Raw genomic sequence first — 113,558 nt, 5'->3', positions numbered from 1 at the left:
GACTACCGCAGCGGCCCGGCCTTGCGCAAGCAAGGCAAGGTGCTGATCGATGGCTCGCGCGAGCCGCGACTGGTGCTTGATTGCTCGGCTGTCGAGAAGTCGTCGAGTGTTGGCCTGTCGCTACTGCTGGCGTACATGCGGGATGCTCAGGCCACTGGCAAGGCGTGCGAGGTGCGTGGCATGCCTGATGATATGCGGGAAATTGCCGAGGTCTATGATCTCGATGAAGTGCTGGCAAGCTAGTGGCCAGGCACGGATGATGGCCCCTCGGTCAGCGAAGCCTTCGTTGGGCTTCGCAGGCGAGGGGCTTTTTTGTATGATGGCCGACCCGTGCGCATCGGGCGCCGATTGAGGTTGAGCATGCAGGCCGTAGAAGTTAAAAGCTTCCTTGAAGAGAAATTGCCGGGTTCCCGGGTCGAAGTTGAAGGCGAAGGCTGCAACTTCCAGTTGAACGTGATCAGCGACGAGTTGGCTGGCCTGAGTCCGGTCAAACGCCAGCAGGCGATCTATGCTCACCTGAATCCGTGGATCGCCAATGGCAGCATCCATGCGGTAACCATGAAATTTTTCAGCAGCGCAGCCTGGGCTGAGCGCACCTGAGCCAACTTGGCGGCGAGACTCCAATGGACAAACTGATTATTACTGGCGGCGCTCGCCTTGACGGCGAGATCCGCATTTCGGGCGCGAAAAACGCAGCCCTGCCGATTCTGGCAGCCACCCTGCTGGCCGATGGCCCGGTCACCGTGGGCAACCTGCCGCACCTGCACGACATCACCACCATGATCGAGCTGTTCGGGCGCATGGGCATCGAGCCTGTGATCGACGAAAAGCTGTCGGTGGAGATTGATCCACGCACCATCAAGACCCTGGTCGCGCCGTACGAGCTGGTCAAGACCATGCGCGCCTCGATCCTGGTGCTGGGCCCGATGGTTGCCCGTTTCGGCGAGGCCGAAGTGGCCCTGCCTGGCGGTTGCGCCATTGGTTCGCGTCCGGTCGATCTGCACATCCGTGGCCTTGAGGCCATGGGGGCGAAGATCGAAGTGGAAGGCGGCTACATCAAGGCCAAGGCGCCTGAAGGTGGCCTGCGCGGCGCGCACTTCTTCTTCGACACCGTCAGCGTGACCGGTACCGAGAACATCATGATGGCCGCTGCCTTGGCCAAGGGCCGCAGCGTGTTGCAGAACGCCGCGCGTGAGCCTGAAGTGGTCGACCTGGCCAACTTCATCAACGCCATGGGCGGGAACATTCAGGGCGCCGGTACCGACACCATCACCATCGATGGTGTCGAACGACTGGATTCGGCCAATTACCGCGTGATGCCGGACCGCATCGAGACCGGTACCTACCTGGTTGCCGCTGCCGTGACCGGTGGCCGCGTCAAGGTCAAGGACACCGACCCTACCATCCTTGAAGCCGTGCTTGAAAAGCTCAAGGAAGCGGGTGCCGACATCAACACCGGCGAAGACTGGATCGAACTGGACATGCATGGCAAGCGGCCGAAAGCCGTCAACCTGCGTACTGCCCCGTATCCGGCGTTCCCGACCGACATGCAGGCGCAGTTCATCTCGCTGAATGCCATTGCCGAAGGCACTGGCGCGGTGATCGAGACCATCTTCGAAAACCGCTTCATGCATGTTTACGAAATGCACCGCATGGGCGCGCAGATCCAGGTTGAAGGCAACACCGCCATCGTCACTGGCGTCAAGGCGCTGAAGGGTGCCCCGGTCATGGCCACCGACCTGCGTGCTTCCGCCAGCCTGGTGCTGTCGGCGCTGGTTGCCGAAGGCGATACCCTGATCGATCGCATCTACCACATCGACCGTGGTTACGAGTGCATCGAGGAAAAACTGCAGATGCTCGGCGCGAAAATCCGCCGCGTACCGGGCTAGTACCCCGCGGGTGCAAGGACGCACCTTTTGAATTGAATGCGGCCAGGTCGATGACCTGGCCGGCAGCAGCCGCTTAAGGACCGACGTTCCAATGTTGACCATCGCGCTTTCCAAAGGCCGTATTCTCGACGATACCTTGCCGTTGCTCGCCGAGGCCGGCATCGTGCCGACCGAAAACCCGGACAAGAGCCGCAAACTGATCATCCCCACCACGCAGGACGATGTACGCCTGCTGATCGTGCGTGCCACCGACGTGCCGACCTATGTCGAGCATGGCGCTGCCGACCTGGGTGTGGCCGGCAAGGACGTGCTGATGGAGTACGGCGGCCAGGGCCTGTATGAGCCCCTGGACCTGCAGATTGCCCAATGCAAGCTGATGACCGCGGGCGTAGTCGGCGCAGCCGAGCCCAAGGGGCGCCTGCGTGTGGCCACCAAGTTCGTCAACGTAGCCAAGCGTTACTATGCCGAACAAGGTCGCCAGGTCGACATCATCAAGCTGTATGGCTCGATGGAGCTGGCGCCGCTGATCAACCTTGCCGACAAGATCATCGACGTGGTCGACACCGGCAACACCCTGCGTGCCAACGGCCTGGAACCCCAGGAACTGATCGCCACGATCAGCTCTCGCCTGGTGGTCAACAAAGCCTCCATGAAAATGCAGCACGCCCGTATCCAGAGCCTGATCGACACGCTGCGTGCAGCGGTCGAATCGCGACACCGCGGTTGACTCCTGCGCGCGACCTTCGCTGTCGCGCCCGTCTATCCGCGTCATAGCCATTTTTCTCGGGTGCCCGCGCGGATGGACTGGTAGCTTGGGATAGTGCGAAAAGTCGCCGAGCGGCGATCATGCAAGAACGAAAACAGGCGAGGAACGGCCGGGGTCGCGCCCGACTTTGCTGGTTGCAAATGAGCATACCGAGCCTGTTTTTAACGTAGCATGATCGTCGCGCAGGCACTTTTCGCACAATCCCCTAGGGCGCCTGAGCATTCGCTAATATTACGAGGCCCTCGCCATGACCGTGTCCACTGCAATTGCCCGTCTCAACGCCGCTGATCCGGATTTCGCCCGACATCTGGATCATCTGCTGAGCTGGGAAAGTGTGTCCGATGACGCGGTCAATCAGCGCGTGCTCGACATCATCAAGGCCGTGCGTGAACGCGGTGATGCGGCGCTGGTGGAATTCACCCAGCGTTTCGATGGTGTTGACGCCAAGTCGATTGACGACCTGATCCTCGATCGCGCGCGCCTGGAACTGGCGCTGACCCGTATTACCCCGGTCCAGCGCGAGGCCCTGGAAAAGGCCGCCAACCGTGTGCGCATTTATCACGAGCGGCAGAAGCAGGATTCCTGGCAGTACACCGAGGCCGACGGCACCGTGCTCGGCCAGAAGGTCACCCCGCTGGACCGTGCTGGCCTGTATGTGCCGGGCGGCAAGGCGTCGTACCCGTCGTCGGTGCTGATGAACGCCATCCCGGCCAAGGTTGCCGGCGTGACTGAAGTGGTGATGGTGGTGCCGACCCCGCGGGGTGAGGTCAACGAGCTGGTACTGGCGGCTGCCTGCATCGCTGGTGTCGACCGGGTGTTCACCGTCGGTGGCGCCCAGGCCGTGGCTGCGCTGGCCTACGGGACTGAAAGCGTGCCGCAGGTGGACAAGATCGTCGGCCCGGGCAACATCTACGTTGCCACCGCCAAGCGCCACGTGTTCGGCCAGGTAGGCATTGACATGATCGCCGGCCCCTCGGAAATTCTCGTGGTGTGCGACGGCCAGACCGACCCGGACTGGATCGCCATGGACCTGTTCTCCCAGGCCGAGCACGACGAAGACGCCCAGGCCATCCTGGTCAGCCCGGATGCTGCTTTCCTCGATCGCGTGGCTGCCAGCATCGACAAGCTGATGCCGACCATGGAACGTGCCGATATCATCGAGAAGTCGATCAATGGCCGTGGTGCGCTGATCCAGGTGCGTGACATGCAGCAGGCCATGGACGTGGCCAACCGCATCGCACCGGAGCACCTGGAGCTGTCGGTGGCCGACCCTCAAGCCTGGCTGCCACACATTCGTCACGCTGGCGCGATCTTCATGGGCCGCCACACCAGCGAAGCGCTGGGCGATTACTGCGCTGGCCCTAACCACGTGCTGCCCACTTCAGGTACCGCGCGTTTTTCGTCGCCGCTGGGGGTGTATGACTTCCAGAAGCGTTCGTCGATCATCTTCTGCTCCGAACAGGGCGCGTCCGAACTGGGCCACACTGCCTCGGTCCTGGCCCGTGGCGAGTCGCTGACCGCCCACGCCCGCAGCGCTGAATACCGTATTTTGACCCAAGAGAAGGGGAACTGAGCATGAGTCGATTCTGGAGCCCCTTCGTCAAGGACCTGGTGCCTTACGTGCCGGGCGAGCAACCCAAGCTGGCCCGCCTGGTCAAGCTGAACACCAACGAAAACCCCTATGGCCCGTCGCCCAAGGCGCTGGAGGCCATGCGCGGCGAGCTGAACGATAACCTGCGCCTGTACCCGGACCCGAACGGTGACCGTCTCAAGCAAGCGGTGGCCGAGTACTACGGCGTGACCCCGGCGCAGGTGTTTGTCGGCAACGGCTCGGACGAGGTGCTGGCGCACATCTTCCACGGCCTGTTCCAGCACGATGCGCCGCTGCTGTTCCCGGACATCAGCTACAGCTTCTACCCGGTCTACTGTGGCCTGTACGGCATTGCCTTCGAACAGGTGGCGCTGGATGAGCAGTTCCAGATCCGCATTGAGGACTACAAAAAGCCCAACGCTGGCATCATCTTCCCCAACCCCAACGCGCCGACCGGTTGCCTGATGCCGTTGCAGGTGGTGGAGGAGTTGCTGCAGGCCAACCGTGATTCGGTGGTGGTGGTGGATGAGGCCTACATCGATTTCGGTGGTGAAACGGCGATCAGCCTGGTGGACCGCTACGATAACCTGCTGGTTACCCAGACGCTGTCGAAGTCGCGCTCGCTGGCGGGGCTACGAGTGGGCCTGGCGGTGGGGCATCCGGACCTGATCGAGGCGTTGGAGCGGATCAAGAACAGCTTCAACTCCTATCCACTGGACCGTGCAGCTATCGTCGGCGCGGCGGTGGCGTTCGAAGACCGTGAGTACTTCGAGGAAACCTGCCGCAAGGTAATAGACAGCCGCGAGGTGTTGGTCGGTCAGCTGCAGGCCAAGGGTTTTGAGGTGCTGCCGTCGGCTGCCAACTTCATCTTCGCCCGCCACCCGCAGCAGGATGCCGGCGAGCTGGCGGCACGCTTGCGCGAGCAGGGCGTGATCGTGCGTCACTTCAAGCAGCCGCGTATTGCCCAGTTCCTGCGGATTACCATCGGTACGCCGGAAATGAACCAGGCACTGCTGGATGCGTTGAGCTGACGTGTAGGAGCGGGTTTACCCGCGAATACGATAGCGGCGGCAGCGGCGAACGGTCGGTGGAAATTGGCCAGCAGGCCCGGCCCATTCGCGGGTGAACCCGCTCCTACCGGGGGGCTCAATAGCGGCGGTCTTCGATTACAAACGGCTTGGCTGCCGGCCTGTTGCGCACTGCCGCCGGTGTACCATCCAGTACCAGTGCATAATCGTTCTGCTTGTCCATCCCCTCCGGATCGGTCCATTGCTCGTCTCTGGCCGCAACCTGGGCAACCACATGGCCGTTCTTGATAATGGTCAGATAACCCTTGGCGTTACTGTTCCAGCGTAGCCGTCCTTAGTTTTCATCTGCCCGCGCCTTGCGCACGCCGGTATCACCCAGTAAAGGCGTGCCGTCCAATAGCCATTCCGGCTGCAGCTTGAGGCCCATGTGGCGCAGCACCGTGGGCGCTACCGAGGTCTGCGCGGGAAGCCCGTACAGACCGCCGGGCCCAGGCATTTCCACAGGAATGCTCAGCTCGGTCAGTTCCTGATTCAACGGTTTGTTGCTGGCGATGAAAATGCTCTTTTCCTGCTCCGAAGCGCCGCCATGGCCTTTGCCCCAATAGTCCCGGCCATGGTTGGTACTGACGAGTACCAGCCAGTCTTCCTGTGGGAACATGCGACGCCGCTGGTCTACCTTGTCCAATAGCCGTCCGATCTCGCTGTCGGCCTTGCGCAACGCCTGCGCATAGCGCTCACCATAACCCCTGTGATGGCCAATCTGGTCAGGTTCGTCCAGTTGAATGAACGTGAAATCAGCGGGTGTGTCGCCGAGGATCTGCAACGTTCGTTCGATCACCTGTTCATCTGGCAAGCCACTTTCGCGTACATCGGCGCCATGGGCGTCCTCCAGCAGAAATGCCGTGTTGATGGGCGACCAGTTGACGATGCTGGAGAGGTAGGCATTGGGGTAGGCCAGGCGTAGCCGCTTGAACAGGCTAGGAAACGCCGGGTTTATCCGTTGCGAGTCGTCGTCCGATTCAACGCCATGCTTGTCGCTCCACACGCCGGTCAGCAAAGTGATCCAGCCTGGGCCGCTCAAGGTGGGTTGCTCGCTGGCTTTACCATTGATCCCCCCGGCGTAAGCCTTGCCGTAGTGCAGCCGCTGCTTCAGGTTGGTCGCATCGCCCAGTTGCAGGTACTGCTGCAATTGCACGCCGTCAAGGCCGATGAGCAAGGTTTTAGGGCGGCTCGGGTGCCGGGCCGGGTCACAGCCCGGCTGCAGGGCCAGGAACAGCAATAACAGCAAACTTGCCAGTCGCATGGGGTCGCATCCTTGAAAGCACGCAACGAGCGTTGCAACAAAGTGGCATGCCCACAACTGGCAGAAATACCAGGTGGTTTACCTCTTTGCCTGCAATCCAGTAAGCTGCCTCAATTCGTCGGATGATTGGTTGAGTGGCATGAATACAGAGCTGACCAAGCGCTCCCTGGTGGAGTTGGCGGTAGAGCGCATGCGCGAATGCATCGTGTTGGGCGATTGGCAGGTCGGTCAGCGCCTGCCTACCGAGCCAGAGCTTGCCTTGCAGCTGGGCATCAGCCGCAACACCGTGCGTGAGGCCATGCGCGTGCTGGCGTTCAGTGGCCTGGTGGAAATTCGCCAGGGCGACGGCAGCTACCTGCGCACTGCCCAGGACCCGCTGCAGGCGGTGCACGCGATGTCCCGGTGTACGCCCGAGCAGGCCCGTGAAACCCGCCATATTCTCGAGGCGGAGGCCGTCGGGCTGGCGGCCTTGCGCCGTACCGATGCCGACCTGCAAGCGCTACGGGATGCCCTGGAAGGCAGTGCCGGGCATTTTCACGGCGATGTCGATGCCTATGTGGCCTGCGACCTGGTGTTCCACCAGCGGCTGGTCGATGCCGCCCACAACCCGGCATTAAGCGAGCTGTACCGTTACTTTTCCGGGGTCGTGGCTGCCGCTCTGCAACACAATATGGCCACCGTTCCGCGCTGCCAGGCCACGTTCGACTTGCATGGGCAGATCCTCGACGCCATCGAGCAACGTGACGCTGAACGGGCCAAGCGCCTGACCCGTATCCTCATTGAATCCTGAGACCGAGAAGGCCATGGCTGAATCCATCACCCGTAATTCCCCGTCGAACGAGCGGGATCTCGATGAGCTGCTGATCGACGCTGAAGCTGACGACGAACAGGTCCAGCAGCAGGCTGTGGTGTTGCGGCGGCCCTGGCTGTTGCTGCTGGGCCTGGTGCTGGTGGCCTTGAACCTGCGCCCGGCATTGTCGAGCATGGCGCCGGTGCTGGGCCAAGTATCTGAAGGCTTGGGGCTGAATGCTTCGCAGGCTGGCTTGCTGACCACCTTGCCGGTGCTCTGCCTGGGCCTGTTTGCTCCCTTGGCGCCGGTGCTGGCGCGGCGCTTTGGCAGCGAGCGGGTGATTCTTGGCATCCTCCTCACCCTGGCACTTGGCCTCGTGGTACGAAGTACCTTTGGGGCTATCGGGGTGTTCCTCGGCAGCCTGATGGCGGGGGCCAGCATCGGCATTATCGGCGTATTGTTGCCAGGTATCGTCAAACGCGACTTTCCACAGCACGCTGGCACGCTGACCGGTGTATACACCATGGCATTATGCCTGGGCGCGGCCATGGCCGCGGGTGCCACCGTACCTTTGGCCCAGCATTTCGACGGCAGCTGGGCACTAGGGTTGGGCTTCTGGGTGCTGCCGGCTTTGCTGGCCATGCTGGTGTGGCTGCCACAGGCCCGTCAGGGGCATGGCCTACACAAGGTGGCCTATCGCGTGCGAGGTTTGTGGCGTGACCCACTGGCCTGGCAGGTGACCCTGTATATGGGCCTGCAGTCATCACTGGCTTACATCGTGTTCGGTTGGTTGCCATCGATCCTGATCGGTCGCGGCCTCAGCCCTACCGAGGCAGGGCTGGTGCTGTCAGGGTCGGTAATCGTGCAGTTGATCAGCTCGCTCAGTGCCCCCTGGCTGGCCACCCGCGGCAAGGACCAGCGGCTGGCGATCGTGCTGGTCATGTCGGGTACGCTGGCGGGGCTGTTCGGTTGCCTGTATGCGCCACTTTCCGGGTTGTGGGGGTGGGCCATTGTGCTGGGCCTGGGGCAGGGCGGTACCTTTGCCCTGGCGCTGACCTTGATCGTGCTGCGCTCGAAGGACGCCCACGTGGCGGCGAACTTGTCGAGCATGGCCCAAGGGGTGGGTTATACCCTGGCCTCGATGGGGCCTTTTGCGGTGGGGCTGGTGCATGACCTGACCGGCGGCTGGACGGCACTGGGTTGGATTTTTGCGGTGCTGGGCGTTGGCGCCGTGGTGTTCGGGCTGGGTGCCGGGCGGGCGCTGCATGTGCAGGTGACCTGCGAAAAAGTCTGAGGCCTGTTTTAGCTGTCCCGTCCTCGTGCCTGCCAAGAGGGCGGGACTGGCATAAGCCACCGGGGCAGATTATCGTGCAGTTTTCGAACCTAGGACGGACCAGCCCCCAATGAGTGATGCCAACCGCGCCCTGATCACCCGTTTCTACCAGGCTTTCCAGCGCCTGGATGCCGACGCCATGCTGGCCTGCTACAGCGACGATATCGTTTTCAGCGACCCGGTGTTCGGCACCCTGCGCGGCAAGGACGCAGGCGATATGTGGCGGATGCTCACCACCCGCGCCAAGAACTTCACCCTGACATTCGACAGCATTCGCGCAGATGAGCACAGTGGCAGCGCGCACTGGGTGGCTACCTACCTGTTCAGCCAGACCGGCCGTGTTGTGGTCAACGATATCCAGGCACGCTTTGTCATTCGTGATGGGCTGATTTGCCAGCATGACGACACCTTTGACCTGTGGCGCTGGTCGCGGCAAGCGTTGGGTGTTCCTGGAATGCTGCTGGGGTGGTCGCCGCTGATGCAGAACAAGGTCCGCCTGCAGGCATTCAAGGGGCTGCGCGCATTCCAGCAGGCCCAGGGTGAGTGAAGTCGTCGAACCTGCCATGGGTAAGCCCTGGTTTGTCTATCTGGTAAGGGCTGCCAATGGCTCGTTGTATTGCGGCATCAGCGATGACCCGCAGCGTCGGTTCGCCGCGCATCAGAAAGGGCAGGGCGCCCGCTATTTCAAGACCAGCCCGGCCCAGGCGCTGGTGTATGTGGAGCAGTGGCCGGACAAGAGCGCGGCGCTGCGCCAGGAGCGGTTGGTGAAACGGCTGCGCAAGTCGGCGAAGGAGGCACTGGTGGCCTCCTTTGGCGGCTTGGGGGAAATCAGTCCTTGCGGCGCTTCAGCTGATCCACCAAGGTTGTCGGCAGCCCCTTGATGATCAAGGTCCCCGCTGCTTCGTCATACTCCACCTTGTCCCCCAGCAGATGCGCCTCGAAGCTGATCGACAGCCCCTCGGCACGCCCGGTGAAACGGCGGAACTGGTTGAGGGTGCGTTTGTCAGCAGGAATTTCCGGCGACAGGCCGTAGTCCTTGTTGCGGATGTGGTCGTAGAACGCTTTGGGGCGGTCCTCGTCGATCAGGCTGGACAGCTCTTCGAGCGTCACCGGCTCGCCCAGCTTGGTCTGGGTGGTGGCGTACTCGACCAGGGTCTGGGTCTTTTCGCGGGCGGATTCTTCCGGCAGGTCTTCGCTTTCGACGAAATCGCTGAAGGCCTTGAGCAGGGTGCGGGTTTCGCCCGGGCCGTCGACGCCTTCCTGGCAGCCTATGAAGTCGCGGAAGTAATCCGACACCTTCTTGCCGTTCTTGCCCTTGATGAACGAAATATACTGCCTGGAGTTCTGGTTGTTCTTCCACTCCGACAGGTTGATGCGTGCTGCCAGGTGCAACTGGCCAAGGTCGAGGTGACGGGAAGGGGTCACGTCGAGCTGGGCATTCACCGCCACGCCTTCGCTATGGTGCAGCAGGGCGATCGCCAGGTACTCGGTCATGCCTTGCTGATAGTGGGCAAACAGGATGTGGCCGCCGGTGGACAGGTTGGACTCTTCCATCAGCTTCTGCAGATGCTCGACAGCTACGCGGCTGAAGGCGGTGAAGTCTTTTTCTTCATCCAGGTACTGCTTCAGCCAGCCGCTCAGCGGGTAGGCGCCCGATTCGCCGTGGAAAAAGCCCCAGGCCTTGCCTTGCTTGGCGTTGTAGCTGTCATTGAGGTCGGCCAGGAGGTTTTCGATGGCATCGGAGGCAGCCAGTTCGGAGTCGCGAGCATGCAGCACGGCGGGGCTGCCATCGGGCTTTTTGTCGATCAGGTGAACGATGCAATGACGGATTGGCATGGAATTCTCGGCGAGCTGCAAAAGTTGCCAAGTTTAACCTAGACCTGAGGTGATGCAGTGGCCGTATGTTGGCAGATATGTCGGTTGTTCGTTTTTTGTTCAATTTTCTGTGTTTTCAGCTGAAACCCCCGAAAAACCTGCATTTAATCAAAGTGCGAAGCGGATATTTATCCATTCATGTGGTAGTTTTGCGCGGTCTTGCGCCCCTCGTGTGCGCATTGCTGGCAGCAAGCTTTCGTCGTGTCGAACCAAACGCTGATTTTCGTATCTACATACGCAATTGGCGCGGCCCTCCATTTCAAGGGGCTGGCCCGATAACGTCGTAGTCCGCTGCTTAACCATCGAATTTGATAGGGAAGGAACACCACCATGGCATTGACCAAAGACCAACTGATTGCCGACATCGCCGAATCGATCGCCGCGCCAAAAGCCACCGCCAAGAACGCTCTGGAGCAACTGGGCCAGATCGTTGCTGACCAACTGGAAAACGGCGCTGAAATCACTCTGCCAGGCATCGGCAAGCTGAAAGTCTCCGAGCGTCCTGCCCGTACCGGCCGCAACCCTTCGACTGGCGCTGCCATCGAAATCGCTGCCAAGAAAGTCGTCAAGTTCGTTCCAGCCAAAGTGCTGACCGACGCCATCAACAAGTAATTGTTGCTTTGACGAAACCGCGCCCGGCTTGCCCGGGCGCGGTTTTTTCATGCCTGTGATTTACGCTGGGCGTGCCAGGCTTGGCGTGCGGCGTCGTCAAGGAAGCTCCAGGCGACCATGCGGCTCTGTTTCTGCCCCTGGCCCATCTCAATGATGCGTACGGCCTTGGCGCCGGACTTCTTCAACGCGGCTTCGATGCCCGGCAGGTTGCTGGCCTTGGACACCAGGCTGGTGAACCAAAGTACCCGTTCGGCGTACTGCACGCTTTCGCCGATCAGCTGGGTGACAAAGCGGATTTCGCCACCCTCGCACCACAGTTCATTGTTCTGGCCACCGAAGTTCAGCACGGGCAGCTTGCGTTTGGGGTCCTGTTTGCCGAGGTTCTTCCATTTGCGCTGGCTGCCGCGGGTGGCTTCGTCGCGTGAGGCATGGAAGGGCGGGTTGCACAGGGTCAGGTCAAAGCGTTCGCCCTCCTGCAGCAGGCCGCTGAGGATGTGAGCTCGGCTGGCCTGCTGGCGCAGGGTAATGGCTTTGCCCAGGCCATTGGCCTGGACGATAGCCTTGGCCGAGGCCAGCGCCACCGGGTCGATGTCCGAGCCGAGGAAGCGCCAGCGGTAGTCACTGTAGCCCAGCAGTGGATAGATGCAGTTGGCCCCCACGCCGATGTCCAGCGCGCGCACTTGGGCACCCCTTGGGACGTCGCCGGCATTGTCATCGGCCAACAGATCGGCGGCTACGTGGATGTAGTCGGCACGGCCAGGAATGGGCGGGCACAGGTAATCGGCTGGGATGTCCCAGTGCTGGATGCCGTACTGGGCCTTGAGCAGTGCACGGTTGAACACGCGGACGGCTTCGGGGTTGGCAAAGTCGATGCTGGGCTTGCCGTGGGGGTTGGTGATGGTGAAACGGGCCAGATCAGGGTGGGCCTTGATCAGGCTGGGGAAGTCGTAGCGACCCTGGTGGCGGTTGCGCGGGTGCAGGGTGGGTTTGTTCGGGGTCATGGCAGTGTCCAGCCCTATACGAGCGGTGGCTTGAAGACCCTGGGGCTGCTGCGCAGCCCTTTTGCGACACAAGGCCGCTCCCACAGGAGGGTGGCGCCTTGAAGGTTGGCGCCGTCCTGTGGGAGCGGCCTTGTGTCGCGAAAGGGCCGTACAGCGGCCCCAACGGTCTCTCTAGTGATTACAGCGCTGCAATCCGCGCATGCTGCTCGGTGAAGTTGGCCAGGGCCTGTTCGGACTCGGCCAGCTTGGCGCGTTCCTTCTCGATCACCGCAGGCGGGGCCTTGTCGACGAAGGCTGCGTTGGACAGCTTGCCGCCAACACGTTGCACTTCACCTTGCAGACGCTGGATTTCCTTGTTCAGGCGCGCCAGCTCGGCATCCTTGTCGATCAGCCCGGCCATTGGCACCAGCACTTGCAGGTCACCTACCAGGGCGGTAGCGGACAGCGGCGCTTCGTCGGCATCACCCAGTACGGTGAATGACTCGACCTTGGCCAGCTTCTTCAGCAGCGCTTCGTTTTCCTGCAGACGGCGCTGGTCGTCGGCGTTGGCGTTCTTCAGGAACAGCGGCAGCGGCTTGCCGGGGCCGATGTTCATTTCGGCGCGGATATTGCGCAGGCCGACCATCAACTCTTTCAGCCACTCGATGTCGCCTTCGGCAGCGGCGTCAATACGTGCTTCGTTGGCCACTGGCCATGGCTGCAGCATGATGGTCTTGCCGTCGATGCCGGCCAGCGGCGCGATGCGCTGCCAGATTTCTTCGGTGATGAACGGCATGAACGGATGCGCAAGACGCAGTGCCACTTCCAGCACGCGCACCAAGGTGCGGCGGGTGCCACGGGCGCGCTCTACCGGGGCGTTTTCGTCCCACAGTACCGGTTTGGACAGCTCCAGGTACCAGTCGCAGTACTGGTTCCAGATAAACTCGTACAGCGCCTGGCTGGCCAGGTCAAAGCGGAACTGCTCCAGCTGGCGGGTTACTTCGGCTTCGGTACGCTGAAGCTGCGAGATGATCCAGCGGTCGGCCAGCGACAGCTCGTAGGCTTCGCCGTTCTGGCCGCAGTCTTCACCCTTGTCCAGCACGTAGCGGGCTGCGTTCCAGATCTTGTTGCAGAAGTTGCGGTAGCCTTCGACGCGGCCCATGTCGAACTTGATGTCGCGGCCGGTCGAGGCCAGCGAGCAGAAGGTGAAGCGCAGGGCGTCGGTGCCGTAGCTGGCAATACCTTCGGGGAACTCGGCCTTGGTCTGCTTGGCGATCTTCTCGGCAAGCTTGGGCTGCATCATGCCGCTGGTGCGTTTTTCCAGCAGGGCGTCGAGGGTAATGCCGTCGACGATGTCCAGCGGGTCCAGCACGTTGCCCTTGGACTTGGACATCTTCTGGCCCTGGCCGTCACGTACCAGGCCGTGCACGTACACGGTCTTGAACGGTACCTGCGGGGTGCCGTCTTCGTTCTTGATCAGGTGCATGGTCAGCATGATCATGCGCGCAACCCAGAAGAAGATGATGTCGAAGCCAGTCACCAGCACGTCGGTGGAGTGGAACTTCTTGAGGAATTCGGTCTGTTCCGGCCAGCCCAGGGTGGAGAATGTCCACAGGCCCGAGCTGAACCAGGTGTCGAGTACGTCGTCATCCTGACGCAGGACCACGTCGGCGCCCAGCTTGTGCTTGGCGCGCACTTCTTCCTCGTTGCGGCCAACGTAGACCTGGCCTGCCTCGTCGTACCACGCAGGAATGCGATGGCCCCACCACAGCTGGCGGCTGATGCACCAGTCCTGGATATCGCGCATCCAGGAGAAGTACATGTTCTCGTATTGCTTGGGCACGAACTGGATGCGGCCATCTTCCACGGCGGCGATGGCAGGCTCTGCCAGCGGCTTGGTGGAAACGTACCACTGGTCGGTCAGCCACGGCTCGATGACCGTGCCGGAGCGGTCGCCTTTCGGCACTTTCAGGGCGTGGTCGTCGATGCTGACCAGCAGGCCCTGGGCGTCCAGGTCGGCGACGATCTGCTTGCGCGCGACAAAGCGGTCAAGGTTGGCGTACTGGGCCGGCAGCTGGGTGTCGACCTGCTCGTTAACGCTGCCGTCGAGGTTGAAGGCCTGGGCGCTGGCCAGCACGAAGGCGTTCTTGTCGAAGATGTTCAGCAGCGGCAGGTTATGACGCTTGCCGACTTCGTAGTCGTTGAAGTCGTGGGCCGGTGTGATCTTCACGCAACCGGTACCGAACTCGGGGTCGCAGTAGTCATCGGCGATGATCGGGATGCGGCGGCCGACCAATGGCAGTTCGACGAATTTGCCGATCAGTGCCTGATAGCGTTCGTCGTTCGGGTTGACGGCCACGGCAGCGTCACCCAGCAGGGTTTCCGGACGCGTGGTGGCAACTACCAGGTAGTCCTGGCCTTCGGCGGTCTTGGCGCCGTCGGCCAGCGGGTAGCGCAGGTTCCACAGGTGGCCTTTCTCGTCGTGGTTTTCCACTTCGAGGTCGGAGATGGCTGTGTGCAGCTTGGTGTCCCAGTTGACCAGGCGCTTGCCGCGGTAGATAAGGCCGTCTTCATGCAGGCGCACGAACGCTTCTTTCACTGCTTCGGAGAGGCCGTCGTCCATGGTGAAGCGCTCGCGGCTCCAGTCTACCGACGAGCCCAGGCGGCGAATCTGGCGGCTGATGTTGCCACCGGACTGATCCTTCCATTCCCAGACTTTTTCCAGGAACTTTTCGCGGCCCAGGTCATGACGGTTCTGGCCTTTGGCTTCAAGTTGGCGCTCGACCAGCATCTGCGTGGCGATACCCGCGTGATCGGTGCCTGGCTGCCACAGGGTGTCGCGGCCTTGCATGCGGCGGAAACGGATCAGGGCGTCCATGATCGCGTTGTTGAACCCGTGGCCCATGTGCAGGCTGCCGGTTACGTTCGGCGGCGGGATCATGATGGTGTAGGACTCGCCTGCACCTTGTGGAGCGAAATAGTTCTCGGACTCCCAGGTGTTGTACCAGGAAGTTTCGATTGCGTGCGGCTGGTAGGTCTTATCCATGCGCGGCGGGACCCTGTGCATTTATTCGGGAAAGCCGGGAAGTATAACCAAGCTGGGGGCCGCAGGCGACACCGTTGCCGGTTCTACTCGGAACGCTTGATCAGCCGCTCGATCCGCGCATCCAGCCGGCGCTTGATTTCGTTCTCGATATGCGGGGTAAAGTCGTTGATCACGTCCTGCATGATCATCTGCGCTGCGGCGCGCAGCTCGCTTTCCAGGTGCAGCAGGGTGTCCTGGCGGCGGGTCTGCGGGTCGTCCTGGGGTTCGGCAGCTACCGGTTCGGCGGGCGCCGCGGGGTCGCTGGCGGCTTCGTCCAGCAGCAACGGAATCTGCTCTACCGTCTCGGTGAGCAGCGGCGGTTGCAGGTCGGCGTCGCCAAGCAGCTGACGGATCGACTCGAGGTCATCGAGCAGATGGGCGGAATCTGGCAAAGGGGAGGGCTTGTCCATCGTCGTCAAAGTCGCTGTAAGCGGTGGTCTTGCAGAGCATAGCCCTGTTCGCGGTAGAAACGGAATCGCTCACGGGCTGATTGGCGGATAGCCGGCTCTTCAACAACGATTTCGGCCACCCGCTCGAACTGCCCGACAAAACCCGGCACGCTGGCGCCGAGGTTGATCAGCAGACCGTGGTGCTCGCCGGCGTTGTCAGCCAGGCCCAGAACCACGTCAGCATCGGCATGCACCTCGGCGAGGTCGTGGGGCACGAAGGCCTCGCCCTTGAAGCGCCACAGGCGTTGGTCCAGTTTACTGCGCTGTTCGGCATCCTGGCAGTGCAGATAGACCCGGTGGCCGAGGCGCCAGGCCTTCTCGCACAGCTTGCAGGCGAAATCGAGCCGCGCCGACAGCGAGTCGGTGGGCAGAATGTAGAAGTCGACTTTGCTCATGGTGGGAATCGCCGGCCGGTGGCGCGCAAGGCACCACCGGCTTCACGGCTTCAGGCGCCAGCGCGGTCCAGCAGGTACTGGGTCAGCAGAGGTACCGGGCGGCCAGTGGCGCCTTTGTCCTTGCCGCCACTGACCCAGGCGGTACCGGCAATGTCCAAGTGCGCCCAGTTGTAGGCTTTTGCGAAGCGCGACAGGAAGCAACCCGCGGTGATCGTACCGGCCTTCGGCCCACCGATGTTGCCCATGTCGGCGAACGGGCTGTCCAGTTGCTCCTGGTATTCCTCGAACAGCGGCAACTGCCAGGCACGGTCGTCGGCGCGCTTGCCGGCATCGAGCAACTGCCCGACCAGGTCGTCGTTATTGCCCATCAGGCCGGAGGTGTGGCTGCCCAGGGCGACGATGCAGGCGCCGGTCAGGGTGGCGATGTCGATGACCGCCTGCGGCTTGAAGCGCTCGGCGTAGGTCAGGGTGTCGCACAGCACCAGGCGGCCTTCAGCGTCGGTGTTGAGGATTTCCACGGTCTGGCCGCTCATGGTGGTGACGATGTCACCTGGGCGGGTGGCGCCGCCGCTTGGCATGTTCTCGGCGCAGGCCAGCAGGCACACCAGGTTGATCGGCAGTTGCAGCTCGAGCACTGCACGCAGGGTGCCGAACACGCTGGCGGCGCCGCACATGTCGTACTTCATTTCATCCATGCCGGCGCCTGGCTTGAGGCTGATGCCGCCGGTGTCGAAGGTAATGCCTTTACCCACCAGCACGAATGGCTTGTCGGCCTTTTTACCGCCCTGGTAATTGAGCACGATCAGGCGTGGCGGCTGGTCGCTGCCCTGGCCCACGGCGTAGAACGCGCCCATGCCCAGGTCCTTGATCTTTTTCTCGTCCAGCACTTCAACCTTGAGGGCCTTGTGTGCCTTGCCCAGCTCCTTCGCCTGTTCGGCCAGGTAGCTTGGGTGGCAAAGGTTGGGCGGCAGGTTGCCGAGGTCGCGGGTGAAGGCCATGCCGCTGGCGATGGCGCTGGCATGCTTGACCGCACGCTCGACTTCGGCCTGGCCGGCTTTGTCGGCCAGCAGGGTGACCTTTTTCAGCGCGCGCGGCTCGGCTTTCTGGCTCTTGAAACGGTCGAACACATATTCGCCGTCCAGCAGGGTTTCGGCCAGCAGGCGGTACTTGCCGTAATGGGCGTCGCGGTTGCTGACCGCGATATCGTCCAGGGCCAGTACTGCATCAGCGCCGTTCAGGCCCTTGAGCACGCCAGCGACACTGGCCACCAGTTTGCGCCAGGCGCGGTCGCCCAGGGCTTCTTCCTTGCCGCTGCCCACCAGCAGCACGCGCTCGGCTTTCAGGCCCGAAAGGTTCTGTAGCAGCAGGGTCTGGCCCGGCTTGCCGGCCAGGTCGCCGCGCTTGAGCACGGCGCTGATGGCGCCTTCGCAGGCCTGGTCGACAGCCTGGGCAACAGTGCCGAGCTTGCGGTTTTCACCTACCGGAAGGACCAGTGTGGCGGTTTTTACGGATGCAGCAGCTACGCTTTTTACAACCAGTTCCATGTCAGGATCCCCGAATGATCGATACGAATGGCGCTGTGTGTTCCAGCGCTCTGGACGGGCCTGGCCGCGTCGTCGCGCACCAGCGGAAAAGCTGCCAGTTTGAGCCTGTGGCAAGCGTGCTGACAACCCCGATGTGCGCCTTCGTACGCGGCCAAGTGACAGGGGCGGTCAATCACAGGATAATGCGCGCACTTTACATGGAGGTTCGCCTTTGGCGAACCGGCATTGGTCTTGGATGTACTAAGTCATTGTTTGGCGCCATTGCATGGCAGTCCGCCCTGACAACCCAGGAGTGTCTGGTTTGATCGTCTTTCGTTATCTGTCCCGCGAGGTCCTGGTCACCTTGAGCGCCGTCAGCGCTGTGCTGTTGGTGATCATCATGAGCGGGCGCTTCATCAAGTACCTGGCCCAGGCTGCCCAGGGCGTGCTCGACCCGGGCGTGTTGTTCCTGATCATGGGCTTCCGCTTGCCAGGCTTCCTGCAACTGATTCTGCCTCTGGGGCTGTTCCTCGGCATCCTCCTGGCTTACGGGCGCCTGTACCTGGAAAGCGAGATGACCGTGCTGTCGGCCACTGGCATGAGCCAGCAGCGCCTGCTGGGCATGACCATGGCGCCGGCTGCCCTGGTTGCCCTGCTGGTGGCCTGGCTGAGCCTGAGCCTGGCCCCGCTGGGCGTGGCCCAGGTGCAGCAGATCATCAGCCAGCAGGATGCCCTGACCGAGTTCGACACCTTGGTGCCGGGCCGCTTCCAGACCTTGCGTGATGGCTCGCGGGTAACCTATACCGAGCAACTGTCGGATGACCGCATCAACCTGGGCGGGGTGTTCATCTCCGAGAAGCGCTTCAACCAGGACAAGACCAAGGACCGCGCCCCGTCGGTGCTGGTCGCCGAGAAAGGCCACCAGGAAATCCAGGCCGACGGCAACCGCTACCTGGTGCTGGAAAACGGTTACCGCTACGACGGCAACCCGGGCCAGGCCGACTACCGCGCCATCAAGTACGACACCTACGGCGTGCTGCTGCCCAAGCCGGAAGTCGCCGAGGAAGTGACCGAGCGCGAAGCGCTTCCCACCTCCGAACTGATCGGCAAGGAGGGCCTGCGTGAGCGCGCCGAGCTGCAATGGCGGTTGTCGCTGCCGATCCTGGTGTTCGTCGTCACCCTGCTGGCGGTGCCACTGTCGCGGGTCAACCCGCGCCAGGGCCGCTTCCTCAAGCTGCTGCCGGCAATTCTTCTGTACATGGCCTACCTGACAATGCTGATTTCCGTACGCGGCGCCCTCGAGAAGGGCAAACTGCCGATCGCCCTGGGCATGTGGTGGGTCCACGGCCTGTTCCTGCTGATCGGCCTTGGCCTGATGTACTGGGAGCCGCTGCGCCTCAAACGTGCCGCCCGCCGTGCGGAGGTGGCCCATGGCTAAGCTCGATCGCTACATCGGCCAGAGCGTGCTGCTGGCCATCCTGGCCGTGCTGGGGATCATCCTCGGCCTGGCTTCGCTTTTCGCCTTCATCGATGAAATGGGCGACCTGAGCGACACCTACACGGTGATGGAAGCGGGTAACTTTGTTCTGCTTACCGCACCTCGGCGGCTGTATGAAATGCTGCCAATGGCCGCCTTGATCGGTTGCCTGATCGGCCTGGGCAGTCTGGCCAGCAGCAGCGAGCTGACCATCATGCGTGCGGCCGGCGTGTCCATTGGCCGTATCGTCTGGGCGGTGATGAAGCCGATGCTGGTGCTGATGCTGGTGGGGCTGCTGATTGGCGAATATGTGGCACCGGTGACCGAGAACAAGGCCCAGGCCGACCGTTCCCTGGCCCAGGGTGGTGGTGAAGCACAAAGCTCCAAACGTGGCATGTGGCACCGCCAGGGCGAGGAGTACGTGCACATCAACGCCGTACAGCCCGATGGCCTGCTGCTGGGCGTGACCCGCTACCGCTTCGACAGCGAGCGCAAGATTGTCACCTCGAGCTTTGCCCGCCGTGCGCAGTACCAGAACGACCACTGGCTGCTCGCCGATGTGCGTACCACCTACTTCCGCGGCGACCACACCGAGGTGGTCAACGCGCCGGAGGAGCGCTGGGATGTTTCGCTCACGCCAGAACTGCTCAATACCGTGATCCTCGCGCCAGAGTCGCTTTCGATTACCGGGTTGTGGGATTACATCCACTACTTGTCTGATCAGGGCCTGAACAACTCCCGCTACTGGCTGGCGTTCTGGACCAAGGTGCTGCAGCCGATGGTAACGGCGGCCCTGGTGCTGATGGCGATCTCGTTCATCTTTGGCCCGCTGCGTTCGGTTACCCTTGGTCAGCGCGTGTTCACGGGTGTGCTGGTAGGCTTCGTGTTTCGCATTGGTCAGGACCTGCTTGGGCCGTCGAGCCAGGTATTCGGCTTCCCGCCGCTGCTGGCGGTGGTGATACCGGCGGGCATCTGTGCCTTGGCCGGTGTGTGGTTGTTGCGCCGGGCAGGTTAATAGCCTGAGCTGCACAAGAAAGCCGACCTCAGGGTCGGCTTTTTCATGGGTATTAATCTGGCCCGACCTCTTCGCTACAGGTACCGCGCAGGCATGAGGAAAGGGCCCGAAGGCAACTCCAATCCTCTGGCTTATTTCTTCTGTTTCGGCACCCGCACCAGCTGGCTTTCCGAATAGATGTCATGCCAACCGCGCTTGCGCTTGTCGATCAGCACCCAGAAAAAACCCAGCCCCAGGCACAGCCACGAGGCGATCGACACGACGAACCGCAACAGCGCCTGCCACAGGCTGATGGCCGAGCCATCGGCATTCTGCACCCGAACGCCCCATACCTGCATACCCAGCGTCTGCCCGCCGTGGGTCCAGAACTTGGCAAAGAAGCCGAACAGGGCAAACAGCAATACCGTAGACAGCAATGGGTCGCCATCCAGTGCGCCGGCCTCGGTCAGCTCGCGCATGCGTGCTTCGCCGATGATCGACATCTGAATCATCTTGTAGGCGCCGGCGGTCACGATCAGCAGTGCGGTGCACAGTAAAAAGTCATAGAACATCGCTGCCAGGCGCCGGCCCAGGCCGACCGGTGGAAAATCCCCTTGGGGAGTGAGTAGAGGCTTGGACATGCAGGACGCTCCAAAAGACGAGCCCACTATTCTACGGGCAAAAAAAAGCCCCTGCACTTGGCAGGGGCTTTTCAAAGTCTGGCGCTGGATCAGACAGGTTGAACCTTGTCAGCCTGCATGCCTTTCTGGCCTTGGACTGCTTCGAAGGTGACTTGCTGGCCTTCTTTCAGGCTCTTGAAGCCGTTGCCTTCGATAGCGCGGAAGTGAACGAAGAGATCCGGACCGCTTTCTGGGGTGATGAAGCCGTAACCTTTTTCGTCATTGAACCACTTGACGGTACCCTTCTGACGCTCAGCCATTGTCTTATTTCCTATGAAACTTAAATTTTGATGACAGTTACTTTCGCACTTTTTTGTAAGCGAAAGATTACTGGGCTGGGTTGCAGGAAGTAAGAGACGTCGAACGGGTTGTAGCAAATCTCGGCTACTGGCCCAGGTCACGAACTGTTGCGACCCATGCAAACACAGTGCAGTGACTCTACGCCAACTCTCGAGCGAAAAACAAGCCCTTGGTCGTATGGAAAACTGGCGGCTTGCCGATAACCGACCGATTTGTCGGAAACGGCATGGCGCCTGGCCTGGCGCCATGTTCAAAAGTTATTGGGCAGGTTCGAAAACGAATATGTCTATGCTGCCCAAAACCTTCACAAAGCCGTTTCAGCCACGGTAGTAACGTGGTGTCACGAAAGGCATTTTGCTGACTTTCAAGGCCACCTTCTTTCCACGCACCACGGCAAACAGTGCGGTGTCGAGTGCAGCATGTTCACTATCGATATAACCCATGGCGACAGGGGCAGCGAGTGTCGGGCCAAAGCCCCCGCTGCACACTTTACCCACCGGTTTATCGTTTGCGTCGACAATGTCCGCACCTTCACGAACAGGCGTACGCTCCTGCGGCAGCAGGCCGACACGTTTGCGCGCAACACCATCGCGCACGTGGGCGAAGATCGCCTCGGCACCCGGGAAGCCGGCAGCACGTGCACCGTCGGCACGGCGCACCTTGGAAATTGCCCACAGCAGGCTGGCTTCGATCGGCGTAGTCTCGCTGTTCATGTCGTGGCCATACAGGCACAGGCCAGCTTCCAGGCGCAGCGAGTCGCGTGCGCCCAAGCCGATCGGCTGTACTTCCGGCTCGGCCATCAGGCGGCGGGCCAAGGCGTCGGCAGCGTTGACCGGTACCGAGATCTCGTAGCCGTCTTCGCCGGTGTAGCCCGAGCGGCTGACGAAGCAGTCCACACCCAGCAGTTTTACCCGGCGGAACTGCATGAAGGTCATGCCGGCCACTTCTGGAGCCAGGCGTTCCAGCACCTTGACTGCAGCCGGGCCTTGCAGGGCGAGCAGGGCACGCTCCTCGAACAGCGGCTGCACCTCGCAACGGCTGCCGATGTGGGTTTGCAGGTGAGCCAGGTCCTGCTCCTTGCAGGCGGCGTTGACGACCAGGAACAGGGTGTCCTCGCCCAGGTTGGCAACCATCAGGTCGTCGAGAATGCCGCCTTGCTCATTGGTGAACATGGCATAGCGCTGCATACCCACTGGCAGGTCGATGATGTCCACCGGTACCAGGCTTTCCAGCGCCTTGGCGGCGTCAGCGCCACGCAGAATGATCTGGCCCATGTGCGAGACGTCGAACAGGCCGGCCTGCTCGCGGGTGTGCAGGTGTTCCTTGAGCACGCCCAGCGGGTACTGCACCGGCATGTCGTAGCCGGCGAACGGCACCATGCGTGCACCCAGTTCCAGATGCAGGGCATGCAGTGGGGTCTTGAGCAGTGTTTCGGACATCGATGACTCCTTACTGTCATTGTCGGGTCAACATTCGATGATGTTGACGGCCAGGCCGCCACGGGCGGTCTCTTTGTATTTGCTTTTCATGTCGGCGCCGGTCTGGCGCATGGTGCGGATGACCTTGTCCAGCGACACGTAGTGCTGCCCGTCGCCGCGCAGGGCCATGCGTACCGCGTTGATGGCCTTCACCGAGCCCATCGCATTGCGCTCGATACAGGGCACCTGTACGAGGCCGCCGATCGGGTCGCAGGTCAGGCCCAGGTTGTGTTCCATGCCTATTTCGGCGGCGTTCTCCACCTGCTGCACGCTGCCGCCCATCACTTCGCACAGCGCCCCGGCGGCCATCGAGCAGGCGACGCCGACCTCGCCCTGGCAGCCCACTTCGGCGCCGGAGATGGAGGCGTTTTCCTTGTACAGGATGCCGATGGCTGCGGCGGTGAGCAGAAAGCGCACCACCCCATCCTCGCTGGCCCCCGGGACGAATCGCATGTAGTAGTGAAGGACTGCCGGGACGATGCCCGCTGCGCCGTTGGTAGGGGCGGTGACCACACGACCGCCGTAGGCGTTTTCCTCGTTCACCGCCAAGGCGTAGAGGTTGACCCAGTCGAGCACGGACAGGGCGTCACGCAGGCTGGCTTCCGGGTGGCCGCTCAGTTGGCGGTACAGGGCCGGCGCGCGGCGCTTGACCTTGAGCCCTCCCGGTAATATGCCCTCATGCTGGCAACCTGCCGCGACGCAATCTTGCATCACCTGCCAGATGCGCAGCAGCCCGGCCCGGGTTTCTGCTTCTGGGCGCCAGGCGGACTCATTGGCCAGCATCACCTGGCTCACCGACAGGTCATGCGCGGTGCAGTGGCCGAGGAGCGCCTTGGCGGTCTTGAACGGATAGGCCAGCACCGTGGTGTCTTCGACGATGCGGTCATGGCCGGCAGCGTCCTCGTCGACCACGAAACCACCGCCTACCGAGTAGTACTCGCGGCTTCGGATTTGCAGGCCTGCGTCGTCGAAGGCGCGGAATATCATGCCGTTGGGGTGGTAGTCCAACGGCTTGCGGATCATCGCCAGGTGCTGCTTTTCGATGAACGCAATGCTGTGTTCGCCCAGCAGGTTGATGTGTCCGCTGTCGCGGATGACCTGCAGGCGGGCGGGAATGCTGTCGGTGTCGATAATGTCCGGGTGTTCGCCTTCAAGGCCCAGCAGCACGGCTTTGTCACTGCCGTGGCCTTTGCCTGTAGCGCCCAGTGAGCCATACAGCTCGGCTTTGACGCTGGCGGTGCGGGCCAGCAGGCCGTCACGGCGCAACCCTTCGGCAAACCGCGCAGCGGCGCGCATCGGGCCGACCGTGTGGGAGCTGGAGGGTCCGATGCCGATCTTGAACAGGTCGAAGACGCTCAGTGACATGTGGACCTCCTGCCAGGTTGTTGGGTGGACATTGAGCCCTGTAGGAGCCCGCCACCCAAGCCAGGTGGCGGGGAGGGGCTATCAGGCGTCCTGATAGCTCTCGATCGACGGGCAGGCGCACACCAGGTTGCGGTCGCCGAACACGTTGTCGACCCGGCCGACCGGCGGCCAGTACTTGCCTTCCACCAGGCTCGCCAGGGGGTATACCGCCTGCTCGCGGCTGTAGCCATGGGTCCATTCGCCAACCAGCTCAGCCGCAGTGTGCGGTGCGTTTTTCAGCGGGTTGTCGTCCTTGTCCAGGCTACCGTCCTCCACCGCGCGGATTTCTTCGCGGATCTGGATCATTGCGTTGCAGAAGCGGTCCAGTTCTTCTTTGGACTCGCTTTCGGTCGGTTCGATCATCAGCGTGCCAGCCACCGGGAAGGACATGGTCGGGGCGTGGAAGCCGAAGTCGATCAACCGCTTGGCCACGTCGTCGACACTGATGCCGCTGGTGTCCTTCAGTGGGCGCAGGTCGAGAATGCACTCGTGAGCCACCAGGCCGTTACCGCCGGTATACAGAACAGGATAGTGCTCTTCCAGGCGGCGGGCGATGTAGTTGGCGTTGAGGATTGCCATCTGCGAGGCACGTTTGAGGCCGGCACCGCCCATCATGCGGATATACATCCATGTGATGGGCAGGATGCTGGCGCTACCGAACGGCGCAGCGCATACCGCGCCCTGGGTGTTTTCCAGCTGTGCATGGCCTGGCAGGAACGGCGCCAGGTGCGACTTGACGCCAATCGGGCCAACACCCGGGCCACCACCACCGTGCGGGATGCAGAAGGTCTTGTGCAGGTTCAGGTGGGAAACGTCGCCGCCGAACTTGCCTGGCGCGCACAGTCCGACCATGGCGTTCATGTTGGCGCCATCGATGTACACCTGGCCGCCGTTGTCGTGGATGATCGCGCAGATTTCGCCGATCGCTTCCTCGAACACGCCGTGGGTCGACGGGTAGGTGATCATGATTGCAGCCAGGCGCTCGCGGTGCTCGATGGCTTTGGCGCGCAGGTCCTCGACATCGACGTTGCCACGGGCGTCACAGGCGGTAACCACGACACGCATGCCAGCCATGTGTGCGGTGGCCGGGTTGGTGCCATGGGCCGACGACGGGATCAGGCAGATATCGCGATGGCCTTCACCACGGCTGCGGTGGTAGGCGCGGATCGCCAACAGCCCGGCGTATTCGCCCTGCGAGCCGGCGTTGGGCTGCAGCGACACGGCATCATAGCCAGTGGCCGCGCACAGCATGGCCTCCAGTTCGGTGGTCATCTGCAGGTAGCCCTGGCTCTGCTCGGCCGGGGCGAACGGGTGCAGGTTGCCGAACTCGGCCCAGGTGACCGGGATCATTTCGCTGGCGGCGTTCAGCTTCATGGTGCACGAGCCCAGCGGGATCATGCTGCGGTCCAGCGCCAGGTCCTTGTCGGCCAGGCGGCGCAGGTAGCGCATCAGCTCGGTTTCGCTGTGGTAGCGGTTGAACACCGGGTGTTCGAGGATGGCCGACTGGCGCAGCAGGGCGGCAGGCAGCAGGGAACCGGTGCTGGCGGCCAATGCGGTGAAATCAGGCTGTGCCTGCTCGCCACCCAACAGCTGCCACAGCGACTCGACGTCAGCCTGAGTGCTGGTTTCGTCCAGAGACAGGCCCACATGGGCGGCATCGATCTGGCGCAGGTTGATGCCCTGGGCGCGTGCCTTGTCATGCAGGCTGGCGGTGGCAGTGCCGGTGGCCAGGGTCAGGGTATCGAAGGCGCTGGCGCCCACCACTTGTACGCCCAGCGCCTTCAGGCCGGCGGCGAGGATCGCGGTCAGGGCGTGGGTGCGCTCGGCAATGCGCTTGAGACCGGCAGGGCCGTGGTACACGGCGAACATGCTGGCGATGTTGGCCAGCAGCACCTGGGCGGTGCAGATGTTGCTGGTGGCCTTTTCGCGGCGGATGTGCTGCTCGCGGGTCTGCATGGCCAGACGCAGGGCGGTTTTGCCGAAGCGGTCGATCGACACGCCGACCAGGCGGCCAGGCATGTCGCGCTTGAACGCGTCGCGGGTGGCGAAGTAAGCCGCGTGCGGGCCACCGAAGCCCAGTGGCACGCCGAAGCGCTGGGCGCTGCCGATGGCCACGTCGGCGTCGAATTCGCCCGGTGGGGTCAGCAGGGTCAGGGCCAGCAGGTCTGCCGCTACGGCGACCAGGGCGTTGGCCGCGTGGAAGCGCTGCACGACCTCGCGGTAGTCGAACACTTCACCGTTGCTGGCCGGGTATTGCAGCAGGGCGCCGAAGAAGGCGCTGACATCGCCCAGCTCGCGCTCGTCGCCAACCACAACCTCGATACCCAGCGGCTCGGCACGGGTGCGCAGCACGTCGAGGGTTTGCGGGTGACAGTGCACGGAGGCGAAGAAGGCATGGCTGGACTTGTTCTTCGACAGGCGCTTGCAGAAGGTCATGGCCTCGGCCGCAGCAGTGGCTTCGTCGAGCAAGGAGGCGTTGGCGATCGGCAGGCCGGTGAGGTCGCTGATCAGGGTCTGGAAGTTCAGCAGTGCTTCCAGGCGGCCTTGGGAAATTTCTGGCTGATACGGGGTGTAGGCGGTGTACCAGGCCGGGTTTTCCAGCAGGTTGCGCAGGATCGGTGCCGGAGTGTGGGTGTTGTAGTAGCCCTGGCCGATGTAGCTTTTGAACAGCTGGTTCTTGCCAGCGATGGCCTTGAGCGCAGCGAGCGCGTCGGCCTCGCTCTGGCCGTCGTGCGAGCCAAGCACGCTGGTACCTTTGATGCTGTCGGGGATGACCGCAGCGGTCATGGCGTCCAGCGAGTCGAAGCCCAGTGCAGTGAGCATGGCCTGTTCGTCAGCGGCGCGCGGGCCTATGTGACGGGCGATGAATTCGTTGGCGGTGCCGAGGTTGATGGTCATGGCGGGATTCCTCAGGCGTCGTCGTTGGCTTTGAGCAGGCGGTCGTAGGCGTCCTGATCGAGCAGAGCGGTTACGGCTTCTGCATCGGCAGGGATGAAGCGGAAGAACCAGCCTTCGCCCATCGGGTCTTCGTTGACCAGTTCAGGGCTGTCTTCGAGCTGGCCGTTGACCTCGACCACTTCACCCGTCAGTGGCATGTACACGCCGCTGGCGGCCTTGACCGATTCGACGGTGGACGCTTCGTTGCCTTTTTCATACTGCTGCAACTCTGGCAGTTGCACGAAAACCACGTCGCCAAGGGCATTCTGGGCGTAGGCGGTGATGCCCACGGTGACGCTGCCATCGGCTTCGACGCGCAGCCATTCGTGATCTTCAGTGAAACGCAACTCGCTCATGGGGAATCCTCGGGAAGCAGGGCGTTGGGGGCGCGGTGGCGCCGCGCTCTTAGGGTAGGATTCCCTTAGCAATAATGCGGCCAACCTATAAAATTTCTTATTTATCAATAGATTACGTAAATTTACGGAGAAGCCGTATTTATTGTGTGGAATGATATCGTTACAGGTGCCTCTGAGAGGAAAAGGGTTTGAGCATCAAACCCTTGTGCACCGACGGCGAGGAGGCTGTGTATCGTTTTCGATACGACGTAGCGAAAACGATACATGTGGTGCCTGGACTGGCGAGGTGCCAATGGCCTTCGGTCATCTCACTTTCAGCAAATGATCCAGCGAAAACGCGCCGGCGCCACGGGCGACCAGAAGCAGCAAGAGCCCTGCCCAGGTCAGGTGGGTGGGCCACGCATCGGGGTAGACGAACACTTCGATCACCAACGTCATGCCCAGCAGTGCCAGCGCCGATAGCCGGGTCATCAGCCCGAGCACCAGCAATAGCGGGAACAAGTGCTCAGCGTAGGCGGCCAGGTGCGCTGCAAGCCAGGGCGAGAGTAGAGGCAGCGCGTACTCGGTGCGGAACAGCTCATAGGTGCCGGGTGTAAGGGTGAGGAAACCCTCCACTTTGGTGCGTCCGGAAAGAAAGAATATCGAGGCGATCCCGAACCGGGCGACCAGGCACAACAGGTCATCGCTCAAACGGCGCTCGAGGCTCTGTGCAACGTGGTTCCAGGCGCGCCGCAGGCTGCTGGCCGAGGGCGTGAAATCGGCACTAGCCATGGTGGTGTTCTCCTGTGAAGGCGAGTGAGCGAAACGCCTGGGCTGTCATCAGGCGCCCGAGCATCTCGGTGAAATCCAGGTCGGTTTCAGCGTGTCGCGCCAGGTCCGAGGCCTGCATCAGCGACTGTCCGGCAGCACAGGCCCTGAGAAACGCATGGCCACCTTTTCCCAGTGGCTGGTGGCATACGCCATCAGCGGTGCCGACAAACAGCACCCCTTCGCCCACCCATGGCTGGTCATCGGGCCAGGCAACCTGCTCGCGGGCGCAGCGCCACAGGGTGTACACAGGGTGCGCCTCGCACCAGTACCAGCGAGCACTGGCACGGGGGTGCAAGCAACCGTGATCAAGATCGCTGGGGGTCATGCCTGCCAGTTCGACAAGGTTCAGGCACGTTTCGTACGGCGCACTGAAGGCTTCTGTCCAACGCAGGTCCAGGCGGGCGACTTCCGCCAGATACGGCACAGCGTGCTGTGACTGAATGTCTTCGAGGAAATCCGGGAAGGTCGCGCCGTAGCAGATCAGCCGGGGATCGCTGGGGGGGAATTGCCGCGCATAGATTGCCGCGGTCTCGTCCATCCAGGCGCGCCCGACGAGTGTGCACACGCTCGGAAAGTTTGCGCGCAGCGCATCCACGCAGCCGGCCAACACCGTGTTGCGATAAACCGCGAACGCCGCTTGTTCGGTCACGCCCGCAAGCTGGGGAGCGGGACGGGAATAGAGTGCCTCGATGAACGCTTGCTGGAACTGACCAAGGGAAAGGTTCATGGCAATACACCTGGGCAAGTCATGATCGACTGTGCAATGGACCGTTCAGCAAGCAGTTCGGTGAACGGGGGAAGCTTGTCGTCACGTTCAATGAGGGTCGGGCGCGGGCCGACACGGGATACCAGTTTGCGGTACAGCGCCCATACAGGCTCGGCGACCTGCGCATCATGAGAGTCGATCAGCAGGCTGCCTTGGTCATCGTCGCTGTGCCCGGCCAGATGAACTTCTGTGATGGCTTGCGCTGGAAAGCGGTCCAGGTAGGCAGTTGCCGAGAACCCCAGATTGTGAGCGCTCACGTAGACGTTGTTGATGTCCAGCAACAGACCACAACCGGTGCGACGTGTCAGTTCGCCAAGAAAGTCGATCTCGTCCCATTCATGGCCCTGCAGCTGCAAGTAATGACTGGGGTTTTCGATGGATATCCGCCGGCCCAAAACCTCCTGGCATCGCTGGATGTTTTCAGCGATGCGCTGCAGGGCTTCGTTGCTGCGCGGAAATGGCAGCAGGTCTGGATGGTAGTGCCCCTGCCAGGTTGACCAGGCCAGGTGCTCTGATACCAGTACCGGTTCGATCTGATCGCACAGTGCGCGCAGACGCTGCAGATGGTCCTGATCGGGGGCCGCGTCAGCCGCAAGCGAAAGTGCCACACCATGCAATGAGACCGGGTGCCGCTCTGCGATTCGGTTCAGCCAGGCAAGGCGAGGGCCACCGACCATGTAGTTCTCCGGGTGAACTTCAAACCAGAGCCCTTCGAGATTGCACGCCAGCGCCTGGTCGTAGTGCTCGGCCTTCAGGCTGACTCCGGCGCCCATTCGTGCGTCTGCGTTCATGGTCGGTTTCCCCTGATCAAGACTTGATAGGTGTCAGCGAGCCCATGCCGGCGGGTGTCTTGATCGATGTGCAGGTGCCGGCGGGGACGTTTTTCCAGTGCATGCCGTCGTAGTCCTTCTTCGCACTGCCAGCGCAGCTGGTGCCGGCGCCGGCCTTGCAATCGTTCTTTCCTGCCATGGCGACGCCGTAGCATTTTTCCATGGCAGCGCCATTGCCTGCGGGTTGCGTGCTGTCGGCCGCCATGGCGGCGCCTGCAAGCGTGGCAAGCGCGAGTGCTGCGGTGGTGAGGGCGAGGGTTTTCATGGTCAATCTCCTGAGAGTGTGGCCGTGGTCTATACCGGCGGCTCATGGAGTAATTCGTGCCTTGCGTAAAACGGGTTACAGCCTTGGAAGAAATTTTTTCAGGGCGAGTCTTCACGACCTGATGTTGAAGCCAAGGGCATGGCATATTTGCAGCACCTGCGTGCCACACGGCGGGAGCGGATGAATCAAGTCAATTGTATTCAGGGTGTAACCCAGGCGACCCATGCAGCGAACTAACTCACAGGATGAGCTCGAGGCTCGCGAGGCCCGGTTGAAAGCACTGTTGCTTCAGGGGCTGACAGGCGACCAGCTGGCCTATCAGGATTTTCTTGGCACGCTTGCGCTGCATGTACGTGCGTTTCTGCGCAGCCGTCTGAGCAGGCGCCCGGCCGAGATAGAGGACATGGTGCAGGATGTGCTACTGGCGGTGCATAACGCGCGCCACACTTACCAGCCGCAGCAGCCTTTGACTGCCTGGGTGCAGGCGATCGCCCGTTACAAGCTGGCGGATCATCTGCGAAGTGTTTCACGTCGCGACGTCCGGCATGATGTGCTGGACGATGAGGCGCAACTGTTTGCCGTCTCGGAGGTTGAATCAGCCGAGGCCAGCCGAGACCTGACCAAGCTGCTCAAACAGCTGCCAGAGCGGCAACGACTGCCGATTGTTCATGTCAAGCTGGAGGGTTTGTCTGTCGAGGAGACGGCACAACTTACCGGGCTTTCCAGTTCAGCGGTAAAGGTTGGGATACATCGAGGTCTGAAAGCGCTATCCAGGCTGATTGGAGGAGCCAACAACCATGAAGACTGACGATTTGATTGCCTTGCTGGCCGCAGGCGAAGGGCCAGTGCCGCGCCACGCCGTTGGCAGGCGGATGGCAGTGGCTGTGCTGGGCGGGCTGACCGCAGCACTGCTGCTGACTATTACCCTTTACGGTGTACGCAGTGATATCACAGAGGTCGCACAAACCCCGCTGTTCTGGGGCAAAGTCGCCTTTCCGACCAGCTTGGCGTTGATCGGGCTGTGGTTGACGAGCCGCTTGGCCAGGCCAGGGGGGAAGGGTGCTGCAGGCTGGAAGATGCTCGGCTTGCCACTGCTGCTGGTCTGGTGCGGGGCGGCGGTGAGTATCGCCGGGGCGCCTGTGGATGCGCGCGCCGACCTGTTGTTCGGGCGCACATGGCGTACCTGCGCACTGAATATCGCGTTGCTGTCGGTGCCGGCCTTTGTCACCGTGTTCTGGGCGCTGAAAGGCTTGGCGCCGACCCGGTTACGGCTGGCAGGTGCTGCCGGTGGCCTGCTGGCGGGGTCGAGCGCAACGGTGGCCTACTGCCTGCATTGCCCGGAAATGGGCGTGCCGTTCTGGGGGGTGTGGTATGTCCTCGGCATGCTCGTGCCGACGGTGTTCGGTGCCTGGTGGGGCCCCCGCATGCTGCGTTGGTAGGCTGTACCGGCAGGCCCCACGCAACTCAGAACGACGTTCTGATTGCTTGCCCTGGCTTCACAGGTTCGTGACCTCGCTTAACCCGCAACAAACCAAGGCAATGCCAGGTACAGCTTGATCACGATGACATTGATGATGTCGATGAAGAACGCCCCCACCATCGGCACCACCAGGAAGGCGAGGTGCGAGGCCCCATAGCGTTGTGTCACCGCCTGCATGTTGGCGATGGCTGTCGGTGTAGCACCCAGGCCGAAGCCACAGTGGCCGGCAGCCAGGACTGCTGCATCGTAGTTGCGCCCCATTACCTTGAACGTCACGAAGATTGCGAACAGCGCCATGACCAGTGTCTGTGCGGCCAACAAGGTAAAGAAGGGTAATGCCAGGGCTGCCAGGTCCCACAACTTGAGCGACATCAAGGCAATGGCCAGGAACAGGGACAAACTCACATTGCCCAGTACCGACACTTCCCGTTCGAATACTTTGTAAACACCTAAAGCCCGAAGCCCATTGCGCAACACTACACCGACGAAGAGTACGCAAACGAATGTCGGCAGTTCGAATGCTGTGCCTTTCAACAAGCCATTAAGTAATGTGCCCGTCAGTAAGCTGACAGCAATAAGTGCCAAGGTTTCTATAAATGAAAACGAGGTGATCAGGCGCTCTTTGTCCGGTTGTTCAAAGCCTTTGGGTAATTGCGGTGCTTCTTCTTGCACCCCAGGCGTTTCGACCCGTTTGATCAGCAACCGGGCGACTGGGCCACCAATCAAACCGCCCAACACCAGGCCGAAAGTGGCAGAGGCCATTGCCAGTTCCGAAGCCGAAGCCAGGCCGAACCGCTCAGTGAAGGTCGCGCCCCAGGCAGCGCCTGTGCCGTGGCCACCCGACAAGCTGATCGATCCGGCTAGCAGGCCCATCAGCGGGTCGAGCCCCAATGCTGTTGCCAGGCCGATGCCCATGGCGTTCTGAACCATTAGCAAACCCGTCACCACCAGAAGGAATACGGCGACCACGCGTCCACCCTTCTTCAGGCTTGCGAAGTCTGCACTCAAGCCGATGGTAGCGAAGAATGCCAGCATCAACGGTGTTTGCAACGAGGTATCAAATTGGACGTGTACATCGAAACTGCGCAATGCCAGGAGTGACAAGGCAACGACCAGGCCGCCTGCAACAGGCTCCGGGATATTGTATGCGCGCAGGAAACCAATGCGTGCAACCAGGCCGCGTCCCAGTAGCAGTACCAAAGAGGCGGCTACAAGTGTCCCGTAAAAATCGAGTTCGAACATCAGGGTACTCTTCGTTCAGGGTGACAAGCAAAATTACAATGTCGCCATTCTACGGGGAGCACTCCAGTCAAATGTGGCTGAGCGGCTAGGAAAAGTCCGATTCAATTATGGGTTTTGACCACAGCCGTCATGGTTTCCCGGGTATTCCATATTTACGCAGCCTCTGCGCGATAGCCGTGTGCGAAGTTTGCAAGCGCCCGGCCAGTTGCCGTGTTGACGGGTAGCTGGCGTATAAGCGCTGTAACAGTTCGCGCTCGAAATCACCTACAGCCTGTTCCAGGCTGGCCACTTCGCCGTCTTGCCCGCGTGCCACCGAGGTGCCGGCGATATCCAGGTCGCCGATATCCACCAGGTTGCCCTCGCAGATAGCCGCGGCGCGGAAGATCACGTTCTGCAACTGGCGCACATTGCCCGGCCAAGGGTTGGCCAGCAGTGCCGAATGGGTGGAGGGGGTCAGCCGACAGGCTGGGCGCTGGATCTGCGTGCACGCCTGCTGCATGAAGAAGTGCGCCAGCATCAGGATGTCCTGGCCACGGTCGCGAAGCGGCGGTACCTCCAGGTTAAGCACGTTCAGACGGTAGAACAGGTCTTCGCGGAAGCTGCCTTCGGCGACCATGCGCTCCAGATCGCGGTGGGTGGCGCTGATGATGCGCACATCCACCTTCACTTCACGGTCGCCACCCACCCGGCGGAAGCTGCCATCGCTGAGAAAACGCAGCAGCTTGGCCTGCAGGTAGGGTGACATTTCACCAATTTCATCGAGGAACACGGTGCCCTGGTTGGCCAGTTCCATCAGCCCAGGCTTGCCACCTCGTTGCGCGCCGGTAAAGGCCCCGGGCGCGTAGCCGAACAGCTCGCTTTCGGCCAGGCTCTCGGGCAGCGCGGCGCAGTTCAGGGCCAGGAACGGGGCCGCATGGCGGCTGCTGACGGCATGGCAGGCGCGGGCTACCAGTTCTTTACCGGTGCCGGTCTCGCCATGCACCAGCAGCGGTGCATCGAGCGCAGCCACGCGTAAGGCGCGGGCCTTGAGGGTGCGGATGGCCGGCGACTCGCCCAGCAAGGCATCGAAGCCTTCGGCGTGGTCGTGGTGCAGGGCCGACAGGCGTTCGCCCATACGCGAAGGTGGGTACAGCGTCAGCAGGCCACCGGCGTTGGTAATCGGCATGGCGTCCAGCAGCAGGCTATGGCCGTTCAGCTGCATTTCGCGCATGGGCAGGTGGAAGTTGTTGTCCAGCAGCGCCTGCAGCAGCGCGGGGTCGCCAAACAGCTCACCCACCGAGCGGCCGGCAGATTCGCGGCCGCACAGTTCGATCAGCGCCGGGTTGGCCAACAGCACCAGGCCTGCACTATCTACCGCCAGCACCGGGTCGCTCATGGCGGCCAGCAGGGCATCGAGTTGCAGGTGGCGGCGCTGGCCGGGGAGGATGTCGACCACGTCCACCGATTGCACGCCGTGTACTTCGAACAGCGCGTCGTGCAGTTCTTCAAGTACGGCGGGGCTGAGGGTGGGGGCGTCGATGTAGACGTTCGGCGGGACCATCTCCACGGCGTCCAGGTTGAGGTTGCGGGCACCGAGCAGGGCGAGGACTTCCTGGGTGATGCCGACGCGGTCGATGAAGCTGACGTGGATGCGCATGGGGTTCGAACAGTTGGCAATGGAGGCCGCCAGTATGCCCTGAGACGGGGTTCAGGCCCAAGGTTGGCGGTGGCGCATTCGCGGGCGCGCCCGCTCCCACAGGGTTGCTGCTGTAGGGGCGGGCTTGCTCGCGAAAAGGGTCACTCCAGATGTTCAGGTTTGATCGGGTCGCCCGATTTCACATCGAGCTTTTCGCGAATGTCCGCGAACATATGGTCATAGAGCTTGTGCGGCGAACTCAGGGTCTCGAATTTCTTCGGCGGCGCCAGATATGACTGCGCCTTGCGGGTCAGTAGCATGAGGAAGCTGGGCAAGACCTGGTCCTTGGCCAGGAAGAACTTTTCTTCCACCGGCTTGCCTTCGATGCTGCCATGCATGTGGAACTGAATACCTCTGCCTTCCTTGGGGTCCGCCACGGCCTCGTACTCGATGTTCAGGTCATAGCTGTGGTCGGCGTTGTTCAGCGCAGTGCGCTCGATGTGTACATGACCGGAGTGATACTGGGCCATGGCTATCTCCTTTGGAAGGTCGAAAATGGCGGGCCGCGTAAGCCCGCTGACTGCATTCAACGGTAGCTGATCCCCGGCTTCTCGGTGGAAACCCGAGTGCCGGCTTTGCCTTTGACGATGCCTTCGATGTTCTCCAGCGAACTGATCACCGCCACCTTGCCGGTGTTGCGGGCAAAGTCGCAGGCGGCCTGCACCTTCGGCCCCATGGAGCCGGCGGCAAACCCCAGCGTTTCCAACGCGTCCGGGTGGGCCTGGGCGATGGCCTTCTGCGTCGGCTTGCCCCAGTCAATGTAGGCTGCATCGACGTCGGTGGCGATAATCAGAAGGTCGGCTTCCAATTGCTCGGCCAGCAGCGCCGAGCACAGGTCTTTGTCGATCACCGCCTCGATGCCTTTGAGCTTGCGGTTTTCATCGTACATGGTGGGGATGCCGCCACCGCCTGCGCAAATCACGATGCTGCTTTTTTCCAGCAGCCACTTGATCGGGCGAATTTCGAAGATGCGCTTGGGTTTCGGGCTGGCTACCACGCGGCGGTACTTGTCGCCGTCGGCCTTGACCACCCAGCCCTTTTCCTTGGCCAGGCGCTCGGCCTCTTCCTTGCTGTAGACCGGACCGATGAACTTGGTCGGGTCCTTGAAGGCAGGGTCGTTGGCGTCCACTTCCACCTGGGTCAGCAGGGTGGCGAACGGCACCTCGAAGGCCAGCAGGTTGCCCAGTTCCTGTTCGATCATGTAACCGATCATGCCCTCGGTCTCGGCACCCAGCACGTCCAGCGGGTAGGCCTCGTCTGGCTTGTACGACAGGGCCTGAAGCGACAGCAGACCCACTTGCGGGCCGTTGCCGTGGGCGATGACCAGCTCGTTGCCAGGGTGAATCTTGGCGATCTGTTCGGTGGCGGTGCGGATATTGGCGCGCTGGTTGTCAGCGGTCATGGGCTCGCCGCGACGAAGCAGGGCGTTGCCGCCCAATGCAACAACGATACGCATGTGGAATGTCCTTTAGCGAAAGAATGAATGGACTGTCGCTGCACGGAAGCTGCGGAGTTCGCTGTGGGAGCGGGCATGCCCGCGAAGAGGCCAGACCTGACATCATCGATGATGCGGCTGACGCCTTCGCGGGCACGCCCGCTCCCACAGGGACTGCGGGCTACTTATAGATCAGCCAGGGTCGATACCAGGATCGCCTTGATCGTGTGCATGCGGTTTTCCGCCTGCTCGAAGGCGATGCACGCTGGCGACTCGAACACGTCATCGGTCACTTCGATGCCGTTGGCCAGGTCCGGGTATTGTTCGGCGATCTGCTTGCCTACCTTGGTTTCGGAGTTGTGGAATGCCGGCAGGCAGTGCATGAACTTGGTCCGTGGGTTACCGGTGGACTTCATCAGTTCGGCATTCACCTGATAAGGCTTGAGCTGCTTGATGCGCTCGCCCCAGGCTTCGATCGGCTCGCCCATCGATACCCACACGTCGGTATGCACAAAGTCGACACCCTTGACCGCGGCTTTCGGGTCTTCGGTGAGGGTAATGCGTGCGCCGCTTTCTTCAGCGTACTGCTTGCAGCGCTCGACCAGGTCGTCATGTGGCCACAGTGCCTTGGGCGCGGCGATGCGCACATCCATGCCCAGCTTGGCGCCGATCAGCAGCAGCGAGTTGCCCATGTTGTTGCGGGCATCGCCCAGGTAGGCGTAGCTGATGTCGTGCAGCGGCTTGTCGCTGTGCTCACGCATGGTCAGCACGTCGGCGATCATCTGGGTCGGGTGGTATTCGTCGGTCAGGCCGTTGAACACCGGTACGCCGGCGAACTTGGCCAGCTCTTCGACGATTTCCTGCTTGAAGCCACGGTACTCGATGGCGTCATACATGCGCCCAAGCACACGGGCGGTGTCCTTCATGCTTTCCTTGTGGCCGATCTGCGAGGAGTTGGGGTCGATGTAGGTGACGTTGGCGCCTTGGTCATAGGCTGCGACTTCGAAGGCACAACGGGTACGGGTGGAGGTTTTTTCGAAGATCAGGGCGATGTTGTTGCCCTTCAGGTGCTGCTGCTCGGTGCCCGTGTACTTGGCGCGCTTGAGGTCGCGGGACAGGTCCAGCAGGTAGCGCAACTCACGGGTGGTGTGGTGTTCCAGGCTGAGCAAGTTGCGGTTGTGAATGTTGAACGCCATGACAGTTTCTCCTTGAGTTCGGTGATGTCCCGGCCGCCACTTCATGGGTGCGGCCGGGCGTAATGGTCGTTAGTAGTCGATCGGGTCGCGCACGATAGGGCAGGTCATGCAGTGGCCGCCGCCACGGCCCCGGCCCAGTTCGCCGGCGCTGATGGTGATGACCTCGATGCCGGCCTTGCGCAGCAGGGTGTTGGTGTAGGTGTTGCGGTCGTAGCCAATGACCACGCCTGGCTCGATGGCCACCACGTTGTTACCGTCATCCCACTGTTCGCGCTCGGCGGCGAAGCTGTTGCCGCCGGTCTCGACCACGCGCAGCTGGACGCCCAGTTGCTCGCCCACCACTTCGATGAACGACTTGTTGATGCGGCGTACATCCATTCCGTAAGGCTTGCTTTCGTCCGGGCGGATGATGAATGGCACAATCTCTTTCACCACTTCCGGGAAGACCGTGACCAGGTCGCGGTCGCAGAAGCTGAAGACAGTGTCCAGGTGCATGGCGGCGCGGGACTTTGGCAGGCCGGCGACGATCACTTCCTTGACGGCGCCCTTGGCAAACAGGTTTTGCGCGAGCTGGCCGATGGCCTGGCGCGAGGTGCGCTCGCCCATGCCGATGAGCACGATGCCATTGCCGATCGGCATCACATCACCGCCTTCGAGCGTGGCATTGCCATGGTCCTTGTCCGGGTCGCCATACCACACCTGGAAGTCGGCCTCGGTGAACTCCTTGTGGAACTTGTAGATGGCGGTGGTCAAAAGCGTTTCCTGGCGACGCGCCGGCCAGTACATCGGGTTCAACGTCACGCCGCCGTAGATCCAGCAGGTGGTGTCGCGCGTGAACTGGGTGTTGGGCAGTGGTGGCAGGATGAAGCTGGAGTGGCCCAGGTAGTCGTTGTACATCTTCACGACATCGGCGCCTTCGCTTTGCGGCAGGTCCTGGCCCGCCACGCCGCCGATCAGGAATTCGGCCAGGTGGCGTGGCTCCAGGCCTTCGAGCCAGCTACGCACTTCGTTGGTCAGGCCTACGCCGACGGTGTCAGGGGTGATCTTGCGGTCGAGGATCCACTTGAGCGCCTCTTTGTTCTGCACGATATCGGTCAGCAGGTTGTGCATCTCCAGCACATCCACGCCACGCTCGCGCATCTTGGTGACGAAGTCGAAATGGTCACGCTTGGCCTGGTCGACCCAGATCACGTCGTCGAACAGCAGTTCGTCACAGTTGCTCGGCGTCAGGCGCTTGTGCGCCAGGCCCGGGGCGCAAACCATCACTTTGCGCAGTTTGCCGGCTTCGGAGTGGACACCGTACTTCTGTTTTTCAGCGGACATGGTTTCATTCCTCCAATTGAGCGAAGACGTGGGTCAAAGGGTCAGGAAGCCGTCATACAGGCCATAGGCTGCCACCAGGGCGCCAATGACCACGGCTGCGAAGATCAGTTTTTCCACGTTGGTGAAGACCGGTTTGCCCACCTCACGCTTGGCCTTGGCGAACAGGATGGCGCCAGGTGCGTAGAGCAGGGCAGAGAGCAGCAGGTATTTCACGCCGCCGGCGTACAGCAGCCAGATGGCGTACAACAGGGCGATGCCACCGATGATCAGGTCCTTCTTGCGTTCGGCCAGGGCTTGTTCGTAGGTTTCGCTGCGCAGTGCCAGCAGGAACGCATAGGCTGCCGACCACAGGTAGGGCACCAGGATCATCGAGGTGGCGAGGTAGATCAGAGACAGGTAGGTGCTGCTTGAGAACAGCGTGATGACCAGAAAGATCTGCACCATGGCGTTGGTCAGCCACAGGGCGTTGGCCGGTACCTGTTTGGCGTTCTCGCGGCGCAGGAACTCCGGCATGGTGTGGTCCTTGGCTGCGGCGAACATGATCTCGGCGCACAGCAGCACCCACGACAGCAGCGCCCCGAGCAGCGAGATGACCAGGCCGACGCTGATCAGCACCGCCCCCCAGTGGCCGACCACATGCTCCAGCACGGCAGCCATCGACGGGTTCTGCAGCTTGGCCAGTTCCGGTTGAGTCATGATGCCCAGCGACAGCACGTTGACCAACACCAGGAACAGCAGCACGGTCACGAAGCCGATCACCGTTGCCTTGCCCACGTCGGTGCGTTTTTCCGCCCGCGCCGAGAAGATGCTCGCGCCCTCGATGCCGATGAACACCCACACGGTGACCAGCATCATGTTGCGCACCTGGTTCATGACACTGCCAAGCTCTGGCGTGCCCATGGCCCAGATATCGGCGGTGAAGATGTCGAGCCTGAAGGCGAACAGGCAGATCAGGGCGAACAGCACCAGCGGCACCACTTTGGCCACAGTGGTGACCAAGTTGATGAAGGCGGCTTCCTTGATGCCGCGCAGTACCAGGAAGTGCACCGCCCACAACAGGATCGACGCGCCAATGATGGCGGCTGGGGTGTTGCCTTCACCGAAGATCGGGAAGAAGTAGCCCAGGGTGCTGAACAGCAGCACGAAGTAGCCGACGTTGCCCAGCCAGGCACTGATCCAGTAGCCCCAGGCTGAGGAAAAGCCCATGTAGTCGCCGAAGCCAGCCTTGGCATACGCATACACCCCACCATCCAGGTCGGGCTTGCGGTTGGCCAGGGTCTGGAACACGAAGGCCAGGGTCAGCATGCCGACTGCGGTGATCGCCCAGCCGATCAGTACGGCCCCAACCCCTGCGCTGGCGGCCATGTTTTGTGGCAGCGAGAAGATACCGCCGCCAATCATCGAGCCGACGACAAGTGCAACTAACGCGCCGAGCTTTAGTTTTCCGGATGAATCAGACATTTAACAACTCCTGCCAGGAGAAAGTTGACGACAGAATAGATCCGACGCCTTTGCCTTGAGCTGACTTATGTCAGTTTAAGGCGCCGTGAAGGTAGGAAATTTCCTTCACGGGTGCTCCTGGAGAGTGCCGACAGCTTGAGCTGCAGGCCTTGCGTACTGGCACCTCCATGTCCTTCTAGAGCAAACGCTCTGTTCAGCCTGCGATGCTTGAAACTAGCTGCTTTTGCCGCTTTCGCAAATTTTCCACAAGAATTTCGAGTTTTATCCGTTTCTTTTCTAGTTGCCGGACTGCTGCTAGTTTTGAGAGAGCAGGCACATAGACAAAGCAGTTATGAGTGATATAGGTTGAACGCACAGCTTTAGTATAAGTAACGATATTCATATAGCCCGCAAGGCTGTTTCAAACGCATGACAGGGCTCGAAGAAAGGGAGGCTCATGAGCGAACCGGGACAGAAGCTGCGCCTGGGCGCGCTGATCGCGCTGGTGGTCGGGTCGATGATTGGCGGCGGGATCTTCTCGCTGCCGCAGAACATGGCCGCGCGTGCTGATGTGGGCGCAGTGCTGATCGGCTGGGGGATCACCGCGGTCGGCATGTTGGCCCTGGCCTTCGTGTTCCAGACCCTGGCCAACCGCAAGCCGGAACTGGACTCGGGGGTATATGCCTACGCTAAGGCCGGCTTTGGCGAGTACATGGGCTTTTCCTCGGCCTGGGGCTACTGGATCAGCGCCTGGCTGGGCAACGTCGGCTATTTCGTGCTGCTGTTCAGCACCCTGGGCTTCTACTTCCCGGTGTTCGGCGAAGGCAACACACCCATCGCCATCGGTTGTGCATCGCTGCTGCTGTGGTCGGTACATTTTCTGGTGCTGCGCGGTATCAAGGAGGCGGCCTTCATCAACCAGGTCACCACCGTGGCCAAAGTGGTGCCTTTGCTGATTTTCGTGGTGATCGCGGCATTTGCCTTCCGCGCCGATATCTTCACCCGGGATATCTGGGGCTTGAGCAACCCACAATTCGGCAGCGTGCTGGAGCAGGTGCGCAACATGATGCTGGTGACCGTGTTCGTGTTCATCGGCATCGAGGGCGCCAGTGTGTATTCCGGGCGCGCCCAGCGTCGGTCAGATGTGGGCAAGGCCACGGTCATCGGTTTTCTGGGTGTGCTGGCGCTGCTGGTGCTGGTCAACGTGTTGTCGCTGGGCATCATGACCCAACCGGAACTGGCCGGTCTGCAGAACCCCTCGCTGGCCTCGGTGCTGGAGCATATCGTCGGCCCCTGGGGCGCCTTGCTGATCAGCCTCGGCCTGGCGGTCTCGCTGCTTGGCGCCTTGCTTTCATGGGCGCTGCTGTGTGCCGAAATCCTTTACGCCACGGCGCGGGACAAGACCATGCCGCGCTTTCTGGCCAAGGAAAACGCCAACCATGTGCCGGCTAACGCCCTGTGGCTGACCAACTGCATGATTCAGGGTTTCCTGCTGATTACGCTGTTCTCCGCCGGTACGTACACCAGTCTGATCTACCTGGCCTCGTCAATGATCCTGGTGCCCTACCTGTGGTCTGCGGCCTATGCCGTGCTGCTGGCGATGCGCGCAGAAACCTATGGCGGGCAGCCGAGGTTGCGGCGCAAGGACTTGCTGGTGGCGCTGGTTGCCCTGCTGTATGCCGTGTGGCTGCTGTATGCCGGCGGGCTCAAGTACCTGCTGCTTTCGGCGCTGCTGTACGCCCCCGGCGTCATCTTGTTCGCGAGGGCCAAGCATGAGCAGGGGCAGACGTTGTTCACGGCCTGGGAAAAGCTGATTTTCGCCGCCGTGCTGGTGGGTGCCGCGCTGGCGGCCTACGCCTTGTATTCAGGGCTGCTGAGCTTGTGACGGGGCAGGGCAGGCATGTTCCGGGCGTGACCAGATCCACAGGTTGCCCAGGGTCATGCCGGCGATTGCCAGGAATACCGGCCAGTGATGTTCCAGAAAGGTCAGCATCAGGCCCGCGCACAGCAGCATGCTGATGGTTGCGCTGACCTTGGCCCGGCGCTGGATCACCTTGCCGTTGCGCCAGTTATGCAGAATTGGCCCGAACAGCCGGTGGTTCTCCAGCCATGCCGACAGGCGCGGTGAACTGCGTGTGGCGGCCCAGGCGGCCAGCAGGATGAACTCGGTGGTCGGCAAGCCGGGAATCACAATGGCAACCAGGCCCACCCCGAGGCTCACGTAGGCCAGGATTCCATACGACAGGCGGGCGAGTTTCGAGCGGGCTGGTAGGGTCATGTTCTCACTGCATAAAACGGTTCGGCCACCGGAGGGGTGGCCGGCTACGGCGTATCAGACCAGCGCGGCATCCGCAGCGTAGGCGTGCTTGAGCAACTGGGTGAAGCGCTCGAAGGCGGCCACTGCACCGCGTTCGGCAGCCGCTTCCTCTTCAGGCGAGAGCGCCAGGCCATCGAGGATGCGGGTGAACTGCTTCCAGCCTTCGGCACGGCCACCGGCGGGCTCCCCCAGGTGACGGGCGCCGAAGCTGTCGGACAGTTCCAGGGCCACGGCACGCTTGATCAGAAACGCAGCGCCCAGTTTGGAGCCTTCGGAGACGAAGATCCAGCCCATTGCCTCGCCCAGGCTCGGCTTGCCCACGGCACCCGGTACGGCGGCCGGTACTTCGGTGTCGAGGTCGGCAAGGTCAAGGCGGGCCTGCTCGGCACGGCAGCGCTCAGCCAGATCAGGGACGATTGCGATCAGCTGAGGGTCGTTGTACAGGGCCTGCAGCTCGGACTGGAACAGGTACTGTGCGACGACGAAGCGGGCGAAACTTTCGCGGCTGTCGAAAGGCGCGTGGGATTTCACCAGGGCATCCAGCTCGGCGTGCGGGGCGTGGGTGATCTGGTTCAGGCGCTGGGAGCGCAGGGCTGGGCGGTCGGTCATGGGGGAGTCCTTGGAAAGAGGGCGTCTAGATACAAGACGAAACAGCGGGAGCGGGACAGTAAAAAAAGGTTTTTTTCAGATTGGTTATTGCAGCGCCTGAGAGATCGAGCGCCGCCCGCGCGGCGCATCGCGAGCGAAGCTCGCTCCTACATCTGTTTCGGGCCAGTTATTCCTGCGCCTTATGCGCGCGGCCCCTTGCTGTCCGGCTCTGTATTGTGTCGAGCCAACAAGGCGGTCGCGCGCGGTCACAGGTGTTATAGGCCCGAAACAGATGTAGGAGCGAGCTTCGCTCGCGATGCGCCGCGCGGGCGGCGCTCGATCTCACAACCAATGCACATTTAAAGCGATCAGATATCCCAAACCACATTGATACCGAAGTTGCGCCCCGGCATGGTCAGGCGGTCGATGTTGGCTGGCTGGGTCACAGCCGCCTCACCCTGGCCGTCGTAGCTGCGCACCGAATCCCACTGCCAGTACTTCTTGTCGGTAAGGTTGTACAGCCCGGCGTTGATGGTGACGTCGTCGGTGACCTTGTAGTAACCGGTCAGGTCCAGCACACCGTAGCCCGGGGTGCGGAACTTCGAGGTAGAACCGTCAGGCGAATAGAAGGTGCTGTCGTCGACACGGGTCTTGCGCTTGACCAGCGTCCAGCTCAGCAAGCCACCGTAGTTCTGTTGCTCGTAGCCCAGGCCAAATACGCCTTTGAGCGGGTTGACACTGTTCAGCGGTTGACCGGTGTCATCGTTACGACCATAGGTGTAGGCAATCGAAGTTTGGGTATAGAGACCCTGCGGTGCGCCGAAGTGGTCGAGGTTCAGGCGGCCCTTGAATTCGGCACCCTTGATGGTGGCGTGCTTGATGTTGTTGGCCTGGAAGGTCTGTTCCAGATTGGCGCTTTGCACGGCATCTTCGTCGATGAAATCACGGTACTTGTTGTAGAACACTGCCACGTCGAAGTTGCCGGCGTCGAAGTTGCCACGCAGGCCGGTTTCGTAGCTTTTGCTCTTTTCAGGCTCAAGGTTAGGGTTGCCCTCCACGCGGTAGCCTTGGTCCAGGTTCTGGAAGCGGCCATACATGGCTTTGGCGGTCGGCGTGCGGAAGCCCTCTGCATACTGGCCGTACCAGGTGTAATTGTCGTTGAAGGCGTAGGTCAGGCCGAACTTGGGCGAGACGCGGTGCCACTTCTTGTCCGAATCGTCCTGGGCGGTAGGCGCCGTACCGCTGGACTCCAGACCGCGCAGGAATTCCTCCGTGAATTTGGGCTCCATGCGGGTGTAGTCGTAGCGCGCGCCGGGCATGAAGGTCCAGTTGTTCCAGCGGATTTCATCCTGCGCGAACAGGCTGTAGGTATTCACGGTCGGGTCCGGGAAGTCGCTGACCAAGGCCTGCCCGTCACGCGCGCTGTCCTGTCCGATGGCTGTACAGGTACCACCGATGTTCAGGCAAGTGCCGGTGCCGCTACGTGAACCCGTGACTTTCTCCTGTTTGAGTGTGGTGCCGTAGGTAAACAGGTGGTCGGTTTGGCCAATGCTGAAGGCCTTGTCCAATTGGGCGTCGAATACCCACTGGCGATCCTTGTAGGTAGTCTGCCGGTCCCGAAACACTTGGCGTCCCGAGGCGACATACAGCTCATCGGTACGTTGGTCGGTCTTCGCGATCTGGTAGTTGAAACTCCATTTGACGTGATCCGCGACCACGCTATCGAGGTCGAATTCATGATTGAGGCCGAAGCGTTCACGGGTGATCGTGTCGTTGCCTTGGCGCATGCGGTACGAGTTCATGCCACCGAAGCCCGGAATGAACGGCCCACCCACCGCGCTGAGGATGTTCTGGTCACGGTCATCCTTGTAGCGCTCGTAGGTGAACCCCAGGCGTGCGTCGTCGGCGTAGTTCCAGCCCAGCTTGGCCAGCACGTTGGTGGTGCGCGCATCCATCGGGTTGGCTTCGGTGCGCGACAGGCCGTCGCCACTGTGGCTGCCGTGGGTTTCGGTCTCGTGGCCGTTGCGCTGGCTCAGGTGCAGCAGGCCGTCGAAGTCACCCTGGCGGCCGGCGACGGTGGCGGAGGTCAGCCAGCTTTCGTCGGCCGAGCTGTAGCCGGTTTTCAGGCGTGCCCCCACATCTTTACCGGGCTTGATGATGTCGTCCGGGTCGAGGGTGAAGTAGCTCACCGCACCGCCGATGGCGTTGCTGCCATACAACACCGAGGCCGGGCCGCGGAGGATTTCCACACGCTTGACGATTTCCGGGTCGACGTAGTTGCGCTGGGTCTGGGCGTAAGGGCCGTAGAAGAAGCTGTCGGGGATCGACACGCCGTCGACTTGGGTGAGGATCCGCTCGCCGTCGATACCACGGATGTTGTAGCCGTTCAGCCCGCTGCGTTGGCCGGTTCCGGATACCGAAACCCCCGGCTCGTAGCGCACCAGATCCTGGATATTGTTCACGTTCTGCCGGTCCAGTTGCTCACGGGTCTGCACACTGACAGTGCTGGGTACCTGGCTGACGTCCTGAGCGCTGCGGGTAGCGCTGACGGTCACCTGCTGCAGGGCGATCACGTTGCTTGCGGTTTGGCGCTCCAGTACCACATTGCCGTTGCTGATCTTGCGAAAGCTCAGCCCGGTGCCCCGCAACAGGCGCTTGAGGGCAGCATCTGGCGGCAGCGAACCCTGTACGCCTGGCGAAGCCACGCCGTCGGCCAGCTCGGCGCTGAAGCCGACCTGCCAGCCGGTGACCTGGCTGAAGGCGTTGATCGCCGACACCAGCGGCTGCTGGCCGATGCTGAAGCGGTAGTCGCCCATGCGCGGGCTGCTGGCCTGGGCCGGCTCGGCGGCCAGCGCCGGCAGGCTGCAGGCACCGCTGGCGAGCAGGGCAAGGGTCAACAGGGACAGTTGTCCTGTACGGCGGGGAAGGTTGGACGAGCGGGTAGGACCAGTGGACATCGGAAGCGCTCCCAGACGCGCGGGCTGTTATAGGTGATGGCTGTTCTCGTTCTCAAACAAGAATCAGTTGCATTGGCTATAACGAGACGGGCGGGCGAGTGCGATCGCGTAAAAATAATTCAGGGGTCAGTTCAGGATGACCAGCGCCGGGTACTCATGCAGTTGTGCCGAGGTGATGTGGGCCAGTGCGCGCAGGGTTTCCAGTGGCTGGTCGAGGCGGTAGTTACCGGTGACGGCAACGTGCTCCAACTGCGCATTGCGGTTGATGATCCAGCCCGGGTAGTAGCGCTGCACTTCGGCCAGCACCTGGCTCAACGGGCAGTTCTCGAACACCAGGCGGCCGTCGATCCAGGCCAGGTCCTTGTGCATGTCGGGGCGCTGGCGCTGGCCAAAGCCCTGGGGGCCGACGCTGATGCTGTCGCCGGCACTCAGGCGGATGCGCTGGTCGCGCTCCCCCTGCAGGTCGACATCACCGCGTTGCACCCGTACCTGGGCCTCGCCGTCAAGGTAGCGCACGGCAAAGTCGGTGTCGCGCACCTGTGCGCGCAACGGCCCGGCTTCCACCTCCAGCGGCAGCTGCGCGCCCTCGGGGACCTGGAAGTAAGCCTCGCCCTGTAGCAGGCGGGCGACCTGGCGGCCGTCCTGGCGTTCGCTGGCGAATGCCGAATTGGTGTTGAGCAGCACTTTTGCGCCGTCTTCCAGTTGCAGGCGCTGGCGCTCGCCGACCACCGTAAGGTGGTCGGCCTGCAGGCGCATGGGCAGGTTACCGACGGTGAATAGCCCGACCAGCAGCAGCGCTGCGGTGGCCAGGGGTTTCCAGTGACTGCGCAGGCGCCCGCGCCATGACCTGCGTTGCTGCTGGTGCATGTGCGTGGCCACCTTGTGCAACGGCGTACCGTTCCACAGCGCCTCGGCTTCGACATAGGCCTCGGCGTTTTCGGGCGCGGCGCTCAGCCAGGCTTCAAAGGCCTGGGTGTCTGCGGCATCTGCGCATTGCAGGCGCACCAGCCAGTCCAGCGCCTCGTCCATGGCACGAGCACGGGCATCAGGCCTGGCAGGTGACGGGCGAGGGGCAGGGCTGTCGGTCACGGTGAATCCTTGAATGGTTTTTTTGCGAATGATCAAGGCTAAGGCGGGGTGTGGCAAGGGCTTTGCGTTGCCGTTCGCCTGGGGGCAGCTCACTTGAGTCGTTCGGCAACACCCATGCAGATTGCCATGATCAGTTTCAGTTCCTTTTGTACCGTGCTGGGCGAAACACTCAGTTGTTCGGCGATTTTCAGATAGGTGGCGCCATGCAGGCGGCTGAGGATGAAAATGCGTTGTTGGCGTTCGCTCAGTTGATTGAGGCTGACGCTGAGGTGCTTGAGCAACTGCTCGGCGTGGGCGGCATCCTCGCTGCTGGTGGCTGGCGCGGCGACACTGTGCAGCACTTCGTCGGGCACGTCGTCGACCAGCATGCGTGCCTGCACCCGGCGTGCACGCAGGTGGTCCAGCGCCAGGTTGCGCGCGGTCTGAAACACGAACGGCTCGATGTGCTCGATGGGCCGCTCGCCCAGCGCGCGGGACACCCGCAGGTAGGTTTCCTGCAGCAGGTCTTCGGCCGTGCTGGGGTTACCGACCATGCGCTGCAGGGTACGCAGCAGGGTGAGGCGCTGAACGAGGAAGACGGAATTGAACCGGGACTGACTCACGGGGGGACCTGGCCGACGAAAGGTTAATGATAATGCTTATCATCCGTGCGGCGGGTCAAGTGTGGAAGTATCAGGAAAAGGTAAAGATTGTGAGTCTGCGGGCGCTTGGCGGTGGATTTTCTGTGTATTTGAAATCGAGCGCCGCCCGCGCGGCGCATCGCGAGCAAGCTCGCTCCTACATTTGTTTCGGGCCAATTATGCCTGTGGGATTTGCGCGCGAACGCCCTGGCGCATGGCTCGATATCGCGTCGTACAAACAAGGCGGTCGCGCGCGAGTGGCACAGGATGGACTGGCCCGAAACAAATGTAGGAGCGAGCTTGCTCGCGATGCGCCGCGCGGGCGGCGCTCGATTTCATAGGCGCCGAAAATGCCTTGTCATGCTCAGCCAGCCCGGTGCAGCGCCAGGCAGTTGTCCAGCATCCGGTTGCTGAACCCCCACTCGTTGTCATACCAGGCCAGCACCTTGAGCATCCGCCCGTTGGCCCGGGTATGGTTGGCATCGAAGATCGACGACAGCGGGTTGTGGTTGAAATCGCAGGAAACCAATGGCAGGGCGTTGTAGCCCAATACCTTGGAATGCTTGCTGGCCTCGAGGAACAGCTGGTTCACTTGCTCGGCCGTGGCCTCGCGCTTGAGGTTGACGGTGAGGTCCACCAACGACACGTTGATGACGGGCACCCGCACCGCCATGCCGGTCAGCTTGCCGGCCAGCTCCGGCAGCACCAGGCCCACGGCCTCGGCGGCACCGGTCTTGCTCGGGATCATCGACTGGGTGGCTGAACGCGCGCGGTACGGGTCGCTGTGGTAAACGTCAGTCAGCACCTGGTCGTTGGTGTAGGCGTGGATGGTGGTCATCAGGCCTTGCTCGATGCCGAACTCACGGTGCAGCACCTGGGCGATCGGCGCCAGGCAGTTGGTGGTGCAGGAGGCATTGGAAATGATCTGGTGCGAGGCGCGCAGGATGTCGTGGTTGACCCCGTATACCACGGTGGCATCGGCACCCTTGGCCGGCGCCGAGACAATCACCTTGCCCGCCCCGGCGGCCAGGTGCGCAGCGGCTTTGGCGCGGTCGGTGAACAGCCCGGTGCACTCGAACACCACGTCGATCGCCTCGGCCTTCCAGGGCAGTTCGGCCGGATTGCGAATGGCACTGACCGCGATACGGTCACCGTTGACCGTCAGGCTTTCGTGGTCGGCCTCGACGGTCGCGTCGAAGGTGCCGTGGACACTGTCGTACTTGAGCAGGTGGGCATTCATGGTGCTGTCGCCCAGGTCGTTGATGGCGACGACCTGCAGGTCCTGGCGGTAGCCTTGGGTATACAGTGCGCGCAGGACATTGCGCCCGATTCGGCCGAATCCATTGATGGCGATGCGAAGGGTCATGGCAGTACCTCTGGCAGTTCGAGTGAAACCTGTGGCACAAAGGAGCTTCACTGAAACGGTTTTGTTGTTGGAATTACAAGATTATTCACTGGCTGATAGAAAACAAGCCTTTTTAGTGGCAGTATTTTGTTTAAATATACAACGAGTGGTTGGGCGTCGTGCCTCCACCGATGCAGCGGGCTCCTAACCATGAGCCTAGGCCGCAATCGTTTGGAGGGGAAATGCCCGGTAAACCGCCCTTACAATTAGCCTGGAGTCCAGTACATGCATCCGCGCATCCTTGAGGTCACCCAGCGGCTGGTCGAACGCAGCCGCGCCACCCGCGAACGCTACCTGCAACTGATTCGCGGTGCGGCCAGTGAAGGCCCCATGCGTGCCAGCCTGCAGTGCGCCAACTTCGCCCACGGCGTGGCCGGTTGCGGCAGCGAAGACAAGCAGACTCTGCGCCTGATGAACGCGGCCAACGTGGCCATCGTCTCGGCCTACAACGACATGTTGTCTGCCCACCAGCCTTACTTGCACTTCCCCGAGCAGATCAAGCAGGCCCTGCGCGAGGTCGGTTCGGTCGGCCAGTTCGCCGGTGGCGTGCCGGCCATGTGCGATGGGGTGACCCAGGGCGAGCCGGGCATGGAGCTGGCGATCGCCAGCCGTGAAGTGATCGCGATGTCCACGGCGGTAGCGCTGTCGCACAACATGTTCGACGCGGCACTCATGCTGGGCATCTGCGACAAGATCGTCCCCGGCCTGATGATGGGCGCGTTGCGCTTCGGCCACCTGCCGACCATCTTCGTCCCGGGTGGGCCAATGGTTTCCGGCATCTCCAACAAGCAGAAGGCCGATGTGCGCCAGCGCTATGCCGAAGGCAAGGCCAGCCGCGAAGAGCTGTTGGAGTCCGAGATGAATTCCTACCACAGCCCCGGCACCTGCACCTTCTACGGCACCGCCAACACCAACCAGTTGGTGATGGAAGTGATGGGGCTGCACCTGCCGGGCGCCTCGTTCGTCAACCCGTACACGCCGCTGCGTGACGCACTCACCGCCGAGGCTGCGCAGCAGGTGACGCGCATGACCAAGGCCAGCGGCAGCTTCATGCCGCTGGGCGAAATCGTCGACGAGAAGGCGCTGGTCAACTCCATCGTCGCGCTGCACGCTACCGGCGGCTCGACCAACCACACCCTGCACATCCCGGCGATCGCCCAGGCTGCGGGTATCCAGCTGACCTGGCAGGACATGGCCGACCTCTCCGAAGTGGTGCCGACCCTGTCGCACGTCTACCCCAACGGCAAGGCCGACATCAACCACTTCCAGGCTGCCGGCGGCATGGCCTTCCTGATTCGTGAACTGCTCGACGCCGGCCTGCTGCACGAAGATGTCAACACCGTGGCCGGCCATGGCCTGCGCCGCTACACCCAGGAACCCTTCCTCGACAATGGCAAGCTGGTGTGGCGCGAAGGGCCGCAACACAGCCTGGACGAAAGCATCCTGCGCCCGGTGTCGCGACCATTCTCGGCCGAAGGCGGTCTGCGGGTGATGGAAGGCAACCTGGGCCGTGGCGTGATGAAAGTATCTGCCGTCGCCCCCGAGCACCAGGTGGTCGAGGCCCCGGCGCGGGTGTTCCAGGACCAGCAGTCGCTGGCCGATGCGTTCAAGGCCGGTGAGCTGGAGCGTGACTTTGTCGCGGTGGTGCGCTTCCAGGGCCCGCGCTGCAATGGCATGCCGGAACTGCACAAGCTCACCCCGTTCCTCGGTGTATTGCAGGACCGTGGCTACAAGGTTGCGTTGGTCACCGACGGGCGCATGTCCGGTGCCTCGGGCAAGATCCCCGCGGCCATCCACGTTTGCCCGGAGGCTTACGACGGCGGCCCGCTGGCGCGGGTGCGCGATGGTGATATCGTGCGGGTCGACGGAGTCGAAGGCACGTTGCGGATCATGGTGTCGGCCGAAGAACTGGCCAGCCGTGAGCTGCCGCCGGCACCCCAGGGCAACGACCTGGGGTGTGGGCGCGAGCTGTTCGGCTTCATGCGCATGGCGTTCAGCCCGGCAGAGCAGGGCGCCAGTGCCTTTACCTCGGCCCTGGAGCACCTCAAATGAAGCACCTGCTGGTTGGTGATATTGGCGGCACCAATGCCCGTTTTGCGTTGTGGCGTGACAACCAGCTGCATGAAGTAAATGTTTTCGCCACCGTGGACTACACCAACCCGGAGCAGGCCATCGAGGCCTACCTGGAAAGCCAAGGTATCGCCCGCGGTGGCCTGGCGGCGGTGTGCCTGGCGGTGGCCGGCCCGGTCGATGGCGATGAATTCCGCTTCACCAACAACCACTGGCGCCTGAGTCGCACGGCATTTTGCAAGACCTTGCAGGTCGAGCGACTGTTGCTGATCAATGATTTCACCGCAATGGCACTGGGCATGACGCGTCTGCGCGAAGGCGAGTTCCGCGAGGTGTGCCCCGGCCAGGCCGACCCCTCGAGGCCGGCACTGGTGATCGGGCCAGGTACTGGCCTGGGTGTGGGCTCGCTGCTGCGCCTGGGCGAACAGCTCTGGAAGGCCCTGCCGGGTGAAGGCGGGCATGTTGACCTGCCGGTAGGCAATGCTCGCGAAGCGGCAATCCACCAGCAGATCCACAGTCAGATCGGTCATGTCAGCGCCGAGGCCGTGCTCAGTGGGGGTGGCCTGGTGCGGCTGTACCAGGCGATCTGTGCGCTGGACGGCGACACGCCCAGGCACAAGACCCCGGCGCATATCACCGATGCCGCGCTGGGCGGGGAGCCACGGGCGCTGGCGGTGGTCGAGCAGTTCTGTCGTTTCCTTGGGCGAGTGGCGGGTAATAATGTGCTGACGCTGGGCGCGCGAGGCGGGGTCTATATTGTGGGCGGTGTGATTCCGCGCTTTGCCGAGCTGTTCCTGCGTAGCGGGTTTGCCGCGAGTTTTGCCGACAAGGGGTGTATGAGTGGCTATTTCACCGGGGTGCCGGTGTGGCTGGTGACGGCGGAGTTTTCCGGGTTGGAGGGAGCAGGGGTAGCGTTGCAGCAGGCGTTGGATCACTGAGGGGGGCGCTTTGCGGCCCCGATGGCAATACCCGACAGCAGGCAAAAAGACCTGTAATCAACAAGAGGAAGGACCACCTTGAGCACTGCCGGCAAATCGATCCTGATGGTCGACGACGACCAGGAAATCCGTGAACTGCTGCAAACCTACCTGAGTCGATCCGGCTTCCAGGTGCATGCCGAGGCTGACGGCAAGGGCTTTCGCCACGCGCTGGAAACCACGCCCTGCGACCTAGTCATTCTTGACGTCATGTTGCCCGACGAAGACGGCTTCAGCTTGTGCCGCTGGGTACGCCAGCACCCTCGCCAGGCGCGCGTACCTATCATCATGCTCACCGCCAGTTCGGACGAGGCCGACCGGGTCATCGGCCTGGAGCTGGGCGCTGACGACTATCTGGGCAAGCCGTTCAGCCCCCGCGAACTGCAAGCGCGAATCAAGGCTTTGTTGCGTCGCACCGAGTTCGGCCAGACGGCGCCGGGCAACGCCGTGCTGGCCTTCGACGACTGGCGCCTGGACACGGTCAGCCACCGCCTGTTCCACCGTGATGGAGAGGAGGTGATTCTCTCCGGCGCCGACTTTGCCCTGCTCAAACTGTTCCTCGATCACCCGCAGCAAATCCTCGACCGCGACACCATCGGCAACGCCACCCGTGGTCGCGAACCGATGCCGTTGGACCGTATCGTCGACATGGCGGTCAGCCGTCTGCGCCAGCGCCTGCGCGATACCGACAAGCCTCCCCGGCTGATCCGCACGGTGCGCGGCAGTGGCTACTTGTTGGCGGCACATGTCTGCTGTGCGCCCTGAGCGGCGCTGGCGCCTGCTGCCGCGCTCCTTGCTGGGGCGCATGCTGCTGCTGACCTTGCTGGTTGTCCTGCTGGCCCAGGGGTTGTCCAGCATTATCTGGGTATCTCAGCTGCGCGCCAGCCAGCTTCAGGGGCTGCGTGCCAGCGCCAGCAGCCTGGCGCATTCCATGAGTGCCAGCGTCAGTTACTTCCGCTCGCTGCCGGTGGCCTACCGGCCGCTGGTGCTCGACCAATTGCGCAGCATGGGCGGCACGCGTTTCTTCGTGTCGCTCAACGCCACGCCGCTGGACATGCAGGCACTGCCCGTCACCCCTCGCAAGCAGGCGGTGATCGATGTGTTTCAGCAGGTGCTGCACGAGCGCTTGGGTTCGCAGATGGAAATTTCCGTGGAGTTTGTCGGGCCTGACGACCTGCGCATCTTCAACAGCGGCCTCAAACTCGACGAGCTGCCGCGCTCATGGGCCCATTATTCGCTGACCTTGGAGCCGCTGAAACCCCCGGTACTGGTCACGCAGATCCGCTTGGGCGAGGGCGAATGGTTGTACATCGCCTCGCTGTTGCCCGAACCGTACACGGGGCTGGAAGCCGAACGCCTGCCGCGCCAGCAGATCGGCTTCATCGTGCTGACCACGGCCTTGCTGTTGCTGTTCATCGGCTTGCTGGTGCACTGGCAAAGCTGGCCACTGAAGCGCCTGGCGCGGGCCGCCCGAGAGATGTCGCTGGGTGCCGATGTGGCGCCAGTGGCTGAAGCAGGCGGCAGTGAAGTGGTCGAGGTGAGCCGGGCATTCAACAGCATGCGCGAGCGTATCAGCCGTTACCTGACCGAACGCAGCCAGCTGTTCAGCGCCATTTCCCACGACCTGCGCACGCCGATCACCCGCCTGCGCCTGCGCGTCGAACTGCTGGAGGACGAGCGCCTGCAGGCCAAGTTCAGCCAGGACCTGGACGAGCTGGAGTTGCTGGTCAAAGGCGCCTTGCAGTGCGTAAAGGACACCGACATCCACGAAAACATCGAGCCGGTCGACCTTAACCAGGTGCTGGAGATTCTGGCCGAGCCTTACCTGGGCGATGGTCGCATCACCGTCGAGGGCCAGGCGCTGGCGCCATACCCGGGCAAGCCGCTGGCGTTGCGTCGCTGCATCGGCAACCTGATCGACAACGCCATCAAGTACGGCGAACGGGCGCGGCTGCGCATCATCGACGGGGCAGAGGGTTTTGTGCTGCAGGTGGATGACCAGGGGCCCGGGGTGCCGCAGCAGCAGCTGGAACAGGTGTTCGAGCCGCATTTCCGGCTGGCCGGGCAGCAGCAGGGGTATGGGCTGGGGTTGGGCATTGCGCGCAACATCGCCCATAGCCATGGGGGCGAGGTGAGCTTGCTGAACCTGCGGGAGGGCGGGCTGCGGGTGACCCTGTATCTGCCGCGGGGTATGGATTGAGTTTTTGGGGTGCCTGTGCGGGCTTCTTCGCGGGTGAACCCGCTCCTACAACGACCGAGTCAGGTTTGCGTCGTAGGAGCGGGTTCACCCGCGAAGAGGCCCGCACAGGCACCCAAAATGTCACTGCCCGGTGACAATCCCGTCGTCCTTCGTGACATCCGCCATGACCCCGCTGGCTAGAATTCGCAAACGACTGGCAAGGATCAAGCTGGCCCATGACCCCCCTCAACCTGTATGTGAACAGTTGGCTCAATGCCCCGGCCCACACCGCCTGGCGCCTGGCTGAAGCACAGCGCCTGCTGGCCTTTGCCAAGGCCGCGAAACTACCCGACGGTTTCGGCAACCTGGATGCCAATGGGCAACTCGCCCCCGGTGCCCGTGCTGAAACCATCAACACCGCCCGCATGACCCATTGCTTTGCCCTGGCCCACCTGCAGGGCATCCCCGGTAGCCTGGCCTATGCCGAGCACGGTGTGGCAGCACTGCGCGGTGCCATGCAGGATGCCACCCACGGCGGTTGGTTCGCCCATCCTGGCGGCCACGACGATAGCGGCAAGGCGGCGTACCTGCATGCCTTCGTCGCGCTGGCCGCCAGCTCGGCGGTGGTGGCCGGCGCTGTCGACGCCAATACGCTATTGGCAGACGCAATCCAGGTGATCGAAGCGCATTTCTGGAGTGAAGACGAAGGTGCTCTGCGGGAAACCTTCTCCCGCGCCTGGCAGCTTCCCGAGCAGTACCGGGGCGCCAACAGCAACATGCACGCGACCGAGGCCTTCCTGGCGTTGGCAGACGTCACCGGCAACGGCCTGTGGCTGCAACGTGCCTTGCGTATCGCCGAACGCATCATCCATACCCATGCCACCGCCAACGGCTATCGGGTGATCGAGCATTTCGATGTCCATTGGCAGCCGCTGCCGGATTACAACCTCGAACACCCCGCCGACCCCTTCCGGCCTTATGGCACTACACCCGGGCATGCCCTGGAGTGGGCGCGGTTGCTGTTGCACCTGGAAGCAAGCCTTGAACGGGCCGGCCTGTACGCCCCGCAATGGCTGCCGGACAGTGCCCGCGCATTGTTCGACACAGCCTGCCAACAGGCCTGGAACGTCGATGGCGAACCGGGTTTCGTCTATACGCTGGACTGGGCTGATCGCCCGGTGGTGCATGCACGATTGCACTGGGTGCACGCTGAGGCTTGCGCGGCTGCGGCAGCCCTGTTGCAACGCACCGGCGAGGCGCATTACGAACAGTGGTACCGCTGCTGCTGGGGCTTTATCGCCAACCATTTCATCGACCCCATTGGCGGCAGCTGGCACCACGAACTCGATGCGCACAACCAGCCGGCCGGGTCCCTCTGGCCGGGCAAGCCCGACCTCTATCACGCCTACCAGGCGCTGCTGCTGCCAGGTTTGCCCCTGGCACCCAGCCTGGCCAGCAACCTGGCCGGCAATGTAACCAAACGATGACATTCACGCATCGCTTCGTTACCTGACGAGGCGGGCACGCTGTTTAGACTTCATGCTACGCAAGCGATCGACTTGCACGGCATAACAACAAGAAAGGTGCTCCGATGAATTCCACGCTCCGTCTCGCTGCCGCAATTTCCTTTGCCTCGTTAATCCCCTTGGGTGCCCAGGCTGCTGACGCCAAAGGCAGTGTCGAAGTGGTGCACTGGTGGACCTCTGGTGGTGAAAAAGCGGCGGTCGATGTGCTCAAGGCCCAGGTCGAAAAAGACGGCTTCATCTGGAAGGACGGCGCCGTCGCCGGCGGCGGTGGTGCAACGGCCATGACCGTGCTCAAAAGCCGCGCAGTGGCCGGCAACCCGCCGGGCGTCGCGCAGATCAAAGGCCCGGACATCCAGGACTGGGCGGCCACCGGCCTGCTCGACGCCGATGTGCTCAAGGATGTGGCCAAGGAAGGAAAGTGGGACTCGCTGCTCGACAAGAAAGTGGCCGACACCGTGAAGTACGACGGTGACTACGTTGCCGTACCGGTGAATATCCACCGCATCAACTGGCTGTGGATCAACCCCGAGGTGTTCAAAAAAGCCGGCATCGACAAGGCGCCCACCACCCTCGACGAATTCTACGCCGCCGCCGACAAGCTCAAGGCTGCCGGTTTCATCCCGCTCGCCCATGGTGGGCAACCCTGGCAGGACAGCACCGTGTTCGAAAGCGTGGTGCTGTCGGTGATGGGCGTCGATGGCTACAAGAAGGCCTTGGTCGACCTCGACAGCGCAACGCTGACCGGGCCGCAGATGGTCAAGGCGCTGACCGAGCTGAAGAAGGTCGCCACCTACATGGACCCGGACGGCAAGGGCCAGGACTGGAACCTGGAAGCCGCCAAGGTCATTAACGGCAAGGCCGGTATGCAGATCATGGGCGACTGGGCCAAGAGCGAATGGACCCTGGCGAAGAAAACTGCTGGCAAGGATTACCAGTGCGTGCCGTTCCCCGGTACTGACAAGTCCTTCCTGTACAACATCGACTCGTTGGTGGTGTTCAAGCAGAACAACGCTGGCACCTCTGCTGGTCAGCAGGACATCGCCCGCAAGGTGCTGGGTGAGGACTTCCAGAAGGTCTTCAGCATCAATAAGGGTTCGATCCCGGTACGCAACGACATGCTTGCCGACATGGGCAAGTATGGTTTCGATGCCTGTGCTCAAACCTCCGCCAAGGACTTCCTGGCCGACGCCAAAACGGGCGGCCTGCAACCGAGCATGGCGCACAACATGGCCACCACGCTGGCCGTGCAGGGCGCGTTCTTCGATGTGGTGACCAACTACATCAACGACCCCAAGGCCGACCCGGCCGATGCGGCGAAGAAGCTGGCGGCGGCTATCAAGGCTGCCCAGTAACGGCTGTTCGCGGGCACGCCCGCTCCCAGATGGGCCCTGCTCACCACTGTTCCTGGTCATGACGCCGGACCTGTGGGAGCGGGCTTGCCCGCGAAGCGGTGCGTAGCATCGCCACTACCTCGGGATCCAATACATGACAACGACCACCGCCCAACTGCGGGCCTCACCCCTGGACGCGCTTCAGCGCTGGCTGCCCAAGCTGGTGCTGGCACCCAGCATGTTCATCGTCCTGGTGGGCTTCTACGGCTACATCCTCTGGACCTTCGTGCTGTCCTTCACCACCTCGACCTTTCTGCCCACCTACAAGTGGGCGGGCCTTGCGCAATACGCCCGTCTGTTCGACAACGACCGCTGGTGGGTGGCGAGCAAGAACCTGCTTCTGTTCGGCGGCCTGTTCATCGCCATCAGCCTGGCCATCGGTGTGTTGCTGGCGGTGCTGCTGGACCAGCGCATCCGTCGCGAGGGCTTCATTCGCACCATTTACCTGTACCCCATGGCACTGTCGATGATCGTCACCGGTACCGCCTGGAAGTGGCTGCTCAACCCGGGCATGGGCCTGGACAAGCTGCTGCGCGACTGGGGCTGGGAGGGCTTTCGCCTGGACTGGCTGATCGATCCCGACCGGGTGGTGTATTGCCTGGTGATCGCGGCCGTGTGGCAGGCTTCGGGCTTCATCATGGCCATGTTCCTTGCCGGCTTGCGTGGCGTCGACCCGTCGATCATCCGCGCGGCGCAGATGGATGGCGCCAGCCTGCCGCGCATCTACTGGACCGTGGTGCTGCCCAGCCTGCGCCCGGTGTTCTTCAGCGCGCTGATGATCCTTTCGCACATTGCCATCAAGAGCTTCGACCTGGTGGCGGCAATGACGGCCGGCGGCCCGGGTTACTCCTCCGACTTGCCGGCCATGTTCATGTACTCGTTCACCTTCAGCCGCGGCCAGATGGGCATGGGCTCGGCCAGCGCCATCCTGATGCTCGGGGCAATCCTGGCGATCCTCGTGCCTTACCTGTACTCGGAGCTGCGGAGCAAACGCCATGCATAGTCCTGTCGACAAGCCAGTGCTCAGCCTCAGCCGCATGGCCATCCATGCCGTGTTGCTGATCGCCGTGCTGCTGTATCTGGTGCCGCTGGTGGTGATGCTGCTGACCAGCTTCAAGACCCCCGAAGACATCACCACCGGCAACCTGCTGAGCTGGCCTGCAGTGATTACCGGCATAGGCTGGGTCAAGGCCTGGGGAGCGGTCAGCGGTTACTTCTGGAACTCGATCATGATCACCGTGCCCGCGGTGCTGATCTCCACCGCGATTGGTGCACTGAACGGCTATGTGCTGTCGATGTGGCGCTTCCGAGGTTCGCAACTGTTCTTCGGCCTGCTGCTGTTCGGCTGTTTCCTGCCGTTCCAGACCGTGCTGCTGCCGGCCTCGTTCACCCTCGGCAAGCTTGGCCTGGCCAGTACCACTGGTGGCCTGGTGCTGGTGCATGTGGTCTACGGCCTGGCCTTCACCACGCTGTTCTTCCGCAACTTCTACGTGAGCATCCCCGACGCGCTGGTCAAGGCCGCGCGGTTGGACGGTGCCGGGTTCTTCACCATCTTCCGCCGCATCATCCTGCCGATGTCCACGCCGATCATCATGGTCTGCCTGATCTGGCAGTTCACCCAGATCTGGAACGACTTCCTGTTCGGCGTGGTGTTCTCCAGCGGCGATTCGCAACCTATCACCGTAGCCCTGAACAATCTGGTCAATACCAGCACCGGGGCCAAGGAATACAACGTCGACATGGCGGCAGCGATGATCGCTGGCCTGCCAACCCTGCTGGTCTACGTGGTGGCAGGCAAATATTTTGTGCGCGGGCTGACGGCCGGCGCGGTCAAGGGGTAAGCCATGGCAACGCTCGAACTTCGCAATGTGAACAAGACCTACGGCAGCGGCCTGCCGGATACCCTCAAGGACATCCAGCTGTCGATCAAGGACGGCGAGTTCCTGATCCTGGTGGGCCCGTCGGGCTGCGGCAAGTCGACCCTGATGAACTGTATCGCCGGCCTGGAGCAGATCACCGGCGGCGCCATCCTCATCGACGAACAGGACGTCAGTGGCATGAGCCCGAAGGACCGCGATATCGCCATGGTGTTCCAGTCCTATGCGCTGTACCCCACCATGAGCGTGCGCGAGAACATCGAGTTCGGCCTGAAGATTCGCAAGCTGCCCCAGGCCGCCATCGACGAGGAAGTGGCGCGGGTGGCCAAGTTGCTGCAGATCGAACACTTGCTGGCGCGCAAGCCGGCGCAGCTGTCCGGTGGCCAACAGCAGCGCGTGGCCATGGGCCGGGCATTGGCGCGGCGACCCAAGATCTACCTGTTCGATGAACCCCTGTCCAACCTCGATGCCAAGCTGCGGGTCGAAATGCGCACCGAAATGAAGTTGATGCACCAGCGCCTGAAGACCACCACGGTGTACGTCACCCATGACCAGATCGAGGCCATGACCCTGGGCGACAAGGTGGCGGTGATGAAGGACGGCATCATCCAGCAGTTCGGCACCCCGCAGCAGATCTACAACGACCCGGCCAACCAGTTCGTGGCCAGCTTCATCGGTTCGCCACCAATGAACTTCATTCCGGTGCGTCTGGCCAGGCAGGATGGCCGCTTGCTGGCGCTGCTCGACAGCGGCCAGGCGCGCTGCGAACTGCCCTTGGGGGAGGCTGCTGACGCGCTTGAGGGGCGCGAGATCATCCTCGGCATCCGCCCTGAGCAGATCGCCCTGGGCGCTGCTGACGGCAATGGTTTGCCGGCTATCCGCGCCGAGGTGCAGGTGACAGAGCCCACCGGGCCGGACCTGCTGGTGTTCGTCACGCTCAACCAGACCAAGGTGTGCTGCCGCCTGGCGCCAGATGTGGCGTGCCGGGTGGGCGACACCCTCAACCTGCAATTCGACCCGGCCCGGGTGCTGCTGTTCGACGCCGCCAATGGCGAGCGCCTGCACCTGGCCAGTACTGGCGCAACCGCAAAGGACAACGTGGCTCACTTCAAAGGCCGTTGACTCGTCTACACCATCAATAAGAAAAAGAGGACGCAAAGGGATGGAACAGCGCAAACGCATCAAGACACTGGGATCGTTGGCCTTGCTTGCACTTGTAGGCAGCAGCGGTACACAGGCTGCCGAGGCTTTTTCCAGCGAATCCAAATGGATGACCGGCGACTGGGGCGGCACCCGGACCGAGCTGCTGGACAAGGGCTATGACTTCACCCTCGATTATGTGGGTGAGGTGGCTGGCAACCTGCATGGCGGCTACAACGACGACAAGACGGCACGCTACAGCGACCAGTTCGCCCTCGGCGCGCATCTGGACTTGCAGAAGATACTGGGCTGGCATGATGCCGAGTTCAAGCTGGCAATCACCGAGCGAAGCGGTCGCAACCTGTCCAACGACCGCATCAGCGACCCGCGCGCCGGGCAGTTCAGCTCGGTGCAGGAGGTGTGGGGCCGTGGCCAGACCTGGCGCCTGACCCAGATGTGGATCAAGCAGAAGTACTTCGACGGCGCGCTGGACGTGAAATTTGGCCGTTTTGGCGAGGGCGAGGACTTCAACAGCTTCCCTTGCGACTTCCAGAACCTGGCCTTCTGCGGCTCGCAGGTGGGCAACTGGGTGGGCGGCATCTGGTACAACTGGCCGGTCAGCCAGTGGGCGCTGCGGGTGAAGTACAACATCACGCCGGAGTTCTTCGTACAGGTCGGGGCCTTCGAGCAGAACCCTTCCAACCTGGAAACCGGCAACGGCTTCAAGCTGAGCGGTAGCGGTACCAAGGGGGCGATCTTGCCGGTGGAAGCGGTGTGGTCGCCCAAGGTCAATGGCCTGCCGGGCGAGTACCGCCTGGGTTACTACTACAGCACGGCCAAGGCTGACGATGTGTACGACGACGTCAACGGCAACCCGCAGGGGCTGACCGGTGAGGCCTTCAAGTCGCATTCCAGCAAGCACGGATGGTGGGTGGTGGCGCAGCAGCAGGTCACTGCCCATGGCGGCGACGTCAACCGGGGCCTCAGCCTGTTCGCCAACTTCACCGTGCACGACAAGGCCACCAACGTGGTCGACAACTACCAGCAGGTGGGGCTGGTCTACAAAGGCGCTTTCGACGCCCGGCCCAAGGATGACATCGGCTTCGGCGTGGCGCGTATTCATGTGAATGACGACGTGAAGAAGCGCGCCGAACTGCTCAACGCACAGAGCGGCATCAACGATTACGACAACCCTGGTTTCGTGCCGCTGCAGCGTACCGAATACAACGCAGAGCTCTACTACGGCTTCCACGTTACCAACTGGCTGACCGTGAGGCCCAACCTGCAGTACATCAAGAGCCCTGGCGGGGTGGACGAGGTGGATAACGCGCTGGTCGCTGGCTTGAAGATTCAGTCGTCATTCTGAGGCAACTTGTTGTAAATTTACGCCAATCCATTTTCGGTTCCCGGCACTCACTGGTCTGCAGTGGGTGTTGGGGATAGGCCGAGACAGCGCTATCTCAAACAACAAGAGCTCTGAACCATGCCCGAACATCCGCTCCATCGCTTCTTCTCCTCGCAGCGGCCCCGGCCGACATTCGAGTGGGAGCGTTATCAGCAGCGCGATGTCCTGATCATCGACCACCCCCGTTGCCAGGCGGTGTTCAGCCGCCAGGGCGCGCAGTTGCTGCACTTTCAACCAGCGGGTGAACGGCCGTGGCTGTGGTGCGCCGAACAGTGGCCGCAGGTGGGGGCGATCCGCGGTGGTGTGCCGGTGTGCTGGCCATGGTATGGCCGTCATCCCAGCGAAGACCTGTGGCCGGCCCACGGTTGGGCGCGGTTGCTGGACTGGAAGCTGGTGGACAGCCGTGAGGACGAGGAGGGCGTGACCCTGAAATGGCGGCTGGACCTGTGCGACTGGCAGGTCGACCTGCACGCCCGGCTGGGTAGCCGCATGGAACTGAGCCTGAGCACCGAGCATCAGGACAGCGAACCCTGCCAGTTGAGCCATGCACTGCTGGCGTACTGGCGCATCAGTGACGTGTCCGAGATAGCGCTGTCTGGCTTGGAAGATATTGAGGGCTATGACCGCCTCAACCGTCAGGCTTGCCGTGAAGATGGCGCGCTGAAGCTCAAGGGCGGCTGCCAGAAGGTCTACCCCGGTACGCCACGGGTGCAATTGCAGGACCCAGCCTGGCAGCGCGAGCTGTGCATCGACACCGGTGACAGCGACGACACCGTGGTCTGGCACCCTGGCAATCGCCCGCTGATGGGGGTGACCGGCCGCGAGTCGCAGCGTTTTGTCTGCGTCGAGGCGACCAGCGGCAGTGGCGAAGGCCTGAGCCTGGCACCTGGGCAGCGTGCGCACCTGCGTTTGCAGGCGCACCGGCTCAGTTGAGTTCGTCGTCCTCGATCGGGTAACGGCTGGCGTTGAGGCTTTCCTTGATCTTGCGCAGGTGGGGCTGGAAGTCCACGCCGCGGCGCAGGGTCATGCCGGTGGCCAGTACATCGAGCACGGTCAGCTGGATGATCCGCGAGGTCATTGGCATGTAGATGTCGGTATCTTCCGGCAGCGGAATGTGCAGGCTCAGGCTGCAGGCATTGGCCAGTGGCGAGCCTGCAGCGGTGAGGCCCAGCACCGAAGCGCCGTTTTCACGTGCCAGGCGCGCCACGTCGACCAGTTCGCGGGTGCGCCCGGTGTAGGAAATGATCACGAACAGATCGCCGGTGTGGGCGACCGAGGCCAGCATGCGCTGCATCAGCACATCGGCGTGGGCCGACACGGCCAGGTTGAAGCGGAAGAACTTGTGCTGCGCATCCAGGGCCACCGGGGCCGAGGCGCCGAGGCCGAAGAAGTGGATCTGCCGGGCCTGGATCATCATGTCCACGGCGCGGCTGACCTGCTGCGGGTCCAGTTGCTGGCAGGCGCTGTCAAGCGAGGCGATGGCGCTGGCGAAGATCTTCTGGGTGTAGGCGGCCGGGTCATCGTCGGCCTCTACCGCGCGGCTGACATAGGCGGCACCACTGGCCAGGCTCTGCGCCAGTTGCAGCTTGAGTTCGGGGTAGCCGCTGACGCCGAACGAGCGGCAGAAGCGGTTGACGGTCGGTTCGCTGACCTTGGCCGCCTGGGCCAGCGCAGCGATGCTGAAACGGGTGGCTTGTTGCGGGTTGAGCAGGATGACTTCGGCGACTTTGCGTTCGGCCTTGTTCAGCTCGTCGAGGCGGCCCTGGATCTGTTCCAGGAGGTTTCGCACGCGGTCCATGGGTGTGTCCTTGGGTCGGGAAGACAGCCGGCTGTGTGAGCAGCAGGCTTTTTGCACGGTCGTCTATCGTACTGTCGGTGCGGTTGACGTACCACTTGTCTGTAACACTTGTGTGTAATGTTGTGGTTTTTACTACATTATCCCTTGAAAACCGTGTGTGAAAGCGGTATTCCTAGACCAACTTTAGGAAAGAACCAACATCATGGCCGCAATCAGTGTCGAACCTTGCACCTTTGCCCTGTTTGGCGCCCTCGGCGACCTGGCATTGCGCAAGCTGTTTCCTGCGCTCTACCAGCTCGACCGGGCCAACCTGTTGCACCCGGACACCCGCCTGCTGGCCCTCGCCCGTGAGGTCGGCAGTGCGCAGGAGCACCTGGACAGCATCGAAGCCCACCTGCGCCGGCACGTGCCCGAGGCAGATATCGAGCCTGCTGCGCTGGGGCGCTTCCTTGCCCGCCTGAATTACCAGCACCTGGACTTCCTTCAGCCCGAGGGCTATCAGGCCCTGGCCGAGCAGCTGCCGGGCGAGCTGCCGCTGATCGCCTACTTCGCCACGGCGGCGGCGGTGTATGGGGCCATCTGCGAAAACCTCGACAAGGTCGGGCTGGCTGCGCGCACCCGGGTAGTGCTCGAGAAACCTATTGGCCACGACCTGGAGTCGTCGCGCCGGGTCAACGATGCCGTGGCGCGGTTCTTCCCTGAAAGCCGGGTTTACCGCATTGACCATTACCTGGGCAAAGAGACGGTGCAGAACCTGATTGCCCTGCGCTTCGCCAATAGCCTGTTCGAAACCCAGTGGAACCAGAATTCCATCTCCCATGTGGAGATTACCGTCGCGGAAAAGGTCGGTATCGAGGGCCGTTGGGGTTATTTCGACAAGGCCGGCCAACTGCGCGACATGATCCAGAATCACCTGCTGCAGTTGCTGTGCCTGATCGCCATGGACCCGCCCAGCGAACTGTCCGCCGATGCCATCCGCGACGAGAAGGTGAAAGTGCTCAAAGCCCTGGCACCGATCACTGGCGACGGCCTGAGCACCAGCGTGGTGCGCGGCCAGTACATTGCCGGCTACAGCGAAGGCAAGCCGGTGCCGGGTTACCTGGAAGAAGACAACGCCAACGCCCAGAGCGACACCGAAACCTTCGTCGCCCTGCGCGCCGACATCCGTAACTGGCGCTGGTCGGGCGTGCCGTTCTACCTGCGAACCGGCAAGCGCATGCCGCAAAAACTGTCGCAGATCGTCATTCACTTCAAGGAAACGCCGCACTACATCTTCGCCCCGGAACAGCGTTTGCAGATCGGTAACAAGCTGATCATCCGCCTGCAACCGGACGAAGGCATTTCTTTACGGGTGATGACCAAGGAGCAGGGCCTGGACAAGGGCATGCAACTGCGCAGTGGCCCATTGCAGCTGAATTTTTCCGATGCCTGGCGCAGTGCACGAATTCCGGATGCCTACGAGCGGCTGTTGCTCGAAGTGATGCGCGGCAACCAGAACCTGTTCGTGCGCAAGGACGAAATCGAGTATGCCTGGAAGTGGTGCGACCAGTTGATCGCCGGCTGGCGTAATGCGGGCGATGCGCCCAAGCCATACGCGGCGGGCTCCTGGGGGCCGATGAGCTCGATTGCACTGATCACACGCGATGGGAGGGCGTGGTATGGGGATATCTGAATTGAAACTGCCAGCGGCCGTGAAGGCTCATGAACTGGCGGATGCCAAGGCACTGTCCGTGTCCTTGGCTCATGATGTGGCTGAGCGCCTGCGCGCCGCGATTGCCGCCAAGGGGCAGGCCTGTGTGGTGTTGTCTGGCGGCCGCAGCCCGGTGCCGTTCCTGGAGAAACTGGCCAGCGAGCACCTGGACTGGGCCAAGGTCACTGTCAGCCTGGCTGATGAGCGCTGGGTGCCGGTGGAGCACGCCGACAGCAATGCCGGCCTGCTGGCCCGTCACCTGTTGAAGGGCGAAGCGGCCAAGGCCCGTTTCGTTGGCCTGTACCAGCAGGCGGAGAACCTTGATGCAGCTGCGCTCAAAGCTGACCAGGCCTTGGCCGAGCTACCGCCGATCGACGTGCTGGTGCTGGGCATGGGCGACGATGGCCATACCGCCTCGCTGTTCCCCGCCAGTCCCAACCTGGAAGCAGGCCTGGACCTGGCGGGCCCACGCCGCTGCCTGCCGATGCTGGCGCCGAGCGTGCCGCACCAGCGCCTGTCGATGACCCGTTCGCTGCTGGCCAGCGCGGCCTTCATCGCGCTGTCTGTGCAAGGCCAGGGCAAACTCGCTACCCTGCGCGCCGCGCTGGCGGGCAACGACCTTACTGAAATGCCGATTCGCGCTTTTCTTCACGACCCCCTGGACATCTACTGGTGCCCATGAGCCAAGGATCCACAGTCATGACCACCCTTGAACGCCCACAGCCCAAGCTCTCGATGGCTGATAAAGCCGCGCGGATCGACGCCATTTGCAAAAAGGCGCGCATCCTGCCGGTAATCACCATTGCTCGTGAGGAAGACATCCTGCCGCTGGCTGACGCCCTGGCCGCTGGCGGTATCCGTACCCTGGAAGTGACCCTGCGCTCACAGCATGGCCTCAAGGCCATTCAGGTGCTGCGTGAGCAGCGCCCGGAGCTGTGTGTCGGCGCCGGTACCGTGCTCGACCGCAGCATGTTCGCGGCGGTTGAAGCTGCGGGCGCGCAGTTCGTCGTTACCCCTGGTATTACCCAGGACATTCTCGAGGCTGGCGTGGACAGCGAAATCCCGCTGTTGCCGGGCATCAGCACGCCGTCCGAAATCATGATGGGCTATGCCCTGGGCTACCGCCGGTTCAAGTTGTTCCCGGCGGAAATCAGCGGCGGCGTAGCGGCGATCAAGGCCTTTGGTGGCCCGTTCGGCGATATTCGTTTTTGTCCTACCGGTGGTGTAAACCCGGCCAACGTGCGCAACTACATGGCACTGCCAAACGTGATGTGCGTGGGGGGAACCTGGATGCTCGACAGCAGCTGGATCAAGAACGGTGACTGGGCACGGATCGAAGCGTGCAGTGCCGAGGCGATGGCGCTGCTGGACGCTAACTGAAACAGTTGTGTGCTTTACGGCTTATGGGGCGCTTGGTCGGCGCCCCTTTTTTTTGCCTGGGGTATTTGCAGTGGTTGTGCTGGCCCTTTCGCGGGTAGACCCGCTCCTACGCACCGATTTGCGGTGGACACACACCGGGTTTTGGACACAGGCCGTCGTAGGAGCGGGTTTACCCGCGAATGGGCCAGTCCAGGCCCACAAAAAAAGCCCGCATCAAACGATGCGGGCTTTCTCATCCCTCATTCCAGGCTTCAGGCCGCCTTGGCTTCCTGCTGGCTCAGCGAGCGGTTCAGTGCACTGAACAGCGCCTTGAAGCTGGCCGTGGTGATGTTCTCATCGATACCCACGCCATGTACCGGGCGGCCACCGGCCACGCGCAGTTCGATGTAGGCAGCTGCCTTGGCATTGGTGCCAGCGCCAATCGCATGCTCGTTGTAGTCCATGATCTCCACGGCAATCGGCAGGCCGGCCACCAGTGCTTCCAGGGCGCCGTTGCCCTTGCCGCGCCAGTGCAGGGTGGTTTCGCCTTCACCGGCAACTTCCACTTCCACGGCGCTGTGGCCGTTTTCTTCCTGCAGGCGATGGCTGACCAGTGCATATGGCGCGTTGGCCTGGAGGTATTCCTTGTGCAGCAGGCTGTAGATCTGCTGGGCGGTCATTTCCAGGCCCAGGCGGTCAGTCTCACCCTGCACCACCTGGCTGAATTCGATCTGCATGCGACGCGGCAGGCTGATGCCATATTCCTGCTCGAGCAGGTAGGTGATACCGCCTTTGCCCGACTGGCTGTTGACGCGGATTACCGCTTCGTAGCTGCGGCCGATGTCGGCCGGGTCGATCGGCAGGTAAGGCACCTCCCACAGTTCCCCATCCTGCTGCTTGGCGAAGCCCTTGCGGATGGCGTCCTGGTGCGAGCCGGAGAACGCGGTATGGACCAGATCGCCCACATAGGGGTGACGAGGATGTACCGGCAACTGGTTGCATTCTTCGACCACCTTGCGCACGCCGTCGATGTCGGAGAAGTCCAGCAACGGGTCGATGCCCTGGGTGTAGAGGTTCAGTGCCAAGGTCACCAGGTCGACGTTACCGGTACGCTCGCCGTTGCCGAACAGGCAGCCTTCGGCACGGTCGGCGCCGGCCATGAGGCCCAGTTCGGTGGCAGCGATGCCGGTGCCGCGGTCGTTGTGGCAGTGCAGGCTGATGATCACGCTGTCGCGGCGGCTGACGTTGCGGCAGAACCACTCGATCTGGTCGGCGTAGATATTTGGCGTGGACACTTCCACGGTGGCCGGCAGGTTGAGGATGATCTTGTGTTCAGGGGTAGGGTTCCACACCTCGATGACCGCGTCGCAGACCTCCTTGGCGAACTCCATTTCAGTGGCGCTGAAGGTTTCTGGCGAGTACTGGAAGGTCCACTGGGTTTCCGGCTGCTGGGCGGCGTACTTGACGAACAGCTTGGCCGCGTTCACCGCGATGTCCTTCACGCCTTGCTTGTCCTGATTGAAGACGATGCGGCGGAACGACGGGCTGGTGGCGTTGTACAGGTGGACGATGGCCTTCTTCGCACCGCGCAGTGATTCGAAGGTACGGGCAATCAGGTCTTCACGTGCCTGGGTGAGCACCTGGATGGTGGTGTCATCCGGGATGTGGCCGTCCTCGATCAGGGTGCGCACGAAGTCGAAATCGGTTTGCGAGGCAGACGGGAACGAGGCTTCGATCTCCTTCACGCCAACCTGCACCAAGGTCTTCCAGAAGCGCAGTTTCTTCTCCGAGTCCATCGGCTCTATCAGCGACTGGTTGCCGTCACGCAGGTCGGAACTGCACCAGATAGGTGCCTGGGTGATGGTCTTCGACGGCCAGGTACGGTCAGGCAGGTCGATGGTCGGGAAAGCGCGGTATTTCTTCGAAGGGTCTTTGAGCATGGTCATGGAAGCAATCCTTTTGTGTGCGGCCGAGATCGGGCCTGCCGAGCGATAACGATATGAAGAGGCGAGGCGACGCGATTCAGCCTGGTAGTCGGGCGCTGACCAGGCAGAGGCTGCGATGTTGTCGGAGCAGGATGAGGGTGCTGAAGGTTTTCATGCCTTCAAACTTAACCAGTGGGGTGGGGGATGGCAAGCGTTCGGGAAAAATTGAGAGGAATGCTTAAAAAAAGCCATTAGGCGAGATTTTATGGCTTGGATCTGCTGGGCGCTTATTGATGTTTGCGCAGTATTTTTCGATGGCGCAACACAGTTGAACTGCTGTCGACTGTGCTGGCCTCTTCGCGGGCATGCCCGCTCCCACAAGTATTGTGCTGTGTCTGAAGGCTTCGCTGTACCTGTGGGAGCGGGCGTGCCCGCAAAGCAGGCGCCGCAGTTTCAGGGCTGGAACGCGCCAATGAAAATCGCCGGGTCCACCCGCGCATCGTTCAGGCTGACGTTCCAGTGCATGTGCGGCCCGGTTGCCCGCCCGGTCGAGCCCACGCGCCCGACCACCTCGCCACGACGCAGTTGCTGGCCGACCTGCACATCGATTTTCGACATGTGGCAGAACATGCTGATAAAGCCCTGCCCATGGTCGACGAACACCGTGCGGCCGTTGAAGAAATAATCCCCCACCAGAATCACTTTACCATTGGCGGGTGTCTTGATCGGCGTGCCTGCCGGCACCGCAAAATCCAGCCCCGCATGCGGGTTGCGTTCTTCGCCGTTGAAGAAGCGGCGCACGCCGAACTTGCTCGACAGCGGGCCGTTGACCGGCTTGTCGAGAACCAGGTTGCTCGGCAGGTTCGGGCTGAAGCTGCGGTAGGCCTTGATCTGCTCGGCCAGCTCGCGCTCGATGCGTTTGAGGTCGGCCGGGTTCGGGTTGACCTGGCGCGTGTTCTTCAGGGTGATGCGCTGCTCAGGGTACTTCTTGCTGCGTACGCTGAAAGGCAGGGTGCGCCCGCCCTGGTTCAGCACTGCGGTGCCGGGCTTCTGGGTCAGCGGGATGCCGACGATGGCCAGCCAGTTGTCCTGCTCCTTCACCACCAGCACCGGCTTGCCGTCGAAACGGGCGCTGGGTGCATTGGCGGCGGGGCCCAGGTCGACGACTGCCACACCGCCGGGTACCGGTTTGTTCAGTGTGCGGGTGATGTAGCTGGCCTGGGCGCCGCCGGCCAGCAGCAGCAGGGAAAGGGCAAGCAGGGGCGCGAGCATGCGGGGCATGTGTCAGTCCAGTAGTGAGAGGGTGACCGGGGTCAGGTGGTTGTCTTCGACCCGCACCAGCAACTCGCCTTCGTTCAGGCGGGCGGTCAGGCGTTGGCCATTGCGGGTCTGTTCGGCGCTGCGAATGGCCTGGCCTTGCTCATCCAGCAAAATGCTGTATCCACGGGCCAGAGTGGCCAGCGGACTGACCACCTGCAGTGTCTGCAACTGGGCCTGGAACCGCTGGCGACGGTCCTTGAGCACCTCGCGCATGGCCCGTGGCAGGCGCTCGGCCAGGCTGTCCAGGCGCTGGTTCAGCAGTTTCAGGTTACGCCCCGGATGCTGCGCGGCCAGGCGGGCGTCCAGGCGTGCCAGGCGTTCGCGGCGCTGGTTGAGGTTGAGCATGAACGCGCGACGCAGGCGCATGTCCAGGTCGTCCAGGCGTTGAGCCTGCTGGCGCAAACGCTCGCCTGGGTGGCGCAGGCGCCGGGTGAGTGACTCCAGGCGCAGGCGGTCGTGGGTCAGGCGGTTCTGCATGCGCAGCAGCAGGCGCCGTTGCAGGCCATCCAGGCGTTGCCGAAGGCCGCTGTTGTCAGGGGCCAGCAGCTCGGCGGCCGCAGACGGGGTGGGCGCGCGCACGTCAGCCACGAAGTCGCTGATCGACACGTCGGTTTCATGGCCCACGGCGCTGACAATTGGCGTGACGCAGGCGGCCACGGCACGCGCCACGGCTTCCTCGTTGAAACACCACAGGTCTTCCAGCGAACCCCCACCCCGCGCCAGGATCAGCGCATCGAAGCCGAGGCTGTCGGCCTGGCGGATGGCGCGTACGATCTGCGCGATGGCTTCGTGGCCCTGTACCGCCGTAGGGATCAGGTTCAGTTCCACCTGCGGGGCACGGCGGCCGAACACGCTGATGATGTCGCGGATCACCGCGCCAGTGGGCGAGGTGATGATGCCGATGCGCTGCGGGTGAGCCGGCAGTGGCTTCTTTCGTTCGGCGCTGAACAGCCCCTCGGCCCCGAGCTTTTCCTTCAGGGCCTCGAAAGCCAGGCGCAGCGCGCCATCACCGGCTGGCTCGACGGTGTCGAGAATCAGCTGGTAGTCGCCACGCCCCTCGAACAGCGAAACCTTGCCACGCACCCGCACCGCCAGGCCGTCGCGCAGCGCCTGGCGTACCCGCGTGGCGTTCTGCCGGAACAACGCACAACGCACCTGGGCGCCGCTGTCCTTGAGGGTGAAGTACATGTGGCCGGACGCCGGGCGGGCGAGGTTGGAGATTTCGCCTTCCACCCACACGCTGCGGAAAACGTCTTCCAGCAGCACGCGGGCGCGGCCGTTGAGTTGGCTGACGGTAAGGACCTCGCGGTCCAGCCCGAGTCGTTCGAAAGGGTCTTTGATCATGGCTGGCATCATAAATGACATCGGCCCCGGTTGTCTGTCTTGCCCCTATTGTCAGCCTTGACCCAATCCTTGTGGGAGACCGCAACCGGTGCCTTCAGCCCTGCATCGTCGCCACGAACTGCCGCACCAGTTGCCCCGCATCACGGCGACAGGCCAGTGCCACTGTGCTCTGGCAATCACCCTCCAGCGCTACGAAGCTGACTGAAGCCGGGGCAATCTCGCACATGCACCGCGGCAACAACGCCACCCCAAACCCCGCCTGTATCAGCTGCAACTGCGTAGTCTTGCGCGACAGTACCTGCGCCGCCTGCGGGAAGAACCCTGCCTCCATGCACAACGAGGCAGACAAGTAGCTCAAACCACCACGATCCCGGTGCGGGATGGAAATGAAGCGCTCTTCCTTCAATTGCTCCAGTTGCACGTGCTGAGTACCCGCCAAGGGGTGTCCAGCGGCGACCGCCAGCAACAAGGGTTCGTCGAACAACTCGTGCAGCACCACGCCTTCATGCTGGCGCAGCACCGGCAAGCGCAACAGGCCGATATCCAGCCGTCCGGCAGCAATGTCTTCCAGCTGTGCCTCCGATGACTGCTGCGCAATCTCCAGCGAAACCCCTGGGTTGTGCTTCAGGTAGTTCCCCAGGCGAGCCAGAAGCCCGCCGGTCAGTGGCACGGTGCTGGAATGGTTCAGGCGCAAGCTGCCTTGCAACCCTTGGCCAATGTCACGGGTAACCCGCTCGGCCTGTGCCAGGTCGGCCAGCAAGCGTCGCGCCCGTTCAAGAAAGGCCTGACCCGCCAGCGTCAGGCGAGGCAGGCGCGCCGTGCGTTCGAACAGCGGCGTGCCGAGTTGTTGCTCCAGCTCCTTGATCTGCCGGCTAAGGGCCGACTGGGCGACGTACAGGCGCTCGGCTGCACTGCTGAAACTGCCGCACTCGGCGATCTCCACGAAGTAACGCAACTGTCGGATTGACGTCATGTCATGCCTTTTCGAGATGGCTTTTGGGATAAAGGCATATTAGTCGGCATGGCTCATGGCTGGCTAACCTTTGCCTGTCTTCCCAGGAACTGCTGCCATGCTTGCCCAACTGTCGTTTTCCGGCCTTGACTGGCTGCCGATCCTGTTCGCCATTGCCGCGGCCTACATCGTCTTCGGCATCGCCGGTTTTGGTACTGCACTGGTGGCGGGGCCGGTGCTGATTCACTTCATGCCGTTGTCACGCATCATCCCGTTGCTGGTGCTGCTGGATTTCGTGGCCGCGTTCGGCAACCTGCTGCCGTCGCGCCGGGATGTGGTCCGCAGTGAATTGCTGCGGCTGCTGCCCTTCATGGCCTTGGGTTGTACGTTGGGCGTGGTGTTCCTGCTGCAACTGAAGTCCGACCTGTTGCTGCTGTTGATGGGGGTATTCGTGACTGCCTATGCACTTTACGGGCTGGCAGTGAAAGTGAGGCCAGCGAGCCTGTCCGGCTTCTGGGCGGTGCCGATGGGCACGGCAGGCGGTTTGTTCGGGGCTTTGTTCGGCAGCGGCGGGTTTCTTTATGCCCTTTACCTGAGCGCACGGCTGGAGGTGAAGGAACAGGTACGCGCCACCCAGAGCGCGCTGATCAGCTGCAGTACGATAGTGCGTCTGTCGCTGTTCCTGATTGCCGGTGTCTATGCCGACCAACGCCTGCTGCTGCTCGCCGCCTGCCTGCTGCCTGTCATGTTCATTGGTCTGTGGGTAGGGCGTCGGTTGACCAACCGGTTGTCCCGCGAAGCGTTCGTACGGCTGGTGACCTGGCTGGTGCTGGCCAGTGGGCTGGCGTTGATTGGTCGCTACCTGAGCGCCTGAGCGGTAGAATTGCGTCATTACCGGCGTTTCTCAGGCTTGTCCCGTTCATGAACACCCAGAGCATCATCGTTCCAAAGCTGTCTACCGTCCCGGTGCATGAAGCCCGTGCCCGCGCCATCCTGCGCTGGCTGGTGCGCGAAAAGGTCGTCGAGGAGCAGCTGACCACCTGTGGCCGCACCGGTAACCGCATGGGCCATGCCCTGGCGGCAGGGGCGCGCAAAGTGGCCCTGCACCCGGAAAAACTGCCCTTCGGCGAACCGGTCAACGGCCTGGAAGTGATGCTCAAACGCTGCATCTATACCCCCACCGAAGGCTTCCTTGAAGAAGCCGGTTGCCCGGAGTGCCGGCGCGAGGTAGGTGAGCCGTTGTTCGAAAGCCTGGAAGAGTGGATGCCGGCAGTGAGCGACAACTTTACCTGCCCACTGTGCGGCTTCGAAGATGACATCAATGGCTTCATTTACCTGCAGCCATGTGCCTTTTCCAACCTGGGGTTCATCTTCAACAACTGGGGCGAGGCCGGGTTCACCCAGGCCTTTCTCGACAGCTTCGCCGACTGGCTCGACCAGCCGGTGGCCGTGGTGCAGGTAAAACTGCCACAAGCCTGACCGAAGGCCCTTATTTTGCATTGAGCGGCGCGCCATGCATGAGTATAATGGCGCGCTTCCATTTTTCCCGCCCGGGAGCCCCCGCGATGCTGCGTATCAGCCAAGAAGCCCTGACCTTCGACGATATCCTCCTTGTACCTGGCTATTCCGAGGTACTGCCCAATGAAGTCAGTCTCAAGACCCGTTTGACCCGTGGCATCGAGCTGAACATTCCGCTGGTTTCCGCTGCCATGGATACCGTGACCGAAGCGCGTCTGGCCATTGCCATGGCTCAGGAAGGCGGTATCGGCATCATCCACAAGAACATGACCATCGAACAACAGGCCGGCGAAGTGCGCAAGGTCAAGAAGTTCGAGGCTGGCGTGGTCAAGGACCCGATCACCATCGACGCCGATGCCACTGTGCGCGACCTGTTCGAGCTGACCCGCCTGAACAACATCTCCGGCGTGCCGGTACTGGCGAACGGCGACCTGGTCGGCATCGTCACCTCCCGTGACGTGCGCTTCGAAAATCGCCTGGACGCCAAGGTACGCGACGTGATGACGCCGAAAGAGCGCCTGGTCACCGTCCGCGAAGGCGCCGACAAGAACGAAGTTCGCGAGCTGCTGCACAAGCATCGCCTGGAAAAAGTCCTGATCGTTGACGACAAGTTCAACCTCAAGGGGATGATGACCGTCAAGGACATCGAAAAGGCCAAGGCTTACCCGCTGGCCAGCAAGGACGACCAGGGTCGCCTGCGCGTCGGCGCCGCCGTCGGCACCGGCAAGGACACCGGCGAGCGCGTTGCTGCCCTGGTGGCGGCTGGCGTTGATGTCGTCGTCGTCGACACTGCCCACGGCCACTCCAAAGGTGTGATCGACCGCGTACGCTGGGTGAAGGAAACCTACCCGCAAGTGCAGGTGATCGGCGGCAACATCGCCACCGGCGCTGCCGCCAAGGCCCTGGCCGAAGCGGGTGCCGACGCGGTCAAGGTCGGTATCGGCCCTGGCTCTATCTGCACCACCCGTATCGTTGCCGGTGTCGGCGTGCCGCAAATCAGCGCCATCGCCAACGTCGCAGCAGCACTGGAAGGCACTGGTGTGCCACTGATCGCTGACGGCGGTATCCGCTTCTCCGGTGACCTGTCCAAGGCCATCGTTGCCGGTGCTTCCTGCGTGATGATGGGTTCGATGTTCGCCGGTACCGAAGAGGCCCCGGGTGAAGTCGAGCTGTTCCAGGGCCGTTCCTACAAGGCCTACCGCGGCATGGGCTCGCTGGGCGCCATGGCGCAGGCGCAGGGTTCGTCCGACCGTTACTTCCAGGACTCCTCGGCCGGCGCCGAGAAGCTGGTACCGGAAGGCATCGAAGGCCGCGTTCCTTACAAAGGCGCCCTGGCCGCGATCATCCACCAGCTGATGGGCGGCCTGCGTTCGTCCATGGGCTACACCGGCAGCGCAACCATCGAAGAAATGCGCACCAAGCCGGAGTTCGTGCGCATCACCGGTGCCGGCATGGCCGAGTCCCACGTGCACGACGTGCAAATCACCAAAGAAGCCCCTAACTACCGCGTAGGCTGAGGCTTCCAGCTACAACATAAAGCGGGGCTGTCATGACAGCCCCGCGTCGTTTCCGATTTCCACTGACGAGATTGAGTCATGGCCCTCGACATTCACGCTCACCGCATCCTGATCCTCGATTTCGGTTCCCAGTACACCCAGCTGATCGCCCGCCGCGTGCGCGAAATCGGCGTGTACTGCGAACTGCACCCGTTCGACATGGACGATGAAGCGATCCGCGAATTCAACCCGCGCGGCATCATCCTCGCCGGCGGCCCCGAGTCGGTCCACGAAGCCAACAGCCCGCGCGCTCCGCAGGCCGTGTTTGACCTGAATGTGCCTGTGCTGGGTATCTGCTACGGCATGCAGACCATGGCCGAGCAGATGGGCGGCAAGGTAGAAGGTTCCGACCTGCGTGAGTTCGGCTATGCCCGTGTGGACGTTGTCGGCAAGAGCCGCCTGCTCGACGGCATCGAAGACCACGTTGATGACGACGGCGTGCTGGGCCTGGACGTGTGGATGAGCCACGGTGACAAGGTCACCCAGATGCCTGGCAACTTCAACATTCTGGCCAGCACCCCAAGCTGCCCGATCGCCGGCATGTACGACGACGTCCGCGGCTACTACGGCGTGCAGTTCCACCCCGAAGTGACCCACACCAAGCAAGGTGGTCGTATCCTGTCCCGCTTCGTGCAGGACATCTGCGGCTGTGAAGCCCTGTGGACGGCGTCCAACATCGTCGAAGACGCCATCGCCCAGGTGCGTGCGCAAGTCGGTTCGGCCAACGTTCTGCTGGGCCTGTCCGGCGGCGTTGACAGCTCGGTGGTTGCCGCGCTGCTGCACCGCGCCATCGGCGACCAGCTGACCTGCGTATTCGTCGACAACGGCCTGCTGCGCCTGCACGAAGGCGACCAGGTGATGGCCATGTTCAAAGAGAACATGGGCGTCAAGGTGATCCGCGCCGACGCTGAAAAGCAGTTCCTCGACAACCTGGAAGGCGAAGCGGACCCTGAGAAGAAGCGCAAGATCATCGGCCGCACCTTCATCGACGTGTTCGATGCCGAAGCCAGCAAGCTGGAGAACATCCAGTTCCTCGCCCAGGGCACCATCTACCCGGACGTGATCGAGTCGGCTGGCGCCAAGAGCGGCAAGGCCCACGTGATCAAGTCGCACCACAACGTAGGTGGCCTGCCGGAGGAGATGAACCTCAAGCTGGTCGAGCCGCTGCGTGAACTGTTCAAGGACGAAGTGCGCAAGATCGGCCTGGAGCTGGGCCTGCCGTACGACATGGTCTACCGCCACCCGTTCCCGGGCCCGGGCCTGGGCGTGCGTATCCTCGGCGAAGTGAAGAAGGAATACGCCGACATCCTGCGTCGCGCCGACCACATCTTCATTGAAGAGCTGCGCAAGGCCGACTGGTACCACAAGACCAGCCAGGCGTTCGTGGTGTTCCAGCCGGTCAAGTCGGTCGGCGTCGTCGGCGACGGCCGTCGCTACGCCTGGGTCGTGGCCCTGCGTGCCGTCGAGACCGTGGACTTCATGACCGCGCGTTGGGCACACCTGCCGTACGAGCTGCTGGAAACTGTCAGCGGTCGTATCATCAACGAAATCGACGGTATCTCGCGCGTTACCTACGATGTGTCGAGCAAGCCGCCGGCGACCATCGAGTGGGAATAAGCCGGCACATGGCAGTAGCCAGTGTCAGATGACCTGTAACACACAAAGGCCCGCGTAATCGCGGGCCTTTGTCATTCTGAGGTCTATCGGCTCCTCACGTTCATCTGCCCCGCTGCGTGCAATATCACAGCGAGTAGAACGGGTCGCTTTCAGGCGCCTGGTCGTGCAGCGCTTGGGCGAGGTCCTGTATGTGTTCTGACCACGCCACTGTCTTTACCCATTGCACGGGCATACCGGATACCCCGTACAACGCCCCGGCTAGTTGCCCCGCCACGGCTGCCACACTGTCGGCATCGTCTGCCAGGTTTGCGGCCAGAAGCACTGCGTCCCTGAAGTTGTCGGTATTCCACACCGCCCACAGTGCAGCTTCCAAGGTGTCGATGACATACCCTGAAGAGCGGATCTGATCGCGGCTTTTTTCCTTGTATTCGCCAGCGTTGATGATGGTGGCGCGGGCTTGCAGCGGGCGGACCATAGGGCGGCACATTTCATCCTTGTCCGCGCCGTTCAGGGCGAGGTGCAGCTGCGCACCCAGCAGTTCGCAACAACTTAGTGCTTCGGGCGCCCGGTGGGTGGTCCGACTCTGACTTTGAGCTTCGCGCCAGGTGGACGGTAGCATGTGGCGCCTGAAAATGGCGGTCGGGGCGAGTCGGATGATCGAGCCATTACCGGCCGTGTTCGGGTCTGTGTTGCCTGACCAGTCCAAGCCTTGCCGTAGCCATCCTTCCAAGGCAAGGCGGGTTGCATTGCCAATGTCGAAGCAGACACCGTTAGCGCTGTTTTCCCCTTGCTTGTACCACCTGCACAGACGCTCAAGATAATCGGCATGGTCAAATCGCATGCACGCCAGGTACGAGTCCGCCAGGCAAAGCGCCATGCTCGTATCATCGGTCCACTCACCTGGCTTGAGCCTGAACGGCCCGCCGCCGACCATGTCATCGACATGCTTGGCATCACGGGGCAAGAACTCCAGCGTGGTGCCTACGGCATCGCCAATGGCCAACCCCAGCAATGCCCCCTTGGCTCTGTCGAGCGATTGATCGGGGGTGAGTGTGCAGGCGCGCGAATTTTGCCATTGCGGGTGTACGTAGCCACGGCTTGCGGATTCGCGTGGGGTGGGCGCTGGCAGCAAGTGGTTGTACCGGTAGGCATATTCGGTAACGGCGAGGGTGGAGCTGTGCAGGTCGATCATAGTACTTCTTCTAATAAGAGACGAGTCGTGGGGCCTTGTTCAATCCGATTCAGTACTCTGAAAGAGGTACCTGGCGGGTACAGTACCTCCGCTTCGGGAATTTGCGTGAGGAAACTGATGTCCTTGCCGGATACGCCGCGTACGACCATCTGGGTATTGCCCGAAAACGGTGTTGTAGCGGATGAGCTGAAGAATGCCATGTCGGTCTCTACTGCACCCATTTGCATCCGATTGAGCACATGCTGCGGAAGATCCGTTCCACGATAGGTTTCAGCGCCTAAGTAGCGAGGCAAGCGTGCCAGCCCTTCGGTTGCATGCTCGGCAAAGGCCTTGATACCAGGCGTAGCAGTGCCTTCGCGCAATGCTTGGTTATACGCCTTGTACACATCGTTGGTAGAGTAGCCGTAAAGTGCGCCTATTTGATCGTCGCTGAGCAGTCTCGAAAGCTCCGGGGCCCGTATGTCTGCCCGAGCGCGGCCTTCGGCAATCCATCGCTCTGCCATGTCCTTGCCCACTGCATCGCGCAGGCTCATGAGCTTCTTCGGCGCCGCTGCAACGGTTTTTTCCGTGGCTTGCGTCGCTGGGGGCAGCTCTGGCTCCGCTTTCTTAAGCGGCGTTGCGGTTTTCATCTGCAGCTCAGGTTCGATCAGCAGCCTGTTCTGGTTTTTTGCCAGCCAGTTGGCCAACTGCTTGTTGGAAATCTCGGCCTGAAGCTTGGCGCTGCGGCTGGCGATGCTTTCCATGCTGCTCATCACGCCGGCTTTCATCTGCCCGCGGGTCAGGTAGGTCACGATCGCCATCAGCAAAAGCATCACGAGTTGCTCTTGTCCGCGTGCCAGTTGCCTTGCAGCTTGTTCGGTACGTTCTTGAACCAGCGCGGCCGAGCCGCCCGAAGGATCGAGACCCGAGGGTTTCAGGCCGTCTTCGGCAGTCCACGCGGTTGCAAGCCCCTCTTGCATCGAGGCCAGGCAGGCGGGAAGCCCTTGATAGAAATACTCCGCGATGGCGGCCAGGCCCAATGCCATCAGGATCAGGTTACCGACCTGCAGGCCGATACCGCTGCCTGCGACCACCCCAGGTGCCGCGCCCACGCCAAAGGCAAGAGAACCTACCGCGCCGCCTATAGCGCCGCCTAGCGCGACGCTGCCGCCGAGAATCATCACCACTTCCTGCACGAGCTTGAGCAGCACGGGCAAAATCTGGTCGATGTTGATGGATGCCCATTTGCGGGACAGATTTGACTGCATCATGGGATAAGACAGCGCCATCGCCTGCCGGACGTTGTCGATCCGGTGCCCGCCTACAGCGCCATAGGCCTGGCTGGCGCCATCGCTTACACGGCGGGTGAAGCCGTCCCAGCTGTCATGGGCACTGCGCAACCCGCTGCTGACGCTCTGATTCAGGGCGCTGAACTTCTGGTCCAGGTTGCGTTCGATGTCGTCCCAGCTAGGGACGTAAGCTGATAAGTCCATTTACCATTGCATTCCTTTAGAGAAGGCCCGGTGAGTGTGCTGGCTGAAGGCGATTCATTCCCATGCACCGCCCTGGCAGTCAAGCCAACTGCCAAATAAGCTGATGGTTGCCTTGCGAGGCATTTTCTCATCTGAGGTGCCTCTGGCAATGGTGTCAATTTGATGTTGGCGCTGTCGATTGGTTCCGCTACGCCTGCCGTCCAGCCAATGCCGTGGCTAAAGCGGACGATGCTTGGATACTTCACTTAATATTTCCCATTTGCAGGTGTATCGTATTCGCCCCTCATCGTCAGCGCCTTGCTGGCAGACTGATTGCGCAGAACACGAGGTACCCGCACCGATGTCCTTCACCCGTCGACAAATGCTCAAGGGCCTGACCGGCCTGGTTGTGGTTGGCCTGGGCGCCGGTGGCGCGGCGCGTTACTGGCTGGGCAAGGTCGAAGACGACAGCGCAGGCCACGATTATGAGCTGATCGCAGCACCCCTGGACGTCGAGCTGGTGCCGGGCTTCAAGACCGAGGCCTGGGCCTTCGGCCCATCGGCCCCGGGCACCGAGCTGCGCGTGCGCCAGGGCACTTGGCTGCGGGTACGCTTTATCAACCATCTGCCGGTCGAAACCACTATCCATTGGCACGGCATTCGCCTGCCGCTGGAAATGGACGGCGTACCCTATGTGTCGCAGTTGCCGGTCAAGCCGGGTGAGTACTTCGATTACAAATTCCGCGTGCCGGACGCCGGCAGTTACTGGTACCACCCGCACGTCAGCAGCTCTGAGGAGCTAGGCCGCGGTCTGGTCGGGCCGCTGATCGTCGAGGAACGTGAACCCACCGGGTTCCAGCATGAGCGTACGCTGAGCCTGAAGAACTGGCATGTGGACGAGCAGGGCGCATGGCTGCCTTTCAGCATTCCGCGCGAGGCTGCGCGCAACGGCACTGCCGGGCGGTTGATCACCATCAACGGCCAGGCCGACTCGATCACCGAGCTGCCGGCCGGCCAGGTGGTGCGGGTGCGCGTGCTGAACCTGGACAATACCTGGACCTACCGCCTCAACCTCAAGGGCAACTGCGAGGCGAGAATCTATGCCCTCGACGGCAACCCGGTGACCCCGCGTGCGCTGGACGAATACTGGCTAGGCCCTGGCATGCGTATCTGCCTGGCCATCCGCATTCCTGAGGCGGGTGAGGAAATTTCCCTGCGCGACGGTTTCGTGCGCCTGGGCACCCTGCGTTCGGTGGCCAGCAACGACGCGCCGAGTGACTGGCCGCCCGCGCTGCCGCCCAATCCGATCGCCGAGCCGGACCTGGAGAATGCCGAAAAGCTGAACTTCAATTTCGAGTGGGCGGCCGGCGTCTCTGTCACCGCTGATCCGGCCAAACCGTCGAGCATGTGGCAGATCAACGGCCAGGCCTGGGATATTACCGACAAGACCTGCGCCGACCGCCCCATCGCCACGTTGCAGAAGGGCAAGAGCTACATCTTCGAGCTTAAGAACATGACCCAGTACCAGCACCCGATCCACTTGCATGGCATGAGCTTCAAGGTGATCGCCTCCAACCGTCACGACATCAAGGAACCGTGGTTCACCGACACCTACTTGCTGGGCAAGAACGAGCGCGCCCAGGTAGCACTGGTGGCGGATAACCCTGGAACCTGGATGTTTCACTGCCACGTCATCGACCACATGGAAACCGGCCTGATGGCCGCGATTGCGGTGGTCTGATGCGCCCGCAGATCATCGATCGCAGTCGCGATCAGGAATTCATGCGCCTGGCGCTGGCCTTGGCCGCCGAAGGCGCGGCGTTGGGCGAGGTGCCAGTGGGGGCGGTGCTGGTGCAGCATGGGCAGGTGATCGGCCAGGGTTTCAACCGGCCGATCATCGACAGCGACCCCAGCGCGCATGCCGAGATGGTGGCGATCAGGGCGGCAGCCAGGTCGGCCAGCAACTACCGGCTACCCGGCAGCACCCTGTATGTGACCCTGGAACCGTGCAGCATGTGTGCGGGGCTGATCGTGCATTCGCGGGTGATGCGCGTGGTGTTTGGCGCGTTGGAACCCAAGGCTGGGATCGTGCAGAGCCAGGGGCAGTTCTTTGGCCAAGGCTTTCTCAACCACCGGGTGATGGTGGAGGGCGGGGTGCTGGCGCAAGAGTGCGGGCAGATCCTCAGCGACTTCTTCAAGGCCCGCCGGGCTAAGGCTTGAGCTGCACCGGCCTCTTCGCGGGCAAGCCCGCTCCTACAGGTTCTGCGCAAATCTTGTAGGCGCGGGTTTGCCCGCGAAGAGGTCCTGACAGGCTTACATCGGCGACGACTTATCCGCTGGCTTGTCCTTGTTGACCCCGGGCACATGCAGGTTGCCCTCGGCCACCTGGCCTTCGAGCTGCGGCTGGGTCACCCAGGTGAGGATGTCGTAGTAACGGCGGATGTTGGCCACGAAATGCACCGGTTCGCCCCCACGGGCATAGCCGTACTTGGTCTGCCGGTACCACTGCTTCTGAGCCAGCCGCGGCAGCATCTTCTTCACGTCCAGCCACTTGTTCGGGTTCAGCTTCTCGCGCTTGGCCAGGGTGCGGGCATCTTCAAGGTGGCCGCCACCGACATTGTAGGCGGCAAGGGCGAACCAGGTGCGGTCCGGCTCCTTGATGCTGTCGTCAAGCTCTTCCTTGATCTTCATGAAGTACTTGGCGCCGCCCTGGATGCTCTGCCTCGGGTCCAGGCGGTTGGACACACCCATGGCCTGGGCGGTGCGCTGGGTCAGCATCATCAGGCCGCGCACGCCGGTCTTGGAGGTGACTTCCGGCTGCCACATCGATTCCTGGTAGCCAATGGCTGCCAGCAGGCGCCAGTCGACCTGCTCGACCTTGGCGTAGCTCTTGAAGTGCTTCTCGTACTTGGGCAGGCGCTGTTGCAGATGCTGGGCGAAGGTGTAGGCGCCGACATAGCCAAGTACGTCGACATGACCGTAGTAGCGGTCCTTCAATCGCTGAAGGGTGCCGTTTTTCTGTGCCTTGTCGAGATACTCGTTGATTTCGTTGAGCAGGCTGTTGTCTTCGCCTGCGGCCACTGCCCAGCGCTGGTCACGGGTTTCGCCCAGATCGAAGGCGACCCGCACGTTGGGGAAATACACCTGGTTCATCGCCAGTTCGTTGGAGTCCACCAGGGTCAAGTCGATCTGACCTTCGTCCACCATGCGCAGCAGGTCGACCACTTCGACGGCGTCGGATTCCTCGTATTGCAAGGCCGGGTACTGCTTTTTCAGCTCGGCCAGCTGGTCAGCATGGCTGCTGCCCTTGAGCACCATGATCTTCTTGCCGACCAAACCCTTGGCGCCGGTGGGGCGCGGGCGGCCGTTGCGGTAGATGACCTGCGGGGTCACCTCCAGATAGGGATGGGAGTATCTCACCTGGGTTTTGCGCCGCTCACTGCTGACCAGGCCGGCGGCAGCCAGTACCGGGCCGGAGGGCTTGCCGAGGGCGTCGTACAGCTCGTCCAGGTTGTCGGCGGTCTCGATCTGCAGCTTTACGCCGAGATCGTCGGCGAAATGCTGGACCAGTTCGTACTCAAAGCCGGTTTCGCCGTTACGGTCCTGGAAGTAGGTTGCCGGGCTGTTGCGTGTGATCACGCGCAGCACGCCATCCTCCTTCACGCGCTCGAGGGTGCTGGGTTTTTCAACGCAGGCACCTAGCAGCAGAAAGAGTCCGGTTGCGAGAAGCCATTTGGCGCAACGCTGGCGCAAAGCAGTGTGGGCGAACATAGGTTGCAGTATACGCAAAGGACTGGCCCAACCATATCTCGACAACGGTTAGCTTGTCTGGTAGCGGGTTGTGTGGTTGGGGGAGGGGGGATTGCATGAGGGCTATCAGGTGCCCGGTTTGAGACATTTAGCGCTCGATCTCGTCTCAAGACGGACACCTCTGAAAACTGACCCCGAAGTCCGGTTCCGCCGCCCGGCAGGCGTGGCTTAGAGCAGGTGCCGAAAGCCATCGAATTAGGCTAGAATGCACGGCCTCTAAGCACACCCCTTCCTGAGGCTGTCCCGACGATGTTGATCCTGCGCGGCGCTCCTGCCCTTTCTGCCTTTCGCCACGGTAAATTACTTGAGCAACTGAGCCAGAAAGTCCCCGCTGTTACTGGTTTGTATGCCGAATTTGCCCACTTCGCCGATGTCGACGGCGAGCTGACCGCCGACCAGCAGCAGGTGCTGGGCCGTCTGCTCAAGTACGGCCCGAGCGTGCCGGTACAGGAGCCGACGGGTCGTCTGTTCCTGGTGGTACCGCGCCTGGGCACCATTTCGCCATGGGCCAGCAAGGCCAGCGACATCGCCCACAACTGCGGCCTGCAGTCGATCCAGCGCCTGGAGCGCGGCATCGCCTACTACGTTGCCGGCACCCTGAGCGACGCTGATGCCGAACTGATCGCCGCCGAACTGCACGACCGCATGACCCAGCGTGTGCTCGGCCAGCTGGAGCAGGCCGCTGACCTGTTCAGCCACGCCCAGCCCAAGCCAATGACCTCGGTCGACATCCTGGCCGGCGGTCGCGACGCCCTGGCCAAGGCCAACATCGACCTGGGCCTGGCCCTGGCCGAAGACGAGATCGACTACCTGGTCAATGCCTTCCAGGGCCTCAAGCGCAACCCGAACGACATCGAACTGATGATGTTCGCCCAGGCCAACTCCGAGCACTGCCGCCACAAGATCTTCAACGCCAGTTGGGATATCGACGGCCAGGCCCAGGAAAAAAGCCTGTTCGGCATGATCAAGAACACCTACCAGATGCACAACGAAGGTGTGCTGTCGGCGTACAAGGACAACGCCTCGGTGATCGTCGGCAACGTTGCCGGCCGCTTCTTCCCGAACCCTGAAACCCGCCAGTACGGCGCGGTGCAGGAGCCGGTGCACATCCTGATGAAGGTGGAAACGCACAACCACCCGACCGCCATCGCCCCGTTCTCCGGCGCCTCCACCGGCTCCGGTGGCGAAATCCGCGACGAAGGTGCTACCGGCCGGGGCGCCAAGCCCAAGGCCGGCCTGACCGGCTTCACCGTGTCCAACCTGCGCATTCCGGGCTTCGAACAGCCTTGGGAGCAGGCCTATGGCAAGCCCGAGCGTATCGTCGACGCCCTCGACATCATGATCGAAGGCCCTCTTGGCGGCGCTGCGTTCAACAACGAATTCGGCCGCCCGGCCCTGACCGGTTACTTCCGTACCTTCGAGCAAGCCATCAACACCCCGCACGGTGAAGAAGTGCGCGGCTACCACAAGCCGATCATGCTCGCCGGCGGTATGGGCAACATCCGTGAAGACCACGTGCAGAAGGGCGAAATCACTGTCGGCGCCAAGCTGATCGTGCTCGGTGGCCCGGCCATGCTGATCGGCCTGGGCGGCGGCGCTGCTTCGTCGGTGGCTACCGGTGCCAGCTCGGCTGACCTGGACTTCGCTTCGGTACAGCGCGAAAACCCGGAAATGGAGCGCCGTTGCCAGGAGGTCATCGACCGTTGCTGGCAGCTGGGCGACGAAAACCCGATCGCCTTCATCCACGACGTGGGCGCTGGCGGTATTTCCAACGCCTTCCCTGAGCTGGTCAACGACGGTGGCCGCGGTGGTCGCTTCGAGCTGCGCAACGTGCCCAACGACGAGCCGGGCATGGCCCCGCACGAAATCTGGAGCAACGAATCGCAAGAGCGTTACGTGCTGGCCGTCAGCGCGGTCGACTTCGAGCGCTTCAAGGCCATCTGCGAGCGCGAACGTTGCCCGTTTGCCGTGGTGGGTGAAGCGACTGAAGAACAGCACCTGACCGTCAGCGACAGCCACTTCGGCAACACCCCGGTAGACATGCCGCTGGACGTGCTGCTGGGCAAGCCGCCGCGCATGCACCGTTCGGTTACCCGCGAAGCCGAGCTGGGCGATGACTTCGACCCGAGCGAGCTGGACCTGGACAGCGCCGTCCAGCGCGTGCTGAACCACCCGGCCGTGGCCAGCAAGAGCTTCCTGATCACCATTGGCGACCGCACCATCACCGGCCTGGTTGCCCGCGACCAGATGGTCGGCCCGTGGCAGGTTCCGGTGGCCGACTGCGCCGTTACCGCCACCAGCTTCGACGTCTACACCGGTGAAGCCATGGCCATGGGCGAGCGTACGCCGCTGGCGCTGCTGGATGCCCCGGCGTCCGGCCGCATGGCCATCGGCGAAACCCTGACCAACCTGGCGGCTTCGCGCATCGAAAAGCTGTCCGACATCAAACTGTCGGCCAACTGGATGTCCGCTGCTGGTCACCCAGGTGAAGACGCACGCCTGTACGACACCGTCAAGGCTGTCGGCATGGAGCTGTGCCCGGAGCTGGGCATCACCATTCCGGTCGGCAAAGACTCGATGTCGATGAAGACCAAGTGGAGCGACGAGGGCGTCGAGAAGAGCGTCACCTCGCCGATGTCGCTGATCATCACCGGCTTCGCCCCGGTCACCGACATCCGCAAGACCCTGACCCCGCAACTGCGCATGGACAAGGGCGAGACCGACCTGATCCTGATCGACCTGGGCCGCGGCAAAAACCGCATGGGCGCCTCGATCCTGGCCCAGACCTACGGCAAGATCGCGGCCCAGGCACCGGACGTCGACGACGCCGAAGACCTCAAGGCCTTCTTCGCCGTGATCCAGGGCCTGAACGCCGACGGCCACCTGCTGGCCTACCACGACCGTTCCGACGGCGGCCTGGTCACCACCGTGCTGGAAATGGCCTTCGCCGGCCACTGCGGCCTCGACCTGCAACTCGACCCGCTGACCGACAGCAAGGGCGAAGTGCCGGCCATCCTCTTCAACGAAGAGCTGGGTGCGGTGATCCAGGTTCGCCAGGATGCTACCCCGGACGTGCTGGCACAGTTCAGCGCTGCAGGCCTGGGTGAAGAGTGCGTCGCGGTGATCGGCAAGCCGGTCAACAACGCTGAAGTGACCATCAGCCTGAACGGCGAAGTGCTGTTCGACGATGACCGTCGCATGCTGCAGCGCCAGTGGGCTGAAACCAGCTACCAGATCCAGCGCCTGCGCGACAACGCCGACTGCGCTGATCAGGAGTTCGACCTGCTGCTCGAGGAAGACAACCCGGGCCTGTCGGTGAAGCTGGGCTTCGACGTCAACGACGACATCGCCGCGCCTTACATCAAGAAGGGCGTGCGCCCGCAAGTGGCCATCCTGCGCGAGCAGGGCGTCAACGGCCAGGTCGAGATGGCTGCTGCCTTCGACCGCGCCGGCTTCGCCGCCATCGACGTGCACATGAGCGATATTCTCGCTGGCCGTGTCGACTTCGAAGCCTTCAAGGGCCTGGTCGCCTGTGGCGGCTTCTCGTACGGTGACGTGCTGGGCGCTGGCGAAGGCTGGGCCAAGTCGGCGCTGTTCAACGCCCGTGCCCGTGACGCCTTCCAGGCCTTCTTCGAGCGTACCGACAGCTTCGCCCTGGGCGTGTGCAACGGTTGCCAGATGATGTCCAACCTGCACGAGCTGATCCCGGGCACCGAGTACTGGCCGCACTTCGTGCGCAACCGCTCGGAGCAGTTCGAGGCCCGCGTGGCCATGGTCGAAGTGCAGAAGTCCAACTCGATCTTCCTGCAGGGCATGGCCGGTTCGCGCATGCCGATCGCCATCGCCCACGGCGAAGGCCATGCCGAGTTCGCCAGCGAAGAAGCATTGCTGGAAGCCGATGTGTCCGGTTGCGTGGCCCTGCGCTACGTCGACAACCATGGCAAGGTCACCGAAGCCTACCCGGCCAACCCGAACGGCTCGCCGCGTGGTATCACCGGCCTGACCAGCCGCGACGGCCGCGTGACCATCATGATGCCGCACCCGGAGCGTGTGTTCCGCGCTGTGCAGAACTCCTGGCGCCCGGACGAGTGGCAGGAAGATGCCGCGCTGATGCGTATGTTCCGCAACGCACGGGTGTGGGTGAACTAAGGCGTGTACAAGCTCGCCTTCTTCGTCCCCGCCAGCCATGTCGAAGTGGTCAAGGCCGCTGTGTTCGCCGCGGGCGGCGGGCGCATCGGTGACTATGACCACTGCGCCTGGCAAACCCTTGGCCAGGGCCAGTTCCGCCCGTTGGACGGCAGCCAGCCGTTCCTCGGGCAAGCGGGCCAGGTCGAGGCGGTGGAAGAGTGGAAGGTGGAGCTGGTGGTGGCTGACGAGCTGATTGTGCAGGTCGTCGCTGCGCTCAAGCAGAGCCACCCGTACGAGACGCCAGCCTATGAAGTCTGGCGGCTCGCCGAGTTCTAGAACGCATCACGGCTATTCGCGGGCACGCCCGCGAAAGGGCCCTACAATCCAGCCACAATCTCCTTGCCTGGCTCCGGCCGCTTCAACATTCCACAAGCCAGCAACCCCACCTCGAACAGCACCCACATCGGCACTGCCAGCATCGTCTGCGAAAACACATCCGGCGGTGTCAGGATCATCCCCACCACAAAGCACCCGACGACCACGTAGGGCCTGCTGCGCCGCAATGTGGCCACATCGGCCAACCCTGCCCAGACCACGATGAACGTCGCCACCGGGATCTCGAACGCCAGCCCGAACGCCAGAAACAGCGCCAGGATAAAGTCCAGGTACTGGCTGATATCGGTCATCATCGCCACGCCGTCCGGTGTCACGCTGGCAAAGAAACCGAACATCATCGGGAAAACCAGAAAGAACGCGAACGCCATGCCGGCATAGAACAAAACGATGCTCGATACCAGCAGCGGCAGGGCAATGCGCCGTTCACGGCGGTACAGCCCCGGCGCCAGAAAACCCCAGGCCTGATGCAGCAGCAGCGGCATGGCCAGGAACAGGGCGCACATCGCGGTCAGCTTGAACGGTGCCAGAAAGGGCGAGGTGACGCTGGTGGCGATCATGCTCGCGCCTTCCGGCAAAAAGCGCCGTAGCGGCTCGGATATGAGCGTGTACAGCGTCTGGGCAAAGGGGAACAGGCCGGCGAACACCAATGCCACCAGCGCCAGGCAACGCACCAGGCGTTTGCGCAGGTCGCGCAGGTGTTCGGTCAGGGGCATGCTCGCGGCAGGGTCCATGGCGATACTCATGAAGCATTTTCCTTGGGCAGCACGGCCGTAGCCGTATCATTGGCCGGTTCCGCGTTCAGGCTGATGCCCTGGCGGATCTCCTGTTCCAGGCGTTGCAGAGGTGCCTGGTCGAGGTTGGGCATCTCGATTTCGCGCTCCACCTGCGTGCGCAAGGCGTGCATGGCCCGGCGCGCCTGGCCCAGGCCGCGGCCGAGGGTGCGGGCTGCCACCGGCAGGCGCTCGGGGCCCAGCACCAACAGCGCGACGACGCCGATCAGCAGCAACTCGCTGAAGCCGACCTCGAACATCAGGCCTGGCGGTCCGCTTGAGATTGCTGGGCAACTTGGCCGTTCAGCGGGCACTGTTGCTGCACGTGCGCCTGGTCAGCGGCGTTGGCGTCATTGTCACCACCCATGGACTTGCGAAAACCCTGGATCGCCTCGCCCACATCGCTACCCAGGCCCTTCAGGCGCTTGGTACCAAACAGCAAGAACACGATCAGCAGTACGATCACCAGTTGCCAGATTCCAATGCCACCCATAGCGACCACTCCTGTAAGGTCATGAAAAGGAAGGGCAATCCTGCCTTGTCTAGATGACGAGCACATGACGAACGGGCACTGCCATCTACCTGAAACACCCCGCGTGTTGACTGGCGTTTTTATTCCGCGAGCGAGGCACGCACCGATGGGTGGAAGGCAACAGCAGGGTGCGGCCCTGTTGATGGTGATGGTGGTGCTGGCAATGCTGGCGGCGGGCATGGCCTGGCTGGTGGAAGATGGCCGGCGTCAGGTCGACGAAGTGCGCCTGCTGCACCAGCGAGTGCAGGTGCGGGCCATGGAGCAGGCCGGCCTGGCCTATGCCGGGCAGGCCCTGCGGGACCCTGCCTGGCGGCTCAGTCCGCTGTTCTGGCAAGCCTTGCGCGGGCAGCCGCTTAACTACGATTTTGGCGCTGGCCAGGCGCAGTTGCGGGTACGCGACCAGCACACCTGCTTCAACGTCAATGCGTTGCTGGGTGCCGATGGCGAACGCGCCGAGCGCCAGTTGCGTTATTTGCTGGGCAATGACATGGCGGCCGAACGCCTGGTCGATGCCCTGGCCGACTGGCTCGATGCCGACAGTGATGCCCGCCTGCAGGGCGCCGAGAGCGCCCAGTACCTGCGTCAGCAACCGCCACGGCTGGCGGCTGACCAGCCGATGCTCGACACCAGCGAGCTGAACCTGTTGCTGGAGCCGGACGCCAGCCGCCAGGCGCGTTACCCGATGCTGTGCGCCTTGCCCCAGACCACGGGTTGGCGGCTCAACGCCAATGCGCTGGGGTTGGAGCATCTGCCCCTGCTGGAGGCGCTGTATGAAGGGCGTTACTCGCGTTCGTTGCTCAGTCGCATTGTCAGCGGCAGGCCGGCGTCGGGGTTTGTGGACGCGGCTGCACTGCGTCAGGCGCTTGGGGCGGTGGATGACGAAACGTTCGAACGGTTGAGCGAAGGGCTGCTGCTCAACAGCGGGCATTTTCTGTTGCAGCTGTCGTTCGAGGAAGAGGGGCGGGTGATGCGCAGCGAATTCCAGGTGGAGGCGCTGGGGGTGGTGCAATGGCATGCCCGTGTACCTGCGCAACAAGTGCGGGTGCGTAGCCGGGAGCCGATAGCCTGGTAACGTTCACCGACCTCTTAGCGGGCAAATCCGCCCCTACGCTGGTTCTGAAACCAGTGAACCCCCCGTAGGCGCGGGCTTGCCCGCGAAGAGGCCGGTACAGCCAGCAAAAGTTGGCTGACCGGCACGGGATCAAACGGTCCCGATCTCCCCACCATCAATACGCTGGATCACCACCGTCGAAGCCCGCGGCCGTACAGTAGCCCCAGCCGGCGTTGCATCGGTTGCCTTGTCGGTATACGGCCAGTTGTCCGGGTGTTGAATGTTGACGAACAGCGTCTTGTTGTCCGGGGTAAAGGTAATCCCGGTCACCTCGCAACCATTTGGCCCGACAAAGAAGCGCCGCAGGTCCACCTGGTTCTGTGCGTTCACCGGCACCTGCTTGCCGCTGGCATCCACCAGGTCAGTAGGGATCACCGCCAGCAGCTGGTCGTTGGTGTAGTCGGTCAACGTGGTTTCGCCGTTGTCGGTCTCGAACCACAGCACGCCGCGGCTATCGAAGCTCATGCCGTCGGGGCTGGCGAACTGGTTCAGTTCGGTCAGGCCGGAGCGGTTGATGTCGGCGGTGCCGGCAGCGTTGGCGCCGAACACGAAGATGTCCCAGGTAAAGCTCAGCTGGTCGTCGCTTTCGTGCCAGCGAATGATGTGGCCGTGGCGGTTCGGGCCGCGTGGGTTCGCTGCATCGACCTTGTCCGGGGTGCGTGCACTGTTGTTGGTCAGGGTCAGGTATACGTCGCCGTTCAGCGGGTTGACCGTGGTCCACTCCGGGCGGTCCATCGGCGTTGCGCCCACGGCATCGCCGGCACCACGGGTGTTGAGGATGATGCCCGGCAGGTCACCATACAGCGCACCCAGGGTGCTGCCGGCGGTGGTGGCGGTGGCCACGTCCAGCAGCAGCCATACACCGGTGCCGTCGGCATTGAAGCGGGCCACGTAGAGCTTGCCTTGGTCGAGGTACTTGGCGCCGGTGGCCAGGCGGTCGGCCGGGGTGGCGTCGGCGGGGTCCCACACGGCGGTGGACACCCACTTGTACAGGTACTCGTTGTTCGAGTCGTCACCCATGTACCACACCAGCGGCTTGCCGGCGACGGGCAGGCCGGGGGCGCAGCCTTCGTGACGGAAGCGGCCCAGCGCGGTGCGTTTGGTGGCCAGGGTGCTGCTGTTGTACGGGTCGATCTCGACGATGTAGCCGTAGGTGCTGGCTTCGTTGCGATAGTCGTCGGTGGCGCTGGCGCCTTTGACGGTAACGTCGAAGCGGGCGAATTCGTCGTCCACTTCGCTGGCGTCACCGGCAGCGCTTTCCCACTTGTACTGGCCGCTGGAAGTGCCCACGCCAATGCGGCGCTGGTCCTCGGGGCGGGTGCCTTTGTTGACGAAAATGCCCGGCCAGTTCTCTTCGCAGGTCAGGTAGGTGCCCCACGGGGTATAGCCGTTGCCGCAGTTGTTGTTGGTGCCACGGCAGTGGGTGCCAGCAGTGGAGTATTTGGTCTTGACGTGGTCGGTGCCACGCAGCGGGCCGGTGATCTCCATGCGTGAAGCAGTGGTGAAGCGACGGTTCAGCGGGTCGTTGTCGACCACCTGCCAACGGCCGTTGATTTTCTGCAGGCGTACGACGCCCGCACCGTGTGCGTTGATTTCCTTGCGCACTTCTTCAACTGGGCGCTTGCCGTTGACATCGGTAGTGGGGCCGGCCGGGTGCAGGGCGGCAGTGTCGATGTACTCGAAATTGATCGCCAGCAGGCCGTCTTCCGAGCTGCCGTTGATGGGGAAGAAGTGCATGCCGTCGTGGTGCATGCCCATGGCGTTGGCCTGGTCGGTCGAGGTGTTGCTGCCGTCGGACTTCCACGGGTTGCCGTTGCTGTTCAGTGGCGTACCCCAGGGCGCCAGCACGTAGGCGCTGTAGCCGGCGGCGACCACACAGGCGTCGGTGCGCGAGCCTGGGATGGACTGGAAGCCCAGTGCCAGTTTCGGCACTTCCGGCTCGGTGACTGGCGGTTCGGTCACCGGTGGCTCGGTGACCGGATCATCGTGATCGGAACCACCACCGTCGAAGCAGCCTGTCAGGCCGGTACCGGCAATCATGGCGATGGCGGCGCCCAGGCTGCCGCGCATCACGCTGCGGCGGCTCAGGTAGGCGTCCATGACGTTGGCCATCGGCAGGTTGCCGCTTTGGTTCCGGTCCAGGTTGTCGCCGGTATCTCGACTCATCAGGGTGTCCTTGTGTTGGCTGAGTTGGAGGAAACCGCGACTTTAAGGCGCAAGTGTGATGATTCCTTGGCAGAAATGTTAACGAGCTTTTAAAACTGCCAGTTCTTAAATTTTTGGTCTACAGATCAAATTGGAATTGCTGTCGGATTTCTGCCATCAAACTGTAATGCCAACGCCGCAACATCCGGGTCCCTGAATGGACGTGGTTAAGGATGGCGGATGCGATGGCGAGCAGTGTGCACAGGCGCGAAGTGATCGGCTGGATGGGTATCGGTGCCTTGGCACCGCTGCTCGGCGCCTGCACAGCCTTCCCAGGGCAGCAGGGCGGCAATGCCCAGCTCGACTTGCTGTACGTCGCCGATACCCTCGATGCCCGCCAGCCTGGCCAGGCGGTGGTACCGGCTACCCGGTTGGGGCCGGTCAGCCACTTGGGCCGTGCGCCCTGGATGACCGGCCGCAGCGCCAGTATCGCCTACCCGCAACTGGCGCCGCTGCTCGATGCCCGCCAGGCAACGACAGCCCAGCTGGGCGGTTATGCGGTACTCGCGGCGTTGCTGGAACAACTGCGTGGCGAGGCCGGTGCGGGCAACAGCCTGACCCTGGAAAACGGCCAGGGCTGGAATGGCAGTGGCCTGGCCTACCTGACCCAGGGCGAAAGTGGCGTGCAAGGCAGCCAGCTGCTGGGCATCGAAGCGCGGGTCAGCAGCGATGAGCGTGTGCTGTGGCCGCAACGCAGCACGGGCCTGTATCGCCAGGCCAGCGCCATTACCCTCGGCGCCGGGCTGGCTGACGCACAACGCCAGGCACTGGGCGTGCAAGCCCTGCACGTTTTCGAGCGCGGCGGTGCCCGTATTGCAGTGGTTGGCGTGACCGACCCGTACGCCCAGGACCAGAAAGCCTCACTCAAACAGTGGTACCAGTCTCTGCTGCCGGTATTCGAACAAGCCCGGCACGAGGCTGACCTTGTGGTGGCCATGGCCGATGCAGGCACGGGCCCCGGCCTGTGGCTGGCTGAACGGGTGCCGCAAATCGACGTGCTGTTGTGCGCCCGTGGTCAGGACCTGTGGCCCGCACCGGTCGAGGCCACCCAGGCCAGCGGTCGGCGCGTGCCGGTGCTGTTTGCCGGCTGCCGGGGCAGCGGTGCCTTCCGCCTGCGCTGCCAGCGTGTGGCCGGCCAGTGGCAGTTCGACGGGCGTTTTTTCCCGGCCTTTGAACAGCAACTGGCGCCTGCCGCGCAGCTGCGTGTCGCGCAATTGCAGGCGCAACTGCGCCAGCAACGGGCCGGCCACGCGGCCTGGCTCGACCAGCCGCTGGCCCGCGCGCCCCAGGCCTTGTGGCGCCGCGATACCCGTGGCGGTAGCTGGGACTGCCTGCTGCATCAAGCCTTGGCCGACGATAGCAGCATGCCCGTGTTGCTGCCGGGCTTGCGTTATGACTACCCGCTGGCAGCGGGGGCGGCCATTACCCGCGAACATCTGATCAGCCTTACCGGAGGCTACCCCGCGCCAGTGGTCGAGGCACCGGCCCGGCAGGTTGAGCAAGTGCTGGAAAACGCCGCTGAGCAATTGTTCGGTGACCCGCTGCTGCTGGACAACAGCCAGGACCTGCCGCGCTGGCAGGGCCAGGCCTGGAGCGTCAGCTACAGCCCGCAAGGCAAGCGCATCACGGGGTTGGAGCCGGTGCAGGGCCTGTGCCGCACCTTTGGCCTGCAGTTCGAAAGCCAGGCCGGCGAGCCACTGTGGCAGCGGGTCGAGGCCTGGCTCGCCCGCCAGCCTGAGGATTGGCAACTGGCGCCGCTGCAACTGCCCGAAGTGCGTTACGTGCAGGGGCACCCAGGCTGGCACCCACGGCAATTGGCCTCGTGATGCTCACCTCGCGTCTGCTCACCGGTGCTGGCCTGACCCTGGCCGGCTGGCTTTCTGCGCAGTGTGTGCTGCAGTTGAGCCGGCAGCCACACCCGGCCACGGCGCCTGCGGTGGCCGACAGCCCGCTGCCCGGGCTGATGGTTGGTCACTGGCAGGCGCCGCCCGACGACGGCGCCATCACCATCACTCGTCTGCCGCTGCAATACCTCGGCGGCCTCAAGGCCCAGCCATTGGCCGCCAGTGTGGTGGTGCTGCGCTACGGCGAGCAAGTGCGCACCCTGGCCCGCGGTCAGCGCCTGGCGCCAGGGATCGTGCTGCAGGACATCGACAGCGATGGCCTGATTTTCAACAACCAGGGGCGGCGTGAGCGCCTGCCCTGGCCGCCACGCCCCGCCGTGACCGGCTTCAAGCGGCAAGGATGAACGATGCCTGTTAGATACTGCATGGCGGCTGCGCTGAGCCTGGCCTTGTCCATGGCCTATGCCCAAGAGCCGGTGTTCGATGACAACGGTACGCCGATGTACGAAGTGAATTTCGTCGATACCGAACTCGGCGAGTTCATCGACAGCGTGTCGCGCATCACCGGCACCACCTTCATCGTCGACCCCCGGGTCAAGGGCAAGGTCACCGTGCGCACCGTCGACCTGCACGACGCCGACGCCATCTACGACATCTTCCTGGCCCAACTGCGCGCCCAGGGCTATGCCACCGTCGACCTGCCCAACGGCAGCGTGAAAATCGTGCCCGACCAGGCCGCGCGCCTGGAGCCGGTGCCAGTGGAGGCGGGCGGGCAGCAGGGCGAGGGCAGCGACAGCGTGGCCACCCGCGTATTCAGCGTGCGCAACGCCGCCAGCGAACAGGTACTGGGCATCCTCAAACCGCTGATCGACCCGCGGGTTGGGGTTATTACACCGTACCCGGCGGCGCACCAGTTGGTGGTGACTGACTGGCGCAGCAACCTCGAACGCATCGCCAGCCTGCTGCGCCAGCTCGACCGCCCTCAAGAGGCACCGGGCAGCGGCAGCACCCAGGTGATCTACTTGCGCCATGCCAATGCCGGCGAAGTGGTCAAGGTGCTGCGAGGGCTCAGCCAGGAAGGGGCGGTGCCGGTTGAAGGCGCGGGTGAGGCAGAGGGCAAGGACCGGCCGGTGGTGCCAGCCGCCGGTGGCTCGGGCATCCGCCTGGAATACGAAGAAGGTACCAATGCCGTGGTCATGGTCGGCCCCGACAGCGAGCTGGCGGCGTACCGGGCCATTGTCGAGCAACTGGATATTCGCCGTGCCCAGGTGGTGGTCGAAGCGATCATCGCCGAGGTGTCCGACAGCAGCGCCCAGGAGCTGGGCGTGCAGTGGCTGTTCGCCGACGAGAAGTTCGGCGCCGGTATCGTCAACTTCGGCAGTAACGGGGTGAATATCGCCAGCATCGCCGGCGCCGCCGCCAGTGGCGACAACGAGGCCCTGGGCGATCTGTTGTCCACCACCACCGGTGCCACGGCGGGCATCGGCCATTTCGGCGGTGGCTTCAACTTCGCCATGCTGGTCAACGCGCTGAAGGGCAAGAGCGGCTTCAACCTGCTGTCCACGCCCACCTTGCTGACCCTGGACAACGCCGAAGCGTCGATTTTGGTCGGCCAGGAGGTGCCCTTCGTCACCGGCTCCGTGACGCAGAACAACGCCAACCCGTACCAGACCATCGAGCGCAAGGAAGTCGGGGTGAAGCTGCGCATCAAGCCGCAGATCAATATCGACAACAGCGTGCGCCTGGACATCGTCCAGGAGGTGTCGTCGATTGCCGACACCAGCTCGGCCAGCGACGTGATCACCAACAAGCGCGAGATCAAGACCAAGGTCATGGTCGAGGACAACGGCCTGGTGATACTTGGCGGGCTGATCAGCGACGAGTTGAGTACCAGCGACCAGCGTGTGCCACTGCTCGGCGACATTCCTTATCTTGGCCGGTTGTTCCGCTCCGATGCCACCCGCAATACCAAGCAGAACCTGATGGTGTTCATCCGCCCGCGTATCCTGCGCGACGGGCCGAGCCTGGCGGGCCTCAGTGAAGACAAGTACCGCACCTTGCAGCAGACCACACCGCTGCAGTTGCCGGACCTTGCAGAGGGCACGCGGCTGTTGCAGGTATTCCCCGCCAGCCGCGCACGCCTGGAAGGCGGTGACTGGTGATGCTGCCCTATCGCCAGGCACGGCAGAGCGGAGTGGCCATGGCTCCGGCAGAGCAGGGCTGGCAGCTATGGCTGCGGCCCGACGCCGACAATGCCCAGTTGCAGGAGTTGCTGCGTGTGCATGGCCAGCCAAGCCTGCTCGAATACCTGGAACCTGCGCTGTTCGACGAGCGCCTTGGCCAGCTGTACCAGGCCGGCGATGCCGCCACCGAAGCGTTGATCGAAGGCATCGGCGACCAGGTCGACCTGGATAGCCTGATGAGCGAGATGCCGCGCATCGAAGACCTGCTTGAAAGCGACGACGAAGCCCCGGTGATCCGCCTGATCAACGGCCTGTTCGGCCAGGCGCTGCGGCTGCGCGCCTCGGATATCCATATCGAGACCTTCGAGCAGAGCCTGGTGGTGCGTCTGCGGGTCGATGGCCACCTGCGTGAGGTGCTGCGTCCTCCACGTGCGTTGTCGGCCATGCTGGTATCACGGATCAAGGTCATGGCCCGCCTGGACATTGCGGAAAAGCGTCAGCCCCAGGACGGCCGCATCACCTTGCGCGCGGCGGGGCGCGAAGTGGACGTACGAGTCTCGACCTTGCCCGGCATCCACGGCGAGCGGGTGGTGATGCGCGTGCTCGACAAGCAGGCCAGCCTGCTGGCGCTGGATAACCTGGGCATGCCGGCAGCGGTATTGCAGGGCCTGCGCAGTTGCCTGGCGCGGCCCAACGGCATTGTGCTGTCCACCGGGCCGACCGGTTCGGGCAAGACCACGACCTTGTACGCCAGCCTGAACAGCCTCAACGATGGCAGCCGCAACATCCTCACCGTCGAGGACCCGGTGGAGTACGCCATCGCCGGCATTGGCCAAACCGCCATCAACCCGCGTGCCGGGCTGACGTTTGCCAGTGGCCTGCGCGCCATCCTGCGTCAGGACCCTGACGTGATCATGCTCGGCGAAATCCGCGATCAGGAGACTGCGCAGATCGCCGTGCAGGCCAGCCTCACCGGCCACCTGGTGCTGTCGACCTTGCACACCAACAGTGCGGTAGGCGCAGTGACCCGCCTGCGCGACATGGGCATCGAGCCCTTCCTGATCGCCTCGTGCCTGCGCGGCGTCCTGGCCCAGCGCCTGGTGCGGCGTTTGTGCAGCTGTGCCGTGGCGCACCCGCTACAGGCTGCCGAGCGCGAGCTATGGCCTGAGCTTGCGGCGTTGGGCTGCTCTTATCACGCCGTGGGTTGCGAGCAGTGCCAGGGCAGCGGTTATATCGGGCGACTGGGGTTGTACGAATTCATCGAGCTGGACGCTGGGCTCATCGGCCTGTTGTACGACGGCGCCAGTGAGCTGGCCATGCAGGACTATCTGGCTGACCGGCGCCAAAGCCTGGTGGCGATGGCCAGCGATTGCCTGGCTCGCGGTGAGACCAGCCTGGCCGAAGTGCTGCGCGTGGTGCAGGGCTAAGGCATGCCGACCTATCTCTACCAGGCCGTTGACCTCGCCGGCAAATCGCACAAGGCCAGCCTGCAGGCTGACAGTGAACGCCACGCCCGCCAGCTGTTGCGCGAGCAGGGCCTGTTCGCCCGCCAGTTGCAGCGTCATGACGCCGGCAGCCGACAACCCCGACGCCAGCGCCTGAGCCGCGCCCAGCTGTGTGAGCTGACCCGTCAGCTGGCCACCTTGACCGGGGCCGGCATTCCCTTGGTCGATGCCCTTGCCACCCTTGAACGGCAACTGCGTCAGCCTGCCCTGCACAGTGTGCTGGTGGCCTTGCGCGGCTCACTCGCCGAAGGCCTGGGCCTGGCCCGCAGCCTGGCCCGGCAGGGCGCACCGTTCACTGGCTTGTACTGCGCGCTGGTCGAGGCCGGCGAACGTTCCGGGCACCTGGCCCAGGTGCTGACCCGCTTGGCCGACCACCTGGAGCAGGTGCAACGCCAGCAACACAAGGCCCGCACAGCGCTGATCTACCCCGCTGTGCTGATGGGTGTGTCGCTGGCCGTGGTGATTGGCCTGATGACGTTCGTCGTGCCCAAACTCACCGAGCAATTCGCCCATGCCGGGCAAAGCCTGCCGCTGATCACCTCGTTGCTGATCGGCCTGAGCCAGGGGCTGGTGCACGCCGGGCCCTGGTTGTTAGGGGTGGCGCTGTTGCTCGGGGGGCTGGCTGGCTGGTTGTTGCGCAAACCGCACTGGTGCCTGCGTCGCGACCAGCTGCTGCTGCGCCTGCCGCGTATTGGCAACCTGCTGCAGGTGCTGGAAAGCGCGCGTCTGGCGCGCAGCCTGGCGATTCTCTGTGGCAGTGGCGTGGCCCTGCTCGAAGCCTTGCAAGTGGCCACCGAAACCATCGGCAACCGGCGTATCCGCCTGGCCATGGAGCAGGTGCGCCAGCACGTGCAGGGCGGCACCAGCCTGCACCGTGCGCTGGATGCCAGCCAGCAATTCCCGCCGCTGCTGGTGAACATGGTTGGCAGCGGCGAGGCCAGCGGCACCCTGGCGGACATGCTCGAGCGCGTGGCCGACGACCAGGAGCGCGGCTTTGCCCGCCAGGTCGATACCGCCATGGCGCTGTTCGAACCCCTGATGATCCTGGTGATGGGCGCCGTGGTGCTGTTCATCGTGCTGGCGGTGCTGCTGCCGATCATGCAACTCAACCAGGGCCTGCAATTGTGACGACGAGGAGTATTGCCATGCAGCATCGACGTAACCGCCAACGCGGTTTCACCCTCATGGAAATCATGGTGGTGATCTTTATCATCGGCCTGCTGATTGCCGTGGTAGCGCCCAGCGTGCTGGGCAACCAGGACAAGGCCATGAAGCAGAAGGTGATGGCCGACCTGGCCACCCTGGAGCAGGCGCTGGACATGTATCGCCTGGACAACCTGCGCTTCCCCAGCAACGAACAGGGCCTGGCCGCGCTGGTGAAAAAGCCGGCTCAGGAGCCGCTGCCTCGGGCCTGGCGCAGTGATGGCTACGTGCGTCGCCTGCCGGAAGACCCGTGGGGCACCCCTTATCAGTACCGCATGCCCGGTGAACATGGCCGGGTCGATGTGTACTCGCTGGGCGCCGATGGCCTGCCGGGCGGCGAAGGCCAGGATGCCGACCTGGGTAACTGGGCGCTGTAACCGGTGCGCGGTCAGCGTGGCTTCAGCCTGATCGAGCTGCTGGTGGTGTTGGCTATCGCCGGGCTGATGACCGGGCTGGCGGTGGCCGGCCTTGGCAACGGCCAGGCCAGTGTCGAGCAGGCCCTGCAACGGCTGGCGGTCGAGGTCCGCGGCCAGGCCGCACTGGCCCGGCATGCGGGGCAACTGCGCGGGTTGCGCTGGAATGGCCAGCGACCGGAGTTCGTCCGCCGCGAGGGCAATGCCTGGGTGGTCGAAGCGGTCCCGCTCGGCGACTGGCCCAAGGGCCTGCACCCGGACTGGCCGGCCAGCCCGCAACCGCGCGTACTGTTCACGCCGCATGGCTGGGCGCAGGCGGGTAGCGTGCGCTGGCGCTGGGCCGATGGCAGTCAGCAATGGGCCTGGAGCCGCACCGATGGCATGTGGTTAGTGCCATGAAGCAAGCACAGCGTGGTTTCACTCTGCTGGAGGTGACCGTAGCCCTGGCAATCGCTGCTGTGCTGGCGGTGATCACCAGCCAGGTACTGCGCCAGCGGCTGGCAGTGCAGGACAACCTGCAACAGCACCGCCTTGGCCTGTTGTGCGCGCGTGAGCTGCAAGCCCGCTTTGCCGTCGAGCAGTACTGGCCCGCCGAAAACCAGGTAGCTGGCGAGCTCGGCCAAGGTGGCCAACTGTGTCACTGGCAATTGCAACTGCGCCGCACCGGCGTGCGAGACCTGCGCCGTGGCGAACTGCAATTGTTCGCCGACCGCGACCAGCGCCTGCCACTGGGCCAGTACACCGTGTTTCTGGAGCACCCATGAAACACCGCCAAACCGGCCTGACCCTGATCGAACTGATGGTCGCCGTGGCCCTGACTGCCGTTCTTGGCATCATGCTCGCCGCGCTGGTCAATGGCTGGCTGAAGGTGCGCGAACGCCTGCAGGACACCACTCGGCAAACCTCGGTGCTGGACTTTTGCCTGGCCCTGGAGCGGCGCTTCGACAGCCCGGTGCTGCGCCGTGTCTACGACCAGCGTCTGCCGCTGGCCAGCCGTTGGCTGGACTGGCAGCCCGCCAGCAACCAGTTGCTGTGGGTCGCCAGCACCGGCCTGCCGGCAGCCGAAGGTGGCTCGCGCCTGCAACGCCAGCGCCTGCGGTTCGAGGCCCGCGAGCAACGCCTGCTGCTGGAAAGCTCGGCGGACTTGTACGCCGCTGTCGCCCCGCGCTGGGTACAGCGCGAACGACTCGACCAGGTCAGCGCCATGAACGTTCTGTACTACCAGGGCGGCCGCTGGCTGGCCTGGCCTTCTGACCAACCGGTGCACCCAGGTCGTGGTGTGCGTCTGGAACTGCTGCGTGATGGAGCCACCTATGTCTGCACCTTCGCCCTTCCATGGGGGCGCTCATGAAACTTGAATGGCGGCGGCGTATGCCGGCCCAGGCGTGGCTGCTGCTGCGCCCGGGTGCTGTCTGGCACTGGGCACTGGTTCAGGACGGTATTTTGCAAAGCGAGGGGCAGGGCGAGCCACCGGCCAACCCGCAGGCCCATGTTGCGCTGATTCTGCCTGCCGAGGCGTGCAGCCATTTTCGCGTGCCGGCCCCGCCCGGGCTCAAGCGCGAAGAGTGGCCTTTGCTGCTTGAGGATCGCTTGCTGCAGGCCCCGCATGAGGTGGCCTGTGCTTGCCTGGCCCGTGAACCGGGGTACCTTCGTCTGCTGGTAGTGGCGCGTCAGCAGCTGGATGACTGGCGTGGCCAATGCGCCGAATGGGGCTTGCAGACGGTACGTTGCTGGGCGGAGCTGCAGCTGCTGCCACCACCCGAGCCAGGATGCGCCTGGCAATGGCAACGCACCCCCGGCATGTCGCTCTACAAAGGCTTGGCCGAAGATGGACAGGAGCACTGGCTGGCGTGGCCTGATGCCTTGGGTGGCGTGCCGCAGCCACCGTGGGCAGGGCTGCACAAGACGTTGCTGAGCGGCAATTGGCCAACCGTATTTGCGCCGCTCGACACACTGCCCGGCCTGTTCGACCGCGCCCGCAAGGTGCGCTCGTTGCCGGCGGCGTCCCGCCAGCAGCAGCGGCTGCTGGCAGCTTGCCTGGTGCTGGCCACCGTTTGGGGTGGCCTGTGGTTGAGCCAGCAATGGCGTCAGGCACAACTCTGGCGTAGCCAGGTCATTGCCGTGACCGGCGAGCAGGCCAGCCCTCGGCACGCGGCACAGGCCCTCAAGCGCCTGCGCGAGAGCGTACTGCAGCAGCAACTGCGTACACGTCAGCTCGACGACCTGCAGGCTCGCTTGCAGACCTGGCTGCGTGACAACCCCGGCTTGCGCCTGCAAGCGGTGCGCTTCGATGGTCAGCGTTGGCACCTGCGCCTGGAGGGCGAGGGCAGTGCGCCGCCATGGCCTGATATGGCGGCTGCCGCTGGCGCCACAGTGCAGGTTCAAGATGGCCAAGTGATCTTCGACCTGGGAGCAGCCTCATGAACCGTGACTGGCTGCAGCGTCATCGCATCACGTTCGCCTGGGGACTGATCGCCCTGCTGCTGGCCTTCCTGGCCCTGCGCGAAGGCATTGCGCAATGGCGCGTGCTTGGCCAGTGGCGTGTGCTGGCCGAACAGGCGGCCAGCCTCCAAGGCGGGCCCGGTTTGAACCTGGAGCGGCTACGTCAGTCGGCCCAGGCCCGTGGGGTCGAACTGATTGAAGTCGATACGCAAGGCAAGGCCTGGCAACTGCGTGGGCAGGTGGCCGATGAGCGCATGCTGCAAGGCTGGGTGCAGAGCCTGCGTGCAGAAGGCGCATTGCCGTTGCAATGGGGGCTGGAGCAGCAGGGCAAGGCTTTGCGATTCGACCTGGTGGTGCAGCCATGAGCCGCAGTGCAGCAATGGCCTGGGTGCCACTGGTATTCGTGCTCACGCTGTTTATCGAGCTTCCGGCCAATTGGGTGGTGCGTGCGTTCGGCCTGCCGGTACGCGATGTTGGTGGAAGCCTCTGGCAAGGGCAGGCACAACAATGGGGGCCGGTCGGGCCTTTGCGCTGGACGCTGCAGCCCTGGCGCTTGCAGGCTAATGCGCAAGTGGGGTTCCAGGGCCAGGCCTGGCAGTTGCGTGCAGAAGGCTGGCCTTGGCATTGGCGGCTGGAGGCATCAGCCAAGGGGGCTTTGGCGACGGTCTCGACGGATTACCGCCTGGCCGGCCAGTGGCAGGGTGTGTTGAGGATGCAGGGGGCAGGGCGCCAATGCCAGGCCAGTGAAGGCCGCGTGATCGTAACCGACCTAGCCCTCAGCGACCCTTGGTCCCTGGGCCTTGGGCACGGCTGGCTGGAAATGGATTGCCGCAGTGGCTGGCACCTGCGCGGGCAGTTGGCGCAGCAAGGGCAACATCAACTGACCGTGGATGCCGACCTGCCAGGACGCCAGGCGCAGGTGGTGTTCCAGCTGCAGCCTGAAGCGCAGCTGACGCCATTGTTGCGTGGGGCTCAATGGCTTGGACCGCAGGCCCTGGCGGGGCAGCGAGACCTTCGTTGGTAAGCAACAACGTGGCGCGGCCCCCTGTAGATAGGCTGTTGGCGGTCGAGCTTTTCTGAGGTGCTTGGGGCTGAACCGCTTGGTCTTATCAAATGGTTTAAACCGCGAAGCAGGCTGCGCTTTGCGTGGCACCGGCGAAGACGGCAGATCAGGCAATCACGATCACTCGTCGTCCGCAGTCCCGTTGGCCCGCCAGTAGGCTGCAGCTTTTAGCGCATCTTCCGGCACCCCTTTCTCCAGCAACAACGCCTTGGCCTGGCGAGTCAGGGCTTTTTCCAGCGCCACCCAGGCATACAGCCGGCCTTGCGGCAAGCTCAGGTTACGCACCAGTTCCAACAAGTCTTCCTCTTGGCGACGTACCCAGATCACTTCCACCTGCGCCTTGCTTGGCAGAGGCTGGCGCTCGTGCTCGTCTTCGATCTGGATCACTGCCAGCACCTGGCGGCCCGCTGGCAACTCCTCCAGCCGACGGCCAATGGCCGGGATGGCAGTTTCATCACCGATCAGCAGGTAGCTGTCGAAAATATCCGGCACCACCAGCGAGGCCCGTGGCCCTGCGATGTCCAGGGTTTGCCCAGGCGCGGCTTGCGCGGCCCAGGTAGAGGCAGGGCCGTCGCCGTGCAGCACGAAGTCGATGTCCAGCTCATGTGCCACCAGGTCGATGCGCCGTGGTGTGTACTCGCGCATGGTGGGCCGCGCGCCACCGTCCTTGCCCAGATTACGGGCCTCGATGGCCTGTTGTTGCTCCGGCGTTTCGGCGAACAGCAGCTTGATATGGTCGTCGCTGCCCATGCTGGTAAAGCCTTGCAGCTCGGCACCCCCCAGGGTGATGCGGCGCATGCGCGGGGTCAGCTCGATGACCCGCAGCACCTGCAGACGGCGCTGGCGGATCTCGTGGTTTACGCGGTGAATGGTGTCACTCATGGGGCGTCTCCCTGAAAGGTTCGGTGGGCCCGGAGGCGATGGCCTTGGCGGTATGGTTGAGCAGGTCACGGACCCGTTCGATTTCTTCCACTGTCCAGCGGCCGCTGTGCATGTGCAGTGCATGGCGCAGGTTGCCGACCGCTTCATGAATCTCTGGTGGGCGGTCGTGGCCGCGCAGGGCGCGTTTGCTGACCTCGATGCGCATGCGCACGCCATCCAGGGCTACTGCCTGATCCACCAAGGCGCTGCGGCCGGCATCGGTGATGGCGTAGAGGCGTTTGCTGCCTTGTACCTGGCCGCTGATCAGTTCGGCCTCTTCGAGGAAGTTCAGCGTGGGGTAGATCACCCCAGGGCTTGGGCTGTAGCTGCCGTCGAACAGATTTTCGATCTGGCGGATCAGGTCGTAACCGTGGCCGGGCTGCTCGGCCAGCAAGTCCAGCATCAGCAGCTTGAGGTCACCCGGGGCGAAGACACGCGGGCCGCGCTCGCCACGGGCGGGGCGCCGCTCGAAGGGATCATGAGGGGGATGTTCGCGCATAAGGATAGGGCTCCGTCGTTTGCGATATATCTTAAGATATTACTCAAGATATATCTAAAGACAAGCCCTTCAATGCTGATGATTATCATCTACTGCGTCGATGTGTTCCCTGTCGGTGGTGGTGAGTGCAGGGCAACCTGTGGCGGCTTGCACTCATTCGGATTGCCAGGCTGCAGGTATGGCATGAGGATCGGTGCCATGCCCTTGAGCACCTGCACTGGCAGCGCCGAAGTAAATTTGAACGCTTCTGCCGTGCGACCCGGCACGAAGGCGGTCAGCGTGCCGAAATGGTTGTCGCCGAGGAAGAACACGAAGGTGGCGGTGCGGTTTAGCGAGCGCGAGCCGATCAGCCGGCCGCCGGCGCCAAAGCTCTCGATTCGGTTGTCGCCGGTACCGGTCTTGCCGCCCATCACCAGTGGGGTGCCGTCCTGCAGCTTGAAGCTGCCGGAAATACGCCGCGCGGTACCTGCATCGACCACTTGCGACATGGCGCCTTTGAGTGCACGCGCCACTTCGACTGGCAGAATTCGCACGCCCCGGTCAGGGTCTGTGATCAGCTTGGTCTCGTAGGGTGTGTTGGCTGCGAAATGCAGGGTGTCGATGCGCAGGGTCGGCAGGCGAACACCGTCGTTCTGGATGATCCCGACCAGTTCGGAGAGGGCAGCGGGGCGGTCGCCGGAGCTGCCGATGGCGGTGGCCAATGAGGGCACCAGGTGGTCGAATGGATAGCCCACGCGTTTCCAGCGTTGGTGGATATCGAGGAAGGCTTCGATTTCGACCATGGTGCGGATGCGGCTGTCACGGGCGCCCTGGTGGCGGCTCTTGAACAGCCAGCCGTATACCTCCTGGCGTTCGAAACGACTGGCGTTGATCATCTCGGTCAGTGTCGAGCTTGGGTTCTTCAGCAGGTAGCCAAGCAGCCACAGGTCCAGCGGGTGGACCTTGGCGATGTAACCCTGGTCGGGCAGGTCGTACTTGCCGGGGCCGTAAGCTGCGTACATCTCTGACAGACGGCCATCGGTCAGTTTGCCCAACACGGCCTTGTCGCCCTTGAGGTGGGCACGCACGAACGCGTTGAAGGTTTCCTGGCCTGCCTCTGGGAACAGGTAGCGGTGTACCGCCGCCAACCGCTGTGGGGTCACGCGCATGCTGTCGAGGAAGGTGTCCAGGCGTTGTTGCGAGGTTTTACGCTGGTACTTCTTCCAGAAGCGCATCAGGTAGTTGGTGCCTTCCTTGTCGGCAAAGCGCGCAAGGTACTCCTGGCGGCGCGGGTCGGCATCGTCCTTGAGCAGCGGCACGCGGTTGTACGGCTGCTGGTAAGTCACGTAGCGCACCAGGTCGCGCATCAGCCGGATGAACGGCAGGTTGATCGACTCGCGCAGTGCATCCTTGAGTGTCGGGTTGCGGTTGTTGTCTTCCTTGCGGAAGTTGTTGAACACATGCATCCCGCCACCGGTGAAAAACGCTTCACCGGTGTTGGCCGAATACTTGCGCTCGAGCGCGGCGTCGAGCATGGCGTCAAGGCTCTGGTTCTTGCTGTTCTGCGCCAGCCATTCCAGCGACCATTGCGTGATGCGGTCGAGTTCGGCCACTTCGACCTTCTTCAGCTCGGCGGCAGGTTTGCCAGCGTACTTGTCGTGCAGCTCGGCGATAATTTCAAGGTAGGTGGTCAGTACCCGCAGCTTGGCAGTTGAGCCCAGCTCCAGCTTGCTGCCTTCGTTGATGTCGAAGGGCTGGTTGGTGCTGTCGGTCTGCACCCGTACCCGCGAGCCATCGGCGGTGCGTTCGAACAGGGTGAAGCTGTAGCTCACCTGGTCGGTGGTCTTGGCAGTGAGCAGCCGCTCGCCGATCAGGCCTATCTGTGCGGCAAACTCCGGGTCGGCAAGGTTTTTCAGGTACTGGCTAACCTGCAGCTGCAGGTCGGCCTGCAAGGTACTGGTGGCTGACAGGTCGAGGCGGTCGAGGTCGTACAGCGGGCGATTGAGCATGGCCGACAGGCGGTTGCGCGCCAGGCTGATGCCCTTGTTGGTGATGATCGGTACGATGGTCGGCTGCGCGACCCAGTCGCGGTACACCGCCTTGCTGGCCAGCGCGGCATCGGCCAGTGGCTGATCGATGACCTTGTTGGCGGCGAGCACGCGGATGTGCGCGTCGGTCAGTTCGGCCAGCTCGACCCGGCCCTTGGACAAGTAATGCGAGGGGCGGCGTTGGGCAATCATCAGCGACAGCACCTGGCGCAGGGCCAGGCCACGTGCGGCCATGCTCTGGGGGTCGGTGGCGGTGGCGTTCAGGGCCTGGTTGACCTGGTCGAAGTCGGCGCCGTACCACACCCGCAGGCCCTCGGCCATGCCATGCACCTCGCCATGCCCAGGCACAGCCGACAGCGGTACGCTGTTGAGGTAGTCGCGCACGATGCGCTGGCGTGCCTCGGTGGTGTCGGGGCCGCCCTGGTAGGCACGCACGCTGGCAGAAATCATCTGCCGGATCTTCTCCGCGCCCGACACCGTCAGGCCGTCGGGTGAGTGGCGATATTTCTCCAGCTGTGTGGCCAGGGTGCTGCCGCCGGCAGACTGGCCGGGCAGGGCCAGGTACTTGGCGACCTGGCTGTAGGCGGCCTTGGCAAAGCGTGGCCAGTCCACTGCCGGGTTGTTACGTGGGTCCTGGGTATCCAGCAGGTCGCGGTTTTCGATGAACAGCAAGCTGTTGACCATCACGGGAGGGATCGCTGCAAAGTCCGGGTACAGGTGCTGGGGGTAGTTGTACTGGTACAGCGTGTCGCCGCGGCAGTCGGTGATCGACAGGCCGGCCTGGATTTTCTCGATATAGGGGGCGAACAGCCCATGATCGACGTAGTTCATCAATGCGGGTGAGAACTTCACCTGTTCGCTGATGAGGTAGTCGCGCTTGAGCAGGCGTGGCAGGAATTCACCCAGGGCGCTATAGCCCAGGCGTTTGTCGAACGGCCCGTCACCGGGGTAGATGATGGCATCGCTGGGACCGGGTTGCAGCGAATAGGTCAGTGTACTGGCCAGTTTGCTGAACTCGCGCGATTGCAGTTCAGAGGTACGGAATTCGTCATACGCGGCAACACCGATGGCAACCAGCGCCACCAGCAGGATGAGGATGATCAGCCGCCACCATAGCCGACGCTGACGGGGGGACTTGGGTTGTGGCGTCTCGGCCGGAGGTATCTCGGGTGCTTCCGTTCTGCTTGGTTCCGATTGCCACAGTGCGCCCATAATCTTCTATCCGGCCAAGTATTTTCGTCTTGCTTGTCTGAAGCTTAGACGTTGAGTGGATAGGGTGAAAAATTTGTAAGAAGAAGGAAAAAGTCATGTGGGGCTATGCGGCTTTGGTGTGGGTTCCTTCAACGGACGATGTTGCTATGGTGCCCCGGCGATTTTTGGGGCGTGTGGCGGCCCCAGAGTTCTAGCCAAATTTCTGCATATATACAGTGAAAACTCCTACAACGGTCTTCCTATACTGCTCGCCCCCTTCGCCTTGCCGGGCGCTCTACTCCGGCACACGGGCCGGTCCACAAGGCCAGCCTGGCAAGCCAATGCCACGCCTATCGGCTTGGTCGCGGCGGCACGAAGGTCAAATCCAATAACAAAATGAGGTTGTATTGCTATGCCAGTCGGCAACCACTCTGCCCACGGCCAGGCCACTGAAGGCGGCCCGCTCAAGCGTGAACTGGGCGAACGGCACATCCGCCTGATGGCGCTGGGCGCCTGTATCGGTGTCGGTCTTTTCCTCGGTTCGGCCAAGGCGATCGAAATGGCTGGCCCGGCCATCATGTTGTCCTACATCATCGGCGGCCTGGCCATTCTGGTGATCATGCGCGCCCTTGGTGAAATGGCCGTGCACAACCCTGTCGCCGGCTCGTTCAGCCGTTATGCCCAGGATTACCTCGGCCCATTGGCGGGCTTCCTGACCGGCTGGAACTACTGGTTCCTGTGGCTGGTGACCTGTGTTGCCGAAATCACGGCAGTGGCCATCTACATGGGCATCTGGTTCCCCGACGTTCCGCGCTGGATCTGGGCCCTGGCGGCGCTGGGCAGCATGGGCGCGGTCAACCTGGTGGCGGTGAAGGCTTTTGGTGAGTTCGAGTTCTGGTTCGCGCTGATCAAGATCGTCACCATCATCGCCATGGTGCTTGGCGGCATCGGCATCATTGCCTTCGGCTTTGGCAATGACGGTGTGGCAGTGGGGATCTCCAACCTATGGAGCAACGGCGGTTTCATGCCCAATGGTGTGACCGGCGTGCTGATGTCGCTGCAGATGGTGATGTTCGCCTATCTGGGTGTGGAAATGATCGGCCTCACCGCAGGTGAAGCACGCAACCCGCAAAAGACCATTCCGCAGGCCATCGGCTCGGTGTTCTGGCGCATCCTGCTGTTCTACGTCGGCGCGTTGTTCGTGATCCTGTCGATTTACCCGTGGAACGAAATCGGTAGCCAGGGCAGCCCGTTCGTCATGACCTTCGAGCGCCTCGGCATCAAGACCGCCGCCGGCATCATCAACTTCGTGGTCATCACGGCGGCGCTGTCATCGTGCAACGGCGGCATCTTCAGCACCGGGCGCATGCTCTATAGCCTGGCACAGAACGGCCAGGCGCCGGCGGCCTTCGCCCGCACCTCGAAGAACGGCGTGCCACGCAATGCGCTGCTGCTGTCGATCGGCGCGTTGCTGCTGGGCGTGCTGGCCAACTACCTGGTGCCAGAAAAGGTCTTCGTCTGGGTGACCTCGATCGCCACCTTCGGTGCGATCTGGACCTGGGTGATGATCTTGCTGGCGCAGCTGAAGTTCCGTGCCGGCCTTACCACGGCCGAGCGCAAGGCACTGAAGTACCGCATGTGGCTGTGGCCGCTGAGCTCGTATCTGGCACTGGCTTTCCTGGTGCTGGTGGTGGGGCTGATGGCGTACTTCGAGGATACGCGTGTGGCCCTGTACATCGGCCCGGCGTTCCTGGTGCTGCTGACAGTGCTGTATTACACGTTCCGCCTGGCGCCGAAAGACGCACAAGGTGTGACGAGTACAGCCTCCTGACCTGACGTGGGGCCGCCTTGCGGCCCCAGCGTTCTCTCAGGCCGCCACTTCGCTGTGCGGCTCGAAACTGTCCGCCCGGGCCAGTTGCCACATCCGCGAATAGAACTGGCCGTTCACCTCGCCGGTCAGCAGCTCACCTGGCTTCAAGAACACATGCATCTGCGAGAACAGCTTGATTTCGGTGGCCGAAATGCGCCGCACCAGGTGCTTGGCCTCCAGTTGTGCCGGATGCTCCAGGCCTGCCGCCGCCAGCATTTCTGCCAAGGCACGCAACGTGTTGTGATGGAAGTTCAGCACCCGCTGGGCTTTGTCGGGCACCACCAGCGCGCGCTGGCGCAGCGGATCTTGCGTGGCCACGCCGGTCGGGCATTTGTTGGTGTGGCAGCTTTGCGACTGGATGCAGCCGATGGCGAACATGAAGCCGCGTGCCGAGTTGGCCCAGTCGGCGCCAATGGCCAGCACGCTGGCGATGTCGAAGGCGCTGACAATCTTGCCGCTGGCGCCCAGCTTGATCTTGTCGCGCAGGTTCAGGCCGACCAGGGTGTTGTGCACGAACAGCAGGCCTTCACGCAGTGGCACGCCGATATGGTCGGTGAACTCCACGGGCGCTGCGCCGGTGCCGCCTTCCTTGCCATCGACGACGATGAAGTCGGGCAGGATGCCGGTTTCCAGCATGGCCTTGGCGATGCCCATGAATTCCCACGGGTGGCCGAGGCAGAACTTGAACCCCACTGGCTTGCCGCCGGACAGTTCACGCAATTGGGCGATGAACTGCATCATTTCGATCGGTGTCGAGAAGGCGCTGTGGCGCGACGGTGAGATGCAATCCTCGCCCATCAGCACGCCACGGGTTTCGGCAATTTCCTGGGTGACCTTGTGTTTGGGCAATATGCCGCCATGGCCGGGTTTGGCGCCCTGGCTCATAAACTTATATCAACTACTCTGTTGACCATAGGTTTGGGAGGGCCTGAGGAATGGGACGCAAGCGAATCAAGCACGACGTAGAGGATGCGCTCCGTCAGGCCGAAAAAGTCCACCACATGGATCACAGGGACGAGGATGGCCTCTATCCGCATTCAGTCACATGGCAATGGACTGCCAAAAATGGCAAGGCTAAAGGTAAGACCCTCAGACTCACGGTGGATGTGGCTGACGCTACAACGCAAGAGTTGCACTGGTTAGCTACGTCACCCTGTCGTTTTTTTTATTCAGAATTCAATAAAGACTTTCCTTGGGCTGTTGATGCACTTGCTCGTGCTTTGAAAACTATGTGCATTAACAACCAGTGGAGCATAGGCATGGCGAGCCAGAGCCGGTGGGCCATTGGGGAGTTTTTCGCGTACTGCCGTCACAAACAAGTGCAGCTTGAATCGAGCAAAGATTTAAGTTTCATGCTCCTGTGTGAATGGCGAAACAGCCTCCGTCTGCTCGATAAGAAGAGTCGGTACAAGGCAGCGTTCTTTCGCGCTTTCACACGCGTTTTCGAGATCCTACTGGGCACAAGTGTGGTTCCTGAGGTCTATACCCTTCCCGTGTATCTTGCCGATAGTGATGATCCGATTCGGCCATATAGCGACGCTGTGATGTACCAAATCATAAGTGCCTGTGTCAGTGATATACATCAAGTCATGAGTGAGGCTGAGTTGTTCGCTAAGCTTATTGCGGATGGAACTTTGCCAAGCGAGATCAAATCAGTAAAAGATTGTTCGGAATGGGCTGATGTAGTGAATATCTATGTGAGCAAATTTTCGCATCGATTTAGCGCAGGCACTGGGGAACCAAACATTTCCAGTACTGCGCGCAGCACAGTCAGCCATGCTCTGGCACGACTCAGAGAAAAAATGCCCGTTGAAGCTGATGAGTTCCTAGAGCGCGTAAAGCTCGTCTGTAATGAGAGTCAGGGCCCCAATTCGCTTCCTTTTAAAAGGCTTGCCGAGAAGGAAGTTCCGACTCGCGGCTCATTGACGCCGTTTCTGATTTTTTTCCTGATTTTCTCAGGAAAAAATAAAGAAGTGGTGCTGACTTGGAAGCGATCTTATAAGGTGAATGGTGCTGAGTTGAGCCCATTGGACTGGAAGGATCCGATTGATCCTTCTAATTGCCGAGTTAGGGGTGTCAAGGCACGCGGAAAAAAAGGGGATCGTGAATTTGATGATACTTACATCAAAATCGAGGACGGTGGATTGTACTCTGTGCTGCGATTCCTCATTTGGTATACAGAGCCTTTAACCCAAATGGCTGATTCATCTGCCAATGACTCTCTTTGGCTATTCCAAGGGAAGGATGGTGTGATGAGTTTCTACACAACTGAACCATTCAGCAGGGCCATTCGTTGTTTCATGGATCGGCATGAGATTTGGGAAGTTGAAACCGGTGATAACGGAGATCTCGTAAGGCAACGCCTAACATCGCTCGATAGTCGTCGCTTTCGTAAGGTTTTCGCATCCAAAGAAATGCTTAAATTCATGCGGGAGGCGCAAAACTTTGAAGAGCTTTGTTCGTCTCTCATGCATTCTTTAAATCACAAAAATTTTGATACTACCCTGTCAAAATACATCGGGGGGTGGGCGCAGAAAGAAGTTTCCGATCTTGGTATCTTCGCCTTGCAAACTAAATATGTAGAGGCGGCTAGAAGTTTTCGTGGGAGCACGCATCCAAAAGGTGTCGTCGGTACTACACCAGGTTTGTACGTAGCCTGTGCGGACTCTAGTAACCCTGACTATGAGGGAGCTACCACTACAGATACCTGCCACGAATTTGATATGTGCCTAGGTTGTAGCCAAAGTCGTGTCTTTGAAGCCCACCTCCCACGAATTGCTATGCGTGTGCTGCAGTACGAGCAGCTCCGTAGTGAGATGCCAAGCTTGGCCTGGGAGGCTTCATACTCCAGAAAGCTAGCGCGCGCGATGGATCTGCTCACTCGTTGGGAGGATCAAGCGGCAGTGGAGGCCGCTTGGAACGCTGCCAAACAAGGCCATATTCGTCTCCCCCATCTTATTGCCCGTAGTTAAATTCAGGACTATTCATGACGAAGAAAGAGCACTTTGAGGGTGCGGTGTATGAAGATAACTACATCGTTGGAAGTCGTTGGAAAATGCTTGATTTAATCGCTGGCAAATTTGCTGAGACACAGGTGAGCCAGTTAACCAAGTTTGTAGATAATGACTGGGACTTCCGGAAGGAGGGAGCTAAGGCGTGCTTGTATCTAGAAAAGATGGTTAAAGGCAATGAGGAGACCCGCTTCCCGATCTTGATTTTGCTTAAGATTTTGATGCTGGCATTGTCAGGGCTGGCAAGTGTCACCGATAAGTCTGGCGGTACTATCTATAATATTATGTCTAGTGCTCGAGACTTAATTACATGGCTGGTTAGCAAGGGGTACCTTACGAGTATCCATAAGGGAGGGTATTTTAAAGCGCCATGTGACCTTCTGCCGGAAGATTTTGCTGAGTTCATTGCCTTGGTGGATTCGCAGGATATCACTAGGTCTTATAAGTTTGAGAAGATTAGACTCTTGAAAGAATGGTGGGGGCTTTCTAGGAATGAAGGCGTATTGCCTCAGTTTCTTAAGCTCTCCTCTAACCCTTTTGGCGAAAAAAACTTTGGTGACTTTTTTGTCTCGACGCCATTTGTTAGCAAAATCAAATTTGGCTTGCTCACGCATGGAGATGAAGAATCGGGATGGGCTCCTATACCCTTGGATTATGCATTTCCATTAGCCGACGCTGCGGCTTCTTATATAGAAAATTATGGTGAGGGCATAATACGTTTCCATCAAGTGGTGTACGAAGGAGTAGTGGCAAAAAAGAAAAGTAATTCTGTAACTCGCGCCGCGCTGCTTGAAGCCTGTGCAGCACAAGGAATCACCTTGGAAAAATTAGGTGAGGGGCTTCCATTTAAGTTGGATTTGGTGGACTACTCTCCGCCTTCTAATTCTAAGAAAAATACAGTTAAACTGAAACGCGAAGAAGCTGAAACCTGTATAAAGCATATGAAGCGTGCTGCTATGATAGTGATACTATTTGTTACTGGTGCGCGGAGCCGCGAGTTGGCGAATCTAAAGGTCGGATGCTGCCAGCCCGATTATTCGTTAGGGGTAGAAAATTTTTATCGTTTGACCGTTACCATTTTCAAGACGAGTCGCGAGTACTCTAAAGGCCAAGTGCTGACGATTCCCGTGCCCGAGATTGCCTACAAGGCCGTGAAGGTTCTAGAGGGCCTAAACTCATTGACTCGTCTCGATGACCTCCTGCTTGCCCCTATGTTCAAAAGCGAGCGCGGACGTGTGGCACATGATGAGGTCTGTACTACCACCATCTTAAATGCTGTTAAAAAGTTTGCCAGCGATATCGGTCTTGGCTACCTCCCTCACCCGCACCAGTTCCGAAAGACTATCGCTGGTTGGTTTGTTATGAATAGTCCAGTATTGGGGCCGTTGTTGGTGATGCGTTTGTTTTCGCATAAATCCTTATCCATGACGGAAATGTATCTCCGAAACAATCCGCTCATTCGTG

Annotated in this window: 99 protein-coding genes and 2 pseudogenes (2 of these 101 running past the window's edge); 55 read left to right on the top strand and 46 right to left on the bottom strand. The window is 62.3% G+C overall.

Annotated elements, in window-relative coordinates:
- The 6 genes from ACF8FB_RS01915 to hisC all read left to right on the top strand — a co-directional run.
- Positions 1-243 carry the 3' portion of a lipid asymmetry maintenance protein MlaB gene (locus ACF8FB_RS01915; protein ID WP_010952154.1) on the top strand. The gene continues 60 nt to the left of window position 1, outside the view, so 243 of the gene's 303 nt are visible here — the last part of the coding sequence; the start codon falls outside the window, past its left edge; it ends in the stop codon at positions 241-243.
- Positions 244-360: 117 nt separating this feature from the next.
- Positions 361-600 carry a BolA family protein gene (locus tag ACF8FB_RS01910; protein ID WP_003255121.1) on the top strand — a complete coding sequence of 80 codons (240 nt, stop codon included), beginning with the start codon at positions 361-363 and terminating at the stop codon, positions 598-600.
- Between the two features lie 23 nt (positions 601-623).
- On the top strand, positions 624-1,889 hold the full coding sequence (gene murA, locus ACF8FB_RS01905; RefSeq protein WP_003255119.1) for a UDP-N-acetylglucosamine 1-carboxyvinyltransferase: 1,266 nt from the start codon (positions 624-626) through the stop codon (positions 1,887-1,889).
- Between the two features lie 91 nt (positions 1,890-1,980).
- Positions 1,981-2,616 carry an ATP phosphoribosyltransferase gene (hisG, locus tag ACF8FB_RS01900; RefSeq protein ID WP_010952155.1) on the top strand — a complete coding sequence of 212 codons (636 nt, stop codon included), beginning with the start codon at positions 1,981-1,983 and terminating at the stop codon, positions 2,614-2,616.
- A 286-nt stretch (positions 2,617-2,902) separates the two neighbouring features.
- Positions 2,903-4,228, top strand: coding sequence for a histidinol dehydrogenase (hisD, locus tag ACF8FB_RS01895; RefSeq protein WP_010952156.1), 1,326 nt, complete (start codon positions 2,903-2,905; stop codon positions 4,226-4,228).
- A gap of 2 nt (positions 4,229-4,230) precedes the next feature.
- Positions 4,231-5,277: a histidinol-phosphate transaminase gene (gene hisC / locus ACF8FB_RS01890; RefSeq protein ID WP_104960859.1), complete on the top strand. Its 1,047-nt coding sequence runs from the start codon at positions 4,231-4,233 to the stop codon at positions 5,275-5,277.
- A 115-nt stretch (positions 5,278-5,392) separates the two neighbouring features.
- Here hisC and ACF8FB_RS01885 read toward each other — a convergent pair.
- Positions 5,393-6,577 (bottom strand): annotated as a pseudogene (locus ACF8FB_RS01885) (alkaline phosphatase family protein).
- Between the two features lie 139 nt (positions 6,578-6,716).
- Between ACF8FB_RS01885 and ACF8FB_RS01880 the strand changes: the two are divergent.
- The 4 genes from ACF8FB_RS01880 (at position 6,717) to ACF8FB_RS01865 (ending at position 9,581) form a co-directional block, all read left to right on the top strand.
- Positions 6,717-7,367: a FadR/GntR family transcriptional regulator gene (locus tag ACF8FB_RS01880; protein WP_010952159.1), complete on the top strand. Its 651-nt coding sequence runs from the start codon at positions 6,717-6,719 to the stop codon at positions 7,365-7,367.
- Positions 7,368-7,380: 13 nt separating this feature from the next.
- Positions 7,381-8,661: a CynX/NimT family MFS transporter gene (locus tag ACF8FB_RS01875; RefSeq protein ID WP_392510952.1), complete on the top strand. Its 1,281-nt coding sequence runs from the start codon at positions 7,381-7,383 to the stop codon at positions 8,659-8,661.
- A 109-nt stretch (positions 8,662-8,770) separates the two neighbouring features.
- On the top strand, positions 8,771-9,247 hold the full coding sequence (locus tag ACF8FB_RS01870) for a nuclear transport factor 2 family protein (RefSeq protein WP_010952161.1): 477 nt from the start codon (positions 8,771-8,773) through the stop codon (positions 9,245-9,247).
- Positions 9,240-9,581, top strand: a complete 342-nt coding sequence (locus ACF8FB_RS01865; protein ID WP_049586473.1) for a GIY-YIG nuclease family protein — start codon at positions 9,240-9,242, stop codon at positions 9,579-9,581. The genes ACF8FB_RS01870 and ACF8FB_RS01865 overlap by 8 nt, the downstream gene beginning before the upstream one ends.
- On the opposite strand, the gene yejK is transcribed toward ACF8FB_RS01865, so the two are convergent.
- The gene (gene yejK / locus ACF8FB_RS01860; RefSeq protein ID WP_010952163.1) at positions 9,529-10,536 is read right to left on the bottom strand and encodes a nucleoid-associated protein YejK; all 1,008 of its coding nucleotides are present in this window, start codon (positions 10,534-10,536) and stop codon (positions 9,529-9,531) included. The two genes, ACF8FB_RS01865 and yejK, sit on opposite strands and share 53 nt — an antisense overlap.
- 369 nt (positions 10,537-10,905) lie before the next feature.
- Between yejK and ACF8FB_RS01855 the strand changes: the two genes are divergently transcribed.
- Positions 10,906-11,187: an HU family DNA-binding protein gene (locus tag ACF8FB_RS01855; protein WP_003255106.1), complete on the top strand. Its 282-nt coding sequence runs from the start codon at positions 10,906-10,908 to the stop codon at positions 11,185-11,187.
- Positions 11,188-11,234: 47 nt separating this feature from the next.
- On the opposite strand, the gene rlmF is transcribed toward ACF8FB_RS01855, so the two are convergent.
- The 5 genes from rlmF to ACF8FB_RS01830 form a co-directional block, all read right to left on the bottom strand.
- Complete coding sequence (rlmF, locus tag ACF8FB_RS01850) at positions 11,235-12,188, bottom strand: 23S rRNA (adenine(1618)-N(6))-methyltransferase RlmF (RefSeq protein WP_392510951.1); 954 nt, start codon at positions 12,186-12,188, stop codon at positions 11,235-11,237.
- Between the two features lie 178 nt (positions 12,189-12,366).
- Positions 12,367-15,213 (bottom strand): valine--tRNA ligase, encoded by a 2,847-nt coding sequence (locus ACF8FB_RS01845; protein ID WP_003255103.1) that lies wholly within the window; start codon positions 15,211-15,213, stop codon positions 12,367-12,369.
- A gap of 83 nt (positions 15,214-15,296) precedes the next feature.
- The gene (locus ACF8FB_RS01840) at positions 15,297-15,662 is read right to left on the bottom strand and encodes a DNA polymerase III subunit chi (RefSeq protein ID WP_392510949.1); all 366 of its coding nucleotides are present in this window, start codon (positions 15,660-15,662) and stop codon (positions 15,297-15,299) included.
- A gap of 5 nt (positions 15,663-15,667) precedes the next feature.
- Complete coding sequence (locus ACF8FB_RS01835; RefSeq protein ID WP_392510947.1) at positions 15,668-16,096, bottom strand: DNA polymerase III subunit chi; 429 nt, start codon at positions 16,094-16,096, stop codon at positions 15,668-15,670.
- A 50-nt stretch (positions 16,097-16,146) separates the two neighbouring features.
- On the bottom strand, positions 16,147-17,640 hold the full coding sequence (locus ACF8FB_RS01830) for a leucyl aminopeptidase (protein WP_392510945.1): 1,494 nt from the start codon (positions 17,638-17,640) through the stop codon (positions 16,147-16,149).
- Positions 17,641-17,941: 301 nt separating this feature from the next.
- Between ACF8FB_RS01830 and lptF the strand changes: the two genes are divergently transcribed.
- Positions 17,942-19,057: an LPS export ABC transporter permease LptF gene (gene lptF, locus ACF8FB_RS01825; protein WP_004575655.1), complete on the top strand. Its 1,116-nt coding sequence runs from the start codon at positions 17,942-17,944 to the stop codon at positions 19,055-19,057.
- Positions 19,050-20,111, top strand: coding sequence for an LPS export ABC transporter permease LptG (gene lptG, locus ACF8FB_RS01820; RefSeq protein WP_010952171.1), 1,062 nt, complete (start codon positions 19,050-19,052; stop codon positions 20,109-20,111). Before lptF ends, lptG begins: the two co-directional genes overlap by 8 nt.
- Before the next feature lie 131 nt (positions 20,112-20,242).
- On the opposite strand, the gene ACF8FB_RS01815 is transcribed toward lptG, so the two are convergent.
- From ACF8FB_RS01815 to ACF8FB_RS01770, 10 genes are all read right to left on the bottom strand, one after another.
- A complete protein-coding gene (locus ACF8FB_RS01815) occupies positions 20,243-20,731 on the bottom strand; it encodes an RDD family protein (RefSeq protein ID WP_003255094.1) in 489 nt (162 codons plus the stop codon).
- An 89-nt stretch (positions 20,732-20,820) separates the two neighbouring features.
- The gene (locus ACF8FB_RS01810) at positions 20,821-21,030 is read right to left on the bottom strand and encodes a cold-shock protein (RefSeq protein WP_014589840.1); all 210 of its coding nucleotides are present in this window, start codon (positions 21,028-21,030) and stop codon (positions 20,821-20,823) included.
- A 357-nt stretch (positions 21,031-21,387) separates the two neighbouring features.
- Positions 21,388-22,509 carry a glycine cleavage system aminomethyltransferase GcvT gene (gene gcvT / locus ACF8FB_RS01805; RefSeq protein ID WP_010952173.1) on the bottom strand — a complete coding sequence of 374 codons (1,122 nt, stop codon included), beginning with the start codon at positions 22,507-22,509 and terminating at the stop codon, positions 21,388-21,390.
- Between the two features lie 27 nt (positions 22,510-22,536).
- Entirely contained in the window at positions 22,537-23,913 is a 1,377-nt protein-coding gene (locus ACF8FB_RS01800) for an L-serine ammonia-lyase (RefSeq protein WP_010952174.1), read from the bottom strand.
- A gap of 81 nt (positions 23,914-23,994) precedes the next feature.
- Positions 23,995-26,850, bottom strand: a complete 2,856-nt coding sequence (gene gcvP / locus ACF8FB_RS01795) for an aminomethyl-transferring glycine dehydrogenase (protein WP_003255089.1) — start codon at positions 26,848-26,850, stop codon at positions 23,995-23,997.
- An 11-nt stretch (positions 26,851-26,861) separates the two neighbouring features.
- Positions 26,862-27,245, bottom strand: coding sequence for a glycine cleavage system protein GcvH (gene gcvH, locus ACF8FB_RS01790; protein WP_010952175.1), 384 nt, complete (start codon positions 27,243-27,245; stop codon positions 26,862-26,864).
- A gap of 303 nt (positions 27,246-27,548) precedes the next feature.
- On the bottom strand, positions 27,549-28,016 hold the full coding sequence (locus tag ACF8FB_RS01785; protein ID WP_392510944.1) for a DoxX family protein: 468 nt from the start codon (positions 28,014-28,016) through the stop codon (positions 27,549-27,551).
- A complete protein-coding gene (locus ACF8FB_RS01780) occupies positions 28,009-28,782 on the bottom strand; it encodes a DNA-binding domain-containing protein (protein WP_392510942.1) in 774 nt (257 codons plus the stop codon). Before ACF8FB_RS01780 ends, ACF8FB_RS01785 begins: the two co-directional genes overlap by 8 nt.
- Complete coding sequence (locus tag ACF8FB_RS01775) at positions 28,779-29,612, bottom strand: DUF692 domain-containing protein (protein WP_392509172.1); 834 nt, start codon at positions 29,610-29,612, stop codon at positions 28,779-28,781. The genes ACF8FB_RS01780 and ACF8FB_RS01775 overlap by 4 nt, the downstream gene beginning before the upstream one ends.
- Positions 29,613-29,628: 16 nt before the next feature.
- The gene (locus ACF8FB_RS01770) at positions 29,629-29,916 is read right to left on the bottom strand and encodes a DUF2282 domain-containing protein (RefSeq protein WP_010952179.1); all 288 of its coding nucleotides are present in this window, start codon (positions 29,914-29,916) and stop codon (positions 29,629-29,631) included.
- Positions 29,917-30,139: 223 nt separating this feature from the next.
- Here ACF8FB_RS01770 and ACF8FB_RS01765 point away from each other — a divergent pair, with 223 nt between their 5' ends.
- Both ACF8FB_RS01765 and ACF8FB_RS01760 read left to right on the top strand, forming a co-directional pair.
- A complete protein-coding gene (locus ACF8FB_RS01765) occupies positions 30,140-30,724 on the top strand; it encodes a sigma-70 family RNA polymerase sigma factor (RefSeq protein ID WP_392509171.1) in 585 nt (194 codons plus the stop codon).
- Positions 30,714-31,355, top strand: coding sequence for a DUF1109 domain-containing protein (locus ACF8FB_RS01760; protein WP_020189902.1), 642 nt, complete (start codon positions 30,714-30,716; stop codon positions 31,353-31,355). Before ACF8FB_RS01765 ends, ACF8FB_RS01760 begins: the two co-directional genes overlap by 11 nt.
- 77 nt (positions 31,356-31,432) lie before the next feature.
- Here ACF8FB_RS01760 and gltS read toward each other — a convergent pair whose 3' ends face one another.
- From gltS to arcD (ACF8FB_RS01725), 7 genes are all read right to left on the bottom strand, one after another.
- Positions 31,433-32,638 carry a sodium/glutamate symporter gene (gltS, locus tag ACF8FB_RS01755; protein ID WP_010952182.1) on the bottom strand — a complete coding sequence of 402 codons (1,206 nt, stop codon included), beginning with the start codon at positions 32,636-32,638 and terminating at the stop codon, positions 31,433-31,435.
- A gap of 127 nt (positions 32,639-32,765) precedes the next feature.
- Positions 32,766-34,274, bottom strand: a complete 1,509-nt coding sequence (locus ACF8FB_RS01750; RefSeq protein ID WP_003255078.1) for a sigma-54-dependent transcriptional regulator — start codon at positions 34,272-34,274, stop codon at positions 32,766-32,768.
- Between the two features lie 140 nt (positions 34,275-34,414).
- Positions 34,415-34,783 (bottom strand): DUF5064 family protein, encoded by a 369-nt coding sequence (locus tag ACF8FB_RS01745; protein ID WP_049588478.1) that lies wholly within the window; start codon positions 34,781-34,783, stop codon positions 34,415-34,417.
- A gap of 56 nt (positions 34,784-34,839) precedes the next feature.
- Positions 34,840-35,769 carry a carbamate kinase gene (gene arcC, locus ACF8FB_RS01740; protein ID WP_047605011.1) on the bottom strand — a complete coding sequence of 310 codons (930 nt, stop codon included), beginning with the start codon at positions 35,767-35,769 and terminating at the stop codon, positions 34,840-34,842.
- A 164-nt stretch (positions 35,770-35,933) separates the two neighbouring features.
- Positions 35,934-36,944: an ornithine carbamoyltransferase gene (locus ACF8FB_RS01735; RefSeq protein ID WP_010952185.1), complete on the bottom strand. Its 1,011-nt coding sequence runs from the start codon at positions 36,942-36,944 to the stop codon at positions 35,934-35,936.
- Between the two features lie 69 nt (positions 36,945-37,013).
- Positions 37,014-38,267, bottom strand: coding sequence for an arginine deiminase (gene arcA / locus ACF8FB_RS01730; RefSeq protein WP_014589852.1), 1,254 nt, complete (start codon positions 38,265-38,267; stop codon positions 37,014-37,016).
- Positions 38,268-38,300: 33 nt separating this feature from the next.
- Positions 38,301-39,728, bottom strand: a complete 1,428-nt coding sequence (gene arcD, locus ACF8FB_RS01725) for an arginine-ornithine antiporter (protein ID WP_010952187.1) — start codon at positions 39,726-39,728, stop codon at positions 38,301-38,303.
- A 436-nt stretch (positions 39,729-40,164) separates the two neighbouring features.
- On the opposite strand from arcD (ACF8FB_RS01725), the gene arcD (ACF8FB_RS01720) reads away from it, so the two are divergent.
- Positions 40,165-41,592: an arginine-ornithine antiporter gene (arcD, locus tag ACF8FB_RS01720; RefSeq protein WP_392509170.1), complete on the top strand. Its 1,428-nt coding sequence runs from the start codon at positions 40,165-40,167 to the stop codon at positions 41,590-41,592.
- Here the strand turns inward: arcD (ACF8FB_RS01720) and ACF8FB_RS01715 are convergent.
- The 5 genes from ACF8FB_RS01715 to ACF8FB_RS01695 form a co-directional block, all read right to left on the bottom strand.
- Positions 41,572-41,985 (bottom strand): YbaN family protein, encoded by a 414-nt coding sequence (locus ACF8FB_RS01715; RefSeq protein ID WP_010952188.1) that lies wholly within the window; start codon positions 41,983-41,985, stop codon positions 41,572-41,574. The two genes, arcD (ACF8FB_RS01720) and ACF8FB_RS01715, sit on opposite strands and share 21 nt — an antisense overlap.
- A gap of 54 nt (positions 41,986-42,039) precedes the next feature.
- The gene (locus ACF8FB_RS01710; RefSeq protein ID WP_010952189.1) at positions 42,040-42,633 is read right to left on the bottom strand and encodes a biliverdin-producing heme oxygenase; all 594 of its coding nucleotides are present in this window, start codon (positions 42,631-42,633) and stop codon (positions 42,040-42,042) included.
- A 347-nt stretch (positions 42,634-42,980) separates the two neighbouring features.
- Positions 42,981-45,569 (bottom strand): TonB-dependent receptor, encoded by a 2,589-nt coding sequence (locus tag ACF8FB_RS01705; RefSeq protein WP_049588480.1) that lies wholly within the window; start codon positions 45,567-45,569, stop codon positions 42,981-42,983.
- A 126-nt stretch (positions 45,570-45,695) separates the two neighbouring features.
- Positions 45,696-46,658, bottom strand: coding sequence for a FecR domain-containing protein (locus ACF8FB_RS01700; protein WP_041166852.1), 963 nt, complete (start codon positions 46,656-46,658; stop codon positions 45,696-45,698).
- An 89-nt stretch (positions 46,659-46,747) separates the two neighbouring features.
- The gene (locus ACF8FB_RS01695; protein WP_392510938.1) at positions 46,748-47,260 is read right to left on the bottom strand and encodes an RNA polymerase sigma factor; all 513 of its coding nucleotides are present in this window, start codon (positions 47,258-47,260) and stop codon (positions 46,748-46,750) included.
- A 32-nt stretch (positions 47,261-47,292) separates the two neighbouring features.
- Here ACF8FB_RS01695 and ACF8FB_RS01690 point away from each other — a divergent pair, with 32 nt between their 5' ends.
- Complete coding sequence (locus ACF8FB_RS01690; protein ID WP_392510936.1) at positions 47,293-47,619, top strand: hypothetical protein; 327 nt, start codon at positions 47,293-47,295, stop codon at positions 47,617-47,619.
- A gap of 23 nt (positions 47,620-47,642) precedes the next feature.
- Here the strand turns inward: ACF8FB_RS01690 and gap are convergent, their stop codons facing one another.
- Positions 47,643-48,644 carry a type I glyceraldehyde-3-phosphate dehydrogenase gene (gene gap / locus ACF8FB_RS01685; RefSeq protein ID WP_010952192.1) on the bottom strand — a complete coding sequence of 334 codons (1,002 nt, stop codon included), beginning with the start codon at positions 48,642-48,644 and terminating at the stop codon, positions 47,643-47,645.
- Positions 48,645-48,908: 264 nt separating this feature from the next.
- On the opposite strand from gap, the gene edd reads away from it, so the two are divergent.
- The 11 genes from edd to ACF8FB_RS01630 all read left to right on the top strand — a co-directional run bounded on the left by edd (position 48,909) and on the right by ACF8FB_RS01630 (position 62,181).
- Positions 48,909-50,735, top strand: a complete 1,827-nt coding sequence (gene edd / locus ACF8FB_RS01680) for a phosphogluconate dehydratase (RefSeq protein WP_003255057.1) — start codon at positions 48,909-48,911, stop codon at positions 50,733-50,735.
- Positions 50,732-51,691 carry a glucokinase gene (locus tag ACF8FB_RS01675; protein WP_010952193.1) on the top strand — a complete coding sequence of 320 codons (960 nt, stop codon included), beginning with the start codon at positions 50,732-50,734 and terminating at the stop codon, positions 51,689-51,691. The genes edd and ACF8FB_RS01675 overlap by 4 nt, the downstream gene beginning before the upstream one ends.
- Positions 51,692-51,769: 78 nt before the next feature.
- Positions 51,770-52,495 carry a two-component system response regulator GltR gene (gene gltR / locus ACF8FB_RS01670; RefSeq protein ID WP_010952194.1) on the top strand — a complete coding sequence of 242 codons (726 nt, stop codon included), beginning with the start codon at positions 51,770-51,772 and terminating at the stop codon, positions 52,493-52,495.
- Entirely contained in the window at positions 52,476-53,930 is a 1,455-nt protein-coding gene (locus tag ACF8FB_RS01665) for an ATP-binding protein (RefSeq protein ID WP_010952195.1), read from the top strand. The genes gltR and ACF8FB_RS01665 overlap by 20 nt, the downstream gene beginning before the upstream one ends.
- Before the next feature lie 215 nt (positions 53,931-54,145).
- A complete protein-coding gene (locus ACF8FB_RS01660; RefSeq protein ID WP_392509163.1) occupies positions 54,146-55,396 on the top strand; it encodes an AGE family epimerase/isomerase in 1,251 nt (416 codons plus the stop codon).
- A 104-nt stretch (positions 55,397-55,500) separates the two neighbouring features.
- The gene (locus ACF8FB_RS01655) at positions 55,501-56,787 is read left to right on the top strand and encodes an ABC transporter substrate-binding protein (protein ID WP_010952197.1); all 1,287 of its coding nucleotides are present in this window, start codon (positions 55,501-55,503) and stop codon (positions 56,785-56,787) included.
- A 133-nt stretch (positions 56,788-56,920) separates the two neighbouring features.
- The gene (locus ACF8FB_RS01650) at positions 56,921-57,829 is read left to right on the top strand and encodes a carbohydrate ABC transporter permease (RefSeq protein ID WP_003255050.1); all 909 of its coding nucleotides are present in this window, start codon (positions 56,921-56,923) and stop codon (positions 57,827-57,829) included.
- The gene (locus ACF8FB_RS01645; protein WP_010952198.1) at positions 57,822-58,667 is read left to right on the top strand and encodes a carbohydrate ABC transporter permease; all 846 of its coding nucleotides are present in this window, start codon (positions 57,822-57,824) and stop codon (positions 58,665-58,667) included. The genes ACF8FB_RS01650 and ACF8FB_RS01645 overlap by 8 nt, the downstream gene beginning before the upstream one ends.
- 3 nt (positions 58,668-58,670) lie before the next feature.
- Positions 58,671-59,825 (top strand): ABC transporter ATP-binding protein, encoded by a 1,155-nt coding sequence (locus ACF8FB_RS01640; protein WP_003255047.1) that lies wholly within the window; start codon positions 58,671-58,673, stop codon positions 59,823-59,825.
- 40 nt (positions 59,826-59,865) lie between these two features.
- Positions 59,866-61,209, top strand: a complete 1,344-nt coding sequence (locus ACF8FB_RS01635; protein WP_350298253.1) for a carbohydrate porin — start codon at positions 59,866-59,868, stop codon at positions 61,207-61,209.
- Positions 61,210-61,326: 117 nt separating this feature from the next.
- Positions 61,327-62,181 (top strand): D-hexose-6-phosphate mutarotase, encoded by an 855-nt coding sequence (locus ACF8FB_RS01630; protein WP_003255044.1) that lies wholly within the window; start codon positions 61,327-61,329, stop codon positions 62,179-62,181.
- On the opposite strand, the gene hexR is transcribed toward ACF8FB_RS01630, so the two are convergent.
- On the bottom strand, positions 62,174-63,037 hold the full coding sequence (gene hexR / locus ACF8FB_RS01625) for a DNA-binding transcriptional regulator HexR (protein WP_172830949.1): 864 nt from the start codon (positions 63,035-63,037) through the stop codon (positions 62,174-62,176). The genes ACF8FB_RS01630 and hexR overlap by 8 nt on opposite strands.
- 211 nt (positions 63,038-63,248) lie before the next feature.
- On the opposite strand from hexR, the gene zwf reads away from it, so the two are divergent.
- From zwf to ACF8FB_RS01610, 3 genes are read left to right on the top strand one after another with little or no spacing between them, the layout of a single operon-like run.
- A complete protein-coding gene (zwf, locus tag ACF8FB_RS01620; RefSeq protein ID WP_010952201.1) occupies positions 63,249-64,718 on the top strand; it encodes a glucose-6-phosphate dehydrogenase in 1,470 nt (489 codons plus the stop codon).
- Positions 64,705-65,418, top strand: a complete 714-nt coding sequence (gene pgl / locus ACF8FB_RS01615) for a 6-phosphogluconolactonase (RefSeq protein ID WP_049588484.1) — start codon at positions 64,705-64,707, stop codon at positions 65,416-65,418. The genes zwf and pgl overlap by 14 nt, the downstream gene beginning before the upstream one ends.
- Before the next feature lie 17 nt (positions 65,419-65,435).
- Positions 65,436-66,116, top strand: coding sequence for a bifunctional 4-hydroxy-2-oxoglutarate aldolase/2-dehydro-3-deoxy-phosphogluconate aldolase (locus tag ACF8FB_RS01610; RefSeq protein WP_003255037.1), 681 nt, complete (start codon positions 65,436-65,438; stop codon positions 66,114-66,116).
- Positions 66,117-66,367: 251 nt separating this feature from the next.
- On the opposite strand, the gene leuA is transcribed toward ACF8FB_RS01610, so the two are convergent.
- From leuA to ACF8FB_RS01590, 4 genes are all read right to left on the bottom strand, one after another.
- Positions 66,368-68,041: a 2-isopropylmalate synthase gene (gene leuA / locus ACF8FB_RS01605; RefSeq protein WP_010952204.1), complete on the bottom strand. Its 1,674-nt coding sequence runs from the start codon at positions 68,039-68,041 to the stop codon at positions 66,368-66,370.
- 432 nt (positions 68,042-68,473) lie between these two features.
- On the bottom strand, positions 68,474-69,301 hold the full coding sequence (locus ACF8FB_RS01600; protein WP_392510932.1) for a peptidoglycan DD-metalloendopeptidase family protein: 828 nt from the start codon (positions 69,299-69,301) through the stop codon (positions 68,474-68,476).
- 3 nt (positions 69,302-69,304) lie between these two features.
- Complete coding sequence (xseA, locus tag ACF8FB_RS01595) at positions 69,305-70,684, bottom strand: exodeoxyribonuclease VII large subunit (protein ID WP_392510930.1); 1,380 nt, start codon at positions 70,682-70,684, stop codon at positions 69,305-69,307.
- Between the two features lie 94 nt (positions 70,685-70,778).
- Positions 70,779-71,657, bottom strand: a complete 879-nt coding sequence (locus tag ACF8FB_RS01590; protein ID WP_010952207.1) for a LysR family transcriptional regulator — start codon at positions 71,655-71,657, stop codon at positions 70,779-70,781.
- Positions 71,658-71,754: 97 nt separating this feature from the next.
- Between ACF8FB_RS01590 and ACF8FB_RS01585 the strand changes: the two genes are divergently transcribed.
- The 4 genes from ACF8FB_RS01585 to guaA all read left to right on the top strand — a co-directional run bounded on the left by ACF8FB_RS01585 (position 71,755) and on the right by guaA (position 76,327).
- A complete protein-coding gene (locus ACF8FB_RS01585; protein ID WP_010952208.1) occupies positions 71,755-72,510 on the top strand; it encodes a sulfite exporter TauE/SafE family protein in 756 nt (251 codons plus the stop codon).
- Positions 72,511-72,557: 47 nt separating this feature from the next.
- Entirely contained in the window at positions 72,558-73,115 is a 558-nt protein-coding gene (locus ACF8FB_RS01580; protein WP_003255027.1) for a hypothetical protein, read from the top strand.
- Between the two features lie 86 nt (positions 73,116-73,201).
- Entirely contained in the window at positions 73,202-74,671 is a 1,470-nt protein-coding gene (guaB, locus tag ACF8FB_RS01575) for an IMP dehydrogenase (protein ID WP_003255025.1), read from the top strand.
- Positions 74,672-74,749: 78 nt separating this feature from the next.
- On the top strand, positions 74,750-76,327 hold the full coding sequence (gene guaA / locus ACF8FB_RS01570) for a glutamine-hydrolyzing GMP synthase (RefSeq protein ID WP_010952209.1): 1,578 nt from the start codon (positions 74,750-74,752) through the stop codon (positions 76,325-76,327).
- 124 nt (positions 76,328-76,451) lie between these two features.
- Here guaA and tri1 read toward each other — a convergent pair whose 3' ends face one another.
- Together tri1 and ACF8FB_RS01560 are read right to left on the bottom strand one after the other, a co-directional pair.
- On the bottom strand, positions 76,452-77,519 hold the full coding sequence (tri1, locus tag ACF8FB_RS01565; protein ID WP_012051362.1) for an ADP-ribosylarginine hydrolase Tri1: 1,068 nt from the start codon (positions 77,517-77,519) through the stop codon (positions 76,452-76,454).
- Positions 77,516-78,991 (bottom strand): DUF6861 domain-containing protein, encoded by a 1,476-nt coding sequence (locus ACF8FB_RS01560; protein ID WP_012051363.1) that lies wholly within the window; start codon positions 78,989-78,991, stop codon positions 77,516-77,518. Before ACF8FB_RS01560 ends, tri1 begins: the two co-directional genes overlap by 4 nt.
- A 340-nt stretch (positions 78,992-79,331) precedes the next feature.
- Between ACF8FB_RS01560 and ACF8FB_RS01555 the strand changes: the two genes are divergently transcribed.
- On the top strand, positions 79,332-80,711 hold the full coding sequence (locus ACF8FB_RS01555) for a multicopper oxidase family protein (protein WP_392509157.1): 1,380 nt from the start codon (positions 79,332-79,334) through the stop codon (positions 80,709-80,711).
- The gene (gene tadA, locus ACF8FB_RS01550) at positions 80,711-81,190 is read left to right on the top strand and encodes a tRNA adenosine(34) deaminase TadA (protein ID WP_012051365.1); all 480 of its coding nucleotides are present in this window, start codon (positions 80,711-80,713) and stop codon (positions 81,188-81,190) included. The genes ACF8FB_RS01555 and tadA overlap by 1 nt, the downstream gene beginning before the upstream one ends.
- Positions 81,191-81,283: 93 nt before the next feature.
- On the opposite strand, the gene mltF is transcribed toward tadA, so the two are convergent.
- Positions 81,284-82,741 carry a membrane-bound lytic murein transglycosylase MltF gene (gene mltF / locus ACF8FB_RS01545; protein ID WP_020193355.1) on the bottom strand — a complete coding sequence of 486 codons (1,458 nt, stop codon included), beginning with the start codon at positions 82,739-82,741 and terminating at the stop codon, positions 81,284-81,286.
- Positions 82,742-83,029: 288 nt separating this feature from the next.
- On the opposite strand from mltF, the gene purL reads away from it, so the two are divergent.
- Entirely contained in the window at positions 83,030-86,929 is a 3,900-nt protein-coding gene (purL, locus tag ACF8FB_RS01540; protein WP_010952214.1) for a phosphoribosylformylglycinamidine synthase, read from the top strand.
- Between the two features lie 3 nt (positions 86,930-86,932).
- Positions 86,933-87,244 (top strand): YqfO family protein, encoded by a 312-nt coding sequence (locus ACF8FB_RS01535; RefSeq protein ID WP_010952215.1) that lies wholly within the window; start codon positions 86,933-86,935, stop codon positions 87,242-87,244.
- 41 nt (positions 87,245-87,285) lie between these two features.
- Here the strand turns inward: ACF8FB_RS01535 and tatC are convergent, their stop codons facing one another.
- The 3 genes from tatC to tatA are packed head-to-tail and all read right to left on the bottom strand — an operon-like array spanning position 87,286 to position 88,567.
- Positions 87,286-88,047 (bottom strand): twin-arginine translocase subunit TatC, encoded by a 762-nt coding sequence (tatC, locus tag ACF8FB_RS01530; protein ID WP_003255015.1) that lies wholly within the window; start codon positions 88,045-88,047, stop codon positions 87,286-87,288.
- The gene (gene tatB, locus ACF8FB_RS01525) at positions 88,044-88,334 is read right to left on the bottom strand and encodes a Sec-independent protein translocase protein TatB (RefSeq protein WP_350298245.1); all 291 of its coding nucleotides are present in this window, start codon (positions 88,332-88,334) and stop codon (positions 88,044-88,046) included. The genes tatC and tatB overlap by 4 nt, the downstream gene beginning before the upstream one ends.
- On the bottom strand, positions 88,334-88,567 hold the full coding sequence (gene tatA / locus ACF8FB_RS01520; RefSeq protein WP_012051370.1) for a twin-arginine translocase TatA/TatE family subunit: 234 nt from the start codon (positions 88,565-88,567) through the stop codon (positions 88,334-88,336). The genes tatB and tatA overlap by 1 nt, the downstream gene beginning before the upstream one ends.
- Before the next feature lie 145 nt (positions 88,568-88,712).
- Here tatA and gspK point away from each other — a divergent pair, with 145 nt between their 5' ends.
- Complete coding sequence (gene gspK, locus ACF8FB_RS01515; RefSeq protein ID WP_010952217.1) at positions 88,713-89,678, top strand: type II secretion system minor pseudopilin GspK; 966 nt, start codon at positions 88,713-88,715, stop codon at positions 89,676-89,678.
- 129 nt (positions 89,679-89,807) lie between these two features.
- On the opposite strand, the gene ACF8FB_RS01510 is transcribed toward gspK, so the two are convergent.
- Complete coding sequence (locus ACF8FB_RS01510; RefSeq protein WP_392509154.1) at positions 89,808-91,883, bottom strand: PhoX family protein; 2,076 nt, start codon at positions 91,881-91,883, stop codon at positions 89,808-89,810.
- A gap of 224 nt (positions 91,884-92,107) precedes the next feature.
- Here ACF8FB_RS01510 and ACF8FB_RS01505 point away from each other — a divergent pair, with 224 nt between their 5' ends.
- The 12 genes from ACF8FB_RS01505 to ACF8FB_RS01450 are packed head-to-tail and all read left to right on the top strand — an operon-like array spanning position 92,108 to position 102,536.
- The gene (locus ACF8FB_RS01505; RefSeq protein ID WP_049588491.1) at positions 92,108-93,748 is read left to right on the top strand and encodes a lipoprotein UxpA; all 1,641 of its coding nucleotides are present in this window, start codon (positions 92,108-92,110) and stop codon (positions 93,746-93,748) included.
- A complete protein-coding gene (locus ACF8FB_RS01500) occupies positions 93,748-94,170 on the top strand; it encodes a pilus assembly protein PilZ (protein ID WP_049588493.1) in 423 nt (140 codons plus the stop codon). The genes ACF8FB_RS01505 and ACF8FB_RS01500 overlap by 1 nt, the downstream gene beginning before the upstream one ends.
- A gap of 21 nt (positions 94,171-94,191) precedes the next feature.
- The gene (gene gspD / locus ACF8FB_RS01495) at positions 94,192-95,928 is read left to right on the top strand and encodes a type II secretion system secretin GspD (RefSeq protein WP_392510969.1); all 1,737 of its coding nucleotides are present in this window, start codon (positions 94,192-94,194) and stop codon (positions 95,926-95,928) included.
- A complete protein-coding gene (locus ACF8FB_RS01490; protein ID WP_392510968.1) occupies positions 95,928-97,376 on the top strand; it encodes a GspE/PulE family protein in 1,449 nt (482 codons plus the stop codon). The genes gspD and ACF8FB_RS01490 overlap by 1 nt, the downstream gene beginning before the upstream one ends.
- A gap of 3 nt (positions 97,377-97,379) precedes the next feature.
- A complete protein-coding gene (gene gspF / locus ACF8FB_RS01485) occupies positions 97,380-98,582 on the top strand; it encodes a type II secretion system inner membrane protein GspF (protein ID WP_392510924.1) in 1,203 nt (400 codons plus the stop codon).
- A gap of 17 nt (positions 98,583-98,599) precedes the next feature.
- Complete coding sequence (gene gspG, locus ACF8FB_RS01480) at positions 98,600-99,034, top strand: type II secretion system major pseudopilin GspG (protein ID WP_003254997.1); 435 nt, start codon at positions 98,600-98,602, stop codon at positions 99,032-99,034.
- 3 nt (positions 99,035-99,037) lie between these two features.
- A complete protein-coding gene (gene gspH, locus ACF8FB_RS01475; protein ID WP_060489318.1) occupies positions 99,038-99,469 on the top strand; it encodes a type II secretion system minor pseudopilin GspH in 432 nt (143 codons plus the stop codon).
- The gene (locus ACF8FB_RS01470; protein WP_392510923.1) at positions 99,466-99,834 is read left to right on the top strand and encodes a type II secretion system protein GspI; all 369 of its coding nucleotides are present in this window, start codon (positions 99,466-99,468) and stop codon (positions 99,832-99,834) included. The genes gspH and ACF8FB_RS01470 overlap by 4 nt, the downstream gene beginning before the upstream one ends.
- The gene (locus ACF8FB_RS01465; protein ID WP_392510922.1) at positions 99,831-100,421 is read left to right on the top strand and encodes a type II secretion system protein; all 591 of its coding nucleotides are present in this window, start codon (positions 99,831-99,833) and stop codon (positions 100,419-100,421) included. The genes ACF8FB_RS01470 and ACF8FB_RS01465 overlap by 4 nt, the downstream gene beginning before the upstream one ends.
- A complete protein-coding gene (gene gspL, locus ACF8FB_RS01460; protein ID WP_392510920.1) occupies positions 100,418-101,494 on the top strand; it encodes a type II secretion system protein GspL in 1,077 nt (358 codons plus the stop codon). The genes ACF8FB_RS01465 and gspL overlap by 4 nt, the downstream gene beginning before the upstream one ends.
- Entirely contained in the window at positions 101,491-101,877 is a 387-nt protein-coding gene (gene gspM / locus ACF8FB_RS01455) for a type II secretion system protein GspM (protein ID WP_010952229.1), read from the top strand. Before gspL ends, gspM begins: the two co-directional genes overlap by 4 nt.
- A complete protein-coding gene (locus ACF8FB_RS01450) occupies positions 101,874-102,536 on the top strand; it encodes a hypothetical protein (RefSeq protein WP_392510918.1) in 663 nt (220 codons plus the stop codon). The genes gspM and ACF8FB_RS01450 overlap by 4 nt, the downstream gene beginning before the upstream one ends.
- Positions 102,537-102,695: 159 nt before the next feature.
- Here ACF8FB_RS01450 and ACF8FB_RS01445 read toward each other — a convergent pair whose 3' ends face one another.
- From ACF8FB_RS01445 to ACF8FB_RS01435, 3 genes are all read right to left on the bottom strand, one after another.
- Positions 102,696-103,457: a siderophore-interacting protein gene (locus tag ACF8FB_RS01445; protein ID WP_392510916.1), complete on the bottom strand. Its 762-nt coding sequence runs from the start codon at positions 103,455-103,457 to the stop codon at positions 102,696-102,698.
- Positions 103,450-103,995: a PadR family transcriptional regulator gene (locus tag ACF8FB_RS01440; RefSeq protein WP_012051380.1), complete on the bottom strand. Its 546-nt coding sequence runs from the start codon at positions 103,993-103,995 to the stop codon at positions 103,450-103,452. Before ACF8FB_RS01440 ends, ACF8FB_RS01445 begins: the two co-directional genes overlap by 8 nt.
- A gap of 89 nt (positions 103,996-104,084) precedes the next feature.
- Positions 104,085-107,234, bottom strand: a complete 3,150-nt coding sequence (locus ACF8FB_RS01435; protein WP_392510914.1) for a transglycosylase domain-containing protein — start codon at positions 107,232-107,234, stop codon at positions 104,085-104,087.
- 391 nt (positions 107,235-107,625) lie between these two features.
- On the opposite strand from ACF8FB_RS01435, the gene ACF8FB_RS01430 reads away from it, so the two are divergent.
- Positions 107,626-109,044: an amino acid permease gene (locus tag ACF8FB_RS01430; RefSeq protein ID WP_003254987.1), complete on the top strand. Its 1,419-nt coding sequence runs from the start codon at positions 107,626-107,628 to the stop codon at positions 109,042-109,044.
- Between the two features lie 36 nt (positions 109,045-109,080).
- Here ACF8FB_RS01430 and ACF8FB_RS01425 read toward each other — a convergent pair.
- Positions 109,081-109,968: pseudogene (locus ACF8FB_RS01425) on the bottom strand (glutamate synthase-related protein); the annotation flags it as partial.
- Between the two features lie 50 nt (positions 109,969-110,018).
- On the opposite strand from ACF8FB_RS01425, the gene ACF8FB_RS01420 reads away from it, so the two are divergent.
- Positions 110,019-112,055 carry a hypothetical protein gene (locus ACF8FB_RS01420; RefSeq protein ID WP_392510912.1) on the top strand — a complete coding sequence of 679 codons (2,037 nt, stop codon included), beginning with the start codon at positions 110,019-110,021 and terminating at the stop codon, positions 112,053-112,055.
- A 14-nt stretch (positions 112,056-112,069) separates the two neighbouring features.
- Positions 112,070-113,558 carry the 5' portion of a tyrosine-type recombinase/integrase gene (locus ACF8FB_RS01415; protein ID WP_392510911.1) on the top strand. 578 nt of this gene lie beyond the right edge of the window, so only the first 1,489 of its 2,067 coding nucleotides appear in the window; the start codon lies at positions 112,070-112,072; its stop codon lies off the right edge, out of view.

Origin of the sequence: Pseudomonas sp. yb_2 (assembly GCF_043103905.1) — a bacterium.
GTDB lineage: Bacteria > Pseudomonadota > Gammaproteobacteria > Pseudomonadales > Pseudomonadaceae > Aquipseudomonas > Aquipseudomonas alloputida.
Note: the sequence above shows the minus strand (reverse complement) of the source record. Positions and strands in the feature narration are given on the sequence as shown.

Bases quoted from the DNA above. Each gene is read 5' to 3' on its own strand.
- ACF8FB_RS01910 (WP_003255121.1), top strand. From the start codon at position 361: ATGCAGGCCGTAGAAGTTAAAAGCTTCCTTGAAGAGAAATTGCCGGGT.
- murA (WP_003255119.1), top strand. From the start codon at position 624: ATGGACAAACTGATTATTACTGGCGGCGCTCGCCTTGACGGCGAGATC.
- hisG (WP_010952155.1), top strand. From the start codon at position 1,981: ATGTTGACCATCGCGCTTTCCAAAGGCCGTATTCTCGACGATACCTTG.
- hisD (WP_010952156.1), top strand. From the start codon at position 2,903: ATGACCGTGTCCACTGCAATTGCCCGTCTCAACGCCGCTGATCCGGAT.
- hisC (WP_104960859.1), top strand. From the start codon at position 4,231: ATGAGTCGATTCTGGAGCCCCTTCGTCAAGGACCTGGTGCCTTACGTG.
- ACF8FB_RS01880 (WP_010952159.1), top strand. From the start codon at position 6,717: ATGAATACAGAGCTGACCAAGCGCTCCCTGGTGGAGTTGGCGGTAGAG.
- ACF8FB_RS01875 (WP_392510952.1), top strand. From the start codon at position 7,381: ATGGCTGAATCCATCACCCGTAATTCCCCGTCGAACGAGCGGGATCTC.
- ACF8FB_RS01870 (WP_010952161.1), top strand. From the start codon at position 8,771: ATGAGTGATGCCAACCGCGCCCTGATCACCCGTTTCTACCAGGCTTTC.
- yejK (WP_010952163.1), bottom strand. From the start codon at position 10,536: ATGCCAATCCGTCATTGCATCGTTCACCTGATCGACAAAAAGCCCGAT.
- ACF8FB_RS01855 (WP_003255106.1), top strand. From the start codon at position 10,906: ATGGCATTGACCAAAGACCAACTGATTGCCGACATCGCCGAATCGATC.
- rlmF (WP_392510951.1), bottom strand. From the start codon at position 12,188: ATGACCCCGAACAAACCCACCCTGCACCCGCGCAACCGCCACCAGGGT.
- ACF8FB_RS01845 (WP_003255103.1), bottom strand. From the start codon at position 15,213: ATGGATAAGACCTACCAGCCGCACGCAATCGAAACTTCCTGGTACAAC.
- ACF8FB_RS01840 (WP_392510949.1), bottom strand. From the start codon at position 15,662: ATGGACAAGCCCTCCCCTTTGCCAGATTCCGCCCATCTGCTCGATGAC.
- ACF8FB_RS01835 (WP_392510947.1), bottom strand. From the start codon at position 16,096: ATGAGCAAAGTCGACTTCTACATTCTGCCCACCGACTCGCTGTCGGCG.
- ACF8FB_RS01830 (WP_392510945.1), bottom strand. From the start codon at position 17,640: ATGGAACTGGTTGTAAAAAGCGTAGCTGCTGCATCCGTAAAAACCGCC.
- lptG (WP_010952171.1), top strand. From the start codon at position 19,050: ATGGCTAAGCTCGATCGCTACATCGGCCAGAGCGTGCTGCTGGCCATC.
- ACF8FB_RS01815 (WP_003255094.1), bottom strand. From the start codon at position 20,731: ATGTCCAAGCCTCTACTCACTCCCCAAGGGGATTTTCCACCGGTCGGC.
- ACF8FB_RS01810 (WP_014589840.1), bottom strand. From the start codon at position 21,030: ATGGCTGAGCGTCAGAAGGGTACCGTCAAGTGGTTCAATGACGAAAAA.
- gcvT (WP_010952173.1), bottom strand. From the start codon at position 22,509: ATGTCCGAAACACTGCTCAAGACCCCACTGCATGCCCTGCATCTGGAA.
- ACF8FB_RS01800 (WP_010952174.1), bottom strand. From the start codon at position 23,913: ATGTCACTGAGCGTCTTCGACCTGTTCAAGATCGGCATCGGACCCTCC.
- gcvP (WP_003255089.1), bottom strand. From the start codon at position 26,850: ATGACCATCAACCTCGGCACCGCCAACGAATTCATCGCCCGTCACATA.
- gcvH (WP_010952175.1), bottom strand. From the start codon at position 27,245: ATGAGCGAGTTGCGTTTCACTGAAGATCACGAATGGCTGCGCGTCGAA.
- ACF8FB_RS01785 (WP_392510944.1), bottom strand. From the start codon at position 28,016: ATGGCTAGTGCCGATTTCACGCCCTCGGCCAGCAGCCTGCGGCGCGCC.
- ACF8FB_RS01780 (WP_392510942.1), bottom strand. From the start codon at position 28,782: ATGAACCTTTCCCTTGGTCAGTTCCAGCAAGCGTTCATCGAGGCACTC.
- ACF8FB_RS01775 (WP_392509172.1), bottom strand. From the start codon at position 29,612: ATGAACGCAGACGCACGAATGGGCGCCGGAGTCAGCCTGAAGGCCGAG.
- ACF8FB_RS01770 (WP_010952179.1), bottom strand. From the start codon at position 29,916: ATGAAAACCCTCGCCCTCACCACCGCAGCACTCGCGCTTGCCACGCTT.
- ACF8FB_RS01765 (WP_392509171.1), top strand. From the start codon at position 30,140: ATGCAGCGAACTAACTCACAGGATGAGCTCGAGGCTCGCGAGGCCCGG.
- ACF8FB_RS01760 (WP_020189902.1), top strand. From the start codon at position 30,714: ATGAAGACTGACGATTTGATTGCCTTGCTGGCCGCAGGCGAAGGGCCA.
- gltS (WP_010952182.1), bottom strand. From the start codon at position 32,638: ATGTTCGAACTCGATTTTTACGGGACACTTGTAGCCGCCTCTTTGGTA.
- ACF8FB_RS01750 (WP_003255078.1), bottom strand. From the start codon at position 34,274: ATGCGCATCCACGTCAGCTTCATCGACCGCGTCGGCATCACCCAGGAA.
- ACF8FB_RS01745 (WP_049588478.1), bottom strand. From the start codon at position 34,783: ATGGCCCAGTATCACTCCGGTCATGTACACATCGAGCGCACTGCGCTG.
- arcC (WP_047605011.1), bottom strand. From the start codon at position 35,769: ATGCGTATCGTTGTTGCATTGGGCGGCAACGCCCTGCTTCGTCGCGGC.
- ACF8FB_RS01735 (WP_010952185.1), bottom strand. From the start codon at position 36,944: ATGGCGTTCAACATTCACAACCGCAACTTGCTCAGCCTGGAACACCAC.
- arcA (WP_014589852.1), bottom strand. From the start codon at position 38,267: ATGTCCGCTGAAAAACAGAAGTACGGTGTCCACTCCGAAGCCGGCAAA.
- arcD (WP_010952187.1), bottom strand. From the start codon at position 39,728: ATGTCTGATTCATCCGGAAAACTAAAGCTCGGCGCGTTAGTTGCACTT.
- arcD (WP_392509170.1), top strand. From the start codon at position 40,165: ATGAGCGAACCGGGACAGAAGCTGCGCCTGGGCGCGCTGATCGCGCTG.
- ACF8FB_RS01715 (WP_010952188.1), bottom strand. From the start codon at position 41,985: ATGACCCTACCAGCCCGCTCGAAACTCGCCCGCCTGTCGTATGGAATC.
- ACF8FB_RS01710 (WP_010952189.1), bottom strand. From the start codon at position 42,633: ATGACCGACCGCCCAGCCCTGCGCTCCCAGCGCCTGAACCAGATCACC.
- ACF8FB_RS01705 (WP_049588480.1), bottom strand. From the start codon at position 45,569: ATGTCCACTGGTCCTACCCGCTCGTCCAACCTTCCCCGCCGTACAGGA.
- ACF8FB_RS01690 (WP_392510936.1), top strand. From the start codon at position 47,293: ATGCTTATCATCCGTGCGGCGGGTCAAGTGTGGAAGTATCAGGAAAAG.
- gap (WP_010952192.1), bottom strand. From the start codon at position 48,644: ATGACCCTTCGCATCGCCATCAATGGATTCGGCCGAATCGGGCGCAAT.
- edd (WP_003255057.1), top strand. From the start codon at position 48,909: ATGCATCCGCGCATCCTTGAGGTCACCCAGCGGCTGGTCGAACGCAGC.
- ACF8FB_RS01675 (WP_010952193.1), top strand. From the start codon at position 50,732: ATGAAGCACCTGCTGGTTGGTGATATTGGCGGCACCAATGCCCGTTTT.
- ACF8FB_RS01665 (WP_010952195.1), top strand. From the start codon at position 52,476: ATGTCTGCTGTGCGCCCTGAGCGGCGCTGGCGCCTGCTGCCGCGCTCC.
- ACF8FB_RS01660 (WP_392509163.1), top strand. From the start codon at position 54,146: ATGACCCCCCTCAACCTGTATGTGAACAGTTGGCTCAATGCCCCGGCC.
- ACF8FB_RS01655 (WP_010952197.1), top strand. From the start codon at position 55,501: ATGAATTCCACGCTCCGTCTCGCTGCCGCAATTTCCTTTGCCTCGTTA.
- ACF8FB_RS01650 (WP_003255050.1), top strand. From the start codon at position 56,921: ATGACAACGACCACCGCCCAACTGCGGGCCTCACCCCTGGACGCGCTT.
- ACF8FB_RS01645 (WP_010952198.1), top strand. From the start codon at position 57,822: ATGCATAGTCCTGTCGACAAGCCAGTGCTCAGCCTCAGCCGCATGGCC.
- ACF8FB_RS01640 (WP_003255047.1), top strand. From the start codon at position 58,671: ATGGCAACGCTCGAACTTCGCAATGTGAACAAGACCTACGGCAGCGGC.
- ACF8FB_RS01635 (WP_350298253.1), top strand. From the start codon at position 59,866: ATGGAACAGCGCAAACGCATCAAGACACTGGGATCGTTGGCCTTGCTT.
- ACF8FB_RS01630 (WP_003255044.1), top strand. From the start codon at position 61,327: ATGCCCGAACATCCGCTCCATCGCTTCTTCTCCTCGCAGCGGCCCCGG.
- zwf (WP_010952201.1), top strand. From the start codon at position 63,249: ATGGCCGCAATCAGTGTCGAACCTTGCACCTTTGCCCTGTTTGGCGCC.
- pgl (WP_049588484.1), top strand. From the start codon at position 64,705: ATGGGGATATCTGAATTGAAACTGCCAGCGGCCGTGAAGGCTCATGAA.
- ACF8FB_RS01610 (WP_003255037.1), top strand. From the start codon at position 65,436: ATGACCACCCTTGAACGCCCACAGCCCAAGCTCTCGATGGCTGATAAA.
- leuA (WP_010952204.1), bottom strand. From the start codon at position 68,041: ATGACCATGCTCAAAGACCCTTCGAAGAAATACCGCGCTTTCCCGACC.
- ACF8FB_RS01600 (WP_392510932.1), bottom strand. From the start codon at position 69,301: ATGCCCCGCATGCTCGCGCCCCTGCTTGCCCTTTCCCTGCTGCTGCTG.
- xseA (WP_392510930.1), bottom strand. From the start codon at position 70,684: ATGATCAAAGACCCTTTCGAACGACTCGGGCTGGACCGCGAGGTCCTT.
- ACF8FB_RS01590 (WP_010952207.1), bottom strand. From the start codon at position 71,657: ATGACGTCAATCCGACAGTTGCGTTACTTCGTGGAGATCGCCGAGTGC.
- ACF8FB_RS01585 (WP_010952208.1), top strand. From the start codon at position 71,755: ATGCTTGCCCAACTGTCGTTTTCCGGCCTTGACTGGCTGCCGATCCTG.
- ACF8FB_RS01580 (WP_003255027.1), top strand. From the start codon at position 72,558: ATGAACACCCAGAGCATCATCGTTCCAAAGCTGTCTACCGTCCCGGTG.
- guaB (WP_003255025.1), top strand. From the start codon at position 73,202: ATGCTGCGTATCAGCCAAGAAGCCCTGACCTTCGACGATATCCTCCTT.
- guaA (WP_010952209.1), top strand. From the start codon at position 74,750: ATGGCCCTCGACATTCACGCTCACCGCATCCTGATCCTCGATTTCGGT.
- tri1 (WP_012051362.1), bottom strand. From the start codon at position 77,519: ATGATCGACCTGCACAGCTCCACCCTCGCCGTTACCGAATATGCCTAC.
- ACF8FB_RS01560 (WP_012051363.1), bottom strand. From the start codon at position 78,991: ATGGACTTATCAGCTTACGTCCCTAGCTGGGACGACATCGAACGCAAC.
- ACF8FB_RS01555 (WP_392509157.1), top strand. From the start codon at position 79,332: ATGTCCTTCACCCGTCGACAAATGCTCAAGGGCCTGACCGGCCTGGTT.
- tadA (WP_012051365.1), top strand. From the start codon at position 80,711: ATGCGCCCGCAGATCATCGATCGCAGTCGCGATCAGGAATTCATGCGC.
- mltF (WP_020193355.1), bottom strand. From the start codon at position 82,741: ATGTTCGCCCACACTGCTTTGCGCCAGCGTTGCGCCAAATGGCTTCTC.
- purL (WP_010952214.1), top strand. From the start codon at position 83,030: ATGTTGATCCTGCGCGGCGCTCCTGCCCTTTCTGCCTTTCGCCACGGT.
- tatC (WP_003255015.1), bottom strand. From the start codon at position 88,047: ATGAGTATCGCCATGGACCCTGCCGCGAGCATGCCCCTGACCGAACAC.
- tatB (WP_350298245.1), bottom strand. From the start codon at position 88,334: ATGTTCGAGGTCGGCTTCAGCGAGTTGCTGCTGATCGGCGTCGTCGCG.
- tatA (WP_012051370.1), bottom strand. From the start codon at position 88,567: ATGGGTGGCATTGGAATCTGGCAACTGGTGATCGTACTGCTGATCGTG.
- gspK (WP_010952217.1), top strand. From the start codon at position 88,713: ATGGGTGGAAGGCAACAGCAGGGTGCGGCCCTGTTGATGGTGATGGTG.
- ACF8FB_RS01510 (WP_392509154.1), bottom strand. From the start codon at position 91,883: ATGAGTCGAGATACCGGCGACAACCTGGACCGGAACCAAAGCGGCAAC.
- ACF8FB_RS01505 (WP_049588491.1), top strand. From the start codon at position 92,108: ATGGCGAGCAGTGTGCACAGGCGCGAAGTGATCGGCTGGATGGGTATC.
- ACF8FB_RS01500 (WP_049588493.1), top strand. From the start codon at position 93,748: ATGCTCACCTCGCGTCTGCTCACCGGTGCTGGCCTGACCCTGGCCGGC.
- gspD (WP_392510969.1), top strand. From the start codon at position 94,192: ATGGCGGCTGCGCTGAGCCTGGCCTTGTCCATGGCCTATGCCCAAGAG.
- ACF8FB_RS01490 (WP_392510968.1), top strand. From the start codon at position 95,928: ATGCTGCCCTATCGCCAGGCACGGCAGAGCGGAGTGGCCATGGCTCCG.
- gspF (WP_392510924.1), top strand. From the start codon at position 97,380: ATGCCGACCTATCTCTACCAGGCCGTTGACCTCGCCGGCAAATCGCAC.
- gspG (WP_003254997.1), top strand. From the start codon at position 98,600: ATGCAGCATCGACGTAACCGCCAACGCGGTTTCACCCTCATGGAAATC.
- ACF8FB_RS01470 (WP_392510923.1), top strand. From the start codon at position 99,466: ATGAAGCAAGCACAGCGTGGTTTCACTCTGCTGGAGGTGACCGTAGCC.
- ACF8FB_RS01465 (WP_392510922.1), top strand. From the start codon at position 99,831: ATGAAACACCGCCAAACCGGCCTGACCCTGATCGAACTGATGGTCGCC.
- gspL (WP_392510920.1), top strand. From the start codon at position 100,418: ATGAAACTTGAATGGCGGCGGCGTATGCCGGCCCAGGCGTGGCTGCTG.
- gspM (WP_010952229.1), top strand. From the start codon at position 101,491: ATGAACCGTGACTGGCTGCAGCGTCATCGCATCACGTTCGCCTGGGGA.
- ACF8FB_RS01450 (WP_392510918.1), top strand. From the start codon at position 101,874: ATGAGCCGCAGTGCAGCAATGGCCTGGGTGCCACTGGTATTCGTGCTC.
- ACF8FB_RS01445 (WP_392510916.1), bottom strand. From the start codon at position 103,457: ATGAGTGACACCATTCACCGCGTAAACCACGAGATCCGCCAGCGCCGT.
- ACF8FB_RS01440 (WP_012051380.1), bottom strand. From the start codon at position 103,995: ATGCGCGAACATCCCCCTCATGATCCCTTCGAGCGGCGCCCCGCCCGT.
- ACF8FB_RS01435 (WP_392510914.1), bottom strand. From the start codon at position 107,234: ATGGGCGCACTGTGGCAATCGGAACCAAGCAGAACGGAAGCACCCGAG.
- ACF8FB_RS01430 (WP_003254987.1), top strand. From the start codon at position 107,626: ATGCCAGTCGGCAACCACTCTGCCCACGGCCAGGCCACTGAAGGCGGC.
- ACF8FB_RS01420 (WP_392510912.1), top strand. From the start codon at position 110,019: ATGGGACGCAAGCGAATCAAGCACGACGTAGAGGATGCGCTCCGTCAG.